General features: G+C 62.9%; 106 protein-coding genes, 1 other RNA gene and 1 pseudogene (2 of these 108 running past the window's edge). 66 read left to right on the forward strand and 42 right to left on the reverse strand.

Annotation, left to right across the window (positions count from 1 at the left end; genetic code table 11):
• The 31 genes from fliF to IDM28_RS07250 all read left to right on the forward strand — a co-directional run.
• Positions 1-337, forward strand: partial view of a flagellar basal-body MS-ring/collar protein FliF gene (gene fliF, locus IDM28_RS07100; RefSeq protein WP_101317842.1) — the end only. Its footprint begins 1,442 nt before the window's first position; only the last 337 of its 1,779 coding nucleotides appear in the window; its start codon lies beyond the left edge, outside the window; the stop codon is at positions 335-337.
• Complete coding sequence (fliG, locus tag IDM28_RS07105; protein ID WP_101317844.1) at positions 330-1,349, forward strand: flagellar motor switch protein FliG; 1,020 nt, start codon at positions 330-332, stop codon at positions 1,347-1,349. Before fliF ends, fliG begins: the two co-directional genes overlap by 8 nt.
• A gap of 127 nt (positions 1,350-1,476) precedes the next feature.
• Positions 1,477-2,238, forward strand: coding sequence for a flagellar assembly protein FliH (gene fliH / locus IDM28_RS07110; protein ID WP_188035622.1), 762 nt, complete (start codon positions 1,477-1,479; stop codon positions 2,236-2,238).
• Entirely contained in the window at positions 2,228-3,589 is a 1,362-nt protein-coding gene (gene fliI, locus IDM28_RS07115; RefSeq protein WP_101317848.1) for a flagellar protein export ATPase FliI, read from the forward strand. Before fliH ends, fliI begins: the two co-directional genes overlap by 11 nt.
• Positions 3,590-3,592: 3 nt before the next feature.
• Complete coding sequence (gene fliJ / locus IDM28_RS07120; protein ID WP_188035623.1) at positions 3,593-4,045, forward strand: flagellar export protein FliJ; 453 nt, start codon at positions 3,593-3,595, stop codon at positions 4,043-4,045.
• A 99-nt stretch (positions 4,046-4,144) separates the two neighbouring features.
• A complete protein-coding gene (locus IDM28_RS07125) occupies positions 4,145-4,450 on the forward strand; it encodes an STAS domain-containing protein (RefSeq protein WP_101317852.1) in 306 nt (101 codons plus the stop codon).
• Between the two features lie 8 nt (positions 4,451-4,458).
• On the forward strand, positions 4,459-6,150 hold the full coding sequence (locus IDM28_RS07130) for a fused response regulator/phosphatase (protein ID WP_188035624.1): 1,692 nt from the start codon (positions 4,459-4,461) through the stop codon (positions 6,148-6,150).
• A 41-nt stretch (positions 6,151-6,191) separates the two neighbouring features.
• Positions 6,192-6,539 (forward strand): Hpt domain-containing protein, encoded by a 348-nt coding sequence (locus IDM28_RS07135; protein ID WP_101317857.1) that lies wholly within the window; start codon positions 6,192-6,194, stop codon positions 6,537-6,539.
• 70 nt (positions 6,540-6,609) lie between these two features.
• Positions 6,610-7,911, forward strand: a complete 1,302-nt coding sequence (locus IDM28_RS07140) for a flagellar hook-length control protein FliK (RefSeq protein ID WP_150573119.1) — start codon at positions 6,610-6,612, stop codon at positions 7,909-7,911.
• Between the two features lie 161 nt (positions 7,912-8,072).
• A complete protein-coding gene (gene fliL / locus IDM28_RS07145; protein ID WP_188035625.1) occupies positions 8,073-8,570 on the forward strand; it encodes a flagellar basal body-associated protein FliL in 498 nt (165 codons plus the stop codon).
• 9 nt (positions 8,571-8,579) lie between these two features.
• Positions 8,580-9,548 (forward strand): flagellar motor switch protein FliM, encoded by a 969-nt coding sequence (gene fliM, locus IDM28_RS07150; protein WP_101317862.1) that lies wholly within the window; start codon positions 8,580-8,582, stop codon positions 9,546-9,548.
• Positions 9,549-9,594: 46 nt separating this feature from the next.
• Positions 9,595-10,053 carry a flagellar motor switch protein FliN gene (gene fliN, locus IDM28_RS07155; RefSeq protein ID WP_101317864.1) on the forward strand — a complete coding sequence of 153 codons (459 nt, stop codon included), beginning with the start codon at positions 9,595-9,597 and terminating at the stop codon, positions 10,051-10,053.
• Complete coding sequence (fliO, locus tag IDM28_RS07160; RefSeq protein ID WP_101317866.1) at positions 10,054-10,509, forward strand: flagellar biosynthetic protein FliO; 456 nt, start codon at positions 10,054-10,056, stop codon at positions 10,507-10,509. It abuts the gene before it with no gap.
• Positions 10,509-11,264 carry a flagellar type III secretion system pore protein FliP gene (fliP, locus tag IDM28_RS07165; RefSeq protein WP_178080752.1) on the forward strand — a complete coding sequence of 252 codons (756 nt, stop codon included), beginning with the start codon at positions 10,509-10,511 and terminating at the stop codon, positions 11,262-11,264. The genes fliO and fliP overlap by 1 nt, the downstream gene beginning before the upstream one ends.
• A gap of 21 nt (positions 11,265-11,285) precedes the next feature.
• Positions 11,286-11,555 carry a flagellar biosynthesis protein FliQ gene (gene fliQ / locus IDM28_RS07170; protein WP_101317868.1) on the forward strand — a complete coding sequence of 90 codons (270 nt, stop codon included), beginning with the start codon at positions 11,286-11,288 and terminating at the stop codon, positions 11,553-11,555.
• 6 nt (positions 11,556-11,561) lie between these two features.
• Positions 11,562-12,338: a flagellar biosynthetic protein FliR gene (gene fliR / locus IDM28_RS07175; protein ID WP_188035626.1), complete on the forward strand. Its 777-nt coding sequence runs from the start codon at positions 11,562-11,564 to the stop codon at positions 12,336-12,338.
• Between the two features lie 2 nt (positions 12,339-12,340).
• Complete coding sequence (gene flhB, locus IDM28_RS07180; protein WP_150569767.1) at positions 12,341-13,483, forward strand: flagellar biosynthesis protein FlhB; 1,143 nt, start codon at positions 12,341-12,343, stop codon at positions 13,481-13,483.
• A 93-nt stretch (positions 13,484-13,576) separates the two neighbouring features.
• Entirely contained in the window at positions 13,577-15,706 is a 2,130-nt protein-coding gene (flhA, locus tag IDM28_RS07185; RefSeq protein ID WP_188035627.1) for a flagellar biosynthesis protein FlhA, read from the forward strand.
• Positions 15,707-15,717: 11 nt separating this feature from the next.
• Positions 15,718-17,028 carry a flagellar biosynthesis protein FlhF gene (gene flhF, locus IDM28_RS07190; protein ID WP_101317881.1) on the forward strand — a complete coding sequence of 437 codons (1,311 nt, stop codon included), beginning with the start codon at positions 15,718-15,720 and terminating at the stop codon, positions 17,026-17,028.
• 92 nt (positions 17,029-17,120) lie between these two features.
• Positions 17,121-17,954 (forward strand): flagellar synthesis regulator FleN, encoded by an 834-nt coding sequence (fleN, locus tag IDM28_RS07195; RefSeq protein WP_101317883.1) that lies wholly within the window; start codon positions 17,121-17,123, stop codon positions 17,952-17,954.
• The gene (fliA, locus tag IDM28_RS07200; RefSeq protein ID WP_101317885.1) at positions 17,951-18,691 is read left to right on the forward strand and encodes an RNA polymerase sigma factor FliA; all 741 of its coding nucleotides are present in this window, start codon (positions 17,951-17,953) and stop codon (positions 18,689-18,691) included. The genes fleN and fliA overlap by 4 nt, the downstream gene beginning before the upstream one ends.
• A 104-nt stretch (positions 18,692-18,795) precedes the next feature.
• Positions 18,796-19,170: a chemotaxis response regulator CheY gene (locus IDM28_RS07205; protein WP_178080754.1), complete on the forward strand. Its 375-nt coding sequence runs from the start codon at positions 18,796-18,798 to the stop codon at positions 19,168-19,170.
• Between the two features lie 18 nt (positions 19,171-19,188).
• Positions 19,189-19,977 (forward strand): protein phosphatase CheZ, encoded by a 789-nt coding sequence (locus IDM28_RS07210; RefSeq protein ID WP_103436662.1) that lies wholly within the window; start codon positions 19,189-19,191, stop codon positions 19,975-19,977.
• 12 nt (positions 19,978-19,989) lie between these two features.
• Positions 19,990-22,194: a chemotaxis protein CheA gene (locus IDM28_RS07215; RefSeq protein ID WP_101317891.1), complete on the forward strand. Its 2,205-nt coding sequence runs from the start codon at positions 19,990-19,992 to the stop codon at positions 22,192-22,194.
• Between the two features lie 46 nt (positions 22,195-22,240).
• On the forward strand, positions 22,241-23,365 hold the full coding sequence (locus IDM28_RS07220; RefSeq protein ID WP_188035628.1) for a chemotaxis response regulator protein-glutamate methylesterase: 1,125 nt from the start codon (positions 22,241-22,243) through the stop codon (positions 23,363-23,365).
• Complete coding sequence (locus tag IDM28_RS07225) at positions 23,365-24,105, forward strand: flagellar motor protein (protein WP_101317895.1); 741 nt, start codon at positions 23,365-23,367, stop codon at positions 24,103-24,105. The genes IDM28_RS07220 and IDM28_RS07225 overlap by 1 nt, the downstream gene beginning before the upstream one ends.
• 3 nt (positions 24,106-24,108) lie before the next feature.
• Positions 24,109-24,966, forward strand: a complete 858-nt coding sequence (gene motD, locus IDM28_RS07230; RefSeq protein WP_101317897.1) for a flagellar motor protein MotD — start codon at positions 24,109-24,111, stop codon at positions 24,964-24,966.
• A gap of 78 nt (positions 24,967-25,044) precedes the next feature.
• A complete protein-coding gene (locus tag IDM28_RS07235; protein WP_101317899.1) occupies positions 25,045-25,833 on the forward strand; it encodes a ParA family protein in 789 nt (262 codons plus the stop codon).
• On the forward strand, positions 25,833-26,738 hold the full coding sequence (locus IDM28_RS07240) for a CheW domain-containing protein (RefSeq protein WP_181107604.1): 906 nt from the start codon (positions 25,833-25,835) through the stop codon (positions 26,736-26,738). The genes IDM28_RS07235 and IDM28_RS07240 overlap by 1 nt, the downstream gene beginning before the upstream one ends.
• A 57-nt stretch (positions 26,739-26,795) precedes the next feature.
• Complete coding sequence (locus IDM28_RS07245; RefSeq protein ID WP_101317903.1) at positions 26,796-27,275, forward strand: chemotaxis protein CheW; 480 nt, start codon at positions 26,796-26,798, stop codon at positions 27,273-27,275.
• A gap of 1 nt (position 27,276) precedes the next feature.
• The gene (locus tag IDM28_RS07250) at positions 27,277-27,672 is read left to right on the forward strand and encodes a DUF2802 domain-containing protein (RefSeq protein ID WP_150569762.1); all 396 of its coding nucleotides are present in this window, start codon (positions 27,277-27,279) and stop codon (positions 27,670-27,672) included.
• A gap of 63 nt (positions 27,673-27,735) precedes the next feature.
• On the opposite strand, the gene IDM28_RS07255 is transcribed toward IDM28_RS07250, so the two are convergent.
• The 3 genes from IDM28_RS07255 to IDM28_RS07265 all read right to left on the reverse strand — a co-directional run bounded on the left by IDM28_RS07255 (position 27,736) and on the right by IDM28_RS07265 (position 32,484).
• Entirely contained in the window at positions 27,736-30,483 is a 2,748-nt protein-coding gene (locus tag IDM28_RS07255; RefSeq protein WP_188035629.1) for a dermonecrotic toxin domain-containing protein, read from the reverse strand.
• A gap of 94 nt (positions 30,484-30,577) precedes the next feature.
• Positions 30,578-30,922, reverse strand: a complete 345-nt coding sequence (locus tag IDM28_RS07260; RefSeq protein ID WP_150569760.1) for an EscU/YscU/HrcU family type III secretion system export apparatus switch protein — start codon at positions 30,920-30,922, stop codon at positions 30,578-30,580.
• Entirely contained in the window at positions 30,919-32,484 is a 1,566-nt protein-coding gene (locus IDM28_RS07265; protein WP_188035630.1) for a flagellar hook-length control protein FliK, read from the reverse strand. The genes IDM28_RS07260 and IDM28_RS07265 overlap by 4 nt, the downstream gene beginning before the upstream one ends.
• Before the next feature lie 145 nt (positions 32,485-32,629).
• Here IDM28_RS07265 and ccmA point away from each other — a divergent pair, with 145 nt between their 5' ends.
• The 14 genes from ccmA (at position 32,630) to IDM28_RS07335 (ending at position 43,062) form a co-directional block, all read left to right on the forward strand.
• Positions 32,630-33,262, forward strand: coding sequence for a cytochrome c biogenesis heme-transporting ATPase CcmA (gene ccmA, locus IDM28_RS07270; RefSeq protein ID WP_101317915.1), 633 nt, complete (start codon positions 32,630-32,632; stop codon positions 33,260-33,262).
• On the forward strand, positions 33,259-33,927 hold the full coding sequence (gene ccmB / locus IDM28_RS07275; RefSeq protein ID WP_188035631.1) for a heme exporter protein CcmB: 669 nt from the start codon (positions 33,259-33,261) through the stop codon (positions 33,925-33,927). Before ccmA ends, ccmB begins: the two co-directional genes overlap by 4 nt.
• A 56-nt stretch (positions 33,928-33,983) precedes the next feature.
• Positions 33,984-34,751, forward strand: a complete 768-nt coding sequence (locus tag IDM28_RS07280) for a heme ABC transporter permease (protein WP_101317917.1) — start codon at positions 33,984-33,986, stop codon at positions 34,749-34,751.
• Positions 34,748-34,924: a heme exporter protein CcmD gene (gene ccmD, locus IDM28_RS07285; protein ID WP_150569758.1), complete on the forward strand. Its 177-nt coding sequence runs from the start codon at positions 34,748-34,750 to the stop codon at positions 34,922-34,924. The genes IDM28_RS07280 and ccmD overlap by 4 nt, the downstream gene beginning before the upstream one ends.
• On the forward strand, positions 34,921-35,376 hold the full coding sequence (ccmE, locus tag IDM28_RS07290) for a cytochrome c maturation protein CcmE (RefSeq protein WP_103436670.1): 456 nt from the start codon (positions 34,921-34,923) through the stop codon (positions 35,374-35,376). Before ccmD ends, ccmE begins: the two co-directional genes overlap by 4 nt.
• Before the next feature lie 11 nt (positions 35,377-35,387).
• A complete protein-coding gene (locus IDM28_RS07295; RefSeq protein WP_178080824.1) occupies positions 35,388-37,361 on the forward strand; it encodes a heme lyase CcmF/NrfE family subunit in 1,974 nt (657 codons plus the stop codon).
• The gene (locus tag IDM28_RS07300; protein WP_188035632.1) at positions 37,358-37,894 is read left to right on the forward strand and encodes a DsbE family thiol:disulfide interchange protein; all 537 of its coding nucleotides are present in this window, start codon (positions 37,358-37,360) and stop codon (positions 37,892-37,894) included. Before IDM28_RS07295 ends, IDM28_RS07300 begins: the two co-directional genes overlap by 4 nt.
• On the forward strand, positions 37,891-38,367 hold the full coding sequence (locus tag IDM28_RS07305; protein ID WP_101317928.1) for a cytochrome c-type biogenesis protein CcmH: 477 nt from the start codon (positions 37,891-37,893) through the stop codon (positions 38,365-38,367). Before IDM28_RS07300 ends, IDM28_RS07305 begins: the two co-directional genes overlap by 4 nt.
• The gene (ccmI, locus tag IDM28_RS07310; protein ID WP_188035633.1) at positions 38,360-39,556 is read left to right on the forward strand and encodes a c-type cytochrome biogenesis protein CcmI; all 1,197 of its coding nucleotides are present in this window, start codon (positions 38,360-38,362) and stop codon (positions 39,554-39,556) included. Before IDM28_RS07305 ends, ccmI begins: the two co-directional genes overlap by 8 nt.
• 11 nt (positions 39,557-39,567) lie before the next feature.
• Complete coding sequence (locus IDM28_RS07315) at positions 39,568-39,987, forward strand: hypothetical protein (RefSeq protein ID WP_188035634.1); 420 nt, start codon at positions 39,568-39,570, stop codon at positions 39,985-39,987.
• A 117-nt stretch (positions 39,988-40,104) separates the two neighbouring features.
• A complete protein-coding gene (locus IDM28_RS07320; RefSeq protein WP_101317934.1) occupies positions 40,105-41,043 on the forward strand; it encodes a 2-hydroxyacid dehydrogenase in 939 nt (312 codons plus the stop codon).
• 39 nt (positions 41,044-41,082) lie between these two features.
• Positions 41,083-41,871: a PhzF family phenazine biosynthesis protein gene (locus tag IDM28_RS07325; protein ID WP_150569754.1), complete on the forward strand. Its 789-nt coding sequence runs from the start codon at positions 41,083-41,085 to the stop codon at positions 41,869-41,871.
• A gap of 28 nt (positions 41,872-41,899) precedes the next feature.
• The gene (locus IDM28_RS07330; protein ID WP_101317938.1) at positions 41,900-42,238 is read left to right on the forward strand and encodes an FKBP-type peptidyl-prolyl cis-trans isomerase; all 339 of its coding nucleotides are present in this window, start codon (positions 41,900-41,902) and stop codon (positions 42,236-42,238) included.
• Positions 42,239-42,402: 164 nt separating this feature from the next.
• Positions 42,403-43,062 carry a histidine phosphatase family protein gene (locus IDM28_RS07335; RefSeq protein WP_150572706.1) on the forward strand — a complete coding sequence of 220 codons (660 nt, stop codon included), beginning with the start codon at positions 42,403-42,405 and terminating at the stop codon, positions 43,060-43,062.
• A 15-nt stretch (positions 43,063-43,077) separates the two neighbouring features.
• Here the strand turns inward: IDM28_RS07335 and IDM28_RS07340 are convergent, their stop codons facing one another.
• The 3 genes from IDM28_RS07340 to IDM28_RS07350 form a co-directional block, all read right to left on the reverse strand.
• The gene (locus tag IDM28_RS07340) at positions 43,078-43,806 is read right to left on the reverse strand and encodes an aspartate/glutamate racemase family protein (RefSeq protein ID WP_150569752.1); all 729 of its coding nucleotides are present in this window, start codon (positions 43,804-43,806) and stop codon (positions 43,078-43,080) included.
• Positions 43,807-43,822: 16 nt separating this feature from the next.
• Entirely contained in the window at positions 43,823-45,355 is a 1,533-nt protein-coding gene (locus IDM28_RS07345) for an NCS1 family nucleobase:cation symporter-1 (protein WP_188035635.1), read from the reverse strand.
• Positions 45,356-45,825: 470 nt separating this feature from the next.
• Entirely contained in the window at positions 45,826-46,266 is a 441-nt protein-coding gene (locus IDM28_RS07350) for an Lrp/AsnC family transcriptional regulator (RefSeq protein ID WP_101317946.1), read from the reverse strand.
• 132 nt (positions 46,267-46,398) lie between these two features.
• On the opposite strand from IDM28_RS07350, the gene IDM28_RS07355 reads away from it, so the two are divergent.
• Together IDM28_RS07355 and IDM28_RS07360 are read left to right on the forward strand one after the other, a co-directional pair.
• Positions 46,399-47,304, forward strand: coding sequence for a DMT family transporter (locus IDM28_RS07355; protein WP_150569751.1), 906 nt, complete (start codon positions 46,399-46,401; stop codon positions 47,302-47,304).
• A 51-nt stretch (positions 47,305-47,355) separates the two neighbouring features.
• On the forward strand, positions 47,356-48,282 hold the full coding sequence (locus IDM28_RS07360; protein ID WP_188035636.1) for a class I SAM-dependent methyltransferase: 927 nt from the start codon (positions 47,356-47,358) through the stop codon (positions 48,280-48,282).
• Positions 48,283-48,324: 42 nt separating this feature from the next.
• On the opposite strand, the gene IDM28_RS07365 is transcribed toward IDM28_RS07360, so the two are convergent.
• The 9 genes from IDM28_RS07365 to gcl all read right to left on the reverse strand — a co-directional run bounded on the left by IDM28_RS07365 (position 48,325) and on the right by gcl (position 59,889).
• Positions 48,325-50,355, reverse strand: a complete 2,031-nt coding sequence (locus IDM28_RS07365; protein ID WP_101317950.1) for a mechanosensitive ion channel family protein — start codon at positions 50,353-50,355, stop codon at positions 48,325-48,327.
• A 126-nt stretch (positions 50,356-50,481) separates the two neighbouring features.
• Positions 50,482-51,480, reverse strand: coding sequence for a sulfate ABC transporter substrate-binding protein (locus IDM28_RS07370; RefSeq protein ID WP_150569750.1), 999 nt, complete (start codon positions 51,478-51,480; stop codon positions 50,482-50,484).
• 93 nt (positions 51,481-51,573) lie between these two features.
• Positions 51,574-52,398 carry an ion transporter gene (locus IDM28_RS07375; RefSeq protein WP_150569749.1) on the reverse strand — a complete coding sequence of 275 codons (825 nt, stop codon included), beginning with the start codon at positions 52,396-52,398 and terminating at the stop codon, positions 51,574-51,576.
• 45 nt (positions 52,399-52,443) lie between these two features.
• Positions 52,444-53,322 (reverse strand): urea transporter, encoded by an 879-nt coding sequence (locus tag IDM28_RS07380; protein WP_101317958.1) that lies wholly within the window; start codon positions 53,320-53,322, stop codon positions 52,444-52,446.
• A 162-nt stretch (positions 53,323-53,484) separates the two neighbouring features.
• A complete protein-coding gene (gene pyk, locus IDM28_RS07385; RefSeq protein ID WP_150569747.1) occupies positions 53,485-54,900 on the reverse strand; it encodes a pyruvate kinase in 1,416 nt (471 codons plus the stop codon).
• Entirely contained in the window at positions 54,897-56,171 is a 1,275-nt protein-coding gene (locus tag IDM28_RS07390) for a glycerate kinase (RefSeq protein ID WP_188035637.1), read from the reverse strand. Before IDM28_RS07390 ends, pyk begins: the two co-directional genes overlap by 4 nt.
• A 154-nt stretch (positions 56,172-56,325) precedes the next feature.
• Positions 56,326-57,219, reverse strand: a complete 894-nt coding sequence (locus IDM28_RS07395; protein ID WP_188035638.1) for a 2-hydroxy-3-oxopropionate reductase — start codon at positions 57,217-57,219, stop codon at positions 56,326-56,328.
• 54 nt (positions 57,220-57,273) lie between these two features.
• Positions 57,274-58,056 carry a hydroxypyruvate isomerase gene (gene hyi, locus IDM28_RS07400; protein WP_103436688.1) on the reverse strand — a complete coding sequence of 261 codons (783 nt, stop codon included), beginning with the start codon at positions 58,054-58,056 and terminating at the stop codon, positions 57,274-57,276.
• A 57-nt stretch (positions 58,057-58,113) separates the two neighbouring features.
• The gene (gene gcl, locus IDM28_RS07405; RefSeq protein ID WP_150572697.1) at positions 58,114-59,889 is read right to left on the reverse strand and encodes a glyoxylate carboligase; all 1,776 of its coding nucleotides are present in this window, start codon (positions 59,887-59,889) and stop codon (positions 58,114-58,116) included.
• A 257-nt stretch (positions 59,890-60,146) separates the two neighbouring features.
• Here gcl and IDM28_RS07410 point away from each other — a divergent pair, with 257 nt between their 5' ends.
• Positions 60,147-60,587, forward strand: a complete 441-nt coding sequence (locus IDM28_RS07410) for a GlcG/HbpS family heme-binding protein (RefSeq protein ID WP_101317970.1) — start codon at positions 60,147-60,149, stop codon at positions 60,585-60,587.
• A 42-nt stretch (positions 60,588-60,629) separates the two neighbouring features.
• Here IDM28_RS07410 and IDM28_RS07415 read toward each other — a convergent pair whose 3' ends face one another.
• The 4 genes from IDM28_RS07415 to IDM28_RS07430 all read right to left on the reverse strand — a co-directional run bounded on the left by IDM28_RS07415 (position 60,630) and on the right by IDM28_RS07430 (position 64,418).
• Complete coding sequence (locus IDM28_RS07415; RefSeq protein ID WP_101317973.1) at positions 60,630-61,241, reverse strand: TetR/AcrR family transcriptional regulator; 612 nt, start codon at positions 61,239-61,241, stop codon at positions 60,630-60,632.
• A 188-nt stretch (positions 61,242-61,429) separates the two neighbouring features.
• Entirely contained in the window at positions 61,430-62,068 is a 639-nt protein-coding gene (locus tag IDM28_RS07420) for an RraA family protein (protein WP_188035639.1), read from the reverse strand.
• A 25-nt stretch (positions 62,069-62,093) separates the two neighbouring features.
• On the reverse strand, positions 62,094-63,068 hold the full coding sequence (locus tag IDM28_RS07425; protein ID WP_188035640.1) for a hydroxyacid dehydrogenase: 975 nt from the start codon (positions 63,066-63,068) through the stop codon (positions 62,094-62,096).
• Between the two features lie 9 nt (positions 63,069-63,077).
• Entirely contained in the window at positions 63,078-64,418 is a 1,341-nt protein-coding gene (locus tag IDM28_RS07430) for an MFS transporter (protein ID WP_150569743.1), read from the reverse strand.
• Positions 64,419-64,589: 171 nt separating this feature from the next.
• On the opposite strand from IDM28_RS07430, the gene IDM28_RS07435 reads away from it, so the two are divergent.
• Positions 64,590-66,119: an IclR family transcriptional regulator C-terminal domain-containing protein gene (locus tag IDM28_RS07435; RefSeq protein WP_188035641.1), complete on the forward strand. Its 1,530-nt coding sequence runs from the start codon at positions 64,590-64,592 to the stop codon at positions 66,117-66,119.
• Between the two features lie 19 nt (positions 66,120-66,138).
• Here IDM28_RS07435 and IDM28_RS07440 read toward each other — a convergent pair whose 3' ends face one another.
• Positions 66,139-67,446: a putative bifunctional diguanylate cyclase/phosphodiesterase gene (locus IDM28_RS07440; protein WP_223175885.1), complete on the reverse strand. Its 1,308-nt coding sequence runs from the start codon at positions 67,444-67,446 to the stop codon at positions 66,139-66,141.
• A gap of 410 nt (positions 67,447-67,856) precedes the next feature.
• On the opposite strand from IDM28_RS07440, the gene IDM28_RS07445 reads away from it, so the two are divergent.
• Together IDM28_RS07445 and IDM28_RS07450 are read left to right on the forward strand one after the other, a co-directional pair.
• Complete coding sequence (locus tag IDM28_RS07445; protein WP_188035643.1) at positions 67,857-68,783, forward strand: AEC family transporter; 927 nt, start codon at positions 67,857-67,859, stop codon at positions 68,781-68,783.
• Between the two features lie 131 nt (positions 68,784-68,914).
• Complete coding sequence (locus IDM28_RS07450) at positions 68,915-69,835, forward strand: DUF808 domain-containing protein (RefSeq protein ID WP_150572692.1); 921 nt, start codon at positions 68,915-68,917, stop codon at positions 69,833-69,835.
• A gap of 68 nt (positions 69,836-69,903) precedes the next feature.
• Here IDM28_RS07450 and IDM28_RS07455 read toward each other — a convergent pair whose 3' ends face one another.
• From IDM28_RS07455 to puuE, 7 genes are all read right to left on the reverse strand, one after another.
• The gene (locus IDM28_RS07455) at positions 69,904-70,686 is read right to left on the reverse strand and encodes an outer membrane protein OmpK (RefSeq protein WP_188035644.1); all 783 of its coding nucleotides are present in this window, start codon (positions 70,684-70,686) and stop codon (positions 69,904-69,906) included.
• A gap of 356 nt (positions 70,687-71,042) precedes the next feature.
• Positions 71,043-71,828 (reverse strand): outer membrane protein OmpK, encoded by a 786-nt coding sequence (locus tag IDM28_RS07460; protein WP_188035645.1) that lies wholly within the window; start codon positions 71,826-71,828, stop codon positions 71,043-71,045.
• A 153-nt stretch (positions 71,829-71,981) separates the two neighbouring features.
• A complete protein-coding gene (locus IDM28_RS07465) occupies positions 71,982-73,337 on the reverse strand; it encodes a nucleobase:cation symporter-2 family protein (protein WP_101317993.1) in 1,356 nt (451 codons plus the stop codon).
• 192 nt (positions 73,338-73,529) lie between these two features.
• Positions 73,530-74,855 (reverse strand): urate hydroxylase PuuD, encoded by a 1,326-nt coding sequence (locus IDM28_RS07470; protein WP_101317995.1) that lies wholly within the window; start codon positions 74,853-74,855, stop codon positions 73,530-73,532.
• Between the two features lie 131 nt (positions 74,856-74,986).
• Positions 74,987-75,490, reverse strand: coding sequence for an ureidoglycolate lyase (locus IDM28_RS07475; protein ID WP_101317997.1), 504 nt, complete (start codon positions 75,488-75,490; stop codon positions 74,987-74,989).
• A 104-nt stretch (positions 75,491-75,594) separates the two neighbouring features.
• Complete coding sequence (gene uraD, locus IDM28_RS07480; RefSeq protein WP_101317999.1) at positions 75,595-76,110, reverse strand: 2-oxo-4-hydroxy-4-carboxy-5-ureidoimidazoline decarboxylase; 516 nt, start codon at positions 76,108-76,110, stop codon at positions 75,595-75,597.
• Positions 76,110-77,036, reverse strand: a complete 927-nt coding sequence (gene puuE / locus IDM28_RS07485; protein WP_101318001.1) for an allantoinase PuuE — start codon at positions 77,034-77,036, stop codon at positions 76,110-76,112. Before puuE ends, uraD begins: the two co-directional genes overlap by 1 nt.
• A gap of 388 nt (positions 77,037-77,424) precedes the next feature.
• On the opposite strand from puuE, the gene uraH reads away from it, so the two are divergent.
• The gene (gene uraH / locus IDM28_RS07490) at positions 77,425-77,778 is read left to right on the forward strand and encodes a hydroxyisourate hydrolase (RefSeq protein WP_150572689.1); all 354 of its coding nucleotides are present in this window, start codon (positions 77,425-77,427) and stop codon (positions 77,776-77,778) included.
• Between the two features lie 111 nt (positions 77,779-77,889).
• On the opposite strand, the gene IDM28_RS07495 is transcribed toward uraH, so the two are convergent.
• Both IDM28_RS07495 and IDM28_RS07500 read right to left on the reverse strand, forming a co-directional pair.
• Complete coding sequence (locus IDM28_RS07495) at positions 77,890-78,837, reverse strand: RHS repeat-associated core domain-containing protein (protein ID WP_188035646.1); 948 nt, start codon at positions 78,835-78,837, stop codon at positions 77,890-77,892.
• A 94-nt stretch (positions 78,838-78,931) separates the two neighbouring features.
• Positions 78,932-80,167, reverse strand: coding sequence for an NCS2 family permease (locus IDM28_RS07500; RefSeq protein ID WP_410524656.1), 1,236 nt, complete (start codon positions 80,165-80,167; stop codon positions 78,932-78,934).
• A gap of 467 nt (positions 80,168-80,634) precedes the next feature.
• Between IDM28_RS07500 and IDM28_RS07505 the strand changes: the two genes are divergently transcribed.
• On the forward strand, positions 80,635-81,399 hold the full coding sequence (locus tag IDM28_RS07505; RefSeq protein ID WP_150569734.1) for a GntR family transcriptional regulator: 765 nt from the start codon (positions 80,635-80,637) through the stop codon (positions 81,397-81,399).
• A 366-nt stretch (positions 81,400-81,765) separates the two neighbouring features.
• Here IDM28_RS07505 and guaD read toward each other — a convergent pair whose 3' ends face one another.
• The 4 genes from guaD to xdhA all read right to left on the reverse strand — a co-directional run bounded on the left by guaD (position 81,766) and on the right by xdhA (position 87,831).
• The gene (guaD, locus tag IDM28_RS07510) at positions 81,766-83,070 is read right to left on the reverse strand and encodes a guanine deaminase (protein WP_150569733.1); all 1,305 of its coding nucleotides are present in this window, start codon (positions 83,068-83,070) and stop codon (positions 81,766-81,768) included.
• A 10-nt stretch (positions 83,071-83,080) separates the two neighbouring features.
• On the reverse strand, positions 83,081-83,926 hold the full coding sequence (xdhC, locus tag IDM28_RS07515; RefSeq protein ID WP_188035648.1) for a xanthine dehydrogenase accessory protein XdhC: 846 nt from the start codon (positions 83,924-83,926) through the stop codon (positions 83,081-83,083).
• Between the two features lie 67 nt (positions 83,927-83,993).
• On the reverse strand, positions 83,994-86,393 hold the full coding sequence (xdhB, locus tag IDM28_RS07520; RefSeq protein ID WP_188035649.1) for a xanthine dehydrogenase molybdopterin binding subunit: 2,400 nt from the start codon (positions 86,391-86,393) through the stop codon (positions 83,994-83,996).
• The gene (xdhA, locus tag IDM28_RS07525; protein WP_101318018.1) at positions 86,386-87,831 is read right to left on the reverse strand and encodes a xanthine dehydrogenase small subunit; all 1,446 of its coding nucleotides are present in this window, start codon (positions 87,829-87,831) and stop codon (positions 86,386-86,388) included. The genes xdhB and xdhA overlap by 8 nt, the downstream gene beginning before the upstream one ends.
• Before the next feature lie 266 nt (positions 87,832-88,097).
• On the opposite strand from xdhA, the gene IDM28_RS07530 reads away from it, so the two are divergent.
• The 5 genes from IDM28_RS07530 (at position 88,098) to ffs (ending at position 96,198) form a co-directional block, all read left to right on the forward strand.
• A complete protein-coding gene (locus tag IDM28_RS07530) occupies positions 88,098-88,757 on the forward strand; it encodes a GntR family transcriptional regulator (RefSeq protein ID WP_101318020.1) in 660 nt (219 codons plus the stop codon).
• A gap of 3 nt (positions 88,758-88,760) precedes the next feature.
• Complete coding sequence (gene smc, locus IDM28_RS07535) at positions 88,761-92,249, forward strand: chromosome segregation protein SMC (RefSeq protein WP_188035650.1); 3,489 nt, start codon at positions 88,761-88,763, stop codon at positions 92,247-92,249.
• A 205-nt stretch (positions 92,250-92,454) separates the two neighbouring features.
• Positions 92,455-93,342 (forward strand): cell division protein ZipA, encoded by an 888-nt coding sequence (gene zipA / locus IDM28_RS07540; RefSeq protein WP_188035651.1) that lies wholly within the window; start codon positions 92,455-92,457, stop codon positions 93,340-93,342.
• Positions 93,343-93,649: 307 nt separating this feature from the next.
• Positions 93,650-95,980: an NAD-dependent DNA ligase LigA gene (gene ligA, locus IDM28_RS07545; RefSeq protein ID WP_188035652.1), complete on the forward strand. Its 2,331-nt coding sequence runs from the start codon at positions 93,650-93,652 to the stop codon at positions 95,978-95,980.
• A gap of 121 nt (positions 95,981-96,101) precedes the next feature.
• Positions 96,102-96,198: signal recognition particle sRNA small type (gene ffs / locus IDM28_RS07550), an RNA gene on the forward strand.
• A 79-nt stretch (positions 96,199-96,277) separates the two neighbouring features.
• Here the strand turns inward: ffs and IDM28_RS07555 are convergent.
• Positions 96,278-96,484: pseudogene (locus tag IDM28_RS07555) on the reverse strand (MerR family transcriptional regulator); the annotation flags it as partial.
• A gap of 88 nt (positions 96,485-96,572) precedes the next feature.
• Positions 96,573-97,343, reverse strand: a complete 771-nt coding sequence (locus IDM28_RS07560; RefSeq protein WP_188035653.1) for a substrate-binding periplasmic protein — start codon at positions 97,341-97,343, stop codon at positions 96,573-96,575.
• A gap of 128 nt (positions 97,344-97,471) precedes the next feature.
• Between IDM28_RS07560 and dnaX the strand changes: the two genes are divergently transcribed.
• From dnaX to recR, 3 genes are all read left to right on the forward strand, one after another.
• On the forward strand, positions 97,472-99,505 hold the full coding sequence (dnaX, locus tag IDM28_RS07565; RefSeq protein WP_188035654.1) for a DNA polymerase III subunit gamma/tau: 2,034 nt from the start codon (positions 97,472-97,474) through the stop codon (positions 99,503-99,505).
• Positions 99,506-99,570: 65 nt separating this feature from the next.
• Positions 99,571-99,897: a YbaB/EbfC family nucleoid-associated protein gene (locus tag IDM28_RS07570; RefSeq protein ID WP_101318032.1), complete on the forward strand. Its 327-nt coding sequence runs from the start codon at positions 99,571-99,573 to the stop codon at positions 99,895-99,897.
• A 220-nt stretch (positions 99,898-100,117) separates the two neighbouring features.
• Complete coding sequence (gene recR, locus IDM28_RS07575; protein WP_101318035.1) at positions 100,118-100,720, forward strand: recombination mediator RecR; 603 nt, start codon at positions 100,118-100,120, stop codon at positions 100,718-100,720.
• 19 nt (positions 100,721-100,739) lie between these two features.
• Here recR and IDM28_RS07580 read toward each other — a convergent pair whose 3' ends face one another.
• Positions 100,740-102,593, reverse strand: coding sequence for a sigma-54-dependent Fis family transcriptional regulator (locus IDM28_RS07580; RefSeq protein WP_150569721.1), 1,854 nt, complete (start codon positions 102,591-102,593; stop codon positions 100,740-100,742).
• A 279-nt stretch (positions 102,594-102,872) separates the two neighbouring features.
• Between IDM28_RS07580 and IDM28_RS07585 the strand changes: the two genes are divergently transcribed.
• Genes IDM28_RS07585 through IDM28_RS07605 form a run of 5 tightly spaced genes read left to right on the forward strand, consistent with a single transcriptional unit; the run spans position 102,873 to position 108,201 of the window.
• Entirely contained in the window at positions 102,873-103,928 is a 1,056-nt protein-coding gene (locus IDM28_RS07585) for an ATP-NAD kinase family protein (protein WP_150569720.1), read from the forward strand.
• A 22-nt stretch (positions 103,929-103,950) separates the two neighbouring features.
• Entirely contained in the window at positions 103,951-104,928 is a 978-nt protein-coding gene (locus tag IDM28_RS07590) for a thiamine pyrophosphate-dependent dehydrogenase E1 component subunit alpha (protein ID WP_101318041.1), read from the forward strand.
• A 33-nt stretch (positions 104,929-104,961) separates the two neighbouring features.
• Positions 104,962-105,984 (forward strand): alpha-ketoacid dehydrogenase subunit beta, encoded by a 1,023-nt coding sequence (locus IDM28_RS07595; RefSeq protein WP_188035655.1) that lies wholly within the window; start codon positions 104,962-104,964, stop codon positions 105,982-105,984.
• Complete coding sequence (locus IDM28_RS07600; RefSeq protein ID WP_188035656.1) at positions 105,981-107,087, forward strand: acetoin dehydrogenase dihydrolipoyllysine-residue acetyltransferase subunit; 1,107 nt, start codon at positions 105,981-105,983, stop codon at positions 107,085-107,087. Before IDM28_RS07595 ends, IDM28_RS07600 begins: the two co-directional genes overlap by 4 nt.
• Before the next feature lie 49 nt (positions 107,088-107,136).
• Positions 107,137-108,201 carry a 2,3-butanediol dehydrogenase gene (locus IDM28_RS07605; RefSeq protein ID WP_258197204.1) on the forward strand — a complete coding sequence of 355 codons (1,065 nt, stop codon included), beginning with the start codon at positions 107,137-107,139 and terminating at the stop codon, positions 108,199-108,201.
• A 68-nt stretch (positions 108,202-108,269) separates the two neighbouring features.
• Here IDM28_RS07605 and IDM28_RS07610 read toward each other — a convergent pair whose 3' ends face one another.
• From IDM28_RS07610 to IDM28_RS07635, 6 genes are all read right to left on the reverse strand, one after another.
• Complete coding sequence (locus IDM28_RS07610) at positions 108,270-108,818, reverse strand: adenine phosphoribosyltransferase (protein ID WP_101318049.1); 549 nt, start codon at positions 108,816-108,818, stop codon at positions 108,270-108,272.
• A 48-nt stretch (positions 108,819-108,866) separates the two neighbouring features.
• The gene (fnrA, locus tag IDM28_RS07615; RefSeq protein ID WP_101318051.1) at positions 108,867-109,601 is read right to left on the reverse strand and encodes a Crp/Fnr family transcriptional regulator FnrA; all 735 of its coding nucleotides are present in this window, start codon (positions 109,599-109,601) and stop codon (positions 108,867-108,869) included.
• A gap of 180 nt (positions 109,602-109,781) precedes the next feature.
• A complete protein-coding gene (gene hemN / locus IDM28_RS07620) occupies positions 109,782-111,164 on the reverse strand; it encodes an oxygen-independent coproporphyrinogen III oxidase (RefSeq protein ID WP_150569716.1) in 1,383 nt (460 codons plus the stop codon).
• Positions 111,165-111,261: 97 nt separating this feature from the next.
• Entirely contained in the window at positions 111,262-111,945 is a 684-nt protein-coding gene (locus IDM28_RS07625) for a sulfite exporter TauE/SafE family protein (RefSeq protein WP_101318055.1), read from the reverse strand.
• The gene (gene ccoS, locus IDM28_RS07630; RefSeq protein ID WP_150569714.1) at positions 111,938-112,147 is read right to left on the reverse strand and encodes a cbb3-type cytochrome oxidase assembly protein CcoS; all 210 of its coding nucleotides are present in this window, start codon (positions 112,145-112,147) and stop codon (positions 111,938-111,940) included. The genes IDM28_RS07625 and ccoS overlap by 8 nt, the downstream gene beginning before the upstream one ends.
• 11 nt (positions 112,148-112,158) lie before the next feature.
• A protein-coding gene (locus IDM28_RS07635; protein WP_188035657.1) for a heavy metal translocating P-type ATPase crosses the window boundary here: on the reverse strand, positions 112,159-112,856 show its 3' end. The gene runs 1,765 nt beyond the window's last position; only the last 698 of its 2,463 coding nucleotides appear in the window; the start codon falls outside the window, past its right edge; it ends in the stop codon at positions 112,159-112,161.

Consider the following 112,856-nt stretch of genomic DNA (forward strand, 5'->3'; position numbering starts at 1 on the left):
CTACTCGCAGCCCTGGTTCTGGGACATCATGAAGCAGATGATGGGTGTGCTGTTCATTCTGGTGTTGGTGTTCGGCGTATTGCGTCCGGTGCTCAACAACATCACCGGCGGTGGCAAGCAGTCTGCTGCCGACGGCGACATGGAGCTGGGTGGGATGATTGGTCTGGATGGCGATCTGGCCAACGACCGTGTCAGCCTGGGTGGCCCGCAAAGCATTCTGTTGCCAAGCCCGAGTGAGGGATATGAGGCGCAGTTGAACGCAATCAAAGGCCTGGTGGCCGAAGACCCGGGCCGTGTCGCCCAGGTCGTGAAAGAGTGGATCAACGCCGATGAGTGATAACCGAGCCGTTACCGCCAAACTGAGCCGCACCGACAAGGCCGCGATCCTGCTGCTGTCGCTGGGCGAAACCGATGCCGCGCAGGTCCTGCGCCATATGGGCCCCAAGGAAGTGCAGCGAGTCGGTGTGGCCATGGCGCAGGTGGGCAATATCCACCGCGACCAGGTCCAGCAGGTGATGAGCGAGTTCGTCGAAATCGTCGGCGAGCAGACCAGCCTTGGCGTCGGCTCCGACGGCTACATCCGCAAGATGCTCAACCAAGCCCTTGGCGAGGACAAGGCCAACGGCCTGATCGACCGCATTCTGCTCGGTGGCAACACCAGCGGCCTGGACAGCCTGAAGTGGATGGAGCCACGCGCCGTGGCTGACGTGATCCGCTTCGAGCACCCGCAGATCCAGGCCATCGTGGTGGCCTACCTGGACCCTGACCAGGCCGGTGAGGTGCTGGGTAACTTCGACCACAAGGTGCGCCTGGACATCATCCTGCGCGTATCGTCGTTGAATACGGTACAGCCAGCGGCGCTCAAGGAACTCAACCAGATCCTCGAGAAGCAGTTCTCCGGCAACTCCAATGCCGCGCGGACCACGCTGGGTGGTATCAAGCGGGCTGCCGATATCATGAACTTCCTCGACAGTTCGGTCGAAGGTCAGCTGATGGATTCGATCCGCGAGATCGATGGCGACCTGTCCGAACAGATCGAAGACTTGATGTTCGTCTTCAACAACCTCGCCGACGTCGACGACCGTGGCATTCAGGCGCTGTTGCGCGAAGTGGCCTCGGACGTGCTGGTGGTGTCGCTCAAGGGCGCCGACGAGCGGGTCAAGGACAAGATCTTCAAGAACATGTCCAAACGTGCTTCCGAGCTGCTGCGTGACGACCTCGAAGCCAAGGGCCCGGTGCGGGTCAGCGACGTCGAGACCGCGCAGAAGGAAATCCTCACCATCGCGCGGCGTATGGCCGATGCCGGCGAGATCGTGCTGGGCGGCAAGGGCGCCGAAGAAATGATCTAAGCCTTGTTCAGGCTGGCGCTGAAAGGTTCGACCTCAGGCGCCAGCGCTGGCACGCTGGATTTTTCCACCGACGCGCGCGCGAGCAGGGCGTACGTTGGCCGAACATGGTTTTTGAGAGCCCCACAGCATGTCCACCACCGAACACCCCAGCGACCTGATCCGTGCCCGCGACCTTGAAGGCGTCGATGTCTGGGCGCTGCCCAGCTTTGACCCGGCGCCTGCGCCAGCACCGGAGCCTGAGCCTGAAGTCATCGAGCCGGAAATCGAAGAGGTGCCCCTCGACGAGGTCCAGCCGCTGACCCTCGAAGAGCTCGAAGCGATTCGCCAGGAAGCCTACAACGAAGGCTTTGCCACCGGTGAACGCGAGGGTTTTCACAGCACCCAGCTCAAGGTCCGCCAGGAAGCCGAAGAAGCCCTCGCCGCCAAGCTGGGTGAGCTTGAGCAGTTGCTGGCGCATCTGCTGGAGCCGATTGCCGAGCAGGACACCCAGATCGAGCGCTCGCTGGTGCACCTGGTGGCGCACATGACGCGGCAGGTCATCGGCCGTGAGCTACGCACTGATTCGGGCCAGATCACCCAGGTGCTGCGCAGCGCGCTGAAGCTGCTGCCGATGGGCGCCGACAATATCCGCATCCACCTCAATCCGCAGGACTTCGAACTGGCCAAGGCCCTGCGCGAACGCCACGAAGAGAGTTGGAAAATCCTTGAAGACGAAACGTTGTTGCCCGGCGGGTGCCGTATCGAAACCGCCCACAGCCGCATCGACGCCAGCATGGAAACCCGCATCGAGAAGGCCGTAGCGCAGCTGTTCGACCAGTTGCACGATCAGGCCCTGCATCCGGCGCCTGCCGATATCAGCCTGGACCTGGGCAGCACCGATGCGCCTTGACCGCACCAGCTTCGGCAAGCGCCTGGGCGGCTACGCCGAGGCGATCAGCCTGCCTGAGCAGCCGGTGGTCGAGGGTCGCCTGTTGCGCATGGTCGGCCTGACGCTTGAGGCCGAAGGCCTGCGCGGCGCAGTCGGCAGTCGCTGCCTGGTGATCAACGACGACAGCTACCACCCGGTGCAGGTCGAGGCCGAGGTGATGGGCTTTGCCGGGACCAAGGTGTTCCTCATGCCGGTTGGCAGCATTGCCGGGATCGCGCCGGGCGCGCGGGTGGTGCCGCTGGATGACAGCGGGCGCCTGCCGATGGGCATGAGCATGCTTGGCCGGGTGCTCGATGGTGCTGGCCGGGCGCTGGATGGCAAAGGAGGGATGAAGGCCGAAGATTGGGTGCCGATCGACGGGCCGATCATCAACCCGCTGAACCGTGACCCGATCAGCCAACCACTGGATGTCGGCATCCGCAGCATCAACGGTCTGCTTACCGTCGGCCGCGGCCAGCGCCTGGGTCTGTTCGCTGGTACCGGCGTCGGTAAGTCGGTGTTGCTGGGCATGATGACGCGCTTCACCGAAGCCGAAATCATCGTGGTCGGCCTGATCGGCGAGCGGGGGCGGGAGGTCAAGGAGTTCATCGAACATATCCTTGGTGAAGAAGGCCTGAAGCGTTCGGTCGTAGTCGCCTCGCCGGCCGACGATGCGCCGCTGATGCGCCTGCGCGCTGCGATGTACTGCACGCGCATCGCGGAATACTTTCGCGACAAGGGCAAGAATGTCCTGTTGCTGATGGACTCGCTGACCCGGTTTGCCCAGGCCCAGCGCGAAATCGCCCTGGCCATCGGTGAGCCGCCAGCGACCCGCGGTTACCCACCGTCTGTATTCGCCAAGCTGCCCAAGCTGGTCGAGCGCGCCGGTAACGGCGAGGCCGGCGGGGGCTCGATCACAGCGTTCTATACCGTGCTGTCCGAAGGTGATGACCAGCAAGACCCGATCGCCGATGCGGCGCGGGGTGTGCTCGACGGCCACTTTGTGCTGTCGCGGCGGTTGGCCGAAGAAGGTCATTACCCTGCGATCGACATCGAAGCCTCGATTAGCCGGGTCATGCCGCAGGTAGTAGACGCCGATCACTTGCGCCAAGCGCAGAAATTCAAGCAGTTGTGGTCGCGCCTGTCGCAGAGCCGCGACTTGATCAGCGTGGGCGCTTACGTTGCGGGAGGCGATCCCGAAACCGACCTGGCGATTGCCTTGCAGGCACGCCTGGTCGGCTTCCTGCGTCAGGGCCTGGACGAAAACGTTAGCGGCACGCAGAGCCGTGAGCAGTTGGCCGGCGTGTTTGCCACGCCCACAGGCGGTGGCTAAGCCATGAGCACGCCCAGCCGTGCCGCGCGCCTGGCGCCGGTGGTGAACATTACCGAAGAGGCTGAGCGCAAGGCGGTCCAGCGCCTTGGTCACTTCCAGCAGCAGGTAGCCCAGGCCCAGGCCAAGCTGGCCGAGCTCGAGCGTTTTCGCGAAGACTACCAGCTGCAGTGGATCAACCGCGGTGGGCAGGGCGTCAACGGCAGCTGGCTGCTCAACTATCAGCGCTTTCTGGCCCAGCTGGAAACGGCCATGACCCAGCAGCGGCAGAGCCTGGCCTGGCACCAGAGCAACCTCAACAATGCCCGTGCCACCTGGCAGCAGGCTTACGCCCGGGTTGAGGGCTTGCGCAAGCTGGTACAGCGCTACATGGATGAGGCGCGCCGGCTCGAAGACAAGCGCGAGCAAAAGCTGCTGGACGAGCTGTCCCAGCGCCTGCCGCGATCCAGCGCTTACTAGGGCATTGGTCGAGTTTGTTGGCGCTGTCGCTTGCAACTTGTCGGCGCGTCTTCTAAACCTTCTGAAGCTGCATCCGCCATCATCGAAGGAATCGCTAGCATGGCAGTGGAACCTACGCTTTCCCCCGACGGCAAGAAGCTGACGATTGCGATCAAGGGCCGTTTCGATTTCGCCAAGCATCAGGCGTTTCGCGATGCTTACGAGCGGCAGAACGGCCGGCCCGAGCAGGTCGTGGTCGACCTGAGTGAGGCAACCTACCTGGACAGTTCTGCGCTGGGCATGCTGTTGCTCTTGCGCGACCATGTTGGCGGTGACGACTCCGACGTGCGCGTGGTGCACGCCACAGCCGATGTGCGCAAGATCCTGGCGATCTCCAACTTCGAAAAACTGTTCGACATCAGTTGACCGCGCTCATGCCGGCTGAAGCCACTTTGCAGGTGCTGATTGCCGAGGATGGCGCTGCCGATCGCCTGTTGCTGGCGCAGATCGTGCGCCGCCAGGGTCATCAGGTGTTGACCGCCGAGAATGGCGCCGAGGCGGTGGCGCTGTTTCGCCAGCACCGGCCGCAACTGGTGCTGCTCGACGCCTTGATGCCGATCATGGATGGCTTCGAGGCCGCGCGGCAGATCAAGGCGCTGGCCGGCGAGACCTTGGTGCCGATCATCTTTCTCACGTCATTGAGCGAGGAGCAGGCGCTGGTGCGCTGCCTTGAAGCCGGTGGCGACGACTTCATCGCCAAACCCTACAGTGCGGTGATTCTGGCGGCGAAGATCGGCGCCATGGAGCGCCTGCAAAGGTTGCAGGCCAAGGTCCTCGAGCAGCGCGATGAAATAGCCCTGCACCACCAGCATCTGCTCAACGAGCAGCGCGTGGCCAAGGCGGTATTCGACAAGGTCGCCCATACCGGCTGCCTGCAGGCGCCGAATATCCGCTATTTGCAGTCGCCTTTTGCGCTGTTCAATGGCGACCTGCTGCTGGCGGCCTACACGCCCTCGGGTGACATGCATGTGCTGCTGGGTGACTTTACCGGGCATGGCCTGCCCGCAGCGGTCGGCGCCATGCCGCTGGCAGAGGCGTTTTATGGCATGACCGGCAAGGGCTATGGTCTGGCGCAGACGCTGCGCGAAATGAACGCCAAGCTCAAGCGCATCCTGCCGGTAGACATGTTTTGCTGTGCGTTGCTGCTGAACATCAGCTACCAGCGCGGCACCGTGGAGTTCTGGGGTGGCGGGATGCCCGATGGCTATCATCTGGCGGCCAGCGGCGAATTGCTGGCGACCTTGCCGTCTACCCAGCTACCGCTGGGTGTACTGGCCCCGGAACGCTTCGATGAGCGTACCCAGGTGATGCCACTGGCGCCGGGTGAGCGGCTGTTGCTGCTGTCCGATGGTGTAATCGAGACCAGCAACGCCGGCGGGCAACTGTTTGGGGTAGAGCGCCTGCAGCAGGTAATCGCCCTGAACCGCACCCCCGCACTGTTGTTCGAGGAGCTGCTGCAAGCCTTGCAGGCGTTTGGCGGGCGCGCTCGGGATGATGTCAGCCTGTGTGATATCCGCATGCTCGAGCCAGCCGCGGATTTACCCGCCAACGCCGGCCATGCCGACAGGGGGCGCAGCAGCCCGCTCGATTGGTCGCTAGGCTTCGAGCTGCGCGGCGAGACGTTGCGGTGGGTCAATCCAGTTCCGCAACTGCTGCAGCTGCTGCAGGAAATCCATGGCCTGCGACCGCTTGCCGGACAGTTGCACAGCGTCTTTGCCGAGCTCTATACCAATGCCCTGGAACACGGCGTGCTCGGCCTTGATTCAGCGCTAAAGGGCGATGCGGCAGGGTTTTCAGAGTTTTACCGGTTGCGCGGTGAGCGACTTGCGCAGCAGGTCGATGGTTACATTCGGATAGATCTCAAGGTTGAACCCTGGGAGCGAGGAGGGCGTCTGACCATCGAAATCCGTGACAGCGGCGTCGGCTTCGATGTCGAGCAGGTGCTGGCACGGCTGCCACGCCAGGATGCCTTCAGTGGGCGCGGAATACATCTGGTGCGGCGCCTGAGTCAGGATGCACAATGGATCGAGGGCGGTCGATGCGCCAAGGTAGAGGTGCTCTGGTGAGCACGCTGCCAGGCCTAGCCGCCTCAACAGGGAGTGAACAGATGATGGACGTGCACATCGATGAGCGGGTCCTGCGTGACTTGCAGGACATCATGGAGGGTGGCTATCAGCAACTGCTGGAGATTTTTCTGGAAGACTCCGAGCGGCGCCTGAGCCAATTGCATGGCGCGAGAAATGCCAGTGAGTTGGGCATGGCCGCGCACAGCTTCAAGGGCAGCAGCAGCAACATGGGTGCGGTCGGTTTGGCCGCCCTTTGCCAGCAGCTCGAAGAGCGGGTCAAGCAGTCGCCGGCCTATGGCGTTGAAGACCTGGTCAACCGTATCGACTCCGAATACCGCCAGGTGAAGTGCTTCTACCTACTCGAATGTGAGCGTGTCTCCGGCAGTTGAGCAAAACTGGCGCGAGTTTTGCCTGTCTCTGTGCAGACGATTTTGCCGCAAGCCGGCGCGGAGACCCTCGATGCCTGTCGCACCCAACCCACTGATCCAAGCCAGCGCCCCCGTCAAGCAGACCCGGGTGGGCGCCGACAAGCCGCCTGCGGCCGCTGTTGCGCAGGATAAAGGCTTTGATCAAGTGATGGCAAAGCAGGCCCGCGACAGTGTCGGCCAACGTGACGACAAGGTGGCCCCGGCCAAACCGAAGGACAAGCCCGACGCCGCCTCGGCCGGCAAGGCCCAGACCGCCGACAAGCCTGAGGTTGCCGCTGACGGCAATAACTTGCCAGGCAGCGACCCGGCGCAGCAGGCCGACGCCAGCACTGACGGCGATAACAAGGCTTCTGTGGATGCCAGCCTGGTTGCCGGCCAGGTCACCGACGCCCCAGCCGGTGCCCAACTGATCCAGGCTCAGGCGCAGGCGATTGCTCCCGTCTTGCAGGCGGGTGTGCCGGCCACTGCAGCGCCGCAAACCGGCGAGCCGGCCGAGGCTGCGTTCGACCCCGAAGCTGACGCCTTGGCAGGCCTGCCAAGCCTGCGCTTTGCACTTGAGCACAGTGCTCAGGCCAAAGGCACGACCTCGGCGCATGCGGCCAATCAGTCAGAAGCTGGCAAGGCACCCGCAGACGGCAACCAGGCTGCCGTCAATACCTTGGCGAACGTGGTCGAGAAAGGCGAGCATGAAGGCGGCAAGTCCGAGTCAGGCCACAAAGCCTTCGGCAGCCTGATCGAGGACGGCCTGAAAGACATCAAGAGCGCCAGCAGTGATACCCGCGTCGACAACTTCGCTGACCGCCTGGCCACGCTGACCCAGGCGGCCACCGCCAAGACCGCCAACGCCGTGCCGGTCAACCCCAGCCCGCTGCAACAGCCGTTGGCAATGAACCAGGGCGCCTGGACCGAAGGCCTGGTCAACCGGGTCATGTACCTGTCGAGCCAGAACCTCAAGTCGGCGGATATCCAGCTTGAGCCGGCCGAACTGGGTCGGTTGGACATCCGCGTCAATATTGCCACCGACCAGGCCGCGCAGATTACCTTCGTCAGTGGTCACGCCGGTGTGCGTGACAGCCTCGACAGCCAGCTGCACCGTTTGCGTGAGTTGTTCGCGCAGCAGGGCCTGGCCCAGCCTGACGTCAACGTTGCCGATCAGTCCCGCGGTCAGCAACAGCAGGCGCAGCAAGAGGCATCGCAGCTGTCCGGTGTGGCGGCACGGCGCAGCGCCGCCGCTGCGGCTGAGCAAGGTGAACAAGGCGAGCTGAGCGAGGCTTCACGCGCGGCCGAGCAGCAAGTAGTGATCGGCGACAGCGCAGTCGATTACTACGCCTGACCCAGCATTTGCTGATCCAGGACGCCGGGCCAGTCTGCCGTCACTCTGTTGGATGACGATGGGCGGGCCCGGCGTTTTGTCTACGTTGCAATATCTGGCATAACACTTGCTCAAGCCACGTCATCCACCTACGAACCCCTGATGGACGACGGATTATTGGCATGGCGAAGAGCGAAGCAGTGAAAGACCCCGCCGCAAAAGGCAAACTCAAGTTGATCCTGCTGATGGTAGTGGCACTGCTGCTGGCGGTTGGCCTGTCGGTGGGCGCTACCTGGTTCATCATGCACAAGGGCGAAGCGGCGCCAGCCGCCGACCCGGCCCTGGCCAACGTCAAGCCGGCAGCGATCTACGAGCCGCTGGCGCCGGCCTTTGTGGTCAATTTCAACCAGAATGGCCGCCAGCGCTACATGCAGGTGAGCATCACCCTGCAAGGCCGTAACCAGGCTGACATCGACGCACTCAAGGTGCACATGCCGGTGATCCGCAACAACTTGGTGATGATGTTCTCGGGGCAAGGCTTCGACACCCTGGCCAGCAGTTCGGTGGGCCAGGAGATGCTGCGCCAGAAGGCCACTGCGGTGGTCCAGGAAGTGGCGCAGAAAGAAGTCGGCAAACCGGTCATCGACCAGTTGCTGTTCACCAACTTCGTGTTGCAGTAGGAGTCCGTAATGGCCGTACAGGACCTGCTGTCCCAGGATGAGATCGACGCGCTGCTGCATGGCGTCGACGATGGCCTGGTACAGACCGAAAGTGCTGCCGACCCCGGCAGCATCAAGAGCTACGACCTGACCAGTCAGGATCGGATCGTGCGCGGGCGCATGCCGACCCTGGAAATGATCAACGAGCGTTTTGCCCGCTATACGCGGATCAGCATGTTCAACCTGCTGCGCCGCTCCGCCGATGTGGCGGTGGGTGGCGTGCAGGTGATGAAGTTCGGCGAGTACATCCATTCGCTATACGTGCCCACCAGCCTCAACCTGGTCAAGATCAAGCCGTTGCGCGGCACCTCGTTGTTCATTCTCGACGCCAAGCTGGTGTTCAAGCTGGTCGACAACTTCTTTGGCGGTGACGGGCGTCACGCCAAGATCGAGGGGCGCGAGTTCACCCCGACCGAGCTGCGCGTGGTGCGCATGGTTCTGGATCAGTGCTTCGTTGACCTCAAGGAAGCCTGGCAGGCGATCATGCCGGTCAACTTCGAGTACATAAACTCCGAGGTCAACCCGGCCATGGCCAACATCGTTGGTCCCAGTGAAGCGGTAGTGGTGTCGACCTTCCACATCGAGCTCGATGGCGGCGGCGGCGACCTGCACGTGACCATGCCCTATTCGATGATCGAGCCGGTGCGCGAGATGCTCGACGCGGGCTTCCAGTCCGACCTCGACGATCAGGACGAGCGCTGGGTCAAGGCCCTGCGCGAGGACGTGCTCGATGTCAGTGTGCCGGTCACCGCCACGGTTGCCCGCCGCCAGCTGAAACTGCGCGACATCCTGCACATGCAGCCGGGCGATGTGATCCCGGTTGAGCTGCCCGAGCACCTTGTGCTGCGCGCCAATGGCGTGCCGTCGTTCAAGGCGCGGCTGGGCTCGCACAAGGGCAATCTGGCCCTGCAGATCATCGATCCGATCGAGCGCCGCTGACGGCGTGCCGGTCGCAACCCCGAATTGAATGCTTGTCGAGGACACTATGGCTAACGAAAACGAAATTACCTCTGCCGAGGACCAGGCCCTGGCCGATGAATGGGCTGCCGCGCTGGAAGAAACCGGTGATGCCGGCCAGTCCGACATCGATGCACTGCTGGCCGCCGACAGTGGCGGCGCCGGGCGCCTGCCGATGGAAGAGTTCGCCAGCTCGCCCAAGCCCAATGAAAACGTCAGCCTCGAAGGGCCGAACCTGGATGTAATCCTCGACATTCCGGTGAGCATTTCGATGGAAGTCGGCAGCACCGACATCAACATCCGCAACCTGCTGCAGCTCAACCAGGGTTCGGTGATCGAGCTCGACCGCCTCGCCGGTGAGCCGTTGGATGTGCTGGTCAACGGCACCCTGATCGCCCATGGCGAAGTGGTTGTGGTCAACGAGAAGTTCGGCATCCGCCTGACCGACGTGATCAGCCCTAGCGAACGCATCAAGAAGCTGCGCTGAGTGAAGCCGGTGATACGCGCTGTGGCCGCTGTCGCCACGCTGCTGGTCAGCGAAGTGGTGGTTGCCTCACAAGCGCCTGCTGCTGCCCCGGTTACCGCTGCGACGCCGCCAGGTGGTCTGGGCGGGCAACTGGCGCAGATGGTCTTTGGCTTGTTGCTGGTGGTCGGCCTGATCTTCGCGCTGGCCTGGCTGCTGCGGCGCATGCAGGGCGCCGCGCCGCGCGGTGGCCAGGTGATCGAGATCATCGGCAGCCGCACCATCGGCCCGCGTGACCGGCTGTTGCTGGTGCAGGTCGGCAAGGAACAGATCCTGCTCGGGCACAGCCCGGGCAGCATCAAGGCCTTGCATGTGCTGGCCGAGCCGGTCGAGGTGCCTGCCAGTGCCCGCCCGGCGACTCCAGAGTTCGCCCAGCGGCTGTTGGAGCTGATGGGCAAGGATCAGAAGGACACCAAGTGATGATCGGCGCCGTGCGCATGCTGTTGACCCTGGCGCTGCTGCTGGCCGCGCCGCTGGCCCTGGCCGCCGACCCGCTGTCGATCCCCGCCATTACCTTGTCCAGTGGCGCCGACGGCCAGCAGGAGTATTCGGTCAGCCTGCAGATCCTGATGATCATGACTGCGCTGAGTTTCATTCCAGCGTTCGTCATCCTCATGACCAGCTTCACCCGCATCATCATCGTCTTTTCGATCCTGCGCCAGGCCCTTGGCCTGCAGCAGACGCCATCCAACCAGGTGCTCACCGGCATGGCCTTGTTCCTGACCCTGTTCATCATGGCGCCGGTGTTCGACAAGGTGAACAAGGATGCCCTGCAGCCGTACCTGAGCGAGCAGATGACGGCTCAGCAGGCCATCGACAAGGCCCAGGGGCCGCTCAAGGACTTCATGTTGGCGCAGACCCGGCAGAGCGACCTGGACATGTTCGTGCGCCTGTCCAAGCGCACCGACATTGCCAGCCCCGAGCAGGCACCGCTGACCATTCTGGTGCCGGCGTTCGTCACCTCGGAGCTGAAGACCGCGTTCCAGATCGGTTTCATGATCTTTATCCCGTTTCTGATCATCGACATGGTGGTCGCCAGCGTGCTGATGGCGATGGGTATGATGATGCTGTCGCCGCTGATCATCTCGCTGCCGTTCAAGATCATGCTGTTTGTGCTGGTCGATGGCTGGGCACTGATCATGGGCACCCTGGCCGGTAGTTTCGGTGGCCTCTGACACCGTCAAGGAGAGCGTGGCATGACCCCTGAAGTTGCCGTTGACCTGTTCCGTGATGCGCTCTGGCTGACCGCCCTGATGGTCGCCGTGCTGGTAGTGCCGAGCTTGCTGGTCGGTCTGGTGGTAGCGATGTTCCAGGCTGCGACCCAGATCAACGAACAGACCCTGAGCTTTCTGCCGCGTCTGCTGGTGATGCTGGTGACGCTGATCGTGGTCGGGCCTTGGCTGGTGACCAAGTTCATGGAATACATGCTTGGTCTGTACACCAGCATCCCGCAGTTGATCGGTTAGCCGGCGATGCTGGAGCTTACCGACGCGCAGATCGGCACTTGGGTAGCGACTTTCATGCTGCCCTTGTTCCGCGTGACTGCGGTGCTGATGACCATGCCCATTTTCGGCACCAAGATGCTGCCGGCGCGGGTGCGCCTGTATGCCGCGCTGGCGATTACCGTGGCCATCGTGCCGGGGCTGCCGCCAATGCCGGAGTTCGACCCGCTGAGCCTGCGCGGGCTGATGCTGTGCGGTGAGCAGATCCTGGTGGGCGCGCTGTTCGGTTTCTCGTTGCAGATGCTATTCCAGGCGTTTGTCATCGCCGGGCAAATTGTCGCGATCCAGATGGGTATGGCATTCGCCTCGATGGTTGACCCGGTCAACGGCGTCAACGTGGCGGTGGTCAGCCAATTCATGACCATGCTGGTGAGCATCCTGTTTCTGCTGATGAACGGCCATCTGGTGGTGTTCGAGGTGCTCAGCGAAAGCTTTACCACCTTGCCGGTCGGCAATGCCCTGGTGGTCCAACACTTCTGGGAAATAGCCGGGCGTCTGAGTTGGGTATTTGGCGCTGGGGTGCTGTTGATTCTGCCGGTGGTCACCGCACTGCTGGTGGTCAACGTATCGTTTGGCGTAATGACCCGTGCGGCGCCGCAGTTGAACATCTTTTCGATCGGTTTTCCGCTGACCCTGGTGCTCGGCCTTGGCCTGTTCTGGATCGGCCTGGCCGACATCCTCTCGCATTACCAGGCACTGGCCAGCGAAGCGCTGCAGTGGCTGCGTGATCTGGCACGGGCGCGCTGAGCATGGCAGAAAGCGAGAGCGGCCAGGACAAGACGGAAGACCCCACCGACAAGCGCAAGCGTGACTCACGCAAGAAAGGTGAGATCGCCCGTTCCAAAGAGCTAAATACTGTGGCGGTGACCCTCGCCGGCGCCGGCGGCCTGCTGGTGTTCGGCGGCCATCTGGCTGACACCCTGATGGACTTGATGCGAATTAACTTCTCGCTGTCGCGCGAGGTGCTGATCGACGAGCGCTCGATGGGTCTTTTTCTGCTGGCATCAGGCCAGAAGGCGCTGTGGGCGGCGCAGCCATTGTTGATCATGCTGTTCGTGATTGCCTTTGTAGCGCCGATCATTCTGGGTGGCTTCATCTTCTCCGGCAGCCTGCTGCAACCCAAATTCAGTCGGATGAATCCTTTGGCCGGGATCAAGCGGATGTTCTCGCTGAACGCGCTGACCGAGCTGCTCAAAGCGATGGCCAAGTTTGTACTGATCCTGTTTGTGGGCTGGCTGGTGCTGCTCAATGACCGTATAGCGCTGTTGTCCATTGCCAACGAGTCGCTGGAGCAAGCGATCATTCACAGCGCGGTAGTGGTCGGCTGGAGTGCGGTGTGGGTGTCGGCGGGGCTGCTGCTGATCGCTGCGGCGGACGTGCCGTTCCAGCTCTGGCAAACGCAGAAAAAGCTCAAGATGACCAAGCAGGAAGTGCGCGACGAGCACAAGGACTCCGACGGTAAGCCCGAGGTCAAGCAGCGCATCCGGCAATTGCAGCGCGAGGTCTCGCAGCGGCGCATGATGGCGGCAATCCCTGACGCCGACGTGATCATCACCAACCCGACCCACTATGCCGTAGCCCTGCAATACGACCCGGAGAAGGGCGGTGCCGCGCCGTTGCTGCTGGCCAAAGGCAGCGACTTCATCGCCCTCAAGATCCGCGAGATCGGCGCTGCGCACAACGTGCAGATTCTCGAGTCGCCTGAGCTGGCGCGGGCGATCTACTACTCCACCGAGATCGAGCAGGAAATCCCTGCCGGCCTGTACCTGGCGGTAGCCCAGGTGCTGGCGTTCGTCTTCCAGGTCCGCCAGCACCGCGCCGGCAAGGGCAAGCGCCCTGATCCGCTGAACAAGGACCTGCCGATTCCGGACGATCTGCGCCGCGACAGCTGATCGCAGGCATCCGTTGGCAAAGTTGGACAGCTTCTTGCAAAGGCAGCGCAGGCGCTCTACAGGCGTCAAAGTTTTGCTTGAAGAGGAATCGCGGTGGATCGCAGTCAGTTAATCAGCAACGCGCGCAGCAACCTGAGCGGACTCGGTCGGGGCAACCTGGGTGTGCCGTTGTTGCTGTTGGTGATGTTGGCAATGATGATGTTGCCGATCCCGCCGTTCCTGCTCGACGTGTTCTTCACCTTCAACATCGCCCTGTCGCTGGTGGTGCTGCTGGTCTGCGTATATGCCCTGCGGCCGCTGGACTTCGCCGCCTTCCCGACCATTCTGCTGGTAGCGACGCTGTTGCGCCTGGCGCTCAACGTCGCCTCGACGCGGGTGGTGCTGCTGCACGGCCACGAGGGCCATGGCTCGGCGGGCAAGGTCATCCAGGCCTTTGGTGAGGTGGTGATCGGCGGCAACTACGTGGTCGGTGCCGTGGTGTTCGCCATCCTCATGATCATCAACTTCGTTGTGGTGACCAAGGGCGCCGGGCGTATCTCTGAAGTCAGCGCGCGCTTCACCCTCGATGCCATGCCCGGCAAACAGATGGCGATCGACGCCGACCTCAACGCCGGCCTGATCGATCAGGCCCAGGCCAAGGCGCGCCGCGCCGAAGTCGCCCAGGAAGCCGAGTTCTACGGCTCTATGGACGGTGCCAGCAAGTTCGTTCGCGGCGACGCCATTGCCGGCCTGCTGATCCTGTTCATCAACCTCATCGGCGGCGTGCTGATCGGTATCCTCTCGCACGGCATGTCGGGCGGGGAGGCCGGTAAGGTCTACGCGCTGCTGACCATTGGTGACGGTTTGGTGGCGCAGTTGCCATCCTTGCTGTTGTCCACCGCCGCCGCAATCATGGTGACGCGCGCCTCGGGCTCCGAGGACATGGGCAAGCTGATCAACCGGCAGATGTTCGACTCGCCAAAAGCCTTGGGCGTGTCGGCCGGCATCATGATTGTCATGGGCCTGGTCCCGGGGATGCCGCATGTGGCCTTCCTCAGCCTCGGTGTGCTGGCGGCGGGTGGTGCCTATCTGGTCTGGCGCAAGCAGCAGGTCAAGGCGGTCAAGGCGCTGGAAGAAGTGCAGCGCCAGCAGGATCTGCTGCCATCTCCGCAGCGCGCAATGGACACCAAGGAGCTGGGCTGGGACGACGTCACTCCGATTGACATGATCGGCCTGGAAGTAGGCTATCGGCTTATCCCGCTTGTCGACCGCAACCAGGGCGGCCAGTTGCTGGCGCGGATCAAGGGCGTGCGCAAGAAGCTCTCGCAGGATCTGGGCTTCCTCATGCCGACCGTACACATCCGCGACAACCTCGACCTGCAGCCAAGTGCCTATCGTCTGACCCTGATGGGGGTAATCCTCGCGGAAGCCGAGATCTACCCGGACCGCGAGCTTGCAATCAACCCAGGCCAGGTGTTCGGTACCCTCAATGGTATCGCCGCGCGTGACCCGGCGTTCGGCCTGGAGGCAGTTTGGATCGACATCGGCCAGCGCGCGCAGGCGCAGTCGCTGGGCTACACCGTGGTCGATGCCAGCACTGTGGTGGCGACCCATTTGAACCAGATTCTGCAAAAGCACTGCCACGAACTGATCGGTCACGAGGAAGTCCAACAACTGTTGCAGGTGCTGGCCAAGGCCTCGCCGAAGCTTGCCGAGGAGCTGGTGCCGGGTGTCATTTCCTTGTCGGGGCTGCTCAAGGTCTTGCAAGCTCTGCTCTCCGAGCAAGTGCCGGTGCGCGATATCCGCAGCATTGCCGAAGCTATCGCCAACAACGCTGGCAAGAGTCAAGATAATGCCGCGCTGGTCGCCGCAGTGCGCGTCGGATTGTGTCGCGCCATCGTGCAAAGCATTGTCGGTGTTGAGTCCGAGCTGCCTGTTATCACCTTGGAGCCAAGGTTGGAACAGATTTTGCTCAATAGTCTGCAAAGGGCCGGGCAAGGTCAGGAAGATGGTGTTCTTCTTGAACCGAGCATGGCCGAAAAGCTACAGCGTTCGCTTATCGAAGCGGCCCAGCGTCAGGAGATGCAAGGTCAGCCAGCTATCCTTCTGGTAGCCGGGCCGATCCGGGCGATGCTGTCGCGCTTCGGCCGCCTGGCTGTACCGAATTTGCATGTTTTGGCGTATCAGGAAATACCTGACAACAAGCAAGTCACCATCGTTGCCACCGTGGGCCCGAACGGCTGAGGTAGTGGAGTATGCAAGTTAAGCGTTTTTTCGCCGCAGATATGCGTCAGGCCATGAAGCTGGTCCGCGATGAGCTTGGCTCCGATGCCGCTATCATCGGTAACCGGCGCATCGCCGGCGGCGTTGAGCTGACCGCTGCACTGGACTACAAGCTGTCGGCGCTGGCGCCGCGGGTGCCCAACCCTGAGCTTGAAGACGAGCTGCGCAAGACCCAGTCGCGCATCGCTACCGCCCAGGCCGAACTGAGCAGCCGCAGCGATGCCGATGACGGCAACCGTCAGTTGTTTGCCGGCCTCTCGCTGACCGCTTCCGAGCCCTTGGTCGAGCCGCACGTCGAGCAGCCCGCCGCCCCGGCTGCGCCGGCAGTGGCGCCGGTTGATCCGCGCCTGTTCGATGCCATGCGCTCGGAGCTGTCCGGCCTGCGTGAACTGCTCGAAGTACAGCTCGGCTCGCTTGCCTGGAGCCAGTTGCAGGGCAGCAAACCGCTGCAGGCCAACCTCTGGCGGCGCCTGCAGCGTGTTGGCCTGACCGGTGCCTTGGCCCGTGAACTGCTCGACCTGACCGGCGAAATCGATGAGCCGCGGCAAGCCTGGCGGATGATCCTCGCGCACCTGGCGCGAATGATCGATGTACCCGAGATCGAACCGATCGAGGAGGGCGGGGTAATTGCCATGGTTGGCCCGGCCGGCATGGGCAAGACCACCACCCTGGCCAAGCTGGCAGCGCGTTATGTGCTCAAGTACGGCGCGCAGAACCTGGCGCTGGTGAGCATGGACAGCTTCCGCATCGGCGCTCAGGAGCAACTCAAGACCCTGGGCCGCATCCTCAACGTGTCGGTGACCTACGTCGACCCGGGCGAGTCCCTAGCCCAGGCCCTGGAGCCGCTGCTGCGCAAGCGTGTGGTGCTGATCGATACCGCCGGCCTGCAGGCCAGTGATCCGGCCCTGCGCATGCAGCTGGAGACGCTCGCCGGGCGCGGTATCGCTTCGAAGAATTATCTGGTCCTGGCAACCACCAGCCAGAAACAGGTGCTGACCGCCGCCTATCACAGCTACAAGCGCTGTGGCCTGGCTGGCTGCATCCTGACCAAGCTTGATGAAACCGCTTGTCTCGGTGAAGTACTGAGCCTGGCGATCAGTCATGAACTGCCCGTGGCCTATCTTACCGACGGCCCGCGTATTCCTGACGACCTGCACCTGCCGCGCAAGCACCAACTGGTCAGCCGCGCCGTCAGCGTGCAAATGCAGGAAGACCCCAGCGAAGAGGCCATGGCCGATATGTTCGCTGATCTGTACCACAACTCCGGCAAACGCGTGGGTTGAAGATGAACACAATGCAAAGTACCTACAGCAAGGGCTTTAATCACAGCCCTCCATGTGGCCTCGGTTCAAGCGCGACAAGGTAAAGAACAAATATGGGTAGCATGCATCCCGTACAGGTTATCGCCGTGACCGGTGGCAAAGGTGGCGTCGGCAAGACCAACGTTTCAGTCAACCTGTCCCTGGCGTTGGCCGAACTCGGCCGCCGGGTCATGTTGCTGGACGCCGATCTGGGTCTGGCCAACGTCGACGTGCTGCTGGGGCTGACGCCCAAGCACACCCTGGCCGACGTTATCGAAGGCCGCTGCGAGTTGCGCGACGTGCTCCTGCAGGGGCCTGGCGGGGTACGCATCGTGCCGGCCGCCTCGGGCACCCAGAGCATGGTCCACCTGCAGCCGGCGCAACACGCCGGGCTGATCCAGGCCTTCAGCGAGATTGGTGACAACCTCGACGTGCTGGTCATCGACACCGCTGCCGGTATCGGCGATTCGGTGGTGAGCTTTGTCCGCGCCGCGCAGGAAGTGCTGCTGGTGGTGTGCGACGAGCCGACCTCGATCACCGACGCCTACGCGCTGATCAAACTGCTCAATCGCGACTATGGCATGAACCGTTTCCGCGTCCTTGCCAACATGGCCCAGAGCCCGCAGGAAGGGCGCAACCTGTTCGCCAAGTTGACCAAGGTCACGGACCGCTTCCTTGACGTCGCCCTACAATACGTCGGCGCCGTGCCGTACGACGAATGCGTGCGCAAGGCGGTGCAGAAGCAGCGTGCAGTTTACGAAGCCTTCCCTCGCTCCAAGTGTGCGCTGGCGTTCAAGGCCATCGCGCAGAAGGTCGATAGCTGGCCGCTGCCTGCCAACCCTCGTGGGCATCTGGAGTTCTTCGTCGAGCGCCTGGTGCAGCCCACCAGTGCGGGACCAGTGCTATGAGTGCAAGCGGTTTTCAGATGTACAGCAAGGCTTCCAAGGACGCCCAGTACGAGTTGGTCGAGCGTTACGCGCCGCTGGTCAAGCGCATCGCTTACCACCTGCTGGCGCGCTTGCCGGCCAACGTGCAGGTCGAGGATCTGATCCAGGCCGGCATGATCGGCCTGCTCGAAGTGTCCAACAAATACGATGCCAGCAAGGGCGCCAGCTTTGAAACCTACGCCGGTATCCGCATCCGTGGCGCCATGCTCGACGAGGTCCGCAAGGGTGACTGGGCGCCACGTTCGGTGCACCGCAATACTCGTATGGTCAGCGACGCGATGCGCGCTGTTGAAGCAAGAACCGGTCGCGACGCTAAAGATCACGAGGTTGCTGCCGAACTCCAATTAGGTCTCGATGATTATTACGGGATTCTGAACGATACCCTGGGCAGCCGACTGTTCAGTTTTGACGACCTGTTGCAGGACGGCGAACATGAAGGTCTGCACGAGGATGGCGCCAGTGCGCAGGTCGAACCGTCGCGTGATCTGGAAGAAGAACGCTTCCAGACGGCGTTGACCGATGCGATCGCCAACCTGCCGGAACGCGAGCGGTTGGTGCTGGCGCTGTACTACGACGAAGAGCTCAACCTCAAAGAAATCGGTGAGGTGCTGGGGGTCAGCGAGTCGCGTGTCAGCCAGCTGCACAGCCAATGCGCGGCACGTCTGCGCAGCCGGCTGGGTGAATGGCGAGCGCGTTGAAACCGGGGTCGCTGCAGTCGTTTTGACGGTGTACCGAATTGATTGAATGCGCGCTCGGGGCCGAGCGCGTTTAAGACTGCTTGGAGGTCTAATTGAACAAAGACATGAAAATCCTCATCGTTGACGACTTTTCGACGATGCGGCGGATCATCAAGAACCTCTTGCGTGATCTGGGCTTCACCAATACCCAGGAAGCCGACGATGGCCTGACCGCCATGCCGATGCTCGAAAGCGGCCACTTTGACTTCCTCGTCACCGACTGGAACATGCCCGGCATGTCCGGCATCGACTTGCTGCGCAAAGTGCGTGCCGATGAGCGTCTCAAGCATCTGCCGGTGCTGATGGTAACTGCCGAAGCCAAGCGTGATCAGATCATCGAAGCGGCCCAGGCCGGCGTCAATGGTTACGTGGTCAAACCGTTCACCGCCCAGGTGCTCAAAGAGAAGATCGAAAAGATCTTCGAACGCGTGAATAGCTAAATCACGCCAGGGGGCGCCATGGACTCTAACAACAACTCTTTGGGTGAGTTTGAAAACACCCTGAAGAAGCACGCTCAGGAACTGGTCGAGAGCCTTGAGCGCGGCCGGTTTGGCGATGCGGTGCAGCTGATTCATCAGCTCAACCAGACACGCGACCGTGGCCTGTACCAGGAAGTCGGCAAACTGACCCGCGAGCTGCACAGTGCGATCGTCAGTTTCCAGATCGACCCGGCAATGCCGCAGGCCGAGGAAGTCTCGCAGATCACCGATGCCACCGAGCGTTTGTCCTACGTGGTCAAGCTGACCGAGGGTGCCGCCAACCGCACCATGGACCTGGTCGAAGCGAGCACCCCGGTACTCAACGACCTGGCCGGTGAGGCCCAGGCGCTGAGCACTGACTGGCAGCGCTTCATGCGCCGTGAAGTGGCCGCGCCGGAGTTTCGCGATCTGGTCAAACGAGTCGACAGTTTCCTGACGCACAGTGCCGAGGGCAACCGCAAGGTGTCCGGGCACCTCAACGACATCTTGCTGGCTCAGGACTATCAGGACCTGACCGGCCAGGTGATCAAACGCGTCACCGCGTTGGTCACCGAAGTAGAAAGCAATCTGCTCAAGCTCGTGCTGATGGCCAGTCAAGTCGACCGCTTTGCCGGTATCGAACATGACCACGATCAGTTGCGTGCTGAAAAAGATCAAGAAAAACATCCGACTCGGGGTGAAGGTCCGCAGATTCATGCCGATAAGCGTGAAGACGTTGTGTCCGGTCAGGACGATGTCGACGATCTGCTGTCCAGCCTTGGTTTTTAGGGAGCACGTTTAATGAGCTTCGGCGCCGATGAAGAAATCCTTCAGGATTTCCTGGTAGAAGCCGGGGAAATTCTTGAGTTGTTGTCCGAGCAATTGGTCGAGCTGGAAAGCCGACCGGATGATGCCGACCTGCTCAATGCGATTTTCCGCGGTTTTCACACTGTAAAAGGGGGCGCCGGCTTCCTCCAGCTCAATGAGCTGGTGGAGTGCTGCCACATTGCCGAGAACGTCTTCGACATCCTGCGCAAAGGTGAGCGCAGGGTCGACGCCGAGCTGATGGACGTGGTTCTGGAAGCGCTGGATTCGGTCAACAGCATGTTCGGCCAGGTGCGCGAACGCACCGAGGTGACCCCGGCTTCCCGCGAGTTGCTGGCAGCGCTGTCGCGTCTGGCCGAGCCGGGTGCGGCGCCCGCGCCTGCCGCGGTGGTCGAGCCTGAGCCAGCGGTGGTCGAGGAAGACATCACCGACACCGAGTTCGAACAACTGCTCGACTCGCTCGATGCGGTCAAGGCCGAGGCCGAGGCTGCTGAACAGCCGCAGCCAGGTGCAGCCAGCGCCGAGTCGGATGAAATCACCGACGCCGAATTCGAATCTCTGCTCGATCAACTGCACGGCAAGGGCCAGTTCTCGGTCGAGGCGGCCACGGTCGCTCCCGAGGCTGTCGTGCCAGCGCCGGCCGGTGACGAGATTACCGACGACGAATTCGAAGCATTGCTCGACCAGTTGCATGGCAAGGGCACCTTCGCTGCCGATGCGCTGCCGACTGCTGCGGTTGCCGAGGCTGCAGCCAGCCCCGCGCCGGCTGCCAGCGGCGACGAAATCAGCGAGCACGAGTTCGAAGCGCTGCTCGATGAGCTGCACGGCAAAGGCAAGTTCTCGACTGACGCTGCCGAAGCGGCTGCTGTGGCCGTTGCACCGGCAGCAGCCAAGGCTGAGGTGAAAGCTGCGCCCAAGCCTGCTGCACCCGCAGCTGCTGCCAAGCCTGCGCCAGCGGCCCCGGCACGTGCGCCAGCGCCAGCAGCGCCCGCAGAAAAGCACGCCAGCGAAGCCGAGACGACCGTACGCGTCGACACCGCGCGGCTGGATGAGATCATGAACATGGTAGGCGAGCTGGTGCTGGTGCGTAACCGGCTGGTGCGCCTGGGCCTGAACAGCGGCGACGAAGCCATGTCCAAGGCTGTGTCCAACCTCGATGTGGTCACGGCCGACCTGCAGACTGCGGTGATGAAGACCCGCATGCAGCCGATCAAGAAAGTCTTCGGGCGGTTCCCGCGACTGGTTCGCGACCTTGCCCGCCAGCTCAAGAAGGAAATCAACCTGGAGCTGGTCGGCGAAGAAACCGACCTCGACAAGAACCTCGTCGAGGCTCTGGCCGACCCGTTGGTCCACTTGGTGCGCAACGCGGTCGACCACGGCATCGAAATGCCCGACGAGCGCGACGCCTCAGGCAAGGCTCGCACCGGCAAGGTGGTGCTGTCGGCCGAACAGGAAGGCGACCATATCCTGCTGTCGATCTCGGACGACGGCAAAGGCATGGACCCCAACGTGCTGCGTGCCAAGGCCGTGGAAAAAGGCCTGATGGACAAGGACGCCGCCGAGCGCCTGAGCGAATCGGACTGCTACAACCTGATCTTTGCCCCGGGCTTCTCGACCAAGACCGAGATTTCCGACGTGTCCGGCCGCGGCGTCGGCATGGACGTGGTGAAAACCAAGATTTCCCAGCTCAACGGCTCGATCAACATCTACTCGGCCAAGGGCCAGGGTTCGAAGATCGTCATCAAGGTGCCGCTGACCCTGGCGATCATGCCGACCCTGATGGTGATGCTGGCCAACCAGGCGTTTGCCTTCCCGCTGGTCAACGTCAACGAGATCTTCCACCTCGACCTGTCGCGCACCAATGTCGTCGACGGCCAGGAAGTGGTCATCGTCCGCGACAAGGCGCTGCCGCTGTTCTACCTCAAGCGCTGGCTGGTCCAGGGCCAGGTGCATGAAGAGCAGCACGAGGGCCATGTGGTGATCCTCTCGGTCGGCACCCAGCGCATCGGCTTTGTGGTCGACCAACTGGTCGGCCAGGAAGAAGTGGTGATCAAGCCGCTGGGCAAGATGCTGCAGGGCACCCCGGGCATGTCTGGCGCGACGATCACTGGCGATGGCCGGATTGCGTTGATCCTCGACGTCCCGAGCATGCTCAAGCGTTACGCCGCCAAGCGTTATTGATTTTCGGTGGCGCAGCCTCGCGGTTGCGCCATCTAATGGAGTGTTTATGGCAGTCAAGGTCCTGGTGGTGGATGATTCCGGTTTCTTCCGCCGGCGCGTTTCGGAAATTCTCTCGTCCGACCCGACGATCCAGGTTGTGGGTACCGCGACCAATGGCAAGGAGGCAATCGACCAGGCGCTGTCGCTCAAGCCCGATGTCATCACCATGGACTATGAAATGCCCATGATGGACGGCATCACCGCGGTGCGGCACATCATGCAGCGCTGCCCGACGCCGGTGTTGATGTTCTCGTCGCTGACCCATGAAGGCGCCCGGGTAACCCTCGACGCGCTGGATGCCGGGGCGGTCGACTACCTGCCGAAAAACTTCGAAGACATTTCGCGTAACCCAGAAAAGGTCAAACAGATGCTCTGCGAGAAGGTACATACCATCTCGCGCAGCAACCGCCGCCTGAGCAGCTACGCCGCACCGGCGCCCGCGCCAGCCGCGAGCAGCCCTGCACCGGCCAGCAGCCTTGGCCACACACCTGCACCGCGCTCTCCGACGCCTGCTCCCGTGCGTAGCCCGGCAGCGCCTGCTGTGGCGCATTCGCCGGCGCCCAAGCGCAAGCCCTACAAGCTGGTTGCGATCGGCACCTCGACCGGTGGCCCGGTTGCGCTGCAGCGTGTCCTGACGCAACTGCCCGCCAGCTTCCCGGCACCGATCGTGTTGATCCAGCACATGCCCGCGGCGTTCACCAAGGCTTTTGCCGAACGCCTCGACAAGCTCTGCCGGATCAACGTCAAGGAAGCCGAAGACGGCGACATGCTGCGCCCAGGTCTGGCGCTGCTGGCGCCTGGCGGCAAGCAGATGATGGTCGATGGCCGCGGCATGGTGAAAATCCTGCCGGGCGACGAGCGCCTCAACTACAAACCATGTGTGGATATCACCTTCGGCTCGGCGGCCAAGTCCTACGGTGACAAGGTCCTGTCGGTAGTACTTACCGGCATGGGCGCGGATGGCCGTGAAGGTGCGCGCCTGCTCAAGCAGGGCGGTAGCACGGTGTGGGCGCAGGACGAAGCCAGCTGCGTGATCTATGGCATGCCCATGGCCATCGTCAAGGCCAACCTGGCCGACGCGGTGTACAGTCTCGACGATATCGGCAGGCACCTGGTCGAGGCCTGCGTCTGATGGACGTACTCAGCCTGATCGGCCTGATCCTCGCTTTCGTCGCCATTGTCGGCGGCAACTTCCTCGAGGGCGGGCATGTCGGTGCGCTGCTCAACGCGCCAGCTGCGTTGATCGTGCTCGGCGGCACCCTCGGCGCGGCCATGCTGCAGGCACCGCTGCCGTCGTTCAAGCGTGCGCTGCAGATCGCTCGCTGGATCATCTTCCCGCCGCGGGTCGACCTGGCCGGTGGTATCGATCGGGTAGTCAATTGGAGCCTGACCGCACGCAAGGAGGGCCTGCTCGGCCTGGAAGGCGTGGCTGACGGCGAGCCTGATCCGTATGCGCGCAAGGGCTTGCAACTGCTGGTCGACGGCGCCGAGCCGGAGGCTATCCGGAGCATCCTCGAGGTGGATTTCCTGACCCAGGAAAGCCGCGATATCCAGGCGGCAAAAGTGTTCGAAAGCATGGGCGGCTATGCGCCGACCATCGGCATCATCGGTGCTGTGATGGGCCTGATCCATGTCATGGGCAACCTGGCCGACCCGTCCCAACTGGGCAACGGCATCGCCGTGGCGTTTGTCGCCACCATCTATGGCGTGGCCAGTGCCAACCTGATCCTGCTGCCGGTCGCCAACAAGCTCAAAGCCATCGTCATGCGTCAGTCACGCTACCGCGAGATGCTCCTCGAAGGCCTGCTGTCGATCGCCGAAGGCGAAAACCCACGCTCGATCGAGCTGAAGCTGCAAGGCTTCATGGAGTAAGCCATGCGTCGCCGTCGCCATACCGAAGAACCCGAGAATCACGAGCGCTGGCTGGTGTCGTACGCCGACTTCATCACGCTGCTGTTTGCTTTTTTCGTGGTCATGTATTCGATCTCTTCGATCAACGAGGGCAAGTACAAGGTCGTCTCGCAGGCCTTGCTCGGCGTGTTCAATGACCCTGAGCGGGCCATGCGGGCCATCCCGATCGGCGAAGAACAGCCGCTCAGCATCAAGCCAGCCGAGCCGTTGATCAAAGACAGCGAGCAGACCGATGCGGGCCTCGGCCAGACCAGCGCCGACCCGCTGCAGACCATCAGCGATGATGTGCGCAGCGCTTTCGGCGATTTGATCAGCTCCAACCAGATGACTGTGCGCGGCAACGAACTGTGGGTCGAGGTTGAGCTCAATTCGGCGCTGTTGTTTGGCAGTGGCGATGCCATGCCCAGCGACGCTGCATTCGCGATCATCGAGAAGGTGGCGAATATCCTCAAGCCGTTCGCCAACCCGGTGCACGTCGAGGGCTTTACCGACAACCTGCCGATCCGCACTGCGCAGTACCCGACCAACTGGGAACTGTCGGCCTCGCGTGCGGCCAGTATCGTCCGCCTGTTGGCCATGAACGGCGTCAATCCCGGGCGCATGGCCTCGGTCGGCTATGGCGAGTATCAACCGGTCGCCAGCAACGATACGGCCGAAGGCCGTGCGCGCAATCGACGGGTCGTGCTGGTGATTTCGCGCAACCTGGAAGTACGCCGCAGCCTGACCGCAACCGGCAGCGCCAATGCGACCCCGGATGCGGCGATGCGCCGTGCTGGCACACAAAGTGCACCGCCAAGCGCAGTAGCGGCGGGAGGGGGCTAGCCCCGTCAAATCCCCGTCACAGAATTTCACACCGTTCCCGGGAGGGCAGGCGGCCATACCGGGAGGAAGCAGCGCACCATGAGAGTCTGGGCAGTAGCCAATCAAAAAGGTGGCGTCGGCAAGACCACCACAACCATCGCCCTGGCCGGCTTGCTGGCCGATGCGGGCAAGCGCGTGGTCGTTGTCGATCTCGACCCGCACGGCTCTATGACCAGCTATTTCGGGCATAACCCGGATGCGCTGGAGCACAGCTGCTACGACCTGTTCCTGCACAAGGGCACGGTGCCCGAGGGCTTGCCGGGGCAGTTGCTGCTGCCGACCAGCCACGAACGTATCTCCCTGCTGCCGTCGAGCACAGCGCTGGCGGTGCTCGAGCGGCAGTCGCCGGGCCAGAGTGGCCTGGGCCTGGTGATCGCCAAGAGTCTGGCGCAGCTGTGGCAGGATTTCGACTTTGCCCTGATCGACAGCCCGCCGTTGCTCGGCGTGCTGATGGTTAACGCGTTGGCTGCCAGCCAGCAGTTGGTGATCCCGGTGCAGACCGAGTTCCTCGCCGTCAAAGGCCTGGAGCGCATGGTCGGCACCTTGGCGATGATCAACCGCTCGCGCAAGCAGGCGCTGCCGTATCAGATCGTGCCGACCCTGTTCGACCGTCGCACCCAGGCATCACTGGGCACCCTCAAGGTGCTGCGTGATACCTATGCCGACAGCGTCTGGCAGGGCTATATCCCGGTCGACACGCGCCTGCGCGATGCCAGCCGGGCCGGGGTCACGCCATCGCAGTTCGATGGCAAGAGCCGCGGCGTAGTGGCCTATCGGGCCTTGCTCAAACATATGCTCACCTACAAACCCGCATTGCAGGTGGCCTGATGAAACACGCGCAACAGCTTGCCAGCAAACCGCAACTGGCCTTGCAGAGTTACCTCGATGGCCTGTTGCAGGAGGCTACCGAGCCGTTCGACCTTGACCTGCCAGCGGTAGTGGTCGAGGAGGCGCCAAGCAGCGACTTCGAAGCCGCCGTGCGCGAAGAGCAGGCACGTGATGCCCAGCGCAAGGCTGCTGTTGTCGACGTAGCTGGCGCCAGGCCGTTTGCCGAGCCGCAGGCCAAGCTGCTGCCGACCGTGCTGGCCCCCGCTGTGGCAGCGCCAGAACCGCTGCTCAGCGTTGTCGAGACTACGGTGGTGGCCGAGGCGAGCATTCCGTTGCTGACCGAGGTCGAAGCGCCTGAGCCGGCCGCGCCGCTGGTCGAAGTGCACTTGCCGGCAGCCAATGTGCCGACGCCGCCTACGACCAGCGATGGTCGTCCGGCCTGGGCCGCGGAGCCGTTCGAATGCCTGTTGTTCGATGTAGCCGGGTTGACCCTCGCGGTGCCGCTGGTGTGCCTGGGTTCGATCTACACCCTGGCCGGGCAGGAGCTGACCCCACTGTTCGGTCAGCCGGACTGGTTCCTGGGCATCCTCACCTGCCAGGCGGGCAACCTTAAGGTACTCGATACGGCGCGTTGGGTGATGCCCGATCGCTACCGCGACGACTTCCGCCAGGGCTTGCAGTACGTGATTTCGGTGCAGGGCTACGAATGGGGGCTGGCGGTGCACCAGGTCAGCCGCTCGTTGCGCCTGGACCCCAACGAGATCAAGTGGCGTAGTCAGCGCGGGCAGCGGCCCTGGCTGGCTGGCACGGTCATCGAACACATGTGTGCGTTGCTCGACGTCGCTGAACTGGCCGAGTTGATCGCCAGCGGCGCCGTCAAGCAGATGCACGCCAAACACCAATAATTCGCGGCCACGGCCGCACCGAGCACACCGCCGCTGGCGGCATTTGAGGGTAGGGGAATGAAAAAGTCGTCCGCACAGGGTTCTGAAGATCCGATTCTGCAGTGGGTTACCTTCCGTCTGGACAACGAGTCCTACGGCATCAACGTCATGCAGGTGCAGGAAGTTCTGCGTTACACCGAGATCGCGCCAGTGCCGGGTGCGCCGAGCTATGTGCTGGGCATCATCAACCTGCGCGGCAACGTCGTCACCGTGATCGACACCCGCCAGCGCTTTGGCCTGGTGCCGACCGAGGTCACCGACAATACTCGTGTGGTGATCATCGAAGCCGACAAGCAAGTGGTCGGCATTCTGGTCGACAGTGTTGCCGAAGTGGTTTACCTGCGTCAGTCGGAAATCGAAACCGCGCCGAACGTGGGTAACGAAGAGTCGGCCAAGTTCATCCAGGGCGTGTGCAACAAGAACGGCGAGCTGTTGATCCTGGTCGAGCTGGACAAGATGATGACCGAGGAAGAATGGTCAGAGCTGGAGAATATCTGAGTTGATTTTCGAAGCTGCTGTCATCTTCCTGGCGCTGCTTTGGGCGCTGAGCCTGTGGTTTTTTCTCAATTACAGCAAGCGCCAGCGTGAGCTGGCTGCGCAACAGGCTCAAGGTGACGCCGTGCGTGACCAGCGCATCAAGGAGCTGGCCAAGCGGGTGGACGATTACCAGAACGGCACGGTGCGCATGGGCGAGGCGATCCATGAATTGCGCGCTGTGGTCGCGCCGTTGCCGGACAAGCTGCAACAACTGGAGCAGCGCGATCCCAATGATGTGACCTTTTCCCAGGCGGCCAAGCTGGTTGGCATGGGCGCCAGTGTCAGCGAGCTGACTCAGACCTGTGGTTTGACCCAGGCCGAGGCCGAGCTGATGCGCAAGTTGCATGGCAGTGACTGAAAGATAGCGTCGGACCGGTCGGAAAGGGCTGCAAAGCAGCCCCAATCCAGCCGCCAAGTCCTGTCAGTGCGCCCAGGAATTGAACCCCCCAGTCTCGGCAATCCGGTTCAGCGGCAGATATCTCTGCACCGCGCTCTGGTACTGCTCAATGCTCAGCAGGCTCCAGAAGTTCTGCGGGCGCATGCTGTAAAGATTGTTCAAGTTGCGCAATGTGCGCATCGCCGGCAACTGCCGATCAACGACCGTGCTCAGCAGCGCCGGCCCGGTCAAGCGGGACAGGGTATTGGCGTATTGGTAAAACGCCCGGCGGTCCTCTTCCAGCCGTGGCTTGCTGTTGTAAAACTCCGGCTGTGCGAGAAACCGCTCATTCATTTCTGCACTGATCGCGTCCAAGGTCGGATTGCCTGCGCGGCTGCCGAGAAAGCTGTTGTTGTACAGGCAGTCCATGCCCATCTTCTCGTTGGACATCGGTGTCGACAGCAGCAGGCCATCGACAGTGGTCGCCAGCTCGAATTGATTCAGTGGTTCGATCGGCTCGGCGCCAGCCGGCTGGCGGTCTGCAGGATGTTCGCCGGGAGCAAACAAACGGTCGTCGATATCCATGTACAGCCCACCTTCCTCGTTGAGTAGCGGATAGCGCAGCACATCTGCCGCCGAAGCGTAGTTGCGGGCGACCCCGCCGTTGCCCTGCAGAGCGGCTTCGTACTGGCGGTAGGCGGGTGACCTGCGGAATGTGGCAAAGAATGGCTGTTCCTCCAGAGGCAACACGCGCAGGCTCGGTGCCTGCTCCGTCAATTGCCGCAGATTGCCGCTGAAGGCATCGCTGTCGGCGCTGGAGAGATACAGACGGAACGCCCAGCCGCTGCGTTCAACCCTGGTCGCGTTGTTGGCAATGTTGCTCAACAGCTGAGGCGGAATCGGGTCGTTGCCCACCCAGACACTCAAGACTTGTCTGGGGATCGGCTGCAGGCTGTCGGCAGTCGGCAGTGGCAACTGGACCGGCAACTCGAGATCCACCCCCAGCGCGCGCAAGGTGCGCATGCGCGTTGCATCGCTGACCGTTCGCGTGGCGCGGTCGACCGAGATCAGGTCGCGCCCCTGTGTGGGGGCGGTCATGTAGGTGGGATTGACCTCGTTGAGATCGCTTCCGGTAATGAACGCATCCTGCTCGACGTCATACAGCACCTCGATCGAGTAGCCATAGAGTGAGGCTTGCAGCGTATCTGGCTCGCCGGTGTAGTGGGAGGTCCTGATCACCGCACCTGCCACGTTGTCGTCACCACCTGGCAACGGCGCAATGGTGTTGTCGCTGCGGAAGAACTCACTGGCATCTGCCGGCGGCAGCCGTGGCGGGTCGAGCGGGCTGAGCGGATATCCCCACTGCTCGTTGATCCGGCTCGGCCTGACGAAGCGATCCTGCTTGAAGGCGAACAACAGCGGCTTGTCGCTGGCCAACTGCTCGACCAGCGGCAGGGCATTGAGCAGGCCGAACTCGGCGGCGCTGACGCCTTCGGCTTGCTCCTGTAGTGACTTGCCGTTGATCGCCTGATCAAGGCCCAGGCCGAACTGGGCAACGCCACCTATGGCAAACAACGGCCACAGTTCAGGCACTGCCAGCGCCAGTGGGGCCAGGTAAGTCAAGGTTGAATCCAGATACCCGCGCCATCTGGCCTTGCTCACATCGCTGTCGCTTTTGATCAGGAAGTCGGCATCCTGGAAGCTGCGTTGGCGATAACGCTTGGCCAGCGTTGCAAATAAAGGGCCTTCAAGGCGCGGGCTGTAGGTTTTACCTTTGTAATTGACGTAATCGCGCGGCGGCCAAGGGCCTGCTGTGGTGAAACCAGGGCGATTGGCGTCCAGAGGTAGTACTTGCGGGTAGGCTCCAAGGCCTTCCAGCGCCGTGCTCAGACCGCTGAAACTGAGGCCATCCGGCGTGTCTGCCTGATTGAAGTGGGCCTGCAGCGCCAGGCGTTTGGCTGGATCCTGGCATTGCTGTGCAAACCAGTCCTGTAACTCGCCGTGGGAGGCAAACTCGTGCAGCGGTGAGGTGTTGCCGGGGATGTACAGCAGGACTCGGTCGACATCCCTGCGTTTGAAGCAGACGAGGTCTGTGGCGGGGTAGCCGTAGACGTTGAGTATCCGCGCCTGCACGGTTGCCGGGGCGGTTTCTTCCAGTCTTGCCACTTGCCAGGCGAGCCTGACCGCGTCCTCGCTCAGGCTGCCCTCGGCCGCCTGTTTGTTGCAGGCGGCGATGAAGTTCAGCTTAAGACATTGGCCAAATTCCTCCAGATGCTGGCGCCAGTAGCTCTTCAGCGTTGCGGTGTAGTGTGTGTGAAAGTCCAGATCCCAGACAAAAGCCTGCAAGTCCTGCATCTGCACAGGAATGTGCGTGGCGTGTTCATAGGTTTGTGGCTGGGTCCGGCGAAAGATGCCGCTGAACACGTAGTAGTTGATCGCGCCCGGCTGATGCGGAGGACGCAGTTTGTCGACCAGGCGGATGATGCGATCCGAACCCGCCGGCTGATTGTCTTCGAGCATGTGCGGCAGCGCGTTGTTTTCAGGTGCTTGGTAGTTGCAGAGCAAGGCCTCGGTCAAGCTGAGTTTCTGCGCTACCACGCCGGTCCAGCCATAATCGGCGCCCAGCTGATAATGCAAGGTCACCACGTCGAGCTGTTCCGGCGGATGCTGGATGCCCTTGGCTTGCAGCCATTGACGCAGTTCGGCGGTGGCCGCGCGGTCTGCACGCGGTAGTTTGGCAAGATGGTCGCGGACGAACTGGATGCCGTCCTGGCCGAGGTTGGGGATGGGCATGATGCAGGCCTCAGAGAATTGAGGCACGACGGTGACTGAACTGTGCTGTCAGCCAGCGTTAATTATGTCTGCTGGCAGGTCCCCTAGCTGTATTTCAGCCACGTTTGGCCGGCGGCGCCAGCAGGGCAGTGGGCGGGGTGATGTCGCGCGGTGTCGCATCAGCCTCGGCAAACCCGACCGGGACCTTGCCGCGTAGCTGCCAGGCAAAGGCAATGATCTCGGCGATGGTCAGGTACAGCGCCTCGGGGATCTGCTCGCCCAGTTCCAGGCGTGCCAGCAGCCGCACCAGTTCGGCGTTCTCGTAGATGGGCACGTCGTGCTCGCGGGCAATCGCCAGGATCGCCTCAGCCAGCTCATCGTCACCTTTTGCGCTCAATGTCGGTGCCTGTTGACCGTCATAGCTCAGGGCAATGGCCTGACGTGATTGCTTGTCACTCATGCGGTCTCATCCACCCAGCGTTGTTCGACACGTGTTTTCGGACCCTGTGGCGGCGTGCCAGTGTGGCATTGCAGGTCACCGACTTCGAGACCGCGATCAAGCAGGCGTGTGCGCAAACTGCCCAGTTGGCTGTCGATCAATTGCGCGGTCTGCGCAAGCTCCGCCCACAATTGCCCGGACAAGCGGCCCTGACTGAGCTGCGCCTGCACCTGCAACGGGCCGAGCGGCGGCAGGTCGAAGGCCAGCTCGATGCGCCACAACGACTCGAGCGGATCGCGTTGCTCGCGCTGGCCGTCAGCCTGTTGCTGCGGGGTTTCTTCGCGCTGCAGCTTGGCTTGCAAAGGGATGAACTCCTGGCCGTGGCGGATCGGGATTTCGGCCTGCCAGGTGGTCTGCAGGTTACCGTTTTCGCTCACACCGGTCTGTTGCAGGCTGCTCAGGGCGTGGCTCTGCAAGCGCGACACGGCAGCCGCAGCCAGACGCAGCAGTTGCTCCAGATCGCCTTCCTGCTCCAGGCTCTGCAGCAACCGTGACGGTAGCGGGAAACTGCCTGGTTGCGGTCGGGGGCTGACCCGGTCAAGCATGCCCAGTGCACTGCGGGCGAAGCCGGGCATCACCTGCGCCAAAGTATTGGCAGCAACGGTGGGGTTGCTCATGGGGTTGGCGGCGTTCGGCAGCGCCTGCGCAACCAGCCTGATCAACTGCGCTTTGAGGTCTGGGGCGATACCCGCAGGCAAACCGGCCAACAGCTTCGCCTCAAGAAAACCACCACTGTTACTCAATGCCTGCGCCACGCCTTTGGGATCGCTGAGCTGGCGCGCATCCGGCAGGCTAGCCAGCAGGCGCTCGGCGCTGGCGCGCAGTAGGCTGCCCGTGTCGGGATCGCTGGCGAGCTGCTGCAATGCGCTGAGCACACCGGGCAGCGAAGCTTGCCGAGCCTGCTGGTTGGCCAGTTGCTGGCTGATCAGCAACTGATCCTGACGCCCGCTCAACGGCACGAAGCGCAGTGACTGGTCGCCCTGCACCAAAGCGCTGAGCAGGCTGCCCACCGGCAACGGGCGCGGGCTGTCGATACTCAGGGTGGCGCCGGCCTGGCTGCTGTTGAGCAGGCTGACCAACGCGCGAAAACTGGCAGTTTCACCGGGGTTGACTGGCAATGCCTGGTTGCTCAGGACCTTGCCCTGCAGCAGGGTACCGATCGGCACCTGGCTGGTGTCGAGGCGGGTGAGGGTGCTGACATTGTTGGCGTTGGCCTGCTGCACCATGACTGCCAGGCGATTGCTGTCGGCCTGGCTCAGCAGCAGCTGGCTGCCCGGAGCCAATGGTTGGCTGGCGGTGGTCTGGACCTGGGTCTGAGTACCGTTGGCGGCAGTCAGGCGCAGCAGCAACTGAAAGTCGACGCCAAGCTGGCGCAGCGACATGACCTCGGCCTTGGCAGTCTCGCCGGGCGCGATCAGCCCGGGCTGCGGTTGCAGCAGGCGCAGCAGTTCGCCGGTCATGGCAGCTTTGGCTGCCTGCGGGGCGATTGCGCTTTGTGCGCCGAGACTATTGATTTCAGTCATGATTGTATACAACCTGTCGAAGCAGCCCTCTTGGCAGCGCGGCGGCGCGTGTAATAATGCCGGCCACGTCGCCCACCACTGTCAGTATAACGGCAGGCCAGGGGGCGACTTGAGACTCAGGCTCCACACAGAATAAGGCGGTACCGTGACCCTTGACCTTCGAGCCACCGGCCTGGCGTGCGAGCGCGACTGGCGCCTGCTGTTTGAACACCTGGATTTTCAGCTGGGCCCAGGCGACATGCTGCAGATCAGCGGCCCCAACGGCAGCGGCAAAACCAGCCTGCTGCGGCTGTTGGCCGGGCTGATGCAGCCCACCGCCGGGCAGATCCAGCTCAATGGCCAGCCGTTGGCCGAGCAGCCGCAGGCACTGGCCAGCATCCTGCTGTGGATCGGTCATGCGGCGGGTATCAAGGATTTGCTCACGGCCGAAGAGAACCTCGCCTGGCTCTGCGCGCTGCATCAGCCGGCCAGTGTCGAGGCGATCTGGCAGGCCCTGGCCGCAGTCGGCCTGCGCGGTTTTGAAGATGTGCCCTGCCACACCCTATCCGCCGGCCAGCAGCGGCGGGTGGCGCTGGCGCGGCTGTACCTGGCCGGGCCGCCACTGTGGATTCTCGATGAGCCGTTCACCGCCCTCGACAAACAGGGCGTTGCGCAGCTTGAAGCGCACCTGGCCGCGCACTGCGAGGCGGGCGGCACAGTGGTGTTGACCACGCACCACAGTCTCACGCTCAAGCCTGCCGGCTATCGTGAACTGAATGTGGGGCAGTGGGCCGCATGAGTGTATTCGTCCTGTTGTTGCGCCGCGAAGCGCGCCTGCTGTTCCGCCGCCCGGCCGAGTTGGCCAACCCGTTGGTGTTTTTCGCCATTGTGGTGGCGTTGTTCCCCCTTGCCGTCGGCCCCGAGACGCAATTGTTGCAAACCTTGTCGCCTGGCCTGGTCTGGGTAGCCGCGCTGCTTGCGGTACTGCTGTCGTTGGACGGCTTGTTTCGCAGCGATTTTGAAGACGGCTCGCTGGAGCAATGGGTGCTGTCGCCGCATCCACTGGCGTTGTTGGTGCTGGCCAAGGTGCTGGCGCATTGGATCTTTTCCGGGCTGGCGCTGGTATTGTTGGCGCCGCTGCTGGCGCTGATGCTGGGCCTGCCGTCGAGCTGCCTGCCGGTGCTGCTGGCCTCGCTGCTGCTGGGCACGCCGGTGCTGAGCCTGCTCGGTGCAGTGGGCGCGGCGCTGACCGTGGGCCTCAAACGCGGTGGTTTGTTACTGGCGCTACTGATTTTGCCGTTGTATATCCCAGTATTGATCCTGGGCAGTGGCGCCTTGCAAGCGGCGTTGCAGAATATGCCCGCCACTGGCCACCTGTTGTGGCTGGCCAGCCTGACTGCCCTGGCTGTGACCCTGGCACCCTTTGCGATAGCGGCCGGCCTGAAGATCAGCGTCGGCGAATAACGAGATCTGGGCCTACGGCAGAATGCTCAAGGCCCAGCCAAGACCGGATGTACCTGATGAAAATAAGCTGGACGTGGTTCCACAAGCTCGGCTCGCCCAAATGGTTCTACGCCATCAGCGGGCGCATGCTGCCCTGGCTGACGGTGGCCGCTGTGCTGTTGCTGACAGTCGGCATGGTCTGGGGCCTGGCCTTTGCGCCGCAGGACTATCAGCAGGGCAACAGCTTCCGCATCATCTATATCCATGTGCCGGCGGCCATGCTGGCGCAGTCCTGCTATGTGCTGCTGGCGGTGGCTGGTGTGGTCGGGCTGGTGTGGAAGATGAAGATCGCCGACGTTGCCCTGCAGTGCGCTGCGCCCATCGGCGCCTGGATGACCGCCGTGGCGCTGGTCACCGGGGCCATCTGGGGCAAGCCGACCTGGGGTAGCTGGTGGGTCTGGGATGCGCGCCTAACGTCGATGCTGATCCTGCTTTTTCTGTACTTCGGCATCATTGCGCTGGGCCAGGCGATCAGTAATCGTGACAGCTCGGCCAAGGCTTGTGCGGTGCTGGCGATCGTGGGCGTGATCAACATCCCGATCATCAAGTATTCGGTGGAGTGGTGGAACACCCTGCACCAGGGCGCGACTTTCACCCTCACCGAAAAGCCGGCGATGCCCGCAGAAATGTGGCTGCCGCTGCTGCTCACCGGGCTTGGCTTCTACTGCTTCTTCGGCGCTGTGCTGCTGCTGCGCATGCGCCTCGAGGTGCTCAAGCGCGAGGCCCGCGCCAGCTGGGTTCGTGAAGAAGTGCTGAACAGCCTGGGGCGGAGGGCAGCATCGTGAATTTTGCCTCGTTCAGCGAGTTTCTCGCCATGGGCCACCACGGCTTGTACGTATGGTCGGCCTACGGCATTTGCCTGGCAGTGCTGGCGCTCAATGTCGCCGCACCACTGTTGGCCCGCCGTCGTTATCTGCAAGAAGAGGCGCGTCGTCTGCGCCGGGAGAACAATCAGTGAATCCGCAGCGCAAGAAACGCCTGTTGCTCATCGGCGCCCTGCTGGTCGGGGTCGGCGTCGCCGTTGGCTTTGCCCTGAGTGCCCTGCAGCAGAACATCAACCTGTTCTACACCCCGACCCAGATCGCCACCGGCGAAGCGCCGCTGGACACGCGCATTCGCGCCGGTGGCATGGTCGAGAAGGGCTCGGTGCAGCGCTCGGCTGACTCGCTCGACGTGCGCTTTGTGGTCACCGACTTCAACAAGTCGGTGCCGATCACCTATCGCGGCATCCTGCCGGACCTGTTCCGTGAAGGGCAGGGCATCGTTGCCTTGGGCAAGCTCAATGCCGATGGCGTGGTGGTGGCGGATGAAGTGCTGGCCAAGCACGATGAAAAGTACATGCCGCCTGAGGTGACCAAAGCACTCAAGGAAAGCGGCCAGGCGGCCAGCGGCGCGGAGCAGAAGCCATGAATGCTGCCCTGATAGTGCCCGAACTGGGTCAGTTGGCGATGATCCTGGCGATCTGTTTCGCCGTGGTTCAGGCCAGCGTGCCGCTGCTCGGCGCCTGGCGCGGCGACAGCCTGTGGATGAGCCTGGCGCGACCTGCCGCCTGGGGCCAGTTCGCTTTTCTGGTGTTTGCGTTCGGCTGCCTTACCCATGCGTTCATGACCGACAATTTCTCGGTAGCGTACGTTGCCAGCAACTCCAATACCGCTTTGCCGTGGTACTACAAATTCAGCGCAGTGTGGGGCGCGCATGAAGGCTCGTTGCTGCTGTGGGCATTGATTCTGGGCGGCTGGACCTTCGCCGTGTCGGTGTTCTCGCGCCAGTTGCCACAAGTCATGCTCGCCCGCGTACTGGCGGTGATGGGCATGATCAGCGTGGGCTTCTTGTCGTTCCTGATCGTCACCTCCAACCCATTCCAGCGCCTGTTGCCGCAGGTGCCGGGCAACGGCCGTGACCTCAACCCGCTGCTGCAGGACTTTGGCCTGATCGTCCATCCGCCAATGCTGTACATGGGCTACGTCGGCTTCTCGGTGGCCTTCGCCTTCGCTATCGCCGCCTTGCTCGGTGGCCGCCTGGATGCCGCCTGGGCGCGCTGGTCGCGGCCATGGACCATCGTCGCCTGGGCGTTCCTCGGGGTCGGTATCACCTTGGGCTCGTGGTGGGCGTACTACGAACTTGGTTGGGGCGGCTGGTGGTTCTGGGATCCGGTCGAAAACGCCTCGTTCATGCCCTGGCTGGTGGGCACCGCGCTGATCCACTCGCTGGCCGTCACGGAAAAACGCGGCGTGTTCAAGAGCTGGACGGTATTGCTGGCGATCGCCGCATTCTCGTTGAGCCTGCTCGGCACGTTCCTGGTGCGCTCCGGCGTGCTGACCTCGGTGCACGCCTTTGCCGCCGACCCGGAGCGCGGTGTATTCATCCTGATCTTCCTGCTGTTTGTCGTGGGTGGCTCGCTGACCCTGTTCGCTCTGCGCGCGCCGGTGGTGAAAAGCCAGGTCGGCTTTGCCCTGTGGTCGCGAGAAACCTTGCTGCTGGCCAACAACCTGGTGCTGGTGGTGGCTGCATCGATGATTCTGCTGGGTACGCTGTATCCGCTGGTGCTCGATTCCCTGACCGGGGCCAAACTGTCGGTCGGCCCGCCGTATTTCGATGCGCTGTTCCTGCCGTTGATGGCATTGCTGATGGTGGTGCTGGGGATCGGCGTGCTGGTGCGCTGGAAGGACACGCCGGGCAAATGGCTGGCGGGCATGCTCACACCGGTATTGATTGGCAGCGCAATTCTGGCGCCGATTGCCGGGCTGATTGCCGATGACTTCGACTGGCCGGCGCTGGCGACCTTTGCCCTGGCGGCGTGGGTAGTGCTCGCCGGCCTGCGCGACATCTTCGACAAGACCCGCCACAAAGGCCTGGGCAAGGGCGTGCGCGGCCTGTCCCGCAGCTATTGGGGCATGCAGGTCGCGCATCTGGGCCTGGCTGTGTGCGCCCTGGGCGTGGTGCTGTCGAGCAACAACAGCGCCGAGCGCGACCTGCGCATGGCGCCGGGCGAGACGGTCGAGCTTGGCGGCTATCACTTCCTGTTCGAAGGCGCCAAGCACTTCGAAGGGCCAAACTTCATCTCCGACCGTGGCACCGTGCGGGTTTCCAAGGACGGTCGCGAGGTCAGCGTGCTGCACCCCGAGAAGCGTCTGTACACCGTGCAGCAGTCGATGATGACCGAGGCCGGGATCGATGCCGGTTTCACCCGCGACCTCTACGTGGCCCTCGGCGAGCCGCTGGAAAACGGCGCCTGGGCCGTGCGCGTGCACATCAAACCGTATGTTCGCTGGATCTGGCTGGGCGGTCTGCTGACCGGCCTGGGCGGGCTACTGGCAGCCTTCGACCGGCGTTACCGGGTCAAGGTCAAGAGCCGCGTGCGTGAAGCCCTCGGCGCGACTGGAGCAACTGCATGAAGCGTTGGATGATGGTCCTGCCGTTGGCGGTGTTTCTACTGCTGGCGGTGTTTCTCTACAAGGGCTTGTTCCTCAAGCCCGATGAGCTGCCGTCGGCGATGATCGGCAAGCCATTCCCGGCCTTCTCGCTGGCCTCCACCCAAGGCGAGCGCAGCCTGACCCAGGCCGACCTGCTCGGCCGGCCGGCGCTGGTCAACGTGTGGGCCACCTGGTGCCCGTCGTGCAAGGTTGAGCATCCTTATCTGAACAAGCTGGCCGAGCAGGGCGTGGTCATCCATGGCGTCAACTACAAGGACGATAACGCTGCGGCGTTGAAGTGGCTCGCCGAGTTCCACAATCCGTATCAGCTGGATATCCGCGACGAGCAGGGCACTCTGGGTCTGGACCTTGGTGTGTATGGTGCGCCGGAGACCTTTCTGATCGATGCCAAGGGCATCATCCGCTACAAGCACGTCGGCATCGTCGATGCCACGGTCTGGCGCGAGCAGCTGGCGCCGCTGTACCAGGGCCTGGTCGATGAGGTCAAGCCATGAAGCGCTGGTTGGCAGCAGCCGTGCTCGGCCTGAGCCTGGTGAGCGTGGCCAAGGCCGCGATCGACACCTATCAGTTTCGTGACGACGCCGAGCGCGAGCGCTATCAGCAACTGACCAAGGAGCTGCGCTGCCCCAAGTGTCAGAACCAGGACATCGCTGACTCCAATGCGCCGATTGCCGCCGACCTGCGTCGGGAGATCTTCCGCATGCTCGGCGAAGGCCAGAGCAATCAGCAGATCGTTGCCTTCATGGTTGATCGCTATGGCGACTTCGTCCGTTACAAACCGGCCTTGAGCGGGCGCACCTGGCTGCTCTGGTTCGGCCCGGCAATTCTGCTGGCGGGGGGCTTTGTCATGTTGGCGGTGATTGTCCGCCGGCGCCGGCAGCCGGTGGCAAGCGGCAGCGCGCAGCTGTCGGTGGAAGAACGCGAACGTCTCGCCAAACTGTTGGATAAAGAAGCTACCCATGACTGAATTCTGGCTTGGCGCGGGCCTGTTGTTGCTCGCCGCCCTCGGCTTTCTGCTGATCCCGATCCTGCGTGGCCGTGGCCGCCAGCAGGAACAAGACCGTACCGCCCTGAACGTGGCGCTGTATCAGGAACGTGTCGCCGAACTGAGCGCGCAGCAGGCTGCCGGCGTACTCGATGCCGAGCAACTGGCCAGCGGCCGTGATGAAGCCGCGCGGGAACTGCTGGCCGATACCGAAGGCGCCAGCGAACCGCGCCAGGGTCATCTGGGGCGGGCGGTACCGCTGTTGGCAGCGTTGCTGGTGCCGGTGATGGCGGTGGGGCTGTATCTGCATTTTGGTGCTGCGGACAAGGTCGAGCTGACCCGTGAGTTTGCCCAGGCACCGAAAACCATGGACGAGATGACCAGCCGCCTCGAGCGCGCGGTGCAGGCCCAGCCGGATTCAGCTGAAGGCCTGTACTTCCTCGGTCGTGCGTACATGGCTGACCAGCGCCCGGCTGATGCGGCGAAGATCTTCGAGCGTGCCGTCGCCCTTGCTGGTCGCCAGCCAGAGCTGCTCGGGCAGTGGGCCCAGGCGCTGTACTTTGCTGCCGACAAACAATGGAGCGCACAACTGCAGGAGCTTACCGACGAAGCGCTCAAGGCTGACCCCAAGGAAGTCACCAGCCTCGGCCTGCGCGGCATCGCCGCGTTCGAAGGCGAACGCTATCAGGAGGCCATCGACTACTGGCAGCGCCTGCTGGCGCAATTGCCTGAGGGTGATGCCTCGCGCGCCGCGTTGCAGGGCGGCATCGATCGCGCCGCCGACAAGCTCAGCGCCGCGCCAGGCAAAGCGGCCGCACCAGCTGTATCGCCCGCGCGCTTGCAGGTACGGGTCGAGCTGGCCACAGCGCTGCAGGGCAAGGTTCAGCCGAGCGACACGGTGTTCATCTTCGCCCGCGCCAAAAGCGGCCCGCCGATGCCGTTGGCGGCCAAGCGGGTGACGGTGGGCCAGCTGCCGATCGAAGTTGAACTGTCAGACGCTGATGCCATGATGGCGCAGATGAAACTGTCCGATTTTGCCGAAGTCCAACTGGTTGCACGGGTGTCCCGCGCAGGCCAGCCGACTCAAGGCGAATGGATCGGCCAGAGCGCGCCGATGAGCAATCGCACGCCGGGCATTCAGCACCTGACAATCGACAGCCCTGACCAATAAGAGAGCCCACCATGAAGCATGCCGTCCGCTTGACCCTGATCACCCTGGCCCTGGGTCTGTCTGCGTGTACGGTGCGCGAGCCGGTCCAGCAGCCGCTGCCACCGGTCGAAGGCGTGCCGCCGCGCCAAGGGCCGGCGGTCACGCCATTGCCGGGTAGCAAGCCGGGTACGCAGCCGAGCAAGCCAACCCCAGCGCCGAAGGCCATGCCGCGCACTTCGGCCAGCTTCGCGCCACCGCCAGGTGGTGCCAGCCACTGGGACCCGAAAATGGGCGTGTATGTGCTGGAGAAAAAAACCAACACCTTCTACCGTCAGCGCACCTATTACCGCTATGACGGCGGCTGGAGCTGGTCGCTGAGCCCGGAAGGTCCATGGCAGGAAACCGACAGCAGCGGTGTGCCCGGTGGCCTGGGTCGCGCCTTCGCGCAATAAGCATCTGCAGCCCCTCTCTACCAGGGCCGGTACAGTACAGTTGAAGGGCAATTCTTCGATTGACTGTACTTGCCCCTGACCCCGCATAATCCCTCCTCGCATAGAGCCGGAGGGTGCATGAGCAAGACAGTCCTGGTACTGGTTGAAACCGTCGACGATTACCTGCCGCTGCTGGAGCAGGCGGGCTATCGACTGATTCGTGCGCCGAATGCGCAGCTGCGCGCTGCGGCCATCGCTCAGCAGGCCGATGAGATCGACGCGGTGCTCACCCGCGGCCCACTTGGTCTGACTGCCAGCGAGATTCAGGCGCTGCCACACTTGCAGATCATCTGTGTGATCGGTGCCGGCTATGAACAGGTCGATCTGACCGCCGCTGCAGCTCGTGGCATCACCGTCACCAACGGCGCCGGCGCCAACGCTGCAGCAGTCGCCGATCACAGCCTGGCCCTGCTGCTGGCCTTGTTGCGCAATATCCCCAACGCTGACGCAAGCACTCGCCGCGGTGAGTGGAACCGGGTGATCAGCCCGTCGGTGTCGGGCAAGCGCCTGGGCATCATCGGCCTCGGTGCTGTTGGCCAGGCGATTGCCAAACGCGCGTCGCTGGGCTTCGACATGCCGGTCAGCTACCACAGCCGTACACCTCGTAAAGAGCTTGCCTACACCTGGTACGACAGCCCGCTGCGTCTGGCCGAGGCGGTCGACATCCTCGTGATTGCTACACCCGGCGGCGCTGCGACGCAGCATCTGGTCGACGCCGATGTGCTCAAAGCACTCGGTGCAGAGGGCTACCTGGTCAATATCGCCCGCGCCAGTGTGGTCGACAGCGCCGCCTTGCTCGAGGCGCTGGAGCAGGGCTGGATCGCTGGCGCGGCACTCGATGTATTCGACGACGAACCCAATGTACCCGACGCCTTCAAGGCACTCGGCAACACCGTGCTGACCCCGCATGTGGCCGGGCAGTCGCCCGAGGCCGCACGCGATACGGTGACCCTGGTGCTGCGCAATCTGCAGGCGTTTTTTGCTGGCGAACCGGTGCTGACCCCCGTTCGCAGCTGAATTTTTACCCGGCCAGTCATGGACAGTGGAGCTTATTGCATGCAACTCGAGATCTTTCAGGTAGACGCTTTTTCCAGCAAACCTTTCGGCGGTAACGCGGCAGCAGTGATCCCGCTGGAGCAGTGGCTGGACGATGCCACCCTGCAGCGCATCGCCGAAGAGAACAACCTGTCCGAGACTGCCTACTTCGTCAAGCACGGCGACGGCTACCAGCTGCGTTGGTTTACCCCGGCGGTGGAAGTCGACCTGTGCGGGCACGCCACCCTGGCCTCGGCCTGGGTGTTGTTCGAGCAACTTGGCGAGCAGGCTGAGGTGCTGCGCTTCAGTACCCGCAGCGGCGAGCTGCGGGTCAGCCGTGGCGCTGACGGCATGCTGGAAATGGACTTTCCGGCCAAGCAGCCGCAGCCGGTAGCGACCCCGCCAGGCTTGCTGGAGGCGCTCGGTCTGGACAGCGCACGTGAGGTGTACCGCAGCGATGACTACCTGGTGGCGATTGACGACGTGTCGTTGATCGAGACCCTGCGCCCGGACTTCGCCGCGTTGGCAGCCTTCGATGTGCGCGGTATTGCGGTGACTGCGCCGGGCCGCGGTTTTGACTTCGTCACCCGCTGGTTCGGCCCTCGGGTGGGCGTCAATGAAGACCCGGTGACCGGGTCGGCGCACACTTCGCTGGCACCGTACTGGGCGCAGCGTCTGGAGCAAAGCAGCCTGCGCTGCGAGCAGGGCGGTGCGCGCAAAGGCCAGTTGCACTGTGAGGTGCTCGGCAACGGCCGGGTTATCATCAGCGGCCACGGCGCGCTGTACCTCAAGGGCAGCGTGTTCATCTGAGTGCAGCGCAGCTTTCCCAAGGAGCTTCATGAACAACGAATTACAGATCACCGACCTGCTCGAAGGCGACGGCAAGGCTGTGGTCAAGGGCGCATTGATCACCACCCAGTACACCGGCTGGCTGGCCGATGGCAGCGAGTTTGATTCCTCCTGGTCGCGCGGCAAGCCGTTCCAGTGCGTGATCGGCAGCGGCCGGGTGATCAAAGGCTGGGATCAGGGCCTGATGGGCATGCGTGTCGGCGGCAAGCGCAAGCTGCAGGTGCCGGCGCACCTGGCCTACGGCGAGCGCAGCGTCGGCGCGATTCCGGTCAATTCCGACCTGACCTTCGAGATCGAATTGCTCGAAGTGCTGACCCGCGACGACTGAAACTGTAACAACTTCACCCGGCAAGTTTGCCCCGGCGAATGAATTTCGTTCACATTTCTAGGTCAAGATGGTCCCGCTTGCACGGCTGGCTCGCCAGCCTGTGCAGGTGATCACGAAATGCAGGCACGGACGCCTTCCTTCTTTTGTCGGATGAGTCCATCGCCATGAAGTTGCTGCAGTCCTTGCGACGCCGTCATCTCTACCTTGCCACTGCGTTTGCGGCAGTCCTGGTGCCCCTGACCTATGCCGTGGTGCACAACCATGAAGAGCCGGTCGATGGCACCCAGACTCTGGTGTTTCTGCGCCACGCAGAGAAGCCTGGCGAAGGTCTTGGCCAGCTGAATTGCCAGGGTCTGAATCGGGCCATCGAGTTGGCCAGTGTGCTGCCGGAGCGGTTCGGCGATGCCGATTATGTCTTCGCTGCCAACCCCTCGCGGCACGTCGAAGAGGGTAGCCAGGACCAGCGCTACAGCTACATTCGCCCGCTGATGACCATCAGCCCCAGCGCCATTCGCCTCGGTCTGCCGGTCAATATCGACTTCGGCGCCAATGACTACGACGAGTTGGCCGACGAGCTGCTGACCGACAAGTACCGCAACGCCACCGTCTACACCGCCTGGTCGCACGGTTACCTGCCTGATCTGATCAATGCCGTGGCCGGCAAGGCCCTGGGTGACGAGCGAGTCATCACCGAGGACTGGAGCAACGAGGATTTCGACAGTTTGTATGTGATTACCCTGACCTGGCACGACGGCAAGGCGAGCATGCTCAGCCGTAACGTGCGTCAGGGTCTGGATGGTGGCAACAAGGCCTGCCCGACCTGAGCCGGGCAGGGCTGATCAGCGGCCCAGGCGCATTGGCCAGCCGACGACCTTTTTCACCCGCGGGGTCGCGTAGGTGCGTACCTTGGAGGTGCTCAGGCCAAGCCGCACCAGCGACTCGGCAATGGTTACCGCAGCGCTGACACCATCCACCACCGGCACCCCGGTGCGCTGGCGAATCTGCTCGTCGAGGCCGGCCATGCCGCCGCAACCAAGGCAGATCACCTCGGCTTTGTCGTCGCGTACAGCGCGTTCGGCCTGTTCGACGATGGCATCCACTGCCCGCTGAGGGTCCTCTTCAAGCTCCAGCACCGCCAGGCCACTGGCCCGTACCGAGGCGCAGCGGTCATACAGCCCGGAGAGTTTCAGGCGATCTTCGATCAGCGGTACGGTGCGGTCCAGGGTAGTTACCACCGAGTAGGCGTGGCCGAGGTACATGGCGGTGCTGGCGGCGGCGTCAGTGATGTCTACCACTGGCACATCGAGCAGCTCCTGCAGCCCCTCGCGGCCATGCTCGCCGTAGCCTGCCTGGATCACCGCGTCATAGGGCTGGTCGTAAGCCAGTACGCGGTCCATCACGGCGATGGCCGCCAGATAACTTTCGAAATTGCCCTCCACCGACTCGGCGCCAAAGTACGGCGTCAGGCCGACGATCTCGGTGCCTGGCGCGGCGACGCTGCGGGCTTGCTCGGCAATAGCCTCGGTGATGGCTGCGGTAGTGTTGACGTTGACGATAAGAATGCGCATGCAGATTCTTCCTTGATCAATGGCTGCTGTGGTCGACGGCGATGCACTCGCCGCTGACGTCGTGGTATTGGCGATTGCGCGGGGCAATCAGCAGGTACAGCGCAGCCGCGATGCCCGCACCGATCAACCAGGAGAACGGCGCCACGCCGTGGAAGTTGGGTACCAGCGCAAGGATGATGGCCAGCAGCGCCGCCGGTGCGAAGGCCGCCATCGCCCGCCAGTTGATGCCGCGGGTGTAGTGATAGGCGCCAGCCGGGTTCTCGCTGTACAGCTCAGGCACGTTGATCTGGCCTTTGCGCAGCAACCAGTAGTCGGCCATGATCACCCCGTACAGCGGGCCGAGCAGGGCGCCCAGGCCGGACAGGAAGTAGACGATCACCAGTGGGCTGTTGTAGAGGTTCCACGGCAGGATCAGTACCGCCAGCGTGGCGCTGATCAGGCCGGCGCGGCGGAAGTTCAGGTGGCGCGGGGCGAGGTTGCTCAGGACAAATGCAGGGGCGACGAAGTTGGCCATGATGTTCACCGCGACGGTGACGATCAGGAACGCCAGGCAACCCAGTACCAGAAACAGCGTATTAGGGATGGTCGCAACGATCTGGGTGGGGCTGTCGATGATGTGGCCGTTGATCTTGAACTGTGCACCGCTGAGCACCACGGTGATCACAGCGAACACCAGGATGTTCACTGGCAGGCCCCAGAAGTTGCCGACGCGGATGGTCTTGCGGCACGGCGATGAGCGGGCGAAGTCGCAAAAGTTCAGCACCAGGGTGCCGTAGATCGCCAGCCACAAGGCACCACCGGCAAAGATATTGCGCCACATTTCGTATCCGGTCAGCGGCTCGGACACCGACCAGGCGATGCGTGTGTCGGCCTGGAAGTACATCCAACCGGCCAGGCTCGCGACTGTCAGCAGAATCACTGGGCCGGCGAAGCCTTCATAGCGGCGCACCATTTCCATGCCGTAGGCAAGGATCACCAGCTGCACCAGCCAGATCGCGACGAAGCACACCCAGCCCAGGCTCGACAGGCCAAGGATGCTGTCTTGATCGTATGCGGCCACCTGCGGCCAGATGGCGGTGAGCAATACCCGCAGTACCACCGAGGCGAGATAGGTCTGGATACCGAACCAGGCGATGGCGATCACGGCGCGAATCAATGCCGGCAACTGTGCGCCGTGGATGCCGAAGGCGATGCGGCTGATGACCGGGAAGGGCACACCCGTCTTCTGCCCCATGTAGCCAGACAAGTTCATGAAGAAGTACACCAACACTGCGCCGATCGCCAGCGACAGGAGAATCTGCCAGCCACCCAGGCCGAGCGCGAACAGGCCCATGGCGAACGAGTAGTTGGCGATGTTGTGCACATCGTTGGTCCACAGCGCGAAGATGCTGTAACCGCCCCAGCGTCGGCCCTCGAGACGGGTCGGCGCGAGGTCGCGGTTGTGCAGGCGCGGGCTGAGTTCGAGGGCCGGCGATGCGCCGGTCAAGGTTGACGGCTGGGCGGTGCTGGCGACGGATAGTTCAGGGGCAATGTCGAGGCTGCTACTCATTCCGGCGGCTCCTGATGCGCAGGTTGCAGTGAGGGGCGAGAGTGCACGGTCTCGTCTGGTCACGGCTGAACCTTGGCATCACTGGGTTCTGGAGGCTGCGGCCTGCTTGGGGCAGGCGCTGCGCGTTGTTGTGTATTTAGGTTTTGTTCAAGTTGTATACAAAACACAAGCACAGCAAAGCCAGTTCCATGCCATCGGGTGTGCAAGTTCACAATTTACTGTTCCGTGAACTCTTTATTTAAATCTCTAACTTACTGAATTAATTTGTTTATAAGTTGACCGATTGAACAAGTTAAATTTTTTACCAACTTACATTACTGATCAATCGGTCAAATTATCTCGCGCCGCGCGTGTAACGTCTTGGTGCTGTGCTTCCCAGAAGTGCACACAAAAATGGCACCTTAGGTGACAATCCTGTGTACAAAAAATAAGCAGCACAATCTGGCCGTGCCGGTCTGCAGGAAAGCCGCTCACTCGGCCATCGGCGGCAGGCGGCGTTTCACCGGGCTCTTCTTGATGATTGCGGTGTTGGTTTCGGCCAGGACATTGATGCGGTCGAGCAAGCTGTCCAGTTGCTCCATCGAGCGCACATGCAGGCGGGCGATAAAGCAGTCCTCGCCGGTCACTTTGTCGCACTCGGTGAACTCGGCAATCGCGATGATCTGGCGCTCGACTTCCTGCAGTTGGCCGGGCAGTGGGCGGATGCGCACAATCGCCTGCAACTGATAGCCGAAACAGCGCGGGTCGATCTCGACGGTGTAACCGCGGAGCACGCCGCGCTCTTCCAGCCGGCGCAGCCGCTCGCTGACGCTGGGCGCTGAAAGCCCGCTGATCTGCGCCAGCGCCTTGAGCGAGCGACGCGAATCCTCCATCAGGGCGGTGATCAGCAGTTGGTCGATGGCATCGGTCATAAGCACCTCGTTAGGTAAAGCCTCTAATTTGCCTTGATCGTAAAGGTGAATGGCGATTTTTGCCTTGGTTATCCGCTAGAAGGCGGCAGCTTGCCCTCGTCATACTGTTGACATCATCAACGGAGGTGGCCGATGGACAGTTCAATACGCCGTGGTTCGCTGGAAATGATCGTTGCCATGCTTATTTCCGGGACGATTGGCTGGTTCGTACTGGTGTCCGGGCAACCGGTGCTGGAGGTGGTGTTCTGGCGCTGTGTGTTCGGCGCGGGGGCGTTACTGGTGATCTGCGCGAGCCTGGGCCTGCTCAAGTCCGGCGTGATCAGCCGCGGCGCCGTGTTGCTGGCGATTGTCAGCGGGGTGGCTATCGTCGGTAACTGGGTGCTGCTGTTCGCCTCGTATTCGCGGGCGTCGATTGCCATCGGTACTGCGGTATACAACGTGCAGCCGTTTCTGTTGGTCGGCCTGGCTGCGGTGTTTCTCGGCGAGAAGATCACCCTGGCCAAACTGAGCTGGCTGGGGGTGGCGTTCGTCGGCATGCTGGCCATCGTCAGTGCCCACGGCAACGGCCAGAGCAGTGGCAGCGACTATCTGCTGGGGATTGCCCTGGCCCTTGGGGCGGCGTTGCTGTATGCGGTTGCGGCGTTGATCATCAAGCGCCTGAGCGGTACGCCGCCGCACTTGATCGCGCTGATCCAGGTCAGCACCGGCATCGTCCTGTTGGCGCCGTGGGTCAAGCTTGGCGGGTTGCCCGCTGAACTGCCGGCGCTGGCCAGTTTGCTGACCCTGGGCATCGTCCATACCGGGCTGATGTATGTGCTGCTGTACAGCGCGATCCAACGTCTGCCGACTGCATTGACCGGCGCGCTGTCGTTCATCTACCCGATTGCGGCGATCCTGGTCGACTGGTTCGCCTTTGGCCATCGGTTGGCGCCGTTGCAGTGGCTGGGGGTGGCGTTGATTCTGCTGGCCGCTGCCGGCATGCAACAAGGCTGGTGGTTTCGCGCCCCGGTCAAAGCGGCGCCAAGCCCATGCGACTGAGCGCAGTTGAAGCGGGTAGAATGCCCTCTTTTGAGCCTCAGCGACGCGCCCATGACCTCCGTGATTGATACCCTCGAGCAGCACCTGCTCACCGCTCTCGACCCTGCTCCGTTGGAAACCCGGCGCCTGTTCCATGGCCGTGGCCGCTGCTGGGCAGGGCTTGAGCAGATCACGGTCGACTGGCTGCAGGGGGTGTTGCTGGTGGCGTTGTTCCGCGAGCCACCCGAGGGCCAGCTGGCTGAGCTCGAGGCGATGCTGCGGGCACTGGCCGAGCGCCCACTGTGGACCGGCGAGGCGATTTTGATTCAGCACCGTTACCTGCCCGACAGCCCCGGCCAGTGGTTGCTCGGCGAGCCGGTGCAGCAGCGTGAGGTGGTCGAAGACGGCCTGACCTACCTGCTCGATCTGGGCGTGCGCCAGAACAACGGTCTGTTTCTGGACATGCGCTATGGCCGGCGCTGGGTGCGTGAGCACGCCGCTGGCAAGCGGGTACTCAATCTGTTCGCCTATACCTGCGGTTTCTCGGTGGCGGCAATCGCCAACGGCGCTGCTCAGGTGGTCAATCTGGACATGGCCAAGTCGGCACTGTCGCGTGGACGCGAGAACCATCGGCTCAATGGCCATGATGTGAGCCAGGTGGCGTTTCTGGGTCATGAACTGTTCAAGTCATGGGGCAAAGTGCGCAAGTACGGGCCGTATGACCTGATCATCATCGACCCGCCGACGTTCCAGCGCGGCAGCTTTGTGCTGACCCAGGACTACGCGAAAATCCTGCGCCGCTTGCCCGAGTTGCTCAGCGCAGGCGGCACGGTGCTGGCGTGTGTCAACGACCCGGCGATTGGCTCGGACTTCCTGATCCAGGGCATGGCCGAACAGGCACCGGGCTTGCAGTTCATCGAGCGTCTGCAGAATCCGCCGGAGTTTGCCGATGCTGATCCTGAGGGTGGCTTGAAGGCGCTGGTGTTCCGCCAACTATGAGCTGCCGCCCTCGACAGCGAGGGCGACAGTGCTTGGCAGGTTTCAGGCAGGCAATGCGCGGGCCTGGGCGGGCATCGGGTAGACCTGGGCGAAAGCGACGTTGTCGGTTTGATCGACGCGCTTTTTCAGGCGTTCGTTGAAGGCTCGGCTGACCGCGTACTGGCCACCGGAAATGGTTCGGAACTGCGCGGTCAGGACGAACCCGTTAAGGTCCATACGGTCGACGCCGAACACCTGCAGCGGCCCTTGCAGGTTGATCCGCAGCAGTGGGTCTTCGCTGATCGACTTGCCCACTTCGTGAATCAACGCCAGCGACTGATCGACGTCACTGTCGTAGGTGAACTGCACCGAGAAGAACGCATAGGCAAACTGCCGCGACTGGTTGGTAACCGCCTTGATCTGGCCAAACGGCACCGAGTGGACGAAGCCCTTGCCGTCGCGCAAGCGCAGGGTGCGGATGGTCAGGCTCTCGACCGTGCCGGCGTGGCCGGAGTCGAGCACCACCCAGTCACCGATCGAAATGGTGTCTTCGATCAGGATGAACAGCCCGGTGATCACATCCTGCACCAACTGCTGCGAACCAAAGCCGATGGCCAGGCCAATTACCCCGGCACCGGCCAGCAGCGGCGCAACGTTGATGCCCAGGTTGGCCATGGTGGTGATGGTGCAGATCACTACCAGGATAACTTTCACCGCATTGCGCAGCATCGGCAGGATGGTGCGCACGCGAGTGCTGGGCTGGCGCGAGCTGCGCTTGCCGACGGGTGGCTTCAGCGCCTCTTGAATGGCGGTGTCGAGCACCACCCACAGCAGCCAGGTCACCAGCAGGATCAGGCCGATACTTGAAATCGAGTTACTGATGGCCTGGCCGAGGCGGTTGCTCAGGGCAAAGTCGATCACCGAGAAACCCCAGATGCGCCCGAGCAGCTCGATAAAGGTAATCGCCATGGCGATGCGCAACAGCGCATGGGCGAGGCTGCGTAGCAGCTCCTTGTAGGGGCGGACCTTCTGCTGCGTATCAACCTTGCGTGACGCCAGCAGGTGTTGCAGCAGGGTGCTGAGGAACAGCGTGGCCACCAGTAGCACGGTAGTCAGCAGGGCATTCTGCAGGGCTTTCTGGCTCTCTTCGCCGGCACCGATCAGGTTGATCGCCGAGACCAGAATCATCATCAGGATCGGCAGGTACCACAGCTTGGAGAAGATCCGCAGGGTCTCCTGCACTGCACGGTGGTGCAGGCGATCATGCAGGTCGCGGTTGCGGATCAGGTGACCCACCGGCCGGCGCAGGCGCAGGACCAGGCTGGCAAAGATGAAGGTGGCGATAAGGCCGGTGATCACGGCGATGCTGGCGGTGATATTGCCGCCGACCTGGCGAGCGATCTGCGGGCTGGTCAGCGCGTCGCTCCAGGCCGCGAGAAAGCCGATCATGAACAACGCACGCGGTGCCATCTGCCTGATCACGGCGACGGCAGGGCGTTTGTGGCCTGCATCGAACAGGGTGATCAGGCAGAGGATGATCGAAGTCGAGAACAGGCCGCTGCTGGTCGCGTAGGCCAGGCTCAGGCCGAGTGCGCGGGCAATCGATGGGTCGAGAAAGCGGCTGGCATACAGCGTCAGCGGCAAGCTCGCCAGGGCCGGCAAGGTATAGGGCAGCAAGTACCTCAGCAAGCCACGCAGGCGCTTGCGCCGTTGCAGCAGGGCGGTGCGCGCGCAGCGGGCGGCGAGCCAGCGGCCGAGCAGGCTGAGCAGCGAGAAACTGGCGGCCCAGGCTATCGTCAGCAGAACAAAATCGCCGATCAGTTGCAGGCCGTCGTGCCCCGAGTGGCGGTCGACCAGGCGCTCCACCTCTTTGCTGGCGCGGTCGGTGCGCAGGCGCCAGGTGTCCAGCACATGGGCATCGAGGTCGAGGTCTTTGGCTGCACTGTCGAGGCCATCGGCCAGGGCACCCAGCAAGCCACCCTGCAACACCGGAGCAGGTTCTTCGGCGGGAGCTTCGGCAGGCGCGGGGTCAGCGGCGTAGAGTGAAGTGCTCAGCAATAGGCTGAGAAGTAGCGGGGTTAGCAAGCGCAGCACTGGAGTACTCCTTGGGCCGTGGCGGGCGTGGGGGGTTACTCAAGGAACTGATTGCCGAAGGCGAGGGAAGTTCGATGCAATCCGGGCCATGGCCTGGCCCGGATTGCTCTGGCAAGCGTCAGTCGATCACTGGCCGGTGTAGATCTGGTCGAACACGCCACCGTCGTTGAAGTGGGTCTTCTGCACCGTGCGCCAGTCACCGAAGGTCTTCTCTACCGAAAGGAAGTCGACTTTCGGGAAGCGGTCGGTGTACTTGGCCAGTACCGCTGGATCACGCGGGCGCAGGTAGTTGTTGGCAGCGATTTCCTGGCCTTGTGGCGACCACAGGTACTTCAGATACTCTTCGGCGGCGGCGCGGGTGCCCTTCTTGTCGACCACCTTGTCGACCACGGTGACCGGCGGCTCGGCTTCGGCCGATACGCTTGGGTAGACCACTTCGAACTGATCGCGACCGAATTCGCGGGCGATCATTTCGGCTTCGTTTTCAAAGGTGACCAGCACGTCGCCGATCTGGTTGGTCATGAACGTGGTGGTAGCCGCCCGGCCACCGGTGTCGAGCACTGGCGCCTGCTTGAACAGTTTGCCGACAAAGTCCTTGGCCTTGTTTTCGTCGCCGCCGTTTTTCAGCACGTAGCCCCAGGCCGAGAGGTAGGTGTAACGGCCGTTGCCGGAGGTCTTGGGGTTGGGCACGATCACCTGGACGCCGTCCTTGAGCAGGTCAGGCCAGTCTTTCAGCGCTTTCGGGTTGCCTTTGCGCACGATGAACACGGTGGCCGAGGTGAACGGCGCGCTGTTGTTTGGCAGGCGCGTGACCCAGTTGTCCGGGACCAGCTTGCCGTTGTCGACCAGGGCATTGATGTCGGTCGCCATGTTCATGGTGATGACGTCAGCCGGCAGGCCATCGATCACCGAGCGCGCTTGCTTGCTCGAACCGCCGAAGGACATCTGCAGGTTGATCTTCTCTTTGTGCTCGGCTTCCCAGTGCTTCTGGAAAGCGGCGTTGTAGTCCTTGTAGAAATCGCGCATCACGTCATAGGAAACGTTGAGCAGCGTCGGCGCGGCCTGGGCCAGGTTGCCCAGGGTCAAGCCTGCGGCGAGCAGCGAGGCGGTAAACAGTTTTTTCACGACGCGATCCTTGTTCTTGAAACAGTTAATGGCAGAGTGCCTGCGACTATAGCGGGTGTTTCCCAAGCGTTTAAAGAACGAAATACGCTTTGGTTATTCCTTCCTGGGGAACAGCGCATTGCCGCAGCGCGAGCAGAACGCAGCGCCGTGCTCATGGCTGTTTTTACGGCAGGTCGGGCAGTCGTGCTGGAGTTGTTCGCCACGCATGGCGTTGGCCAGCTCGGCGGTGAAGATGCCGGTCGGCACGGCGATGATCGAGTAACCGGTGATCATCACCAGTGACGACAGCACCTGGCCCAGCGGCGTCTTCGGCACGATATCGCCAAAGCCCACGGTGGTCAGGGTGACGATCGCCCAGTAGATGCCTTTGGGGATGCTGGTGAAGCCATGCTCGGGCCCTTCGACCACGTACATCAAGGTGCCGAACACGGTCACCAGAGTCGATACGCTGACCAGAAACACGATGATCTTCTGCTTGCTGCCGCGCAGCGCGCTCATCAGGTAGTTGGCCTGCTTGAGGTACGGGCTCAGCTTGAGCACGCGGAAGATCCGCAGCATGCGGATCACGCGGATGATCAGCAGGTACTGGGCGTCGCTGTAATACAAGGCGATGATGCCCGGCACGATGGCCAGCAGATCGACCAGGCCGTAGAAGCTGAAGGCATAGCGCAGCGGCTTGGGCGAGCAGTACAGGCGGGTCAGGTATTCAGCGAGAAAGATCGCCGTAAAGCCCCACTCGATGGCGGCGAGCAGGCCTGAATAGTTCTGGTGAACCTCATCGATACTGTCGAGGATCACCACCACCAGGCTGGCCAGAATGATCAGCAGCAGGGTCTTGTCGAAGCGTCTGCCAGCGGTGGTGTCGGATTGAAAAACCAGAATGTAGAGCCGCTCGCGCAGGCTCGCCGGGGAGTTCATGGGGCGCGTTCCATTATGCAATGGGCAGAGCCTAGGGCTTGCCCCTCAGCTGTGCAAGCGGCGTGGTTTACCGCCCGCCAGCCCGCGCGGCAGGCGGCTGCTCAGGTGCAGCAACCAGCAGGCGGCCACAAACGGCGCGGTCAAGGCGGCCACCGGCAGCAGGTTGAACAGCGGTTGCAAGGCGATGGCCAGGATGATCGCCAGCAGCGGCAGCCACGGCCGTTCGCGCTGGCCGCAAAAGGCCAGTGCCGCCAGCGCGGCATTGAAACCGAGCAAGCCCATCCCGGCGCTGTGGACATCGCCCATGAGCAGCGCAACGCAGGCGCCCAGGCCTGAGCCGAACAAAGCCCAGAGTGCAGCGCTGCGATTGGACAGGAACAAACCGATGGCGATCAGCAGCCCCGCCAGCGGCTGCTCCAGCAGAAACACCTGGCCCAGGCCACGCGCCAGTGCCTGCAGAGGCTCGGCAGTGACCGCTGTGCCGGCGGCAGACGGCTGCGCAGCCAGCAGCGCGGCCCAGCCGAGCAGGACGAACGGTGCGGTATAGGCCGGCAGCAGGCAGGCGCCGCGTTTGCGCCATTGATGGACGAGGATGCTCGACAGGCCACTGGCGGCGATGATCAGCGGCGGCAGAATCACTGACCATGGCAACACTGCGCTGAACAGGATGCCGATCAGGACGCCGTTGTAGCTGTACAGGCCGGCCTGGCGATCAGCCCGGTCGTAGCCGCGCCGCTGCGCCGTGAGCAACCCTGCCAGCGCGCCCAGCAGGGCACCACCGACCAACTGCGGGGCGGTCAGGAGGATGGCGAGCAGACAACACAGGCCGCACAGCGGGCTACGCTGCAGCAATACCTGGCTGAAGCCGTTGAGAAGCGCCGTGGCCCAGTCGGGGCACGGGGTGACGAAATTTTGTGTGTACATGGGCAGTCAGTAGGTTGAAGTTGGCGGTGGGCCTCTTTGGGCCTCGGTTCCGCGGTTGGTCTTTTGGGCCGCTCTGCGGCCTTCGCGGGTGAACCCGCTCCCACAGGGTTTTGTGTGGCAGCGGGCTTGCCGGCGAAGGCTGCAAAGCAGCCCAATACGGTCCTAGATCAAAGTCTCGATGCGCAGCGTGTTGGTCGTGCCCGGCTTGCCAAACGGCACCCCGGCGGTGATCAGCAGCGTATCGCCGATGCTGGCCATGCCTTGCGCCTGGGCGATTTCCAGTGCGGTCGAGCAGATTTCGTCGACCTGGCGCAGGCGGTCGTTGACCACCGAATGCACGCCCCAGGTCACGCTCAGGCGGCGCGCCGTCACCAGATTTGGCGTCAGGTTGAGAATCGGTGCCCGTGGCCGTTCGCGGGCGGCGCGCAGGGTCGAGGCCCCGGACTCGCTGTAGTTGACCAGCACCGCCACCGGCAGAATGCCGCTGATACGGCGGATTGCGCAGCTGATCGCATCCGAGGTGGTGGCCTCTGCTCTTGGCCGGCCGACGTCGAGCTGTGCCTGGTAATCCGGGCCGTTTTCAACCTGGCGGATGATCTTGCTCATCATCTGTACGGCTTCCAGCGGATAGTCACCGGAGGCGGTTTCCGCCGACAGCATCACCGCATCGGCGCCTTCGGCGACCGCGTTGGCGACGTCGGTGACTTCGGCGCGGGTTGGCGCAGGCGAGAAGCGCATCGATTCGAGCATCTGCGTTGCCACCACCACCGGGCGGCCGAGCTGGCGGCAGGTGTTGATGATGTGCTTCTGGATCTGCGGCACGCTCTCGGCGGGGACTTCCACGCCCAGATCGCCACGGGCAACCATGATTGCGTCGGACAGCTCGGCGATGGCCTGCAGCTGGTCGACCGCCGACGGCTTCTCGATCTTGGCCATGAGGTAAGCGCGGTCGCCGATCAGCTCGCGCGCTTCGATGATGTCCTCAGGGCGCTGCACGAACGACAGCGCCACCCAGTCCACCCCAAGCTCCAGGCCGAAGGCCAGGTCGCGACGGTCTTTGGCGGTCAGCGGGCTCAACTCGAGCACCGCCTGCGGCACGTTGACACCCTTGCGGTCGGACAGCTCGCCGCCGGCCAGCACTTCGGTATCGATGGCGTCGTCATGCTTGGCGGTTACGCGCAGGCGCAGCTTGCCATCGTCGAGCAGCAAGTCCATGCCTGGCTGCAATGCAGCGATGATTTCCGGGTGCGGCAGGTTGATCCGGTGGCTGTCGCCCGGGGTGCTGTCCAGGTCCAGGCGCAGGGCCTGGCCACGCTGCAGCTGGACCTTGCCTTCGGCAAAGCGACCGACGCGCAGCTTGGGCCCTTGCAGGTCCATGAGGATGCCCAGCGGGTAGTTCAGCTGTTGCTCGACTTCGCGGATCCACTGATAGCGCAGGGCGTGGTCGGCGTGCTCGCCGTGGCTGAAGTTGAGGCGAAAGATATTCACCCCGGCTGCGACCAGCTGGCGTACATCGTCGATGCCGTTGATGGCAGGGCCGAGGGTGGCGAGGATTTTGACTTTTTTATCAGGCGTCATGATTGGGCAGTCTCGAGAATCAGAATGGCGCGGAAGTCGTTGACGTTGGTACGGGTCGGCTCGGTTACGATCAGGGCGTCGAGCGCGGCGAAGTAGCCGTAGCCATTGTTGTTGTCCAGCTCATCGCTGGCCGAAAGCCCCAGGGCGGCGGCGCGGGCATAGCTGGCCGGAGTCATGCTGGCACCGGCATTGTCTTCCGAGCCATCGATGCCGTCGGTGTCGCCGGCCAGGGCATACACGCCCGGTAGGCCTTTGAGGTTTTCGGTGAGGCTGAGCAAAAACTCCGCGTTGCGCCCGCCACGGCCATTGCCGCGCACGGTCACGGTGGTTTCACCGCCGGAGAGAATCACGCAGGGCGCCTTCAGCGGCTGGCCGTGCTGGACGATTTGCCGAGCGATGCCGGCATGCACCTTGGCCACCTCGCGCGACTCGCCTTCAAGGTCACCGAGGATCAGCGGGCTGAAGCCGGCCTGGCGGGCTTTCACGGCTGCCGCCTCCAGCGACTGCTGGGGCTTGGCGATCAATTGGAAGTGGCTGCGGGCCAGGGCCGGGTCGTCGGCTTTGACGGTTTCCGAAGCCGGGTTGTTGAGCCAGTCGATGACCGCTTGCGGCGCTTCGATGTTGTAGCGTTTGAGGATCGCCAGCGCTTGCGCCGAGGTGCTCGGATCGGCCACCGTCGGGCCGGAGGCGATCACGGTGGCGAGGTCGCCGGGCACATCGGAAATGGCATAGGTGTACAGCGTGGCCGGCCAGCAGGCCTTGGCCAGGCGGCCGCCCTTGATCGCCGAGAGGTGCTTGCGCACGCAGTTCATCTCGCCGATGGTCGCGCCCGACTTGAGCAGGGCCTTGTTGATCTGTTGCTTGTCGGCCAGGGACAGGCCTGCGGCTGGCAGGGCGAGCAGGGCAGAGCCGCCGCCAGACAGCAGGCAGATCACCCGGTCGCTTTCAGTGAGGTTGCTGACCAGCTCCAGCACGCGCTTGGCCACGGCCAGGCCGGCGGCATCGGGAACAGGATGGGCAGCTTCGACCACTTCGATTTTCTGGCAGCTGGCGCCGTGCCCATAGCGGGTCACGACCAGCCCGGAGACTTCACCTTGCCAGGTTTTTTCGACCACTTCGGCCATGGCTGCGGCGGCCTTGCCGGCGCCGATAACGATGACCCGGCCGCTACGGTCGGCAGGCAGGTAGGCTTCGAGGACCTGGCTTGGGTGGGCGGCGGCGATGGCTGTGTCGAACAGCTCGCGCAGAAATTGTTGCGGATCGACCGACATGGCAGGCTCCCAAAATTCTTGTTGTTATGCGTAATAAAAAAACGCCCCCGGAACGACCTCCGTGCAGGCTGAACCAGGGGCGGGTGTTGCTCGGTTGCGGGTCAGAGACCCCTGGGGGCTGCGTCGCAAACCCCCGGATTCAAATCAATTCAAATCACTTCTCGTCGCGGATCGAGAAATTGGCCATGTGCTCCAGGCCCTTGATCAATGCCGAGTGGTCCCAGTTGCCGCCACCCAGTGCTACGCAAGTGCTGAACACTTGCTGCGCGTTGGAGGTGTTCGGCAGGTTGATGCCCAACTCCTTGGCGCCTTGCAGGGCCAGGTTCAGGTCCTTCTGGTGCAGGTTGATGCGGAAGCCTGGATCGAAGGTGCCTTTGATCATGCGCTCGGCATGCACTTCAAGAATCTTCGACGAAGCGAAACCGCCCATCAGTGCTTCACGCACCTTGGCTGGGTCCGCGCCGTTCTTGGCGGCGAACAGCAGCGCCTCGCCAACTGCCTGGATGTTCAGCGCGACGATGATCTGGTTGGCGACCTTGGCGGTCTGGCCGTCACCGTTACCGCCGACGCGGGTGATGTTCTTGCCCATCAGCTCGAACAGCGGCAGGGTGCGCTCGAAGGCTTTCGGGCAACCACCGACCATGATGCTCAGGGTGGCTGCCTTGGCGCCGACTTCGCCGCCGGACACCGGGGCGTCCAGATAGGCCGCGCCAGTGCCTTTGATCTTCTCGGCAAAGGCTTTGGTCGCGGTGGGCGAGATCGAGCTCATGTCGATGACGATCTTGTTCGGGCCAACACCTTCGGCAACGCCGTTTTCACCGAACAGGACAGCTTCGACCTGCGGGGTATCCGGGACCATGACGATGATGAATTCAGCTTCCTGAGCCACTTCCTTTGGATTGGCCAGGGCCACCGCGCCAGCGGCGATCAGGTCAGCCGGTGCTGCGTCGTGATGGGTCGAAACGAACAGGCTGTGACCTGCTTTTTGCAGGTTTTGGGCCATGGGCTTGCCCATGATGCCAGTGCCGATAAAACCGATTTTAGCCATGAGAGATACCCTCTTTTGTAATTGTCGAATCTCGATGAACCAGGCGCAGCCCGATCAGATCGCGTTGTGCGTCTTCAGCCAGCCCAGGCCCGCTTCAGTGGTGGTCAGCGGCTTGTACTCGGCGCCGACCCAGCCCTTGTAGCCGATGCGGTCCAGGTGCTCGAACAGGAAGCGGTAGTTGATCTCACCGGTGCCGGGTTCGTTGCGGCCAGGGTTGTCGGCCAGCTGGATGTGGTTGATCCGCGGCAGGTTGGCTTCGATGGTGCGCGCCAGGTCACCTTCCATGATCTGCATGTGGTAGATGTCGTACTGCAGGAACAGGTTGGCGCTGGCGACCTCGGTCTGAATGTCCAGTGCTTGCTGCGTGGTGTTCAGGTAGAAGCCAGGGATGTCGCGGGTGTTGATCATTTCCATGACCAGGCGGATCCCGGCGGCCTGCAACTTGTCGGCGGCAAACTTGAGGTTGTCGACAAAGGTCTTGCGCACGGTGGCGCATTCCAGACCCTGTGGGCGAATGCCCGCCAGGCAGTTGATCTGGGTATTGCCCAGCACCTTGGCGTAGGCGATGGCCTTGTCGACACCGGCGCGGAATTCTTCGACGCGGTCGGGGTGGCAGGCAATCCCGCGCTCACCTGTCGACCAATCGCCCGCAGGAAGGTTGAACAACACCTGGGTCAGGCCATTGGCGTCCAGTTGCGCCTTGATTTCAGCGGCGCTGAAATCGTACGGGAAGAGGTATTCGACACCGCTGAAGCCAGCGTCGGCGGCGGCCTTGAAGCGGGCCAGAAAGTCCTGCTCGGTAAACAGCATGGACAGGTTGGCAGCGAAGCGAGGCATGGTGATCTCCTTGCAAATGAAAGCCCCCGGCACAACCGGCGCGGGGGCGTCAGGCAATCAGTCGAGCAGCGAAATAGCGGTAGGGGCGTCGTTGCCCACCAGGGCGAGGTCTTCGAACTCGTTGACCGCGTTGATTTCGGTGCCCATGGAAATGTTGGTGACGCGCTCGAGAATGATTTCAACCACGACCGGTACGCGGAACTCTTCGGCCATCTTCTGCGCCTTGAGCAGGGCAGGGGCGATTTCGCTTGGCTCGAATACACGCAGGGCCTTGCAACCCAAACCTTCGACGACTGCAACGTGATCGACGCCGTAGCTGCCGGCTTCGGTCGAGTTGATGTTCTCGAACGCCAGTTGTACACAGTAGTCCATCTCGAAGCCACGCTGAGACTGACGGATCAGGCCGAGGTAGGCGTTGTTCACCAGCACGTGGACGTAGGGCAGATTGAACTGCGCGCCAACGGCCAGCTCTTCGATCATGAACTGGAAGTCGTAGTCACCAGACAGCGCGACGACCTTGCGTTGCGGGTCGGCCTTGACCACACCGAGGGCCGCCGGGATGGTCCAGCCGAGCGGGCCGGCCTGGCCGCAGTTGATCCAGTGACGCGGCTTGTACACGTGCAGGAGCTGCGCGCCAGCGATCTGCGACAGACCGATGGTGCTGATGTAGCAGGTGTCCTTGCCAAATACCTTGTTCATCTCTTCATAGACGCGCTGCGGCTTGACCGGCACGTTGTCGAAGTGGGTCTTGCGCTGCAGGCTGGCCTTGCGCTGCTGGCAGTCTTCCAACCAGGCACTGCGGTCCTTGAGCTTGCCGGCGGCTTTCCACTCGCGGGCCACTTCCAGGAACATATCCAGCGCCTTGCCAGCATCGGAAACGATGCCCAGGTCCGGGGTGAACACGCGGCCGATCTGGGTCGGTTCGATGTCGACGTGAACGAAGCTGCGGCCTTCGGTGTAGACATCGACAGAACCGGTGTGGCGGTTGGCCCAGCGGTTACCGATACCGAACACCATGTCCGATTTGAGCAGGGTCGCGTTGCCGTAGCGGTGCGAGGTCTGCAGGCCGACCATGCCCACCATCAGCGGGTGATCGTCCGGGATGGTGCCCCAGCCCATCAGGGTCGGGATGACCGGCACGCCGGTCAGTTCGGCGAACTCGACCAGCTTGTCGCTGGCGTCGGCATTGATGATGCCGCCACCGGCCACCAGCAATGGGCGCTCGGCGTCATTGAGCATGGCCAGGGCTTTTTCCGCTTGCACGCGGGTAGCGCCTGGCTTGTTGATCTGCAGTGGCTCGTAGGCGTCGATGTCGAATTCGATCTCGGCCATCTGCACGTCGAACGGCAGGTCGATCAGCACCGGGCCTGGACGGCCGCTGCGCATTTCAAAGAAAGCCTTCTGGAATGCGTAAGGGACCTGGCCTGGCTCGAGCACGGTGGTTGCCCACTTGGTCACCGGCTTGACGATGCTGGTGATGTCGACGGCCTGGAAGTCTTCTTTGTGCAGACGTGCACGCGGCGCCTGGCCGGTAATGCACAGGATCGGGATGGAGTCGGCGGCGGCGCTGTACAGACCAGTGACCATGTCGGTACCGGCTGGGCCGGAAGTGCCGATGCACACGCCGATGTTGCCCGGGTTGGCGCGGGTGTAACCCTCGGCCATGTGCGAGGCACCTTCGACGTGGCGAGCGAGGACGTGATCGATGCCACCGACTTTCTTCAGGGCCGAGTACAGCGGGTTGATAGCGGCCCCTGGGATGCCGAATGCGGTATCTACACCTTCCCGGCGCATGACCAGAACGGCTGCATCGATTGCTCTCATTTTGCTCATGGGTTGTGCCTCATCGATTTTGTAATTGTATACAACTTGCTCTTGGCCAGAGTGTATTCACGCTCGGTGGCCTAGGTCAATCCATTTTCGTCGGCAGCAAACGCTTCGGTCGGAATGCCCGTGAAAACGGCGTTTCGTCTGATCGTGCACGATCGTCTAAAAATATTGTATACAAAGATAATCGTAGTTGTGTTCTATTTATGCCATTGGATTTCAACTGCCCTCAGGGCTTCTCACAACAAGAAGAGGACCTTTCCATGACCACTTTGACCCTCAAAGTCGCTGTCAGCCTGGTGAACGCCGCGCTGGCCGCAGGCCGCAAGATCAACGCTGCGCCGCTGACCGTGGCGGTGCTGGATGCCGGCGGGCATCTGCTGACCTTGCAGCGTGAAGACGGCGCCAGCCTGCTGCGCCCGCAGGTAGCGACCGGCAAGGCCTGGGGTGCAATTGCCCTGGGCAAGGGCTCGCGTCTGCTGGCGTTGGATGCGCAGCAGCGACCGGCGTTTTTTGCCGCATTGAATGGTTTGGGCGAGCGGCCGGTGGTGCCGGCGCCAGGGGGCGTGCTGATTCGTGATCAGCAGGGCAGGGTGCTGGGTGCGGTGGGGATCAGCGGCGATACTTCGGATATCGATGAGCAGTGCGCAATCAGCGCCATCGAAGCGGCGGGCCTGACCGCAGATGCCGGTGTCGCGGCCTGATCACTGCACCCAGGGCCGCGCTGCGGCCCTTTCTGATTCAGCTCAAGCCAGCTCTGGCTCACAGCCCTTGAGCACCAGCCGAATGATCGTTTGCGCAGCGGCCTCGTAATCACTGTCGGCGAGCTTGGCCTTGCCGGTGACGGCGGCGATCTGCCAATCGAAGTCGGCGTAGGTCTGGGTCGCCGCCCAGATGCTGAACATCAGGTGATGGGCATCGACCGGGGCGATCTGTTTGCGCTCAATCCAGCGCTGGATGCACTCGATATTGTGCCGGGCCTGCTCGTTGAGCTGCTCGACCTGGCTCGGCGAAAGGTGCGGCGCGCCGTGCATGATCTCGCTGGCGAACACCTTCGAGGCATGGGGCAGATCACGCGAGATGCGGATCTTCGAGCGGATGTAGGCACTCAGCACTTCTTTCGGATCACCGTCGGCATTGAACGGCGTCGATGCCTGCATGATCGGCGCGATGATGCTCTCGAGCACCTCGCGGTAGAGGTTGTCCTTGGATTTGAAGTAGTAGTAGACGTTCGGCTTGGGCAAACCCGCCTTGGCCGCAATGTCGCTGGTTTTGGTGGCGGCGAAGCCCTTGTCGGCGAATTCCTCGCTGGCCGCGCGCAGGATCAGTTCCTTGTTGCGCTCGCGAATGGTGCTCATTGCAGGGATCTTCCTCGGAAAGGGCGCCTCTAGGAGGGATCGGGCATGGTAGCACCGGCCCGGAGCGAGGCTCAAGGCGGGCTGTTTGCGCAAGGGATGAGGGAGCTGGTCTGGGGGCAACCGGGGTGATGAGCATCGCAGAGGGGAAATGTCAGGCAGCAGTGCCTAGGCTGCTACCCGACCGGCGCTCAGCGCACGCTTGCCCGCACCTTGTCGCGAAAGCTGTTCTCGTAACCGTCCTGCAGCCTCACCTGCTCGGCCAGCGAGGCGAGACGGCTTCGCGGGATGACGATGATGCCGTCGCGGTCGCCAATTATCGCATCGCCCGGATGGCACACGACATTGCCGCACGCCACGGCGATGCCGACCTGGCCCGGGCCCCATTTCGACGGCCCTGCGGGGTTGACCGCGCGGGCATAGACCGGCAAACCCATGCTGTCGAGTTCTGCCACATCGCGCACGGCGCCGTCGATGACCACCGCCGCCACTTGCCGGGCCAGGCAGATTTCGCCAAGCAGATCGCCGAACACCGAGCGGTTGACCTCGCTGTTGCCATTGATCACCAGCACATCGCCGGGCTGCGCTTCGTCGAGGGCTCGGTGGATCGCCAGGTTGTCACCCTCGCGAGTATTGAGCGGTAGGATGGTGCCGAAAAAACTCGGCTTGCCAGCGGTATGGCGGATGGCCGAAGCCATCATGCCCATGCGCTGCAGAACGTCACCGATCAGGGCGACCGGGTAACGGGCGATCTCGCCAATCAGCGCCAAGTCTGCCCGTTGCCACTGGCTATTGACGCTGATCGAGTCGTCGGACACGTTGATGAACATATGAAACCTCCAGATTCGCCGGCGCTCAGTCGAACGACTTCGCCACAGGTTGGTTGACCGGGTGCGCCGGGGCTTGCCCCTGGAGCACGGCGGTAATCGCCTGCAGGGCGCTCATGCCAACCCGCATCAACGATTCGTCGGTCTGCCCGGCCACATGGGCGGTGACGATCAGGTTCGGCGTTTCGGCGATGGCCGGAGTGGGGTGGTTGAAAGGGTTGATCATGTCGAGATTCTCCGCGTCGAGCACATCCACCCCCGCGCCGGCCAGCTTGCCGCTGTTCAGCGCTGCGACCATGGCCTGCTCATCGACCACGCCGCCCCGGCTGGTGTTGATCAGCAGCGCGCCGTCTTTCATCCGGGCGAACTGCTTGGCACCGATCAGGTTGCGGGTGGTGGGTAGCAGCGGTACATGCAGGCTGATCACATCGGCAGTGGCCAGCAGGGTGTCGAGGTCGACCCAGCGCGGATCGGTGCCTGGTGCGATTGCCGGGTCGGTGAAGATCACCTTCAGGCCAAAGGCCTCGGCCACGGGCGCAACGCTTGCGCCGATGTTGCCAAAGCCGACCAGGCCCAGGGTGCGCCCTTCGAGCTCGATGCCGGTCAGTGCCAGGCGGTCCTGCGCCCAGTTGCGATTACGCGTCTGCTCGCTGGCCATGGGCAGTTTGCGGCACAGCGACAGCAGCAAGGCGAAGACATGTTCGATAACACTGCGCTGATTGGCCCCGGGAGTGTTGGTGACCCACACGCCATGTTGCGCGGCGGCCTGGTAATCAACGTTGTCGTAGCCTGCGCCATGGCGGGCGACGATGCGCAGTTTCGGCGAGGCGGCGATCATCTCGGCGCTGACATGACCACCACGCAGAAACACCGCGTCGACCTGGTTGTGGATTTCGTCATAGCTGACGGCGTTGGCGCCATAGCCCAGACGCACCTCGCCAAGGTCAGCAAGGCCGGCGAGCACGCGCGGGTGAATGGGGCTGGTGACGTAGATCAGAGGCATGGTCTGTACTCAGGAAAATTGATGGCGATTGGCGTCGGCGGCAGCGTTGTTGCGCACGGTGCTGAGCACGATCAGGCCCAGCACGCCAGCGCCGCAGAGGATGAAAGCGGGTGCCGACTGGTTACCGCTGGCGCCGATCAGCCAGGTCGCCATGAACGGCCCGATGCCGCCACCGATCACCGCGCCGACGCTGTGGCCGAAGGCGACACCGGTGTGGCGAACGTGGGTCGGGAAGAACTCCGGCATCACCGAGTAGGTGCCGGCCAGGCACAGCGCGTACGGCACCATGCCCAGGGCCAGGCCGACCATGGCCAGGCTCACCTGGCCTTGCTGCATGAGCATGAAGGAGGGGATCGACAGGGTGGCGTAGCCGAGATAGGCCAGGCGCAGAACGGCCTTGCTGCCGATGATCGAGCCGAGGTGACCGGCCAGGGGAATCATCAGCGCGGCAAAACTCACCGCCACCAGGACGATGGTCGAGGCCTGACCTTTTGAGTAGCCGAGGATCGAGCTGAAGTAGGCGGCGATGAATACCGTGCCGATGTAAGTGCCGATGTTCTGCACCAGCGAGATCATCATGACCTTGGTCAGCGGGCGCATGTAATCGCGCACCAGCTCGGCGAAGGGCGCGCTCTTCGGCTCGGCGTCAGTGGTCTTGTTCGACTCGAACTCAGGGCTGTCTTCAATGCCCAGGCGCATCCACAGGCCGATGATGCCCAGCGGCAAAGCCAGCAGGAACGGCACGCGCCAGCCCCAGTCGGCCATCTGCGGGTCGGTCAGCCAGGCTGCGGCCAGGCCAGCGATGGCCGCTGCCAGGCCCTTGCCGAACTGGGCGATCGAGGGCAGGAAGGAGATGTACAGCGAACGCCGATTGGCCGGTGCCCACTCGCGAATGTAGCTCGCTGCGCCACCGATTTCGCCGCCGGCGGAAAAGCCCTGAAGCATGCGCAGCGCCACCAGCAGAATCGGCGCCCACACGCCAATCTGCGCATAACCGGGTAGCAGGCCGATCAAGGTCGCGGCGATGCCCATCAAGGTGATGCTGGCAATCAGGCTGGTGCGGCGGCCCACCTTGTCACCCAGCCAGCCGAACGCGACGGCGCCGAGCGGGCGCACGAGGAACGCCGAGCCGAATACCAGAAATGTGTTGAGCAGGCCGGTGGTGGGGTCATCGGACGGGAAGAACACCAGCGCCAGGGTGGCCGCCAGATAACCGTAGATGCTGAAGTCGTAGTACTCGACGAAGGTGCCGAACACGGCGGCGGCGGTGGCTTTCTTAGCCTTGGTCTTGCGCTCGGCGACAGGCTCGGACATGGCGACGGGCTCGGTCAACGTATTGTTGTTATTCATAGGTCACTCCAGCGTTTTGGTCACGGCCATTTTAAAAAATGGGACAGTGTCCTGTTTTGTTTTTTCCAAGCATCCTCGTGCCCAGCCTGGTTGTCAACAGGCGGGCTAATTGCTTTGGTTGTGGCCTTGAGCACAGAATGGGCTCCCGTAGCAGCATGCCAAGCCTCTGAAATGCCTAACCCACGCCCTGAACCCGCGGCCAGCCACGCGGTTGCCGCCACCTCCAGCCACGGTCGTTTGATCGAGGTACTGGACGCACTGGTCAGACGAGCGGAGGGTGAGCCGTGGGGTGTCAGGGAGCTGGCCAGCGAGCTCGCCGAGAGCCGCAGCACTATCAATCGGATCCTGGCGGCACTGGTCGAACGTGACCTTGCAGCGGAAGATGGTGCGGGCAAGTATCGGGTCGGGCCACGCTTGCGGGTGCTGATGCAGGCGGTGAGTGCGCACAGCGCCGTGTGGAATGCGGCTGGGAAGCTGCTCGATGAGCTGGCCGGCGATGCCAAGCAGTCAGCCTTGCTCTCGGTGTATGCCCCGCACTGTGACGGCTACTTCGTGCTGTGTTGCGGCGAGGCAGCGGCCACCTTGGCCTTCAGGCCGCAGCTTGGCGCGATCTATCCGCTGGGTTTTGGCGATATCGGCCGAGCCTTCGCTGATCATCTGAACAGCGGCGCGCAGCCTGACCAGCAACAGCTGCCGGTGCCAGCCGACAACGGGCAGGCGATGGCCGAATCCGAGTTCCCCGCAGCGGTGGCCCTGGCCACCCGGTGCTTGCCGCAAGGGCTGCTGGTGACGGTGTCGCTGCACGACCTGGGCGCTGGCGGTGGCAGCAGCGCCAGTGCGGCGTTGCGCAAAGTCGAACAGGTCTTGAACCACCTCGAGGGATTGCCCGTCACCGCGCGAGCCTGTCCGCAGGTGCGGGGTTGCGACGAGGACAGCGCCACTGCGGCTCGGCTGGAGGTATTGCTGCAAATCCTCTGTGCGGTACCCGACGGCTACCCCTGCAAGGCGGGGATTGCCGCCGAGCTGCAGTGCAACAGCGCCACGGCGCGCAAGATCGTCGAGTCTGCTGCACAGGCCAGCCTGGTGTTTGCCAGCAGCCAGGCGCTATACCCTGCGGCGCGCCTGTACCAGTGGGCGGCGGTGCTCGGCGACAACCGCTTCCCTGTGGCAAAACTGTGCCGAGCGATCGTTGAGGCGTTGGTCAAGCAGACCGGCGAAACGGTGGCCTTTCTCAGCTTCGATGCGTGCTCCAGCACGGCGCAATTCATCGAAGTGGCTCAGGGTTGGAAGCCCATCCAGTACAAACTCGAAACCGGTGTTGAAGTGCCGCTGTATGCCGGTGCTGCGGGCAAGGCTGTATTGGCGCACCTGGCCCCCGAGTTCGCTGACGGCCTGACCCTGAACAGATTCACCGAGGCCACCATCGTCTCGCATTCGGCGCTGCAGGCGGATTTGCTCGCCATTCGCGAACGCGGCTGGTCGCAGGGGGACGGCGAGCGAGTCCTCGGCGCCTTTGGTATCGGCGTGCCGTTCTTTGTCGACGGCCAGGTGGCAGGGTCGCTCTCGGCCACCATTCCGCAGTACCGCAAGCAGGATTGCGATCTAGCGGCATTGGTTGATCACATGAAGCTTGCAACCAGCCGCATCAGCCGGCTGCTTTCACTGGGCACTGCGCCTGCCCAAGGTGAACCGGGCCAGTAAGCCATGCCGCGGTTTGCGCTTAGCTGGCCGCGTATTTGCCGATGAACTGCGCCGCGATCATCGGCCGGCCGAAGTAAAAACCCTGGAAGGCAGTGCAGCCCATCGCTTGCAGGCAATCGAACTGGGCCTCGGTCTCAACGCCTTCGGCAACCGTCGATATGTTCAGTATCTCGGCAATTTCAATGATCTTTCTGATCAGTTCATATTTGCCCACGTCACTCTCAATACCGGCGATAAATGAGCGATCGATTTTCAACTCATCCAGTGGCAGTTCGCGCAGCAGGGCCAATGAAGAAAACCCCGTGCCGAAGTCATCCAGTGACCACGATATGCCGTCGCTGCGCAGATCTTCCATTTTCATCACAGTTGCCACCAGATCACTGGCAAATACCGACTCGGTTATTTCCAGGCGAAGTCGATTGGCAGGAATATTAAATTTGTGAACTATCTCTCGAACTTCTTCAACAAAGGTTGACGAAGTCAGTTGAAGCGGACTGACGTTTACCGACAACTTCCAGTGCTGTGCATCGCTGTGCTCGGACCACTCACTTAGCTGGCGACATGCTTGTTCCAGCACCATCAGGCCGATGTCGTGGATCAGGCCGCTTTGCTCTGCAACGGGAATGAATTCGGCGGGCGACTGAATGCCGTGTCCGGGGCGGTCCCAGCGCAGCAGGGCCTCGGCGCCGATCACCCGCCCTTGTTCGCAGACTTGTGGCTGCAGGTAAGTGCACAGCTCGCGGCGGGCCAGTGCCCGTGCCAGCGCACTGTGCAGTTCGACCTTGAATTTCTGCTCATCGCGGAATATCGCCAGCACGCCCAGGGTCAGGGCCATGGCGGTGATGCTGTTCAGGGCATGCCCGAACTGGCTGATGTCTGATGGCAGCAATTCCAGCCGGCTAAAGGTCAATGGGCTGTTGGCGAAGAACACCAGGCCTGCGAAACATAGGCACGGAAACACCCAGCGCAGGTAGATGCCACTGTTGCGAAACAGCAGAAAGGCGGCCACGCCGATAGGGATCAGAAACAGGTTGGCCGAGCGTGATGTGTCGGCCGTCGCCGAGTCGGCCAGGCTGGCAATCACGGTAGCGATCAGCAGGCAATGGGCCAAGGCCGGCAGCGCGCGCTGTGTCGGCTGAGTCGCCAGGTACAGGCAGGCCAGGCCAGACAGCACCACGGTGAACAGCAACACTGCCAGCAGCAACATGGCATGGGTCGCGTAATAAACGCCCCATAACGTGCCGTGCAAAATGCAGGCGACGCCGCTGAAGCGAAGGAGCAATTGGATGCGTGGCCACTGCGACGTGTCAGGGAACTTGCGAGCCATCCAACGCCTGCTCGCTTGAATTGATGTGATCTTCACGTTGGCCAGTTCCACTGATGGAGTTGCGGTGTTGCGCGCACTAATAATCATAGACCACGCCACTCGCGGTTTACTGCGCATCATGGCCGGTGCAGATGACAAGCACGCCGCTCAAGTGCGGGGTCGCGCGCATGGTAGCAAACGTTTGCCAGGGATTGATGAATCGCGTGCTACGCGCCACCGTTATTAACTTGACCAGTTGATCAGTTCTGCCGTGGCCCGAGTAATGGAGGCAAGGGCATCTATTGTTTTGTATCCTCGGAATAATAAATCGCCGCGCGTTGTTGGTTATTCAGTTTATAGTCCCGGGCTGTTGTTATGGAGGAGGTTTCTGTGTTGCGGCGAACGTTGTCAATTTTGCCGGCGGCTGGCCAATGACCAGCGCGCTCATTCTCGCCTTGGTGCCGATTGCCTTGCTGATCATGCTTGGGCTCTGGCTGCGCCACGCGAACTTCGTCGGCGAAGCGTTCTGGCCGTATGCCGAAAAGCTCGGTTATTACGTGCTGCTGCCGGCACTGTTCTTCCATAGCCTGGCAACCGCACAGCTGGGCGACCTGCCGGTGCAGGCGATGGTCAGCGTGCTGGTGGTGTCGACGGTGGCCGTGGCTGCGGTGATGGTCTTGGCGCGGCGGTTGTTCCCGGCCGATGACCCGGCATTTACCTCGCTGTTCCAGGGTGGTGTGCGCTTCAACAATTATGTCGGGGTGACCGCTGCGGCGGGGATTTTCGGCGCCCATGGCATCGCCTTGGCTGCCATCGCCAATGCTGCGATCGTGCCCACGGTGAATATCCTCTGCGTGCTGGTGTTTGCCCGATATGGCGCGGGCAGTCGCCCGACCTTGGCCAGCGTGCTCAAGCAGCTGGCGCTCAACCCGCTGCTGCTGGCCTGTGCGCTGGGCATGCTGCTACGGGGCAGCGGGCTTGCCATCCCGCCGGGCCTGGCTCCGGCACTGCAGGCGCTGGGGCAGGCGTCGCTGCCGTTGGGCCTGCTGTGCATCGGGGCGGCGTTGCACCTGCGCAGTGTGCGCGGCTGGCTCAAGCCGATCGGCACTTCGTCAGTGATCAAGTTCGTGGCAATGCCCTTGGTGACGGTGTTGATCTGCCGCTTGTTCGGCCTTGAAGGCGAGGCGGCGCTGGCGGCGGTGCTGTTCCAGACCTTACCCACCGCGTCGTCCGCCTACATCATGGCCAGGCAGTTGGGCGGTGATGCGCCACTGATGGCGGCGATCATCGCCGGGCAGACGCTGCTGGCGGCGCTGGCGATGCCGCTGGTGGTGTTGGCGACGACGCCGCTGCTGTAGCGCTGGGTAGCCCAGCCAGAACTGTTCAGCGTGGCTAGGGTCTCTATGCCAACTTGTCGGCAATCACGTCTTTATCGCAGTCGCGCGGGCTCAGGCCTGGGTGGCTGCGGACACCTTTAGGAATCAATGGAATGGCTGGCAGCAGTTTTTTTGCTTTGTTGGATGATATCGCGGCGTTGCTCGATGACATTGCGCTGATGAGCAAGGTCGCGGCGAAGAAGTCGGCGAGCGTGCTCAGCGATGACCTGGCGGTGAACGCCGAGCAGGTCACCGGCATGAAGGCCGATCGTGAACTGCCGGTGGTATGGGCGGTGTTCAAGGGCTCGTTGAAGAACAAGGCGATCCTGGTGCCGTGCGCCTTGATCCTCAGCGCGTTGTTGCCGGCCGCGATCAAGTGGCTGTTGATGCTGGGCGGGATCTACCTGTGCTATGAGGGCTATGAGGCAATCAAGGACAAGCTTTCGCGTGGCGGCGATGAAGCAGCGGACGCTGAACACAAGCCTGTGCCGAAAACCCCACAAGCGCTGGCCGAGTACGAGCAGCGCAAGATCAAGGGCGCGATCAAGACCGACTTCATCCTCAGTGCCGAAATCATCGTCATCACCCTCAACGTGGTTGCCGATGCGCCTCTGTATCAGCAGATCATCACTTTGGTGGTGATCGCGCTGGCGATGACGGTCGGCGTATATGGCCTGGTCGCCGGCATCGTACGCATGGATGACGCAGGCTTTGCTCTCGCGAAGTCGAAAGCTCAGGGCGCCTGGGGCACATTCGTCAAGAAATTCGGGCGCGGCCTGGTGGCTGCGGCGCCGTTCCTGATGAAGGCGTTGTCGTGGATCGGCACGCTGGCGATGTTTCTGGTCGGCGGCACCTTCGTTGCCGAGGGTATCCAGCCGCTTGAACACCTGATCGAGGCGCTGGTTAGCGCGAGCGCGGGCTGGGGCGCGGTGGCGAAGTTCGGCCTGTACGGTGTGGTTGGCGCGATCACCGGCTTTGTCGCTGCGGTGGTCGTCGGCGGGGTATCGCGGGTGCGCAAACTGGCGAGCAACTGATCGAACTGGTACCGCTCCAGCAGGGATCATCCTGACTGGAGCGGACTCATACGCCGCGCCTGATCAGATCAGAAGTGCACCTTGACCAGCAGGCTGGCGGTGTTCTGGTCGGTGGTGAAACCGTCGGAATCCTTGATCCCGTATTTGTTCTTCCAGTAGTCGTACTCGATACCCACGTACAACTGCTTCTCGCCCAGATGCATTGCCTTGCCCAGGTCGTATTTGATCTGTGGGTTGAAGTGCAGGTTGGCGTGGTAGGTGCCACGACGGTTCTGGTCGTTGTCGACTACCCAGTCCATGAAGCCGTCGATCAACACGTCCGAAGAGCCGACCGGGATGGTGTACGCCCACACCGGGGTGATCTGCCAGACGTTGTCGCCGGCGCGGCTGCCGTCGGTGGTGCGCTGGTAGAAGTTCAGCTGGAAGTAATCGAAGCCTGGGATATCCAGATCGAAACCAGGGCCAATCAGGTACGACTCGCTGTCGCCTTCACCAAACTCGTAGGTCATCGCCAGCAGCACGTCCTTGACCGGGCCGAAGGCGATCTTCTGGTCGAGGATCTTGCCCAATGACAGGCGCGGGCTGATCTCACCATAGTAGGTGTTGGGGCCGTTGCCGGCGTCCTTTTTACCCTGGTAGAAGATCTTGTCGACAAACAAGAAGTTGTCGCCGTACTTCCAGCCATCAGCGTGCTCGAAAGTGAAGGTCTGCTGGATTTCCGGGTTGACCTTGAAGTTCTTGCCCCAAAGGTAGGTCAGGCTGTTGCTTTGCCACTGCAGCAGGTCACCGGCGAAGGTGGTCCCGGAGGCCAGCAGGCTGCCGGCGAGGATCAGGCTGTTGATGGTACGCATCGCGTGTGTCGCTCCCTTGATTCGGATCTGTTGTCAGCGCTCGGTGGTGGCGCTGTTTTTGTCTTTTGAGTCAACTTTTTTCGATTGACCACAGCTGTTTGGCAAGAGCTGCGCCAACTTTTGTCGTTGGTCGCAATCTTCCTGCTCGACGTCTTGCTGAACGGCTGAAAACGGTCCTGTACGGCTGGCAACACGCAGACCAACCACCCGAATTCATTGACTGAGCGGTCAGTAAACGCGGGCAGAAATCATTCTGCCCTGAGCGAGGGGGCGCGCAGATTACTCAGTTGCGCGCTGCGCCTCAAGTGCTCCGTCCTGGAGCACGTGGAACCAAAGTTGGGCGTTCGGTCAGCTTCTCAGAAATGCACCTTGACCAGCGCACTGGCTACGCTCTGGTTGCTGTCCAGATTGCCGCGGCTGTCGATGCCGTACTTGTCCTTCCAGTAGCTGTACTCAAAGCCGACATACAGCTGCTTGGCACCGTAGTTGAGGGCTTTGCCGAGGTCGTATTTGACCTGTGGGTTGACGTGCAGGTTGGCGTGGTAGGTGCCGCGGCGGGTCTGGTCGTTGTCGACCACCCAGTCGATGTAGCCATCGATGAGTACGTCCGAGCGGCCGACCGGGATGGTGTAGGACCAGGCCGGGGTGATCTGCCAGACATTGTCACCGGGGCGGCTGCCCTCGGTGTTGCGCAAGTAGAAGTTGAGGGTGAAGTAGTTGAAGCCGGGCACCGCTAGGTCAAAGCCAGGGCCGATCAAATAGGCTTCGTTGTCGCCCTCGCCACGCTCGTAGGTCATGGCCAGCAACACGTCCTTGACCGGGCCGAAGGCAAAGCTCTGGCCGGTGATCTTGCCCAGCGACAGGCGTGGGCTGAACTCGCCGTAGTAGGTGTTGGCGCCTTTGCTGGCATCGGCCTTGCCGTTGTAGAAGATCTTGTCGACGAACAGGAAGGTGTCGCCGTACTTCCATTTGTTGGCGTGCTCGAAGGTCACCGTCTGCTGGATATTCGGGTTGACCTTGAAATCCTTGCCGTACAGGTAGGTCAGGCTTTCGCCGTGCCACTGCAGCCATTCGCCGGCGTAGGCGGGGACGGTCGCCAGCAGGCTGCTGCCGAGCAAGAGGGACGAGGTGATGCGCTTCATGTCGTGATTCCCGGACTTATTGTTTTTTTTGGGGTTTTTTCGGCGCAAGGGCGCCCCGAACGGCCCATTCCGGCGGGCCGACGGTGTAGCGGTACTGCGTGAGCGTGAGAGCGTTGCAATCAACGGGGTAGCCAGCCTGGCCACCCCGTCGACTCAGTGTTGGTGACAGGCGTCGTTGTGCGCCGCCCGGTCAGCACCACCGAGGATGTTGAACAGCACGTTGAGCACCAGGGCACAGACCGTGGCCATGGCAATCCCGCTATGGGTGATCGGTTCCATCCACTGCGGCATCTGCGCGAAGAACTCCGGCTTGACCACCGGGATCAGGCCAAAGCCGACACTCACCGCAACCAGCAACTGGTTGCGTCGGTCGGAGATGTCCGCCTCCTGGAGGATCTTGATCCCGGTGGCGGTAACCATGCCGAACATGGCAATCGACGCACCGCCAAGCACGGCCGGTGGAATCGAGGCGATCAGGTACGCCGCCTTGGGCAGCAGGCTGAGGCCGATCAGCATGGCCCCGGCCATGACCGTGACGTAGCGGCAACGCACGCCGGTCATCTGCACCAGGCCGATGTTCTGGGCGAACGAGGAGTGGGTGAAGGTATTGAAGAAACCGGCGATGAACGACGCACCGGCATCGCACAACAGACCCCGGCGCAACATGCCCGGGGTTACTTCGCGATCAGTCACCTTGCCCAGGGCGAGGAACATGCCGGTGGACTCGACGAAGATGATCACTACCACCAGGCACATCGACAGGATCGGCGCCAGGCTGAAGGTCGGCATGCCGAAGTGCAGCGGCGTGACCACTTGCAGCCATGGCGCAGCGCCCAGCCCGGACAGGTCGACCATGCCGATCGAACCGGCGACGATGTAGCCCAGGCCCATCCCAACCAGCACCGACACGTTGACCCAGAAGCCACGCATGAAGCGGTTGATCAGCAGGATCACGGCCAGCACCAGACCGGCCACCATCAGGTAGATCGGCGCGCCGAAGGTCTCCGCCTGCTGGCCGCCACCGGCCCAGTTGACCGCCACCGGGAACAACGACAAGCCGATCGACGTGATCACCGTGCCGGTGACCAGCGGCGGGAAGAAGCGCACCACCTTGGACATGAACGGTGCGATCAGCATGCCGAAGAAACCGGCGGCGATGGTCGCACCAAAGATGCCCTGCAGGCCCACGCCGGGCATGCCGGCCATGGCCACCATGCTGCCGACTGCGGCAAAGCTTGCGCCCATCATCACCGGCATGCGAATGCCGACCGGGCCGATACCGAACGATTGGATAATTGTGGCAACGCCTGCGACCAGCAGGTCAGCGTTGATCAGGAAGGCGACTTCTTCACGCGACAGGCCAGCGGCCTGGCCAATGATCAGCGGCACGGCGATCGCACCACCGTACATCAGCAGCACGTGTTGCAGACCCACCAGGATCAGCTGAAACAGGGGCAGGGGCTGTCGTGGCGGCGCAACAGGGATGTACGCCTTGGATGACTCTGACATGCAGCACCTCGAGTTTTGTTTTTATTCTCGGATCCAAGCGGTCAACCTGCAGCGCCAGGCTTTGGGTAAAAGCCAGGGGTTCACGCTGCGGGTTTGCGCTCGATGCTTGCTTGTTGCGTAGTGCGCATGGCGCAGGCGTGCCCTGCACGGGAAGTGGTCCCGGTGCAGGAGCAAGCCTGGCGATGCGTGGGGTCAGTTGACGGGGGCGCCTTTGGCGATCCAGTCACCGACCAGTTTGCGTTCTTCAACGGTCATCTGGGTGATGTTGCCCAGCGGCATGATCTGGCTGGCAACCGCTTGCGCCTGAATGCGCGCGGCCTGGGCCTGGATCTGCTGCGGGGTATCGAACATCACGCCACCTGGCGCCGTGCTGAACAGTGGGCTGGTCGGCTTGGACGAGTGGCACACAGTGCAGCGTTCCTGGATCACGTTGTGAATCGTGTCGAAGGTGTCACCCGACTGGGCTGTGGCCTGGGCCGGAGCCTGTGCAGCAGCGGCCGGTGCTTCAGCCGCCTTGGCCGCATCGGCAGCACGCTGTTCGGCAGCGGTCTTGCCGCCTACGGCCGTGGCTGGCAGCGGTTGATACTCGATCTTCGCCGCAGCCTGCTCAGGAGTAGTTGGCAAAGGTTTAGGGCCGGTGACATAGGCCAGGCAGATCATCGCCAGAGCGCCGACGGGCAGGGTCCAGGCGTATTTGTTGCTGTCGTGACGGGTGTTGAAGTAGTGACGGATCAATACCGCAGCCACTGCAATCCCGGCCAGGATCAACCAGTTGTACTGGCTGCCGTAGGTGCTCGGGAAGTGGTTGCTGATCATGATGAACAGCACCGGCAGGGTGAAGTAGTTGTTGTGCCGCGAGCGCAGCAGGCCTTTGGCCGGCAACAGCGGGTCGGGCGTCTGGTTGGCTTCGATCGCCGCGACCAGCTGGCGCTGGGCCGGCATGATGATGCGGAACACGTTACCGACCATGATGGTGCCGATGATCGCACCGGTGTGCAGGTACGCACCACGACCGCTGAACACCAGGCTGAAGCCCCAGCATGCGGCGATGATCAGTACGAACAGCACGCCGCCGAGCAGGGCAGGGCGCTTGCCCAATGGTGAGTCACAGAGGATGTCGTAGATGAACCAGCCGGCTACCAGCGAACCGATACCGATGGCCACGCCTTCGGCGCCGCTCAGCGAGCTGCCCGGGGCGAGCAGGTACAGGGTCGGGTTCCAGTAGAACACCACGCACAGCAGGGCGATCCCGGACATCCAGGTGAAGTAGGCTTCCCATTTGAACCAGTGCAGGTTCTCGGGCATTTTCGGCGGCGCCAGCTTGTACTTCTCCAGGTGGTAGATACCACCACCGTGGATGGCCCAGAGATCACCCGACAACCCATCGCGCGGGTTGCTGCGGTTGAGGTGGTTCTCCAGCCAGACGAAGTAGAACGATGCACCGATCCAGGCGACGCCTGTGATCATGTGAACCCAGCGAATGCTCAGGTTCAGCCATTCGTGAAGGTGTGCTTCCACAGTATGTACCTCTTGCCGATCACCAGCTTGAACGCTGCACGCGACTTTGCGCGCGATAAGCAGGCTGCGAGAGCAGCAGGTTTATCGCGACACCGAGTATTTCATGCAGGCCGTGGATGACCGACCTTTTCTTATTGGTGGGGATTGAGGATCAACATCTGTTCCTCGGTGAAGTAATGCTCATCGCAGTTGTTGCCTGAACCACTGCGATCAACCACCAGGAAATCATCCCGCTTTTCGATCGTCAGCACCGGGTGGTGCCAAACGCCGCGATGGTAATTGACGCCCTGCCTGCCGTTGCTGCGGAAGGCACGGACCAAACCTGATACAGGTGCATCGCCAACTGGCGCGACCACGATCAGAAACTGATTGCCGAGCAGCGGAATGAAAGCCTGGCTGCCCAGCGGATGGCGTTCGAGCATACGCACGGTCAACGGCATTTCCAGCGCGTCGGCGCGGAAGATACTGATGATGGCGTTGTCCTCAGGCTCGGCGGTTTCAACCGTGGCGAGCTTGTGGAAGCGCATGGTCGAGCCGTTGTTGATCATGAAGTGGTCGCTGCCGTCGGTTTCGATCACGTCACCAAAGGGGGCGAAGGCTTCTTTGCTCAGGGGCTCGATCACTAGTGTGCGCATGCTTGTTATCTCTTCTTCTATGACTGGCTAATGTGGTGGTGCGCTTGCCGGAAGGCCCTGGGTACGCTCGCGTGGCGGACTCGGGCCAGACCTTGTGGCAAGCCTTACAGCTGCAGCAGACGGAACAGCGCGATCAGGTTGATCTGCGCCAGCGCCTCTTTGAATTCGGCATCGGCATCGTTGTGAATCCGGGTTTCGAACGCCGCCAGAATCTGGTGTCGGTTACTGCCCTTGACCGCCATGATGAACGGGAACTGGAATTTGGCCTTGTAGGCATCGTTGAGTTCGGTGAAGCGGGCGAACTCTTCGGCAGTGCACTGGTGGATACCGGCGCCAGCCTGTTCATTGGTACTCGATTCGGTCAGCTCGCCCTGGACGGCGGCTTTGCCGGCCAGGTCCGGGTGAGCGTTGATCAAGGCCAACTGGTCGGCGTGGCTGGCGCTGAGCAGGATGTCGCTCATGCGCTGATGCAGGGCTTCGATCTGGTCCAGCTCGGCCAGTTGACCGAGGTCATAGGCCTTCTCGGCCACCCACGGCGAGTGCTCGTAGATGTCGGCAAAGGCGCTGACGAACGCGTCACGGCTCAGGGTCGAAGGAGTCAGGGTCTTGAAGGCGGTCATCAGGCGTTCTCGTTCTGGTACGGGTGGGTGGTGTGCCAGTGGCGGGCGATGTCCACGCGACGGGCAAACCAGACCTGGTCATGGCTCTTGGCGTATTCGACGAAGCGCTTCAGCGCTGCCAGCCGCGCCGGGCGACCGACCAAGCGGCAGTGCAGGCCGATCGAGAGCATCTTCGGCGCTTCGGCGCCTTCTTCGTAGAGCACATCAAAGGCGTCCTTGAGGTACTGGAAGAACTGCTCGCCACAGTTGAAGCCCTGCACCTGGGTGAAGCGCATGTCGTTGGTGTCGAGGGTGTACGGGATCACCAGATGCGGCTTGCCGGTCGGGTTGTTCGGCTCCCAGTAGGGCAGGTCGTCGTCGTAGGTGTCGCTGTCGTAGAGGAAACCGCCTTCTTCCATCACCAGCCTACGCGTGTTGGCGCCGGTACGACCGGTGTACCAGCCCAGTGGGCGCTCGCCGGTCAGTTCGGTGAGGATGCGGATGGCTTCGAGCATGTGCTCGCGCTCCTGCGCCTCGTCCATGTTCTGGTAGTCGATCCAGCGGTAGCCGTGGCTGCAGATCTCATGGCCAGCTTCGGCCATGGCGCGGATCACATCCGGATGGCGCTGGGCGGCCATGGCCACGGCGAAGATGGTCAGCGGTACGCCGGTGTCCTTGAACAGCTTGAGCAGGCGCCAGACGCCGGCGCGGCTGCCGTACTCGTACAGCGACTCCATGCTCATGTTGCGTTGGCCCTGCAGGGGCTGGGCGGCAACCATTTCAGACAGGAAGGCTTCGGACTCTTTGTCGCCGTGGAGGATGTTGCGCTCGCCACCTTCCTCATAGTTGAGTACGAACGACAAGGCGATGCGGGCGTTGCCCGGCCAGTGCGGGTGAGGTGGGTTGTTGCCGTAACCGATCAGGTCGCGAGGGTAGTCAGCGCTCACTGCAGTCTTCCTTCTTGTACGTTGTGCGAGGGGTGGTGGACCCGCGTCGGGTTGTCGCACTCACCGGATGGGCTGATTGTATACAACTTCTGAAATCTTTTGTAAGCCTGTTTTTCCGCATTTCTGCCCTTTTGTCGCGTGAGACTGCTTTGCAAGAAACTTGCCTGATTGGTCAGCTAATGACCTGGGCCTGCTTATACAGCCTATATCTGGCGATACATAGCAGGTTTTCGCGAGCGTGTGGCGGAGTGGCGCTGAAGGGTCTAAAAAATTGTGTACAATTTATTGAGAAAGTGTCTTAATGAGCTCATTCCCGCACACGGCAGGCCCTCTTACGGTGCTTGCTGGGTATTTTCTGCCCACGAACTGAACAAGAGGCGACACGCACATGGGACGTCTGACCACTCACGTACTGGACGCTGCGCATGGCTGCCCGGGCAGCTCGATCAAGGTCGAGCTGTACCGTGTCGAAGGCCAGCAGCTGGAATTGGTTAATACCGCGCTGACCAACAGCGATGGCCGCGTCGATGCGCCGTTGCTGCAGGGTGACGATTACCGCACCGGCGTGTACCAGTTGCAGTTCAGTGCCGGGGATTACTATCGAGCTCGGGGCGTGGCTTTGCCAGAAGCGGCGTTCCTGGATGTTGTGGTGCTGCGCTTTGGGGTCGACGAGAAGCAGGAGCACTACCACGTGCCGCTGCTGATCTCGCCTTACAGCTACTCGACCTATCGTGGAAGCTAGTTGGTCGCTAGAAGAATCTTCGTAGGTCTTTGGCCCGCTCTCACACTGGCGGGCTTTTTTTCGTCTGGAGATTGGTGTTTCTGAGGCCTTGTGACCATCGCTGGTCTTTGTTCAGGTGTGTTTTCGCACGGCCTGGTTGTTCTGCTTCAGTACTCGGCCAGTCGCATAGCCGGCCTTGTCCTCGGCGCCAGCAGCAATGGCGCCCATGAAATTGAATGTGGCCCCGACGATGCGTTCAGCGCCTTTCTCAGTGGTCACCCATACGCGTGCGGCCTCGAGGTGAGCCGACGTGTTCGAGATCTGACCGCTGAGATTTTGCGTGGCTATATCGCGGTATATACCCGCGTGCTCAGTGGTCAGCGTGGCGTCGTTGTGACTCGTCAGGTTGTCGTTGACCTTGAACAGCTTTTGCGTAAAGGGTGTGCTGTCCACTTGGTCACTGGCAAATTTACGGATTACTGCCCTTCCCAACCTTGGTGATTCCTGCGAGGTTGGATCCGGGAAGAGTGCTTTGCTCGCCAGGTCTACTGACTTTTTTGCAACCTGAATTTTCGGTTGGACGTGTTTTCTCATGAACGTAAGCGCCCAAGGGGTTTTCCCAGTGGGGTCGGTAAGGTTTATCGGGTCATTCAGGCAGTAGGCATAGGCATTCAACCCACCGCTGCCGAACGGACTCAGGCTGTCCGGGCTGAGGAATTTCATGAGCGACGGGCTATAGGCGCGATGACCGTTGCCGAGCAGGTAGTAGCCGGTTACCGGTTCGCGCTTTTGTCCGGTGAACGACAGCAGGCTGGCGTCAGCCTCCTGGGGGTGGTGGCCATAGGCGGCGTAGGCGATGCTCGCGCTGCTGGCGGCGCCCTGCAGCCGCACAATCGATCCTTGCTGATCGACGCCGAGCGGACAGGTGGCCGTGGTGTTGTCCAGCTGCGCCAAGGCTGACTCGCCATGGCGCAGCAGCGTGACGCATCGCTCACCTTGAAGCTCGGTCGCCAGGGATGACGCTTGGTAGAAGCGCAGCGCCGGGGGCAAAACGGAGGGTGGGGTGGTGTTGGGGAGCATGTTCGGGTCTCGGCATGGAGAAGATGAGACCCGAGTCTAACGTGGGGTTTTTCTGCAGTGACCTGTCAAAAATGACAGGCCACTGCAAGAGGCCCTAGAGGAATACGAACTTGGCGATGAAGATCACGCAGAGTACCCAAAGGCTGGGCGAAATCTCCTTGTACTTGCCCGTCCCGGCCTTGAGCACCACGTAGCTGATGAAGCCCAGGGCAATGCCGTCCGCCACCGAGAAGGTCAGCGGCATCATGATCACCGTGACGATCGCCGGAATGCTGTCGGTGGCTTCGTCCCAGTTGATATGGGCCATGCTGCCCATCATCAGCATCGCCACGTAGATCAGCGCGCCAGCGGTGGCGTAGGCGGGGATCATCCCTGCCAGCGGGGCGAAGAACATCGCCGCGACGAACAGTGCCCCGACCACCACGGCGGTCAGCCCGGTACGGCCACCTGCGGCCACTCCCGCAGCGCTCTCGACGTAGCTGGTGACCGGCGGCACGCCAACGGCGGCGCCGAACACGCTCGAGGCACTGTCGGCCTTCAGCGCCCGTGACAGGTTTTCGATTTTGCCGTCCGGCGCCACCAGGTTGGCGCGCTGGGCAACCCCCATCAAGGTCCCGGCGGTGTCGAACATGTGCACGAAGAGAAACGCCAGCACCACGCTGATCATGCTCACGTTGAACACGCCGGCGACGTCCATGGCCATCCAGGTCGGCGCCAGACTCGGCGGCAGCGAGAACACCCCGCCGTACTGCACCAGGCCCAAGCCCCAGCCGGCCAGGGTAACGCTGATGATGGCGATCAGGATCGCACCGAACACTCGGTGATAGCTGAGCACCGCGATCATCAGGAAGCACACCGCCGCCAACAGCGGCCCGGCCTCGTGCAGCGAGCCGAGCTTGATCAGGGTCGCCGGGCTGTCGACGACGATGCCCGCAGTCTTCAGGCCGATCAGCCCGAGAAACAATCCGACGCCGGCCCCCATGGCATGGCGCAGGCTCAGCGGAATGCTGTTGAGCAGCCATTCGCGAACCCGCGACAAGGTCAGGAACATGAACAGCACCCCGGAGACGAACACGGCGCCCAGCGCCGCCTCCCAGGTGTAGCCCATGGTGCCGACCACGGTGTAGGTGAAGAAGGCGTTGAGCCCCATGCCCGGCGCCAGGCCAACCGGCCAGTTGGCGTAAAGCCCCATCAGCAGGCAGCCGAGCGCGGCCGAGATGCAGGTGGCGACGAACGCCGCACCATGATCGATGCCGGCGTCAGCCATGATGTTGGGGTTGACGAAGATGATGTAGGCCATGGTGATGAAGGTGGTCACCCCGGCGATCATTTCGGTCCTGACGGTGGTGCCGTGATGCTTGAGTTTGAAAATCCGCTCCAGCCAGCTCCTTTCGAGCGGCGGGGTGAGATCCAGCGTAGAGGCGTCGGATTTGCGGGTGTCCACAGCGAGTACTCCTCAAGTCTTTCTTGTTGTTCGGAACCAGTGTCCTGCGCTATGCACTTGGTGATTCCGCGAGGGTGAGGCAGACGTCTGACCGTTTTTGTTGACTCATGGGTCAAGAAGTTGCTCGCTGGATTATGCGTTTGTGTACAAATAATGCAAATAATGTTTTATCTTTCCTGGGTACAATCTTGTAAATAGTGGCTATATGCCGAAATGGCCACCTGCAGAAACGGGTCAGCCTGTGTACAATGGGCCAGTACCTTTCTTCTTATTTCCAACCAGGGCTTGCCAGCCACCCTCTGACAGGCAGTACAGTCAAGGTCCGATTGGCGGATTCCCATGCTCGAGTGCCCATGAACGAACAGCTGCAGCCTCTCAAGAAACCTGTACGCACCGGCAAGGCCGGGCGCAGTGGTACCCAGGACGACATCGTCTACGCGCATATTTTCGAGGCGATCCTCGAGCAGCGGCTGGCGCCGGGCACCAAGTTGAGCGAGGAAGCGCTGGGCGAGATCTTTGGCGTCAGCCGCACCATCATTCGTCGCGCGTTGTCGCGTCTGGCCCATGAGAGCGTGGTGTTGCTGCGGCCCAATCGCGGTGCCGTGGTTGCCAGTCCGACGGTTGAAGAGGCGCGGCAGGTGTTCTTTTCGCGACGGATGGTTGAGCGGGCGATTACCGAGTTGGCGGTGCAGCATGCTACGGCTGAGCAGCTGAACGAGCTGCGGCAGATGGTGCGTGACGAGCGCGACAGCTTTTCGCGGGGTGATCGTGGGGCCGGGATTCGGCTTTCCGGGGAGTTTCACCTGAAGCTGGCCGAGGCTGCTGGGAATGCACCTTTGGTGAGTTTCCAGCGTAGTCTGGTGTCGCAGACATCGCTGATCATTGCTCAGTATGAGAGCGGGAACCGGTCGCACTGTTCGTATGATGAGCATATGCAGCTGATCGATGCGATCGAGGCGAGGGATGCGGGGCAGGCGGTTAGCTTGATGATGCATCATATGGATCATATCGACAGCAAGCTGAACCTCGATGAGGAGAGTGCTTCGGACGATCTGCATGCGGTGTTTTCGCACTTGTTGCAGAAGAAGCCTGCTCGGGCTACTTCGGCTAAAGGTTGATTGGTTGGTTGTCGGCTTGGGGCTTATCCGATTGATGTGTGGTTTGATCGGGCCCTTTTCGCCCTTACGGCGAGTCACTTTTTTGGCAAACGCCCCAAACAAGGTCTTGGCTCCACATCCGGCCCCTTCGCTGCGCTGGCGCAGAGCGGGTCAAAGTGGGTTTCGCGATGGTGGTTGGCCGTCAGATTGCCGGGGCCGCTACGCGACCCTTCGCAGGTGAACCCGCTCCCACAGACCGCGCATGTCGATGGTACGCGGCCCCTGTAGGAGCGGCCTTGTGTCGCGAAAGGGCTGCGTAGCAGCCCCGGCAATCTCAAACCAATCAAAGCTCGGGCAGCCACAACAATCCCGCCCTGCGCCAGCGCGCTACCGCTGATGCACACACCGCCCAGCCGCATACGTCTCCAGTACCGTCCGATCATCCCCCAGCGTCGTCAACACAAACAACGTTTCCTCGATCCCCCCCGATTGCTGCAGGCGATACTCAAGCAAAGGCGTAGCCTTATAATCGAGGACCACGAAGTCCGCATCATTACCCGGACGCAAACTTCCCACCCGATCCTCCAGCCGCAAAGCCCGAGCCCCACCCAGCGTCGCCAGGTACAACGACTTGAACGGGTGCAAGCGCGCGCCCTGCAACTGCATCACCTTGTAAGCCTCATTCAAGGTATGCAGCAGCGAAAAACTGGTCCCCGCGCCAACATCCGTGCCCAGCCCGACATTGACCTTGAACTTCTCAGCTTGCGGCAAGTTAAACAAGCCACTGCCCAGGAACAGGTTCGAGGTCGGGCAGAACGCCACCGCCGAGCCCGTCTCCGAAAGCCGCTGACACTCTTCATCACACAGATGCACGCCATGGGCAAACACCGACCGCTCCCCCAGCAGCTCGAAGTGATCGTAGACGTCCAGGTAACCCTTCTGCTCCGGGAACAAGCCCTTGACCCAGTCGATCTCCTGCAGGTTCTCGGACAGGTGCGTATGCATGTACACCCCCGGATGCTCCTTCAGTAACTGGCCGGCCATCGCCAATTGCTCGGGCGTGCTGGTCGGGGCAAAGCGCGGCGTCACCGCATAGTGCAGCCGGCCCTTGCCATGCCAGCGCTGAATCAGCGCCTTGCTCTCGGTGTAGGACGACTCTGCCGTGTCGGTCAGATAATCCGGCGCGTTGCGGTCCATCATCACCTTGCCGGCGATCAGGCGCAGGTCCAGCCGCTCGGCCTCTTCGAACAGCGCGTTGACCGACTCCGGATGCACACTGCCGAACACCAGCGCGGTGGTGGTGCCGTTACGCAGCAGCTCCTGCAGGAAGATCTTCGCGACCTTGTCGGCATGCGCCTTATCGGCAAACTGCTTTTCGCAGGGGAAGGTGTAGGTGTTCAGCCAGTCCAGCAACTGCTCGCCATAGGAGCCGATCATGCCGGTCTGCGGGAAGTGGATATGGGTGTCGATAAAGCCCGGGGTGATCAGGGCATCCTGGTAATGCACCACGTCGATGTCGGCATCCAGCGTCGGCAACAGGTCGCTGGCGTGACCAAGGGCGCTGATGCGGCCTTCGTCGACCACCAGCAGGCCGTCCGGGTAGTACTCGCAGGATGCCTCCAGGCCGACTTCGGCGGGGTCGCCAACGCTGTGCAGGATGGCGGATCGGTAAGCTTTGCGGGTTGCGCTCATAACACTCTCGTCATTTGGCGTGGCTGCGGCGGGACGGCGGCAGCAACTGAGCAATGGGGCCGGCATTGACCGCAGCATCGTGCTGGCCAAAACAGGCGTTGTAGGTGGCGATGATTTCGCCGGCAATCGACACGGCGATCTCGATCGGCAATTTGCCTTTGACCTCGGCCAGGCCCATCGGGCAGCGCATGCGTGCTAGCACCGCATCGTCATAGCCGCGATCACGCAGGCGATGCTCGAACTTGGCGCGTTTGGTCTTCGAGCCGATGAGGCCGAACCAGGTGAAGTCGTTGCGCTTGAGGATCGCCGCGGTCAGCTCGAGATCGAGCTGGTGGTTGTGGGTCATGACAATGCAGTAACTGCCTGGCGGCAGCGCAGCCACTTCGTCGACCGGCTCCTCGCTGATGATGCGGCTCACGCCGGTGGGGATCAGCTCCGGGAATTCTTGCTCGCGCGAGTCGATCCAGCGCACCCGGCAGGGCAGGGCAGCGAGCAAGGGTACCAGAGCCCGGCCGACGTGGCCCGCACCGAACACGGCGATCTCGGCCTGCACGGCCGCCATTGGCTCGAACAGCAGCACGGTAACGCCGCCGCAGCATTGGCCAAGGCTCGCGCCGAGGCTGAAGCGCTCCAGATGCGGGGTGCTGCGCTGCTCGTCGAGCATCTGCCGGGCGATGTGCAGGGCTTTGTACTCAAGGTGGCCACCGCCGATGGTGTCGAACAGCTGGCGGGCGCTGACGACCATCTTCGAGCCGGCATTGCGCGGGGTCGAGCCGCGCTCTTCGATGATGGTCACCAGCACGCAGGGTTCACCGCGAGCTTGCAGGTCGGCGAGGGCGTTGATCCATTGGTGCATGATACAAAACCTCAGTTGGCTTCAACTCAGCCCCGCGCAGCACAGGGCTGCGCGGGGCTGCCTGCGGTCACGATGTGACAGGTTCCACGTGCTGTTCAGCAGGCTGCTGCACGGCCAGGGTCTGGCGCATCTGCTCGCAGCCCCACAGGACCCGCTCAGGCGTGGCCGGCGCGTCGATGTTGGGTTGCGCGCGGTAGTTGGCGATGCTGGCGACGGCGTCCTTGATCGCGCACCAGGCAGCGATACCGAGCATGAACGGCGGCTCGCCGACGGCCTTGGAATGGAACACGGTGTCTTCCGGGTTCTTGCGGTTCTCGACCAGCTTGACCCGCAGGTCCAGCGGCATGTCGGCCACTGCCGGGATCTTGTAGCTGGCCGGGCCGTTGGTAACCAGCTTGCCCTTGGCGTTCCACACCAACTCTTCGGTGGTCAGCCAGCCCATGCCCTGAATGAAGCCGCCTTCGACCTGACCGATGTCGATGGCCGGGTTCAGCGAGTCGCCGACGTCATGCAGGATATCGGCACGCAGCATTTTGTACTCGCCGGTCAGGGTGTCGACGATGACCTCGACGCAGGCTGCGCCGAAGGCGAAGTAGTAGAACGGCCGGCCGCGCGCCTGTGAGCGGTCGTAGAAGATCTTCGGCGTGCGGTAGAAGCCGGTAGTCGACAGCGACACCTGGGCAAAATAGGCCTGCTGCACCAGCGTCTCGAAGCTGATCAGTTCCTCACGCACGCGCACATGGCCGTTGCGGAATTCAACGTCTTCCTCGGTGACATTCCAGTGCCGGGCGGCAAACTCGACCAGGCGCTTCTTGAGGATCTCGGCCGCGTTCTGCGCCGCCTTGCCGTTCAGGTCGGCGCCACTGGATGCAGCGGTCGGTGAGGTATTGGGGACCTTGTCGGTATTGGTCGCCGTGATCTGAATGCGGTCGATCTCGACCTGGAACACCTGCGCTACCACCTGTGCAACCTTGGTGTTCAAACCCTGGCCCATCTCGGTGCCGCCATGGTTGAGGTGGATGCTGCCGTCGGTGTAGATGTGGATCAGTGCACCGGCCTGGTTGAGGAAGGTGGCGGTGAATGAGATGCCGAACTTGACCGGGGTCAGCGCCAGGCCTTTTTTCAATACCGGGCTGTGCTCGTTGAAGTGGCGGATCGACTTGCGCCGCTCGGCGTAGTCGCTGCTGGCCTCCAGTTCGGCGGTCATTTCCTCGATCAGGTTGTGTTCGACGGTCTGGTAGTAATGGGTGACGTTGCGCTCGGTCTTGCCGTAGTAGTTGGCCTTGCGCACATCCAGCGGGTCACGGCCGAGCTGACGGGCAATGTGGTCCATCACCTGCTCGATGGCGACCATGCCCTGCGGCCCGCCGAAACCGCGGTAGGCGGTGTTGGAGGCGGTGTTGGTTTTGCAACGGTGGCCGTTGACGGTGGCGTCGCCAAGGTAATAGGCGTTGTCCGAGTGGAACATGGCGCGGTCGACGATCGAGCCGGACAGGTCAGGCGAGTAGCCGCAGTTGCCGGCGAGGTCGAACTGGATGCCGTGCAGGCGGCCGTCGTCATCGAAGCCGACGTCGTACTCGACGTAGAACGGGTGGCGCTTGCCGGTCATGGTCATGTCTTCGACCCGTGGCAGGCGCATCTTGGTCGGCTGGCCGGTCAGGCGCGCGATCACCGCGCACAGGCATGCCGGGCTGGCGGCCTGGGTTTCCTTGCCGCCGAAACCGCCACCCATGCGGCGCATGTCGAGGACGATCTTGTTCATCGGCACATCGAGCACTTCGGCGACCAATTTTTGCACTTCGGTCGGGTTCTGCGTCGAGCAGTACACGATCATGCCGTCGTCTTCGGTCGGCATCACCGAGGAGATTTGCGTTTCCAGGTAGAAGTGCTCTTGGCCACCGATATGCAAGGTCCCCTGCAAGCGGTGCGGGGCGCTGGCCAGGGCGGCAACCGAATCACCGCGCTGATGGGTGTGGCTGTCGAGCACGAAGTGCTTGTCGCGCAGCGCCTGGACCACATCCAGCACCGGTTCGAGGTCTTCGTATTCGATGATCGCCGCCATCGCCGCACGGCGAGCGGTTTCCAGGTCGCGGGCAGCTACCGCCAGCACCGGTTGGCCGAAGAACTCGACCTTGTCGATCGCCAGCAATGGGTCGCCGGCGACCACCGGGCCGATGTCCTTGAGGCCGGGGATGTCTTCATGGGTGATGGCGATGCGTACGCCTTCGAAGGCGTAGCACGGCGCGGTATCGATACTCAGGATGCGCGCGTGGGCGCGGTCAGCTGTGCGCGCATACACATGCAACTGATTGGGGAATTCGAGGCGGTCATCGATATACACCGCTTCGCCGCTGACGTGTTTGTCGGCGCTGTCGTGCTTGACGCTGCGGCCGACACCGGTGGTCAGGTCCTGGCGGAACAGTTCGGCCATCTCGGCCTGGCTCTTGACGGCATGATGATTAGACATAGTCGGTCACCCGGGTTTCGATGTGCGGCGATTGCAGTTCGATGAAGTACTTGCGCAGCAGGTTCTGTGCGGTCAGCAGGCGGTATTCCTTGCTCGCGCGGAAGTCCGAAAGCGGGCTGAAGTCTTCGCCCAGCGCCTGGCAGGCACGTTCAAGGGTGGCCTGGTTCCACGGCTTGCCGCGCAGCGCGGCTTCACAGGCACGGGCGCGTTTGGGAATCGCTGCCATCCCGCCAAAGGCAATGCGCACGCCGCTGACCACACCGTTTTCGATGCTCAGGTTGAACGCTGCACAAACTGCCGAGATGTCGTCGTCCAGTCGCTTGGAGACCTTGTAGGCGCGGAACGTCCAGTCGTTGCTGGCCCGCGGCACGATGATCTTCTCGATGAACTCGCTGTCCTGGCGGGCCGTGATGCGGTAGTCGATGAAGTAGTCTTCCAGTGGCAGCACGCGCTGGCGCTGGCCCTGGCGCAGTACCACCTGGGCATCCAGGGCAATCAGCAGCGGCGGCGAATCACCGATGGGCGAGGCATTGCCGATGTTGCCGCCGAGGGTGCCCTGGTTGCGAATCTGCAATGACGCAAAGCGGTGCAGCAGGGCGCCAAAATCGGCGTATTCATCGCTGAGCGCGCCGTAGCAGTCGGTCAGCGGCGTCGCTGCGCCGATCTCCAGATGAGTGGCGGTCTTGTCGATGCGCTTGAGTTCGGCGACGTTGCCGACATAGATCATCACCGGCAAGGTCTTGTGGAACTGGGTCACTTCCAGCGCCAGGTCGGTGCCGCCGGCAAGCAGGCGCGCTTCTGGGTGCGAGCTGTACAGGTCGGCCAGGTCGGCAACGGTCAGCGGCACTAGGCAGCGCTTGTCGCCGCTGTTCAGTTCGCCGGTTTCGGACGGGGCGATGGCCTTGAGGCGGGCGATAGTCTGCGCTTGCTGCGCATCGAACTGATCGCGGCACGGTGTGGCGCAGCTCTGTTCGGCAGCGGCGAGGATCGGCCGGTAGCCGGTGCAACGGCACAGATTGCCGGCGAGGGCTTCCTGGGCCTGCTGGGTGTCGGCGCCGTTGCTGTTCTTCTGCAAGGCAAACAGCGACATGACAAAGCCGGGAGTGCAGAAGCCGCATTGCGAGCCGTGGCAGTCGGCCATGGCTTTTTGCACACTGTGCAGTTCGCCCTGATGCTTGAGGCCTTCGACGCTGATCAATTGTTTGCCGTGCAACGACGAAACGAAGGTCAGGCACGAGTTGAGGCTGCGGTAGCGCAGGCTCTGGCCGTCTTCTTCGAGCTCGCCGACCACCACTGTACAGGCGCCGCAGTCGCCACTGGCGCAGCCTTCCTTGGTGCCGGATTTGCCAAGGTGTTCGCGCAGGTACTGCAGCACGGTCATGTTCGGGTCCAGGGCGTGCTCATTACGCAGCTCCTGGTTTACGAGAAACTGGATCACGGGGAAGGCCTCGCAATGGTTTTATTGTTGTTCCGGCGGACTCTAAGCAGGCTTGATCGCCGGGTCAATGATTTTCTGACTCAAAGGTCAAGAAATCGCGCGCAGCGAGTCCGCACCGAACAGTGTGTCTTTTGTTAAGCATAGATCGCGCCTGAGTCCCACGGCCGCCTGCAACGAATAAAGCGCAGCGCACCTCTGCGCGACTGCCTGGCAAGTGCGCTACAATCCGCCGCTTGTGCCCAGTTCAATGATTTTGAAGGAAAACCATGACGTTCAAGGCGCCGGACAGTCTCTCCGAGCAGATTGCCCACCATCTGGCCGAGCGGATCATCCGCGGCGAGCTTGCCCCGGGTGAGCGGATCCAGGAGCAAAAGGTCACTCAGGCCCTGAACGTTAGCCGCGGCTCGGTACGCGAGGCGCTGTTGATCCTTGAGCGTCGCCATCTGGTGGCGATCCTGCCGCGGCGGGGCGCCCACGTGACCCGTCTTGACGAGCGCAGTGTGCGTAGCCTGTGTGCGCTGATGGGCGAGTTCTACATTCTGCTCGGCAACGCCGTTGCCCAGAAATGGCGCACCGATGCCGACCTGATGCCGTTTCTGGGCATTCAGCAGCGCTTGCAACAGGCCTACGCCGCCACCGACATCAAGACCTTCGTCGCCGAGAGTTTTGCAGTGATGCGCGCTGCGTATCCGTTCGCCGACAACCCGTACCTGCAGGAAACCGTCGAGAACCTGCAGCCCGCCATGAGCCGCGCCTATTACCTCGCGCTGGATCAGCGCCAGGCGAATATGCTCGACTACCTCGACCTGTTCGATCGCCTGCTCCAAGCCGTGGTTGCGCGCGACATTGCACGTATTCGCGAAGTGCTGGTTGCCTACTGCCAGCGCAGCTGCGAGCTGGTGCTGGCTGCGTTGGCACGGGTCTGATCGATGCGCTTGAAGTGCATTCGCCTGGCCGGGTTCAAGTCGTTCGTCGACCCGACCACGGTCAACTTCCCCAGCAACATGGCCGCCGTGGTCGGGCCCAATGGCTGTGGCAAGTCCAACATCATCGATGCGGTGCGCTGGGTGATGGGCGAAAGCTCGGCTAAAAACCTGCGCGGCGAGTCGATGACCGACGTCATCTTCAATGGCTCGACCAGCCGCAAGCCGGTCAGCCAGGCCAGTATCGAACTGGTGTTCGACAACAGCGACAACACCCTGGTCGGCGAGTACGCCGCCTATGCCGAGATCTCGATCCGGCGCAAAGTGACCCGCGACGCGCAGAATACCTACTACCTCAACGGCACCAAATGCCGTCGCCGCGACATTACCGATATCTTCCTCGGAACCGGGCTGGGCCCGCGCAGCTACTCGATCATCGAGCAGGGCATGATCTCCAAGTTGATCGAGGCCAAGCCAGAAGAGCTACGCAACTTCATCGAAGAAGCCGCCGGCATCTCCAAGTACAAGGAGCGCCGCCGCGAGACCGAAACCCGAATTCGCCGCACCCAGGAAAACCTCGCCCGCCTGACCGACCTGCGCGATGAGCTCGGGCGCCAGCTCGAGCGTTTGCACCGCCAGGCCCAGGCCGCAGAAAAGTATCGCGAGTACAAAGCTGAAGAGCGTCTGCTCAAGGCGCGCTTGTCGGCCCTGCGCTGGCGTGAGCTGGACCAGAAGGTGCAGCAACGCGGCGCCGTCATCGGCGATCAGGAAGTAGCCTTCGAGGCGCTGGTGGCCGAGCAGCGCAATGCCGATGCCAGCATCGAGCGCCTGCGCGACGGCCACCATGAATTGTCCGAACGCTTCAATCAGGTCCAGGGCCGCTTCTATTCGGTGGCCGGTGACATTGCCCGGGTCGAGCAGAGCATTCAGCACGGCCAGCAGCGCCTGCGCCAGTTGCAGGATGACCTCAAGGAAGCCGAGCGCACACGGCTGGAGACCGAGTCGCACCTGGGCCATGACCGCACCCTGCTGGCGACCCTCGGCGAAGAGCTGGAGCAGCTTGAGCCTGAGCAGGAGATGACCCTCGCGGCAGCCGAAGAAGCGGCTGCCGTGCTCGAAGAAGCCGAGTTGGGCATGCACGGCTGGCAGGAGCAGTGGGACAGTTTCAATACCCGCTCAGCGGAGCCGCGGCGCCAGGCCGAAGTCCAGCAGTCGCGCTTGCAGCAGCTGGAAACCAGCCTCGAGCGCTTGGCTGAACGCCAGCGCAAGCTGGCTGACGAGCGTGATCAGCTCAGCGCCGACCCGCAGGATGCAGCCATGCTCGAGTTGACCGAGCAGGTCGCCAGCAGTGAGCTGCTGCTGGAAGAACTGCAGCTCAGCGAGCAGGACGTGCTCGAACGCCTCGAAGCTGTGCGTGAGCAACTGCAGCAGCTCAACCAGAGCCATCAGCAGTTGCAGGGCGAGCAACAGCGTCTGGGCGGCCGGCTGGCGTCGCTGGAGGCGTTGCAGCAAGCCGCCCTGGAGCCGTCTGCCGGTGCTGGCGAGTGGCTGCGCGAGCAACGTTTGCAACAGCGTCCGCGCCTGGCCGAGGGTTTGCGCGTCGAGGCAGGTTGGGAGCTGGCCGTCGAGACGGTGCTGGGTGCTGACTTGCAGGCAGTGCTGGTCGACGACTTCAGCCAGCTGGACTTTGCCACGCTGGAACAAGGTGATTTGCGCCTGTTGCTGGCGGCCGGCGAGGGCGCTCGGGTGCCCGGCAGCTTGCTCGACAAGGTCGAAGGGCGCACCGACCTCAGCCCTTGGCTGGGCCAGGTGCGTCCGGTCGAGACCCTTGAGCAGGCGCTGAGCCAGCGCGCAAGTCTGCTGGCTGGCGAAAGCCTGGTCAGCCGCGATGGCTACTGGGTGGGCCGGCATTTCCTGCGCGTCAGCCGCGGCAGCGAAGCGCAAGGCGGCGTGCTCGCCCGCGCGCAGGAGATCGAACAGCTGGCCGAGCAGCAACTGCAGCAACAGGAGCAGCTGGACCAGTTCGAGCAGCGCCTGCACAGCCAGCGCGAGCAACAGCGTGACCTTGAAGAGCAGCGCGAACAACTGCGCCGCCGTAGCCAGGACGAAAACCGTCAGCACGGTGAGCTCAAGGCGCGTTTGTCTGCCGGTCGCGCCCGCGCCGAGCAGCTTGAGCTGCGTCGCCGCCGTCTTGAAGAAGAATTAAGCGAGCTCGGTGAGCAGCGCGCCATCGAGCACGAACAGCTCGGTGAGGCGCGGCTGATCCTGCAAGAGGCCCTTGACCTGATGGCCGAGGACACCGAGCAGCGCGAACAATTGCTGGCCCGCCGCGACACCCTGCGCGAAGGCCTCGACCGCATCCGCCAGGAAGCCCGCCAGCACAAGGACCACGCCCACCAGTTGGCCGTGCGCCTGGGCTCGCTGCGCGCCCAGCATGATTCCACCCGGCAGGCGCTGGAGCGGCTGGAGCAGCAAGCCGAGCGCCTGAGCGAGCGCCAGGAGCAGTTGAGCCTGAATCTGGAAGAGGGCGAAGCGCCGCAGGAAGAGCTGCGCCTGAAACTTGAAGAGCTGCTCGAACGGCGCATGAGCGTCGATGAAGAAATGCGCCTGGCCCGGCTGCACATGGACGACGCCGACCGCGAACTGCGCGACGCCGAAAAACGCCGCACCCAGGCCGAGCAGCAGTCGCTTTTGCTGCGCGGTCAGCTGGAGCAGTCACGGCTTGAATCGCAAGGCCTGAACCTGCGTCGCAGCACCTTGCAGGAACAACTGCTGGCCGACGGTTTTGACCTGCAAGGCGTGCTTGCCACGCTCGATCCCGAGGCCAGCGAAGCGACCACCGAACAGCAGCTCGAACAAATCGAAGGGCGTATTCAGCGCCTGGGTGCGATCAACCTGGCAGCCATCGAAGAGTACGAGCAGCAGTCCGAGCGCAAACGCTATCTGGATGCGCAGGACGCCGACCTGGTGGAAGCGCTCGAGACCCTGGAAAACGTCATCCGCAAGATCGACAAGGAAACCCGCACCCGCTTCAAGGATACCTTTGATCAGATAAATGCCGGTTTGCAGGCACTTTTTCCAAAAGTTTTCGGCGGTGGCAGCGCTTACTTGGAACTGACGGGCGAAGATTTACTCGATACTGGGGTGACAATCATGGCGCGCCCGCCTGGCAAGAAAAACAGCACCATCCATTTGTTGTCGGGTGGCGAGAAAGCCCTGACTGCGCTGGCGCTGGTGTTCGCTATCTTCAAACTCAACCCGGCACCGTTCTGCATGCTCGACGAAGTCGATGCGCCGCTGGACGATGCCAACGTCGGGCGGTACGCCCGGTTGGTCAAGGAAATGAGCGAGACCGTGCAGTTCATCTACATCACCCACAACAAGATCGCCATGGAGATGGCCGATCAACTGATGGGGGTGACGATGCACGAGCCAGGCTGTTCACGTCTTGTTGCAGTTGATGTAGAGGCGGCAATGGCCATGGTAGACGCCTGATAAGCGACGCTGAGGCGTTTTCAGCAGCTAAAACGCCTGTCATGTGTGACAGACGGTGTAAAGTTGCCTTTGGTCGTGCTAGCTTTACCGTCACGTGTATTCTGCGTGGGTAAAACGCCTGTCAGAACATAGAGTTGGCGCCACGTGTTAAAGGGCTTTGAACCCTTTGTTTTCAAGCATATTTTTTATAGAGGCACGGGATTAAATGGAAATCGGTCTGCGCGAGTGGCTGATCGTCATCGGCATCATTGTCATCGCCGGTATTCTTTTCGACGGCTGGCGTCGCATGCGTGGTGGCAAAGGCAAGTTGAAATTCCGTCTCGATCGCAGCTACTCCAATGTTGCGGACGAAGAAGGCGGCGCGGAAGTGCTCGGCCCGGCACGCGTGCTGGAAGGCCAGCACAAAGAGCCCGAGCTGGATGAAACCGACCTGCCGTCGATGAGCGCAGGGCGTGAGCGCGAGCGCGAAGCCAAACCCGTCAAGGCCGCCAAGCGCGGCAAGCGCAACAGCGAGCCGCATCAAGGCGATCTGAGCCTGGCGGCCGAGCCGCGTGAGCCCGACCTGTTCGCCGAGCCTGACAACGCCTACGAGACTGACAACAACCGCACCAGCGGTTTCTCCTCGAGCTCGTCCAGCAGCAGCGTCAAGGAGCTGCCACCGGCTGAAGAAGTGCTGGTGATCAGCGTGATCTCCCGTGACGAAACCGGCTTCCGCGGCCCGGCCCTGTTGCAGAACATTCTCGAGAGCGGTCTGCGCTTTGGCGAAATGGACATCTTCCACCGTCACGAGAGCATGGCCGGTCACGGCGAAGTGCTGTTCTCGATGGCCAACGCGGTCAAGCCAGGGGTGTTTGACCTGGATGACATCGACCATTTCAGCACCCGTGCGGTGAGCTTCTTCCTCGGCTTGCCAGGACCGCGCCACCCCAAGCAGGCGTTCGACGTAATGGTCGCTGCTGCGCGCAAGCTGGCCCATGAGCTCGATGGCGAACTCAAGGATGACCAGCGTAGCGTGTTGACGGCGCAGACCATCGAGCATTATCGCCAGCGCATCGTTGAGTTCGAGCGTCGCGCGCTGACTCAGAAACGTTGATTTAACTGTGCGGGCAGGGTCGATAGTGATCCTGCCCGCAGTGATTTTTGCGCTAGAGCAGCTTTGGGGTTGAGTGGGGCAGGCGAGTGCGGCGGTGCCTGGATTGGGGCTGCGGCGCAGCCCTTTCGCGACACAAGGCCGCTCCTACATGGATCCCGTTGCCCTTGAGGTCAGTGCGGTCCCCGCCGCTCTTTAGGCATGCGCGGTCCCCTGTAGGAGCGGCCTTGTGTCGCGAAAGGGCCGCATAGCGGGCCCCCATCCGCCAAACCCACCCAAAGCCGCTCTTGTGCCCAGCAAGAGACCCCCCATGACCGCCGAAACCCGCATCCATCAGCTGCGCGCCGAACTCGACCAGCACAACTACCGCTACTACGTCCTCGACGAGCCAAGCATCCCCGACGCCGAATACGACCGCCTGTTCAACGAACTCAAAGCCCTCGAAGCCGAACACCCGCACTTGGTCACCCCTGACTCGCCAACCCAGCGCGTCGGCGGCAGTGCCCTGGCGGCTTTCAGCCAGATCCGCCACGAAGTGCCCATGCTCAGCCTGGGCAACGCCTTCGAAGAGGCCGACCTGCGCGAATTCGATCGCCGCGTGGTCGACGGCCTCGATCAGCCCGGCGCCGTCGACTACAGCTGCGAGCCCAAGCTCGACGGCCTTGCGGTCAGCCTGCTGTACCGCGATGGCCAGTTGGTGCAAGGTGCCACCCGTGGCGACGGCACCACCGGCGAAGACATCAGCAGCAACGTGCGCACCGTACGCAACATCCCGCTCAAGCTGCAGGGCAGCGGCTGGCCAGCGGTGCTCGAAGTGCGCGGTGAAGTGTTCATGAGCAAGGCCGGCTTCGACCGCCTCAACGCCAGCCAGGCTGCCATTGGCGGCAAGACCTTCGCCAACCCGCGCAACGCCGCCGCCGGCAGTCTGCGCCAGCTGGACTCGAAGATCACCGCCAGCCGCCCGCTGGAATTCTGCTGCTATGGCATTGGGCAAACCTCCGAAAGCATCGCCGACAGCCACATCGACACCCTCGAGAAGCTCAAGACCTGGGGCATGCCGATCAGTCGCGAGCTCAAGCACGCCGCTGGTATTGAAGAATGCCTGGCCTACTACCAGGACATCGGCGCTCGCCGCAACGAGCTGGCCTACGAGATCGATGGCGTGGTGTTCAAGGTCAACAGCCTGGCCGCACAGCGCGAGCTGGGCTTCCGTGCACGCGAGCCGCGCTGGGCGATCGCCCATAAATTCCCGGCCATGGAAGAGCTGACCGAAGTGCTCGACGTCGAGTTTCAGGTCGGTCGTACCGGCGCAGTCACGCCTGTAGCGCGCCTCAAGCCGGTCAAGGTCGCCGGCGTCACCGTATCCAATGCCACCCTGCACAACATGGACGAAGTCGCCCGGCTCGGCGTGCATATCGGCGATACGGTGATCATCCGTCGCGCTGGCGACGTCATCCCGCAAGTCATGCAGGTGGTGCTCGAGCGCCGCCCGGCTGACGCCCGTCCGGTGCCGGTGCCGAGTGAATGCCCGGTGTGCGGCTCGCAGGTCGAGCGTACCCAGTTGATCAAGCGCAGCAAAGGCAAAGAGACCACCAGTGAAGGTGCGGTCTACCGCTGCGTTGGCCGCCTGGCCTGCGCCGCGCAGCTGAAGCAGGCGATCATCCACTACGTCTCGCGCCGCGCCATGGACATCGATGGTCTAGGCGAAAAAAGCGTCGAGCAGTTGGTCGATGAGGGGCTGATCCGCTCGCCGGCTGACCTGTACAAGCTGACTTTCGAGCAGATCGTCGACCTCGAAGGCTTTGCCGAGGTTTCCAGCAACAAACTGCTCGAGGCCATCAACAACAGCAAGCGACCAAACCTGGCGCGCTTCATCTACGCCCTCGGCATCCCCGATGTCGGCGAAGAGACCGCCAAGGTCCTGGCGCGCTCGCTGGGCAGCTTGGCGCGGGTGCAGGAGGCGCTGCCGCAGGTGCTCACCTACCTGCCCGATATCGGCCTGGAAGTCGCCCACGAGATCCACAACTTCTTTGAAGACCAGCACAACCGCGACGTCATCCAGCAGTTGCTCGACAGCGGCATGCAATTGCAGGAGGAGGGCGAGCTGGCCCCCGAGTTCGCCGCCAGCACTACCCTCGCCGGGCTGATCGCCAAGCTCGACATCGCGTCGGTCGGCCCGACTGGCGCCGAGAAGCTGGTGGCCAAGCTCGGCAGCCTCGAGCAGATCATCCAGGCCGACGGCATCGACCTGCGTCAGGCCCTGGCGGCCAAGCAAGCCGAAGCCGTGCGCGAGTTCTTCAAGGTCGAGGCCAACCAACAGCTGGCACGCGCTATCGAAGCGCAGCTGCTGAAGTTCGGCATGCACTGGGCCAGCGAGAAGCGCGTGGTCGAAGGCCTGCCCCTGGCCGGGCAGACCTGGGTGCTTACCGGCAGCCTCGAGCGCATGAGCCGCGACATCGCCAAAGACAAGCTCGAACAGCTCGGCGCCAAGGTCGCCGGTTCGGTCTCTGGCAAGACCCACTGCGTCGTCGCCGGCCCCGGCGCCGGCTCGAAGCTGGCCAAAGCCAGCGAACTCGGGGTCAAGGTGCTCGATGAAGACGCCTTTGTCGGCTTTTTGGCCGGCCACGGCATCGACATCTGACTGCCTCGCGGGACAAGTCATTGAGAAATGATGATTTTTTCTTGATGCAGAGGTTGTAACTTCGTCCCAGAGCGGTACAATGGCGCGGCTTGTCACATGGCAAGTCGCGTTATGGTGGCCCTATCGGTCCCTCCGCATTGATTACCCGTTGACCTGGTCAGATCCGGAAGGAAGCAGCCAAGGCGGGGACATTGAGTGCCGGGGTGTGGCTGGTGGGGCTGCCTCCATTTCAGGGGTCGGAAAATCTTTCGACGCGCCTGCTTCAGCATCTCCCTTCGCTGTCCAACCCAACTCCCCTCAGTTATTCGAGCGCCGCTCGCGTACACGTACCCCTGCAGCCGCAACCTTCATCAACCGCTGAAACGTCGGACACGCCAGATGATCGTCTTCAGGGCACGCCGCCGCATGCCGCAGCCCTTTGCTCATGGCCTGCAAGCGTTTGACCTGTTCATCGATTTCGTCCGCCTTGGCCCTGAGCATGTCGCGATCGGGTTTTTCGTCAATCTGCGAGGGTGTATTCATGGGCGTTACGGTTTTATTGATTTCCACGCTGGTGGTCGGCAGCGGCTTGTACGCCACGGCGTTGCTGCTTTCACTGGTGTGAGCCGATCACCATCGGCGCTGGCGAAGTGGGCGCGGCGTAGTGCTGAACAATGCGGTCCATCTCGCCGGACTGCTTGATCCGCACCAGCGCCCTGAGCAGCGCCTGGGTCGGGCGCGACGAGTCGCTGCGGACCACGCAACCGAGGTTTTGCTCTTCCAGCAGCGCGCGGCTCTGCAATTGCGCTTCGGCTGGCAGTTGGCGGTTGAACCACTGTAGCGATAACTCATTGCTCACTGCGTACTGGTAGCGCCCGGCCTGTAGTTTCTGCAGGGCCAGTTGTTGGCTACGGCTGTCTTCGCGGTGCAATTGTCCTCGGCTGAACAGGGGTTGCAGGGTTGGGTAGCTATAGCCGAGGACCGTACCAATGGCTTGAGCCGGCAGGCGCGAGGCATCCACGGGGTCGAGCAGGCCGGCGCGGCTTACCAGCAGATCGCGCTGGACCATCAGCGGCACGCTCCAGATGTACTCGCCTGGGCGCTCGATCAACCAGTTGGTTGCGAGGTGGCAGCGCACGTCGACATCGCCGTCCTCCATGGCTTGCTGCATGCGCAGGCGGGCCAACACGTGGTACTCAGGCCGCACCCCGGCTTCGCGCGCGGCAGACTGCATCAAGTCATAAAGAATGCCTTCGACCGGCTGACCCTGCTCGATGCGGATCAGCGGCATGCTCCAGCTCTCGGCAATGGCGAAGCGCAGCACCGGTTGCTCGGCCCAGCTGGGCGTGGCGCATAACAGCAGGCTGGCCAGTAGTCGGCGCACGTGTATTCCTCCTTGATCTGCGTCGAACCGTGCATGGCTTAGCGTAGACGAGATTGGCCGGGTGCAATTTCGGCCCCGCTCCGCTAGCATTAGCGATCTTCCGCTGGTTCAGTTTGCGATGGTTTTTGATGAGTTATCAGGTTCTTGCACGTAAGTGGCGTCCGCGCTCGTTCCGCGAAATGGTCGGCCAGACCCATGTGCTCAAGGCATTGATCAATGCGCTGGACAACCAGCGGCTGCATCACGCCTACCTGTTTACCGGTACCCGCGGGGTCGGCAAGACCACCATCGCGCGGATCATCGCCAAGTGCCTGAACTGCGAAACCGGCATCACCTCGACGCCCTGTGGCACCTGCTCGGTGTGCCGGGAGATCGACGAGGGGCGCTTTGTCGACCTGATCGAGATCGACGCCGCCAGCCGAACCAAGGTCGAAGACACCCGCGAGCTGCTCGACAATGTGCAGTACGCACCGAGCCGTGGCCGCTTCAAGGTCTACCTGATCGACGAAGTGCACATGCTCTCGACGCACTCGTTCAACGCCTTGCTGAAGACGCTGGAAGAGCCGCCGCCCTACGTCAAGTTCATCCTCGCCACCACCGACCCGCAAAAGCTGCCGGCCACCATCCTCTCGCGCTGCTTGCAGTTCTCGTTGAAGAACATGAGCCCGGAGCGGGTGGTAGAGTACCTGAATCACGTGCTGACTGCCGAGAGCGTGCCGTTCGAGAATGACGCACTGTGGCTGCTCGGGCGCGCTGCCGATGGCTCGATGCGCGACGCCATGAGCCTGACCGATCAGGCCATCGCCTTTGGCGAAGGCCAGGTACTGGCCGCCGATGTGCGGGCGATGCTCGGCACCCTTGACCACGGCCAGGTGTATGGCGTGTTGCAGGCGTTGCTCGAAGGCGATGCGCGAGCGCTGCTGGAGGCGGTGCGCGATTTGGCCGAGCAAGGCCCGGACTGGTCCGGCGTGCTCGCCGAGATGCTCAACGTGCTGCACCGCGTGGCCATCGCCCAGGCGCTGCCCGAGGCGGTCGACAATGGTCAGGGCGACCGTGATCGAGTCCTGGCGCTGGCGTCGGCGCTGCCTGCCGAGGACGTGCAGTTCTACTATCAGATGGGTTTGATCGGCCGGCGCGACTTGCCGCTGGCACCAGACCCGCGCGGCGGTTTCGAAATGGTTCTGCTGCGCATGTTGGCATTCCGCCCGGCGGACAACGATGACGCGCCGAGACCGCAGCTAAAGCCAGTGGGGATCAGCCAGGCCACAGCTGATTCAGCAAAAGCGGTGGCAGCGGCAGCGCCCGTCAGCGCGGTTGCAGAGGTGCCGGCCCCGGCTGCGCCGGTGGCCCCTGCGGTTGCCGAACCAGTAGTCGCGGAGCCTGTTGCGGAACCAGAGCCAGAACCAGAACCTGCTGCGCCAGCGCCAGTTGCCGAGCAAGCCATCGACCTGCCATGGGAAGAGCAGGCAGCGCCTGTCGCTGCGCCGAAGCCACCTGCGCCTGAGCCGCCAGCCAAGCCCGAGCCGCAACCCGAAGCACAGCACGCGCCGTCACGTGACGACGCGCCGCCGTTCGACCCGGCTGCTTACGATGGCGTCGGTATGGAACGTGACGACGAGCCGCCGCTGGACGAAGACTATTATGCCGGCGAGGCCGACCCGGTTGGTTTCAGCTACCTCGACGAACTCGCCGAGCACGTTCAGGAAGACCAGCAGGCGCCGCCGCCCGAGCCGCTGCCAGCCTCCAAGCCGGCAACCGGGCTGGCCCTGCAATGGTTGGAATTATGCCCACAGTTGCCTGTATCGGGGATGACAGGCAACATCGCCGCAAACTGTACGTTGATTGCCGTCGACGGCGACAACTGGCTGCTGCACCTTGACCCGGCGCAGGGCGCGCTGTTCAACTCGACCCAGCAGCGGCGTTTGAACGACGCGCTCAACCAGCACCTCGGGCGCACCCTGCAGCTGAGCATCGAGCTGATTCGCCCGGAGCAGGAAACCCCGGCCCAGGCCGCAGCGCGCAAGCGTTCCGAGCGTCAGCACGATGCCGAAGTGTCGATCGAGCAGGATCCGCTCATCCAGCAGATGATCCGCCAGTTTGGCGCGACCGTGCGGCAGGATACTATTGAGCCCGTAGAGCCTCTGGTCAGCCAGGGGCAATAAACCGATATCCATGCGACCGGCACTGCGCCAGGCCGCATCATATGAACCAATCGAGGTATACCCCCATGATGAAAGGTGGCATGGCAGGCCTGATGAAGCAGGCTCAGCAAATGCAGGAAAAAATGGCCAAGATGCAGGAAGAGCTGGCCAGCGCCGAAGTCACTGGTCAGTCCGGCGCCGGCCTGGTCAGCGTGGTCATGACCGGCCGTCATGACGTCAAGCGCATCAGCCTCGACGACAGCCTGATGCAGGAAGACAAGGAAGTCCTCGAAGACCTGATCGCTGCCGCCGTCAACGACGCCGTGCGCAAAGTCGAGCAGAACAGCCAGGACAAGATGGGCGGCATGACCGCTGGCATGCAACTGCCGCCAGGCTTCAAGATGCCTTTCTAAGGCGTTGGCTTTCCTGCAGGACAAAACGCCCGTTGATCGGGCGTTTTTTTTTGCGCTGGGTAAACCCTGGCCAGTAACCGCAGCCGACCGAACCCGCAGGCGCGGTCGAGGGTCAACCACAACACAGGTAGGCCTTGTCGGTATCGGCTGTAGCTGATTTGACGCTGCCTGCCGTGGCCGGTATAAACCGCCTCTTAATTTGTATTGTCAGGCCTCTCCGATGAGCTTCAGCCCACTGATCCGCCAACTGATCGACTCGCTGCGCATCCTGCCCGGTGTCGGCCAGAAAACCGCCCAGCGCATGGCCCTGCAGTTGCTCGAGCGTGACCGCAGCGGCGGCCTGCGCCTGGCGCAGAGCCTGACCCAGGCGATGGAAGGGGTCGGCCACTGCCGCCAGTGCCGCACCTTGACCGAACAGGAGCTGTGCCCGCAGTGCGCCGATGTGCGCCGCGACGACACCCAGCTGTGCGTGGTCGAGGGGCCGATGGATGTGTATGCCGTGGAGCAGACTGGTTTCCGCGGTCGCTACTTCGTACTCAAGGGGCACCTGTCGCCGCTCGATGGCCTCGGGCCTGAGGCTATCGGCATCCCGCAGCTGATGGCGCGCATCGCCGAGCAGGGCAGCTTCACCGAAGTGATCCTCGCCACTAACCCGACCGTAGAAGGTGAGGCGACCGCGCACTACATCGCCCAGTTACTGCACGAGCAGGGCCTGGTTGCCTCGCGTATCGCCCATGGCGTGCCGCTCGGTGGCGAGCTGGAGCTGGTCGATGGCGGCACCCTGGCCCATGCCTTTGCCGGGCGCCGGCCGATTGCGCTGTAACTGACTGCCCCCCAGCCGGTTACTTCATCCGCGGCATTTCAATCCGGTGCTCGTGTACGCGCCGGTACAAGGTTGCCCGGGAAATGCCCAGCGCCTGAGCTGCATCCGCCGGTTTCCAGCGATGACGAATCAGCGCATCGAGAATCATCTGCCGGGCCGGGCTGGAGACCCTGGTCAGCGCCGGCGCGTCCTGACCGGCGCCGCGCAACTCTTGCGGTAGATCATCCAGGCGCAACTGGCCACCATCACACACCGCGCAGGCATAGCGCAGCACCTGGCGCAGCTGCCTGAGGTTGCCCGGCCAGCGGTAGCTCAACAGCGCTTCCAGTGCCGCATCGGTGAGCAGCACCTCAACCCCGCAGGCCTGCGCCTCCTCGGCCAGAAGGCGGTGGATCAGGCTCAGGCGGTCGTCGCGCTCGCGCAGCGGCGGCAGTTCGAAGCGGGCGTTGGCTAGGCGGAAGTACAGGTCCTCGCGAAAGCGCCCGTCGCTGACCATCGTTGCCAGGTCACGGTGAGTGGCGCAGATCACCTGGATATCGACGCGCTCGCGCCGGGCCGCACCCAGCGGCGCCACCTCGCCCTCGGCTAGCACCCGCAGCAGCCGGGTTTGCAGGCTTAGCGGCATGTCGCCGATCTCGTCGAGAAACAGCGTGCCGCCATCGGCTTGCTGGAGCAGGCCCTGCATGCCTTTGCTGGAGGCGCCGGTAAACGCTCCGGCAACATAGCCGAACAGCTCGCTTTCGATCAGCGACTCCGGGATCGCCGCGCAATTGAGCGTGACAAACGGCCCTGCTGCGCGCTGGCTGAGCTGGTGCAATTGGCGGGCGAAGACTTCCTTGCCGACCCCGGTTTCACCTTGCACCAGCACCGCCAGGTTGCAGTCCTTGACCCGCGTGGCCAGCCGCAGGTGCTGGCTGATGCGCGCGTCTTGGGCTGGCGCCGTGGGCACTGATGGCGTGCTGCGCCGCTGTGGCGCGCTGACTCGCCCATACAAGGCAAAACCTGGCAGGCGCTGGGCGCTGGCCTCGCTGGCGCGGCGCAGTTGCTCGAGGTCGAACAGCTCGCCGATGTGTTGCGGCAGGCGCCCGTTGCGTGCCAGCAGATGCTCGCGGGCGAGGCTGTTGAGCGCTTGCAGGCGGCCTTCGGCATCCCAGGCGAGCAGGTAATCGGGCTGGCTTTCGACATAACCGGGGGTGCCGTGGGCGCGCATCACCCAGTGGCCCTGGCTGCTGTGCATGAAGAAGGCGTTTTCGATCTCGCGAGCGGTCTGCTCGACCAGCTGGCGAATCAGGTGCTGGCTGCGCCGATCATCCGGCGACTTCAGCGCGGACACGTCGACCACCCCCAGCAGTTCGCCCAGCGGGTCGAACACCGGCGCTGCGGTACAGGTCAGGCCGATGAATGCAGCGCGATAGTGATCGCGCTTGTGCACGGTCACCGGCGCCTTGCTGGTCAGCACCGCCGCCACGCCGCAGGTGCCTTCTTCCACTTCCGACCAGCAGGTGCCCAGATATAGGCCGGCCTTGCGGCAGTCAGTGCGGATGCTGCTGTCGACCCGGTAGTCGATGGTGCGGCCCTGGCCGTCGGTCAGCAGCACGCAGTAGTCGGCGCCGCGCACTTGGGCGTGCAGGCGCGCCACGGCGTCGCTGGCGATGCGCAGAAACAGCTCGGCGCGCTCGCGGCATTCGTTGAGCAGGTTTGGCGAAAGGATGCGTGGACCCTGCTGCGAGCCAGGGTCGAGGTGATGCAGCTCCATCGAGCGCCGCCACGAATCGAGGATCAGCGCGGGTACCGGCACCTGTGGCTGGCGTTCGGCGTTTTTCAGCACGCGGCTGACGCAGTCGACATGGGCTCTGGAGTTCGCGGCGAGCATTCGGGCCTCCGGGTCTCTCGTTCTTGTCTTTATCGAGCCATTAAGCACCCGTGCGAAAGCCGCGACAAGCGCTGCTTGATTGGCGGCGAGGCTGAGACGCGGCGTCTCAGCGTCTCGCGGTCGGCGCTGCTGGCGCGGCACCCGGCGTCTCGCCGGCAAGCCGCTAACGTGCGCTGGACAATAGCTGAAACCGCTCTGCCACAGGGCTTGCAGCGTTCAGATCAAAAGCTGGCACCGGCCTTGCTCTGGCTCTTCTCAAACAATAAAACGAGGTGCGCCATGCGCCAGCCCGGCCCGATCATCGGGATCATTGCCAACCCTGCCTCCGGTCGCGACCTGCGCCGCCTGACGGCCAATGCCGGTTTGTATTCCAGCACCGACAAAGCCTCGGCGATCCAGCGCCTGCTCGCCGCATTTGGCGCCACCGGCATTGCCCAGGTGCTGCTGCCAACCGATATGACCGGCATCGCCGCCGCGGTGCTCAAGGCCAGCACTGGCCCGATGGCCCGTGAGCAGCGCTGGCCGGCGTTGCAGATGCTCGATCTGCCTCTGACGCAAACCGTCGCCGACACCCGCCTCGCGGCTCGCCAGATGGTCGAGCAGGGCGTGGCGATGATCGCTGTGCTGGGCGGCGACGGCACGCACAAGGCGGTCGCCGCCGAAGCCGGCGATACGCCGTTGCTGACCTTGTCGACCGGCACCAACAACGCCTTCCCTGAACTGCGCGAAGCGACCAGCGCGGGCCTCGCCGGTGGCCTGCTGGCCAGCGGGAAGATCCCAGCAGCCATCGGCCTGCGCCGCAACAAGCGGCTGCTGGTGCGGGTGCCGCAACAGCAGCTGTGCGAATGGGCGTTGGTCGAGGTCGCGGTTTCACCTCAACGCTTTGTCGGCGCCCGCGCCTTGAGCCGCAGCGAAGACCTGGCAGAAGTGTTCGCCTGCTTTGCCGAGCCACACGCCATCGGCCTGTCGGCCATCTGCGGGCTGTGGTGCCCGGTTTCACGTCAGGCCGAGCAGGGCGCCTGGGTGCGCCTCGATACCAGCGCCACACAGGTCTTGCTGGCGCCGCTCGCGCCGGGCCTGTTGCAAGGCTGCGGGGTGACCGCCAGTGGCCCGCTGCAGCCGGGCGTGGCGTATCCGCTGAGCCTGCGCAGCGGCACCCTGGCGCTGGATGGCGAGCGTGAAATCGAGTTTGCCGAGCAAGACACCCCAACCATCACCCTCGACCTGCACGGCCCACTTTCGGTCGATGTCGAGGCAGTGCTGGCGCATGCCGCCCGCCACCATCTGCTGGTCGTCCCCCGCGACCAGCGGCACACCCCTGCAACCCTGCGTTGAGACAACCCTGGAGAACAACAAGATGTCCACCCAACTCAGCTCCGAGCAGTTGCTGCATGCCTATGAAGTCATGCGCACCATTCGCGCCTTCGAAGAGCGCCTGCATGTCGAGTTTGCCACCGGCGAGATCCCCGGTTTCGTCCACCTGTATGCCGGCGAAGAGGCCTCGGCGGCCGGGGTCATGGCGCACCTGCGCGATTCCGATTGCATCGCTTCCAACCACCGCGGCCATGGCCACTGCATCGCCAAGGGCGTCGATGTGTACGGGATGATGGCCGAGATCTACGGCAAGAAGACCGGCGTCTGCGGCGGCAAGGGCGGTTCCATGCACATCGCCGACCTGTCCAAGGGCATGCTCGGCGCCAACGGCATCGTCGGTGCCGGCGCGCCGCTGGTGGCCGGCTCGGCGCTGGCAGCCAAGCTCAAGGGCCGCGATGACGTCTCGGTGGTGTTCTTCGGCGACGGCGCCTCCAACGAAGGCGCGGTGTTCGAAGCCATGAACATGGCCTCGGTGATGAACCTGGCGTGCATCTTCGTCGCCGAGAACAACGGCTACGCCGAAGCCACCGCGTCGAAATGGTCGGTGGCCTGCGACCATATTGCCGACCGCGCCGCCGGCTTCGGCATGCCCGGGGTGACGATCGACGGCTACGACTTCTTTGCCGTGCACGAAGCCGCAGGCGCCGCCGTCGAGCGTGCGCGCAGCGGCCAGGGGCCGTCGCTGATCGAGGTCAAGCTGACCCGCTACTACGGCCACTTCGAGGGCGACGCACAAACCTACCGCGCCCCCGACGAGGTCAAGAACCTGCGCGAAACCCGCGACTGCCTACTGCAGTTTCGCAACAAGACCACCCGTGCCGGCCTGCTCAGCGCCGCGCAACTGGACGCCATCGATGGCCGCGTCGACGACCTGATCGAGGACGCCGTACGCCGCGCCAAGGCCGACCCCAAACCACAGCCCGCCGATCTGCTCAGCGACGTTTACGTCAGCTACCCGTGAGCCCCCGACAATAACAACGACAGGACAATCACCATGGCAAGAAAGATCAGTTACCAGCAGGCCATCAACGAGGCCCTAGCCCAGGAAATGCGCCGCGACAGCACTGTGTTCATCATCGGCGAAGACGTCGCCGGCGGCGCCGGTGCGCCGGGTGAGCAGGACGCCTGGGGTGGCGTGCTTGGCGTGACCAAGGGCCTTTATCATCAGTTTCCGGGGCGGGTGCTGGATGCGCCGCTGTCTGAAATCGGTTACGTCGGTGCCGCCGTCGGTGCTGCCACCCAAGGCCTGCGCCCAGTCTGCGAACTGATGTTTGTAGACTTTGCCGGCTGCTGCCTGGACCAGATCCTCAACCAGGCGGCGAAGTTTCGCTACATGTTCGGCGGCAAGGCGGTGACACCGCTGGTGATGCGCACCATGGTCGGCGCCGGCCTGCGCGCAGCGGCCCAGCACTCGCAGATGCTCACCTCGCTATGGACCCATATCCCAGGCCTGAAGGTGGTCTGCCCGTCGTCACCGTATGACGCCAAGGGCCTGCTGATCCAGGCCATCCGTGACAACGACCCGGTGATCTTCTGCGAGCACAAGCTGCTCTACAGCATGCAGGGCGACGTACCCGAAGAGCTCTACACCGTGCCGTTCGGCGAGGCCAATTACCTGCGCGACGGCGACGACATCACCCTGGTGACCTACGGGCGCATGGTCCATCTGGCCATGGAAGCTGCCAACAACCTGGCCCGCCAGGGCGTCGACTGCGAGGTGCTCGACCTGCGCACCACCAGCCCGCTGGACGAGGACAGCATCCTTGAAAGCGTGGAGAAAACCGGCCGGCTGGTGGTGATCGACGAAGCCAACCCGCGTTGCTCGCTGGCCACTGACATCAGCGCGTTGGTCGCGCAAAAGGCTTTTGCCGCGCTCAAGGGGCCGATCGAGATGGTTACCGCGCCGCACACGCCAGTGCCGTTCTCCGATGCCCTCGAAGACCTGTACATCCCCGATGCGGCGAAGATCGAAGCCGCCGTGCGCAAAGTCATGGACGCCTCAAGGAGTGCTGCATGAGCCAGATCCATACCCTGACCATGCCCAAGTGGGGCCTGTCGATGACCGAGGGCCGAGTCGACGCCTGGCTCAAGCAGGAAGGCGAGCAGATCAACAAGGGCGACGAAGTGCTGGATGTCGAGACCGACAAGATCAGCAGCAGCGTCGAGGCGCCGTTCAGCGGCGTGTTGCGCCGCCAGGTCGCCCAGCCGGACGAAACCCTGGCAGTCGGCGCATTGCTCGCCGTGCTGGTCGACGGCGAGGCCGATGAGGCCGAGATCGACGCGGTGGTCGAGCGCTTCCAGGCCGAGTTCGTCGCCAGCGCTGCCAGTGAGCAGGCGCAAGGCCCGGCACCGCAGAAAGCCGAGGTCGGCGGGCGCCTGCTGCGCTGGTTCGAACTGGGCGAGGGCGGTACACCGCTGGTATTGGTGCACGGCTTTGGCGGCGACCTCAACAACTGGCTGTTCAACCACCCGGCCCTGGCCGCCGAGCGGCGGGTGATTGCGCTGGACCTGCCCGGTCACGGCGAGTCGGCAAAGACCCTTGAGCATGGTGACCTGGACGAGCTCAGCGGCGCCGTGTTGGCCTTGCTCGACCACCTCGATATCACCCGCGCGCACCTGGCCGGGCATTCCATGGGCGGCGCGGTGTGCTTGAACCTGGCCCGCCTGGCGCCGCAGCGGGTGGCCAGCCTGAGCTTGATCGCCAGCGCTGGTCTGGGCCGGGAGATCAATGGCGACTACCTGCGCGGTTTTGTCGAAGCGGCCAATCGCAATGGCTTGAAACCAGCCATGAGCCAACTGTTTGCCGACCAGGGCATGGTCACCCGGCAGATGCTCGAGGACATGCTCAAGTTCAAGCGCCTCGAAGGCGTCGACGCTGCCCTGCGTTTGTTGGCCGCAGCGATTGCCGATGGCGACCGGCAACGCCATGACCTGCGCGGCGTGATCGCCCAACAGCCGACCCTGGTGCTGTGGGGCAGCGAAGACGCGATCATCCCGGCCAGCCATGCCCAAGGCGTAGAGGCCGAAGCGGTGGTGCTGCCAGGGGTTGGCCATATGGTGCAGATGGAAGCTGGCGAGCAGATCAACCAGCTGCTGCAGGACTTTGTCCGCAAGCACTGATCCCGTGAGCCTGGAGAAAACAACAATGAACGACCTCAGCCACTCCCATATGCGCGCCGCCGTCTGGCATGGGCGCAATGACATTCGCGTCGAACAGGTACCGCTGCCGGCAGACCCACCGCCGGGCTGGGTGCAGATCAAGGTCGACTGGTGCGGCATCTGCGGCTCGGACCTGCACGAGTACGTGGCCGGGCCGGTATTTATCCCGGTCGAAGCACCGCACCCGCTGACCGGTATTCAGGGCCAGTGCATTCTAGGCCACGAATTCTGCGGCGAGATCGCCAAGCTCGGCGAGGGTGTCAGCGGCTACGCCGTTGGCGATCCGGTTGCTGCCGATGCCTGCCAGCACTGCGGCACCTGCTATTACTGCACCCATGGCTTGTACAACATCTGTGAAAAACTGGCCTTTACCGGGCTGATGAACAACGGTGCGTTCGCCGAGCGAGTGAACGTCCCGGCCAATCTGCTCTACCGCCTGCCCGAAGGCTTCCCGCGCGAAGCCGGCGCGCTGATCGAGCCGCTGGCGGTGGGCATGCATGCGGTGAAAAAGGCCGGCAGCCTGCTTGGGCAGAACGTAGTGGTAGTCGGGGCTGGCACCATCGGCCTGTGCACCATCATGTGCGCCAAGGCCGCAGGTGCGGCTCAGGTCATCGCCCTGGAGATGTCCTCGGCGCGCAAGGCCAAGGCCCTTGAGGTCGGCGCCAGTGCCGTGCTCGACCCGAGCCAGTGCGACGCGCTGGCTGAAATCCGCGCGCTCACCGGCGGGCTGGGTGCTGATGTCAGCTTCGAGTGCATCGGCAACAAGAACACCGCCAAGCTGGCCATCGATGCGATTCGCAAAGCCGGCAAGTGCGTACTGGTGGGGATTTTCGAGGAGCCGAGCCTGTTCAACTTCTTCGATCTGGTCTCGACCGAGAAACAGGTATTGGGTGCCTTGGCCTACAACGGCGAGTTTGCCGATGTGATCGCCTTCATCAACGATGGCCGCCTGAACATTCAGCCACTGGTGACCGGGCGCATTGGCCTGGAGCAGATCGTCGAGTTGGGCTTTGAGGAGTTGGTCAACAACAAGGAGCAGAATGTGAAGATCATCGTCTCGCCAGGCGGGCGTTGATCTACACAGGCTGACCTACACGGCGAGATGCGCTGGCCGCCAGCGGCCAGCGCAGATCAGGCAGGCCCCTAGTATTCGCTCAGGGAAAACTCGGTCAGGCAGAAGGTCGGCACGCCTGCGTCCTGCAGCCGTTGCGAGCCTTCCAGCTCCGGCAGGTCGATGATCGCCGCCGCTTCGAATACTTGCGCGCCGGTGCGCCGGACCAGGTTGGCTGCTGCCAGCAAGGTGCCGCCGGTGGCAATCAGGTCATCGAAGATCAGCACCGAGTCGCCTTCACACAGGCTGTCCGCGTGCACTTCAAGAAACGCCTCGCCGTACTCGGTCTGATAGCCCTCGGACAGCACATGCGCCGGCAGCTTGCCCTGTTTGCGGAACAGGATCAGCGGCTTGTTCAACTGGTGGGCAATGATCGACCCGATCAGAAAACCGCGCGCATCCATGGCACCGATATGGCTGAATTCGGCCTCGACATAGCGCTCGATGAACCGGTCGGCCACATAGCGCAGGCCGCGCGGCGACTGGAACAACGGGGTGATGTCACGGAAGATCACACCCGGCTTGGGGAAGTCCACTACCGGGCGGATCAGGGCTTTGAGGTCGAAAGTGTCGCTGTACATGAGGGGTATCCTGAGAAATCTGGCCGCAAGTATACCCCGTCAACTGGCTCAGGCGTCGATAGCGCCGCCGGCCAGTGCGCACAGCTGGATCGGGTCGAGGATATGCACTTCCTTGCCCTCGGCCGTGATCAGGCCGTTTTGCTGGAAGCGCGTGAACACCCGCGACACGGTTTCCACAGCCAGGCCCAGGTAGTTGCCGATCTCGTTGCGCGACATGCTCAGACGGAACTGGTTGGCCGAATAACCGCGTGCGCGGAAGCGCGCCGACAGGTTGACCAGGAAGGTGGCGATGCGCTCGTCAGCGGTTTTTTTCGACAGCAGCAGCATCATTTGCTGGTCGTCGCGAATCTCCCGACTCATCACTCGCATCAGCTGGCGGCGCAGTTGCGGCAGTTGCACCGACAGTTCGTCGAGGCGCTCGAAGGGGATCTCGCATACCGAGGTGGTTTCCTGGGCCTGGGCCGATACCGGGTAGGCCTCGGTGTCCATGCCCGACAGGCCGACCAGCTCGCTCGGCAGGTGGAAGCCGGTGATCTGCTCCTCGCCGCTGTCGCTCAGGCTGAAGGTCTTCAGGGCACCGGAGCGAACTGCATAGACCGAGCCAAAATCGTCGCCCTGGCGGAACAGGAATTCCCCCTTTTTCAGCGGGCGGCCGCGTTTGACGATTTCATCCAGCGCATCCATGTCCTCAAGGTTAAGGGACAATGGCAGGCACAACGGGGCCAGGCTGCAATCCTTGCAGTGGGCCTGGTTGTGTGTGCGCAGTTTTACTGGCTCGGACATTTCAATCGATCCTTGTGGGAAATCACACATAAGCCGTAAGGATAACCGACGGCATGGCTTGAGGGCCAGCCTGCACTTTTTTTGTGCAGGCTGGCGGGGCTGCAGCGTGGTGTCGCGCAGCCCGTCCTCAGCCAATGATGTGCCTGCCCCACAGGGAAGTCCATGCGCTGCTTGGTCGCGTCAGATCACCCGCGAGAAACGCTGGCGATTGTGTTGCGCCAGGTAGGCATCGAACACCATGCATACCGAGCGGACCAACAGGCGCCCGGCCGGCAGGACCTTGATGCCCTTGCTGTCGAGACGGATCAGACCGTCGCGGTGCATCGCCTGCAGTTGCGGCCACAGCTCATTGAAGTAACCACGAAAATCGATCATGAAAGTGCGTTCGATCTGCTCGAAGTCCAGCTCGAAGTGGCAGATCAATTGCTGAATCACCGCCCGGCGCAGGCGATCATCCTGGTTGCACAGCAGCCCGCGTTGGGTCGCCAGTTGTGCGTTGGAGAGGAGCTCCTTGTAGGTGTTCAGGTCGCTGCTGTTCTGGCAGTACAGGTCGCCGATCTGGCTGATGGCCGACACGCCGAGGCCGATCAGGTCGCAATGGCCGTGGGTGGTGTAGCCCTGGAAGTTGCGCTGCAGGGTGCCTTCTTCCTGGGCGATGGCCAGCTCGTCGTCGGGCAGGGCAAAGTGGTCCATGCCGATGTAGCGGTAACCCGCTGCGGTCAGTTGCTCGATGGTGGCGTGGAGCATTTCCAGCTTGGCTGCCGGGGCCGGCAGGTCGTTGCTGTCGATACGCCGCTGGGGCATGAAGCGCTCTGGCAGGTGTGCGTAGTTGAACACCGAAAGGCGGTCGGGCTGCAGTCGGATCACTTCGTCGACGGTGCGGGCGAAGCCCTCCGGGGTCTGCTTGGGCAGGCCGTAGATCAAGTCCAGGTTGACCGAGCGGAACTGCAAGGTACGCGCCGCCTCGATCAGGGTGCGGGTCTGCTCCAGGCTCTGCAGGCGGTTGACCGCACGTTGCACCACTGGGTCGAGGTCTTGCACACCGAGGCTGACCCGGTTGAAGCCCAGTTCGCGCAGCAGGCCCATGGTCGACCAGTCGGCTTCACGCGGGTCAAGCTCGATGCCGTAGTCGCCGGAGTCGTCGTCGAGCAGGTTGAAGTGCTCGCGCAGGCTCGCCATCAGCTGACGCAATTCGACATGGCTGAGGAAGGTCGGCGTGCCGCCACCAAAGTGCAGCTGTTCAACACGTTGTTTAGGTTCCAGATGACAGGCGATCAGCTGGATTTCCTGTTGCAGGCGCTGCAGGTAGGGCAGGGCGCGGGCGCGGTCCTTGGTGATGACCTTGTTGCACGCGCAGTAGTAGCAGATGTTGGCGCAGAACGGCACGTGCACATACAGCGACAGCGGCCGTACCGCGCGGCGGCTCTCGCGCAGGGCATGCAGCAGGTCGAACGAACCCACTTCGCTGTGCAGTTGCAGAGCGGTTGGGTAGGAGGTGTAGCGAGGGCCGGCCAGGTCGTAACGGCGGATAAGGTCGGCGTCCCAACGAAGTTCGTCGAGCATGTGGAATAGTCCCCGGATAGGAGCAGCAGTGTCCGAAGTCTATGGGCGTCTGTAGGAATCTGTTTTGATTTGTATCAACGCGCCTCGCGAGGCGCCCTCAGTGGCCCATCAGCCAGTGCTGGTGCGGGCCGGGCAGGGTCCACAGGCCAAACACCATCACCAGCAGGCCACCGGCCACGCGCACACTGCGTTTGCGCAGCAGCCGATTGACCCGCTCGGCGGCCAGCCCGGTGGCGAGCAGGACCGGCCAGGTGCCGAGGCCGAATGCCAGCATCAGCGCCGCGCTGTAGCCGGCATTGCCCTGGCTCGCTGCCCACAGCAGGGTGCTGTAGACCAGCCCGCACGGCAGCCAGCCCCACAGTGCACCGAGCAGCAGCGCCCGCGGCAAACTCGACACCGGCAACAAGCGAGTTGCCAGCGGTTGAATATGCCGCCACAGGCCACGGCCGAGTGCTTCGATGCGGGTCAGCCCGCTCCACCAACCCGCCAGGTACAGGCCCATGGCGATCAACAGCAACGCCGCGATTACCCGCAACACCTGGGCTGCCGGGCTGCTGGCCACGGCCCAGCCGGCCATGCCCAGCAGCAGGCCGGCGCTGGCATAGCTGAGCACCCGGCCGAGGTTGTAGGCCAGCAACAAGCGCAGCCGGCGGCCGCGTTGTTGTGCCGGGATGGCCAGGGTCAGCGCGCCCATCAGGCCGCCGCACATGCCCAGGCAGTGGCCGCCGCCAAGCAGGCCGAGCACCAGCGCCGAGCCCAGCAGGGGCAGCAGCTCAGCCACGGGGCGGGGTGTCCTCATCCGCGGGCTTGGTCTCATGCTTGACCGCCGCTTGATGACCTGGGTCCTGGTCATCGAAGAGGATGCTGTGCGCCGGGCTGTCGAGGTCGTCGTACTGGCCGCTGTCGACGGCCCAGAAGAAGATGTAGATGGCCACGCCAACGATCAGCAGGGCTGCGGGAATCATGATGTACAGCGCAGGCATGGCGGTATCGCTCAGTGAAGGATGGTCGCGCCGGCAACCGCCTCGACGCGGGCGGTGCTGGCGGGCGCGGGGTCGGGCAGGCGGGTCAGGCGCAGGGCATTGAGCACCACCACCAGCGAGCTGACCGACATGCCGATGGCGGCCCACACGGGGGTGATCCAGCCCAGCGCCGCGAACGGCAACATCAGGCCATTGTACAAGGTTGCCCAGGCCAGGTTCTCGACGATTATCCGCCGCGTGCGGCGTGCCAGCAGCAGCGCCTGGGCCAGCGCTTGCAGGCGGTTGGACAACAGCACCGCATCGGCGCTGGTTTTTGCCAGGTCAGTAGCCGAGCCCATGGCAATGCTGATGTCCGCTGCAGCCAGCACGGGCACGTCATTGACCCCATCACCGAGCATCAACACCTTGCGCCCTGCGGCCTGCAAGGCGCGCAGGCGGGCCAGCTTGTCGTCGGGGCGCAGGCCGCCAACCGCCTCATCGATGCCCAGTTGCGCGGCCACCTCAGCGACCATCGGCGAGCTGTCGCCCGACAGCAGCAAGGTCTGCCACCCGCGCGCCTTGCAGGCGTCGAGCAAACCCTGGGCGTCATCGCGCAGGCGGTCGTCCAGGCCAAACCAGGCCAGCGGGCCGTGTGCATCGCCGAGCAGCAGCCACTGGCCACGCGGCTCGGGCAGCAGCGGTGGCTCGCTGCCGCTCAGGGCACAGACGA

Origin of the sequence: Pseudomonas sp. EZ-C24 (genome assembly GCF_014525325.1) — a bacterium.
Lineage (GTDB): Bacteria > Pseudomonadota > Gammaproteobacteria > Pseudomonadales > Pseudomonadaceae > Aquipseudomonas > Aquipseudomonas shirazensis.

What these genes read in the sequence shown, in the direction of transcription:
- fliG (WP_101317844.1), top strand. Translation starts at nt 330, where the DNA reads ATGAGTGATAACCGAGCCGTTACCGCCAAACTGAGCCGCACCGACAAG.
- fliH (WP_188035622.1), top strand. Translation starts at nt 1,477, where the DNA reads ATGTCCACCACCGAACACCCCAGCGACCTGATCCGTGCCCGCGACCTT.
- fliI (WP_101317848.1), top strand. Translation starts at nt 2,228, where the DNA reads ATGCGCCTTGACCGCACCAGCTTCGGCAAGCGCCTGGGCGGCTACGCC.
- fliJ (WP_188035623.1), top strand. Translation starts at nt 3,593, where the DNA reads ATGAGCACGCCCAGCCGTGCCGCGCGCCTGGCGCCGGTGGTGAACATT.
- IDM28_RS07125 (WP_101317852.1), top strand. Translation starts at nt 4,145, where the DNA reads ATGGCAGTGGAACCTACGCTTTCCCCCGACGGCAAGAAGCTGACGATT.
- IDM28_RS07130 (WP_188035624.1), top strand. Translation starts at nt 4,459, where the DNA reads ATGCCGGCTGAAGCCACTTTGCAGGTGCTGATTGCCGAGGATGGCGCT.
- IDM28_RS07135 (WP_101317857.1), top strand. Translation starts at nt 6,192, where the DNA reads ATGATGGACGTGCACATCGATGAGCGGGTCCTGCGTGACTTGCAGGAC.
- IDM28_RS07140 (WP_150573119.1), top strand. Translation starts at nt 6,610, where the DNA reads ATGCCTGTCGCACCCAACCCACTGATCCAAGCCAGCGCCCCCGTCAAG.
- fliL (WP_188035625.1), top strand. Translation starts at nt 8,073, where the DNA reads ATGGCGAAGAGCGAAGCAGTGAAAGACCCCGCCGCAAAAGGCAAACTC.
- fliM (WP_101317862.1), top strand. Translation starts at nt 8,580, where the DNA reads ATGGCCGTACAGGACCTGCTGTCCCAGGATGAGATCGACGCGCTGCTG.
- fliN (WP_101317864.1), top strand. Translation starts at nt 9,595, where the DNA reads ATGGCTAACGAAAACGAAATTACCTCTGCCGAGGACCAGGCCCTGGCC.
- fliP (WP_178080752.1), top strand. Translation starts at nt 10,509, where the DNA reads ATGATCGGCGCCGTGCGCATGCTGTTGACCCTGGCGCTGCTGCTGGCC.
- fliQ (WP_101317868.1), top strand. Translation starts at nt 11,286, where the DNA reads ATGACCCCTGAAGTTGCCGTTGACCTGTTCCGTGATGCGCTCTGGCTG.
- fliR (WP_188035626.1), top strand. Translation starts at nt 11,562, where the DNA reads ATGCTGGAGCTTACCGACGCGCAGATCGGCACTTGGGTAGCGACTTTC.
- flhB (WP_150569767.1), top strand. Translation starts at nt 12,341, where the DNA reads ATGGCAGAAAGCGAGAGCGGCCAGGACAAGACGGAAGACCCCACCGAC.
- flhF (WP_101317881.1), top strand. Translation starts at nt 15,718, where the DNA reads ATGCAAGTTAAGCGTTTTTTCGCCGCAGATATGCGTCAGGCCATGAAG.
- fleN (WP_101317883.1), top strand. Translation starts at nt 17,121, where the DNA reads ATGGGTAGCATGCATCCCGTACAGGTTATCGCCGTGACCGGTGGCAAA.
- fliA (WP_101317885.1), top strand. Translation starts at nt 17,951, where the DNA reads ATGAGTGCAAGCGGTTTTCAGATGTACAGCAAGGCTTCCAAGGACGCC.
- IDM28_RS07205 (WP_178080754.1), top strand. Translation starts at nt 18,796, where the DNA reads ATGAAAATCCTCATCGTTGACGACTTTTCGACGATGCGGCGGATCATC.
- IDM28_RS07210 (WP_103436662.1), top strand. Translation starts at nt 19,189, where the DNA reads ATGGACTCTAACAACAACTCTTTGGGTGAGTTTGAAAACACCCTGAAG.
- IDM28_RS07215 (WP_101317891.1), top strand. Translation starts at nt 19,990, where the DNA reads ATGAGCTTCGGCGCCGATGAAGAAATCCTTCAGGATTTCCTGGTAGAA.
- IDM28_RS07220 (WP_188035628.1), top strand. Translation starts at nt 22,241, where the DNA reads ATGGCAGTCAAGGTCCTGGTGGTGGATGATTCCGGTTTCTTCCGCCGG.
- IDM28_RS07225 (WP_101317895.1), top strand. Translation starts at nt 23,365, where the DNA reads ATGGACGTACTCAGCCTGATCGGCCTGATCCTCGCTTTCGTCGCCATT.
- motD (WP_101317897.1), top strand. Translation starts at nt 24,109, where the DNA reads ATGCGTCGCCGTCGCCATACCGAAGAACCCGAGAATCACGAGCGCTGG.
- IDM28_RS07235 (WP_101317899.1), top strand. Translation starts at nt 25,045, where the DNA reads ATGAGAGTCTGGGCAGTAGCCAATCAAAAAGGTGGCGTCGGCAAGACC.
- IDM28_RS07240 (WP_181107604.1), top strand. Translation starts at nt 25,833, where the DNA reads ATGAAACACGCGCAACAGCTTGCCAGCAAACCGCAACTGGCCTTGCAG.
- IDM28_RS07245 (WP_101317903.1), top strand. Translation starts at nt 26,796, where the DNA reads ATGAAAAAGTCGTCCGCACAGGGTTCTGAAGATCCGATTCTGCAGTGG.
- IDM28_RS07255 (WP_188035629.1), bottom strand. Translation starts at nt 30,483, where the DNA reads ATGCCCATCCCCAACCTCGGCCAGGACGGCATCCAGTTCGTCCGCGAC.
- IDM28_RS07260 (WP_150569760.1), bottom strand. Translation starts at nt 30,922, where the DNA reads ATGAGTGACAAGCAATCACGTCAGGCCATTGCCCTGAGCTATGACGGT.
- IDM28_RS07265 (WP_188035630.1), bottom strand. Translation starts at nt 32,484, where the DNA reads ATGACTGAAATCAATAGTCTCGGCGCACAAAGCGCAATCGCCCCGCAG.
- ccmB (WP_188035631.1), top strand. Translation starts at nt 33,259, where the DNA reads ATGAGTGTATTCGTCCTGTTGTTGCGCCGCGAAGCGCGCCTGCTGTTC.
- IDM28_RS07280 (WP_101317917.1), top strand. Translation starts at nt 33,984, where the DNA reads ATGAAAATAAGCTGGACGTGGTTCCACAAGCTCGGCTCGCCCAAATGG.
- IDM28_RS07300 (WP_188035632.1), top strand. Translation starts at nt 37,358, where the DNA reads ATGAAGCGTTGGATGATGGTCCTGCCGTTGGCGGTGTTTCTACTGCTG.
- IDM28_RS07305 (WP_101317928.1), top strand. Translation starts at nt 37,891, where the DNA reads ATGAAGCGCTGGTTGGCAGCAGCCGTGCTCGGCCTGAGCCTGGTGAGC.
- ccmI (WP_188035633.1), top strand. Translation starts at nt 38,360, where the DNA reads ATGACTGAATTCTGGCTTGGCGCGGGCCTGTTGTTGCTCGCCGCCCTC.
- IDM28_RS07315 (WP_188035634.1), top strand. Translation starts at nt 39,568, where the DNA reads ATGAAGCATGCCGTCCGCTTGACCCTGATCACCCTGGCCCTGGGTCTG.
- IDM28_RS07320 (WP_101317934.1), top strand. Translation starts at nt 40,105, where the DNA reads ATGAGCAAGACAGTCCTGGTACTGGTTGAAACCGTCGACGATTACCTG.
- IDM28_RS07325 (WP_150569754.1), top strand. Translation starts at nt 41,083, where the DNA reads ATGCAACTCGAGATCTTTCAGGTAGACGCTTTTTCCAGCAAACCTTTC.
- IDM28_RS07330 (WP_101317938.1), top strand. Translation starts at nt 41,900, where the DNA reads ATGAACAACGAATTACAGATCACCGACCTGCTCGAAGGCGACGGCAAG.
- IDM28_RS07335 (WP_150572706.1), top strand. Translation starts at nt 42,403, where the DNA reads ATGAAGTTGCTGCAGTCCTTGCGACGCCGTCATCTCTACCTTGCCACT.
- IDM28_RS07340 (WP_150569752.1), bottom strand. Translation starts at nt 43,806, where the DNA reads ATGCGCATTCTTATCGTCAACGTCAACACTACCGCAGCCATCACCGAG.
- IDM28_RS07345 (WP_188035635.1), bottom strand. Translation starts at nt 45,355, where the DNA reads ATGAGTAGCAGCCTCGACATTGCCCCTGAACTATCCGTCGCCAGCACC.
- IDM28_RS07350 (WP_101317946.1), bottom strand. Translation starts at nt 46,266, where the DNA reads ATGACCGATGCCATCGACCAACTGCTGATCACCGCCCTGATGGAGGAT.
- IDM28_RS07355 (WP_150569751.1), top strand. Translation starts at nt 46,399, where the DNA reads ATGGACAGTTCAATACGCCGTGGTTCGCTGGAAATGATCGTTGCCATG.
- IDM28_RS07360 (WP_188035636.1), top strand. Translation starts at nt 47,356, where the DNA reads ATGACCTCCGTGATTGATACCCTCGAGCAGCACCTGCTCACCGCTCTC.
- IDM28_RS07375 (WP_150569749.1), bottom strand. Translation starts at nt 52,398, where the DNA reads ATGAACTCCCCGGCGAGCCTGCGCGAGCGGCTCTACATTCTGGTTTTT.
- IDM28_RS07380 (WP_101317958.1), bottom strand. Translation starts at nt 53,322, where the DNA reads ATGTACACACAAAATTTCGTCACCCCGTGCCCCGACTGGGCCACGGCG.
- pyk (WP_150569747.1), bottom strand. Translation starts at nt 54,900, where the DNA reads ATGACGCCTGATAAAAAAGTCAAAATCCTCGCCACCCTCGGCCCTGCC.
- IDM28_RS07390 (WP_188035637.1), bottom strand. Translation starts at nt 56,171, where the DNA reads ATGTCGGTCGATCCGCAACAATTTCTGCGCGAGCTGTTCGACACAGCC.
- IDM28_RS07395 (WP_188035638.1), bottom strand. Translation starts at nt 57,219, where the DNA reads ATGGCTAAAATCGGTTTTATCGGCACTGGCATCATGGGCAAGCCCATG.
- hyi (WP_103436688.1), bottom strand. Translation starts at nt 58,056, where the DNA reads ATGCCTCGCTTCGCTGCCAACCTGTCCATGCTGTTTACCGAGCAGGAC.
- gcl (WP_150572697.1), bottom strand. Translation starts at nt 59,889, where the DNA reads ATGAGCAAAATGAGAGCAATCGATGCAGCCGTTCTGGTCATGCGCCGG.
- IDM28_RS07410 (WP_101317970.1), top strand. Translation starts at nt 60,147, where the DNA reads ATGACCACTTTGACCCTCAAAGTCGCTGTCAGCCTGGTGAACGCCGCG.
- IDM28_RS07415 (WP_101317973.1), bottom strand. Translation starts at nt 61,241, where the DNA reads ATGAGCACCATTCGCGAGCGCAACAAGGAACTGATCCTGCGCGCGGCC.
- IDM28_RS07420 (WP_188035639.1), bottom strand. Translation starts at nt 62,068, where the DNA reads ATGTTCATCAACGTGTCCGACGACTCGATCAGCGTCAATAGCCAGTGG.
- IDM28_RS07425 (WP_188035640.1), bottom strand. Translation starts at nt 63,068, where the DNA reads ATGCCTCTGATCTACGTCACCAGCCCCATTCACCCGCGCGTGCTCGCC.
- IDM28_RS07430 (WP_150569743.1), bottom strand. Translation starts at nt 64,418, where the DNA reads ATGAATAACAACAATACGTTGACCGAGCCCGTCGCCATGTCCGAGCCT.
- IDM28_RS07435 (WP_188035641.1), top strand. Translation starts at nt 64,590, where the DNA reads ATGCCTAACCCACGCCCTGAACCCGCGGCCAGCCACGCGGTTGCCGCC.
- IDM28_RS07440 (WP_223175885.1), bottom strand. Translation starts at nt 67,446, where the DNA reads ATGGCTCGCAAGTTCCCTGACACGTCGCAGTGGCCACGCATCCAATTG.
- IDM28_RS07445 (WP_188035643.1), top strand. Translation starts at nt 67,857, where the DNA reads ATGACCAGCGCGCTCATTCTCGCCTTGGTGCCGATTGCCTTGCTGATC.
- IDM28_RS07450 (WP_150572692.1), top strand. Translation starts at nt 68,915, where the DNA reads ATGGCTGGCAGCAGTTTTTTTGCTTTGTTGGATGATATCGCGGCGTTG.
- IDM28_RS07455 (WP_188035644.1), bottom strand. Translation starts at nt 70,686, where the DNA reads ATGCGTACCATCAACAGCCTGATCCTCGCCGGCAGCCTGCTGGCCTCC.
- IDM28_RS07460 (WP_188035645.1), bottom strand. Translation starts at nt 71,828, where the DNA reads ATGAAGCGCATCACCTCGTCCCTCTTGCTCGGCAGCAGCCTGCTGGCG.
- IDM28_RS07465 (WP_101317993.1), bottom strand. Translation starts at nt 73,337, where the DNA reads ATGTCAGAGTCATCCAAGGCGTACATCCCTGTTGCGCCGCCACGACAG.
- IDM28_RS07475 (WP_101317997.1), bottom strand. Translation starts at nt 75,490, where the DNA reads ATGCGCACACTAGTGATCGAGCCCCTGAGCAAAGAAGCCTTCGCCCCC.
- uraD (WP_101317999.1), bottom strand. Translation starts at nt 76,110, where the DNA reads ATGACCGCCTTCAAGACCCTGACTCCTTCGACCCTGAGCCGTGACGCG.
- uraH (WP_150572689.1), top strand. Translation starts at nt 77,425, where the DNA reads ATGGGACGTCTGACCACTCACGTACTGGACGCTGCGCATGGCTGCCCG.
- IDM28_RS07495 (WP_188035646.1), bottom strand. Translation starts at nt 78,837, where the DNA reads ATGCTCCCCAACACCACCCCACCCTCCGTTTTGCCCCCGGCGCTGCGC.
- IDM28_RS07500 (WP_410524656.1), bottom strand. Translation starts at nt 80,167, where the DNA reads ATGATCGCCGGGGTGACCACCTTCATCACCATGGCCTACATCATCTTC.
- IDM28_RS07505 (WP_150569734.1), top strand. Translation starts at nt 80,635, where the DNA reads ATGAACGAACAGCTGCAGCCTCTCAAGAAACCTGTACGCACCGGCAAG.
- guaD (WP_150569733.1), bottom strand. Translation starts at nt 83,070, where the DNA reads ATGAGCGCAACCCGCAAAGCTTACCGATCCGCCATCCTGCACAGCGTT.
- xdhC (WP_188035648.1), bottom strand. Translation starts at nt 83,926, where the DNA reads ATGCACCAATGGATCAACGCCCTCGCCGACCTGCAAGCTCGCGGTGAA.
- xdhB (WP_188035649.1), bottom strand. Translation starts at nt 86,393, where the DNA reads ATGTCTAATCATCATGCCGTCAAGAGCCAGGCCGAGATGGCCGAACTG.
- IDM28_RS07530 (WP_101318020.1), top strand. Translation starts at nt 88,098, where the DNA reads ATGACGTTCAAGGCGCCGGACAGTCTCTCCGAGCAGATTGCCCACCAT.
- smc (WP_188035650.1), top strand. Translation starts at nt 88,761, where the DNA reads ATGCGCTTGAAGTGCATTCGCCTGGCCGGGTTCAAGTCGTTCGTCGAC.
- zipA (WP_188035651.1), top strand. Translation starts at nt 92,455, where the DNA reads ATGGAAATCGGTCTGCGCGAGTGGCTGATCGTCATCGGCATCATTGTC.
- ligA (WP_188035652.1), top strand. Translation starts at nt 93,650, where the DNA reads ATGACCGCCGAAACCCGCATCCATCAGCTGCGCGCCGAACTCGACCAG.
- dnaX (WP_188035654.1), top strand. Translation starts at nt 97,472, where the DNA reads ATGAGTTATCAGGTTCTTGCACGTAAGTGGCGTCCGCGCTCGTTCCGC.
- IDM28_RS07570 (WP_101318032.1), top strand. Translation starts at nt 99,571, where the DNA reads ATGATGAAAGGTGGCATGGCAGGCCTGATGAAGCAGGCTCAGCAAATG.
- recR (WP_101318035.1), top strand. Translation starts at nt 100,118, where the DNA reads ATGAGCTTCAGCCCACTGATCCGCCAACTGATCGACTCGCTGCGCATC.
- IDM28_RS07580 (WP_150569721.1), bottom strand. Translation starts at nt 102,593, where the DNA reads ATGCTCGCCGCGAACTCCAGAGCCCATGTCGACTGCGTCAGCCGCGTG.
- IDM28_RS07585 (WP_150569720.1), top strand. Translation starts at nt 102,873, where the DNA reads ATGCGCCAGCCCGGCCCGATCATCGGGATCATTGCCAACCCTGCCTCC.
- IDM28_RS07590 (WP_101318041.1), top strand. Translation starts at nt 103,951, where the DNA reads ATGTCCACCCAACTCAGCTCCGAGCAGTTGCTGCATGCCTATGAAGTC.
- IDM28_RS07595 (WP_188035655.1), top strand. Translation starts at nt 104,962, where the DNA reads ATGGCAAGAAAGATCAGTTACCAGCAGGCCATCAACGAGGCCCTAGCC.
- IDM28_RS07600 (WP_188035656.1), top strand. Translation starts at nt 105,981, where the DNA reads ATGAGCCAGATCCATACCCTGACCATGCCCAAGTGGGGCCTGTCGATG.
- IDM28_RS07605 (WP_258197204.1), top strand. Translation starts at nt 107,137, where the DNA reads ATGCGCGCCGCCGTCTGGCATGGGCGCAATGACATTCGCGTCGAACAG.
- IDM28_RS07610 (WP_101318049.1), bottom strand. Translation starts at nt 108,818, where the DNA reads ATGTACAGCGACACTTTCGACCTCAAAGCCCTGATCCGCCCGGTAGTG.
- fnrA (WP_101318051.1), bottom strand. Translation starts at nt 109,601, where the DNA reads ATGTCCGAGCCAGTAAAACTGCGCACACACAACCAGGCCCACTGCAAG.
- hemN (WP_150569716.1), bottom strand. Translation starts at nt 111,164, where the DNA reads ATGCTCGACGAACTTCGTTGGGACGCCGACCTTATCCGCCGTTACGAC.
- ccoS (WP_150569714.1), bottom strand. Translation starts at nt 112,147, where the DNA reads ATGCCTGCGCTGTACATCATGATTCCCGCAGCCCTGCTGATCGTTGGC.